General features: G+C 37.2%; 107 protein-coding genes, 2 tRNA genes, 2 pseudogenes and 3 other annotated features (1 of these 114 only partly in view). Of the genes and pseudogenes, 92 read left to right on the top strand and 19 right to left on the bottom strand.

Annotated elements, in window-relative coordinates:
• Positions 1-127: 127 nt before the first annotated feature.
• The 3 genes from LCF45_RS22290 to LCF45_RS22280 all read right to left on the bottom strand — a co-directional run bounded on the left by LCF45_RS22290 (position 128) and on the right by LCF45_RS22280 (position 3763).
• Positions 128-631 (bottom strand): DinB family protein, encoded by a 504-nt coding sequence (locus tag LCF45_RS22290; protein ID WP_002192435.1) that lies wholly within the window; start codon positions 629-631, stop codon positions 128-130.
• A gap of 113 nt (positions 632-744) precedes the next feature.
• The gene (gene fhuB, locus LCF45_RS22285; protein WP_002129312.1) at positions 745-2781 is read right to left on the bottom strand and encodes a Fe(3+)-hydroxamate ABC transporter permease FhuB; all 2037 of its coding nucleotides are present in this window, start codon (positions 2779-2781) and stop codon (positions 745-747) included.
• 7 nt (positions 2782-2788) lie between these two features.
• Positions 2789-3763, bottom strand: a complete 975-nt coding sequence (locus tag LCF45_RS22280) for an ABC transporter substrate-binding protein (protein WP_263894290.1) — start codon at positions 3761-3763, stop codon at positions 2789-2791.
• 406 nt (positions 3764-4169) lie between these two features.
• Between LCF45_RS22280 and LCF45_RS22275 the strand changes: the two genes are divergently transcribed.
• The 8 genes from LCF45_RS22275 to uvrC all read left to right on the top strand — a co-directional run bounded on the left by LCF45_RS22275 (position 4170) and on the right by uvrC (position 12938).
• Positions 4170-5252 carry a BclA C-terminal domain-containing protein gene (locus LCF45_RS22275; protein ID WP_263894289.1) on the top strand — a complete coding sequence of 361 codons (1083 nt, stop codon included), beginning with the start codon at positions 4170-4172 and terminating at the stop codon, positions 5250-5252.
• Between the two features lie 193 nt (positions 5253-5445).
• Positions 5446-7131 carry a long-chain-fatty-acid--CoA ligase gene (locus tag LCF45_RS22270; protein WP_002088870.1) on the top strand — a complete coding sequence of 562 codons (1686 nt, stop codon included), beginning with the start codon at positions 5446-5448 and terminating at the stop codon, positions 7129-7131.
• Between the two features lie 61 nt (positions 7132-7192).
• Complete coding sequence (locus LCF45_RS22265) at positions 7193-7825, top strand: fatty acid metabolism transcriptional regulator FadR (RefSeq protein WP_002015398.1); 633 nt, start codon at positions 7193-7195, stop codon at positions 7823-7825.
• Between the two features lie 11 nt (positions 7826-7836).
• Positions 7837-8613 carry an enoyl-CoA hydratase gene (locus tag LCF45_RS22260; protein ID WP_002088868.1) on the top strand — a complete coding sequence of 259 codons (777 nt, stop codon included), beginning with the start codon at positions 7837-7839 and terminating at the stop codon, positions 8611-8613.
• A gap of 78 nt (positions 8614-8691) precedes the next feature.
• Positions 8692-9465, top strand: coding sequence for an electron transfer flavoprotein subunit beta (gene etfB, locus LCF45_RS22255; protein ID WP_002088867.1), 774 nt, complete (start codon positions 8692-8694; stop codon positions 9463-9465).
• A 36-nt stretch (positions 9466-9501) separates the two neighbouring features.
• Positions 9502-10479, top strand: a complete 978-nt coding sequence (gene etfA, locus LCF45_RS22250; protein ID WP_002015402.1) for an electron transfer flavoprotein subunit alpha — start codon at positions 9502-9504, stop codon at positions 10477-10479.
• A 211-nt stretch (positions 10480-10690) separates the two neighbouring features.
• Entirely contained in the window at positions 10691-11005 is a 315-nt protein-coding gene (trxA, locus tag LCF45_RS22245) for a thioredoxin (RefSeq protein ID WP_000974757.1), read from the top strand.
• Between the two features lie 148 nt (positions 11006-11153).
• A complete protein-coding gene (gene uvrC / locus LCF45_RS22240) occupies positions 11154-12938 on the top strand; it encodes an excinuclease ABC subunit C (RefSeq protein WP_063219801.1) in 1785 nt (594 codons plus the stop codon).
• 115 nt (positions 12939-13053) lie between these two features.
• On the opposite strand, the gene LCF45_RS22235 is transcribed toward uvrC, so the two are convergent.
• Positions 13054-13503, bottom strand: a complete 450-nt coding sequence (locus tag LCF45_RS22235) for a YslB family protein (protein ID WP_002015405.1) — start codon at positions 13501-13503, stop codon at positions 13054-13056.
• Positions 13504-13812: 309 nt separating this feature from the next.
• On the opposite strand from LCF45_RS22235, the gene sdhC reads away from it, so the two are divergent.
• The 4 genes from sdhC (at position 13813) to LCF45_RS22215 (ending at position 17537) form a co-directional block, all read left to right on the top strand.
• Positions 13813-14439 (top strand): succinate dehydrogenase cytochrome B558, encoded by a 627-nt coding sequence (gene sdhC / locus LCF45_RS22230; protein ID WP_002015407.1) that lies wholly within the window; start codon positions 13813-13815, stop codon positions 14437-14439.
• A 13-nt stretch (positions 14440-14452) separates the two neighbouring features.
• Entirely contained in the window at positions 14453-16246 is a 1794-nt protein-coding gene (gene sdhA / locus LCF45_RS22225) for a succinate dehydrogenase flavoprotein subunit (RefSeq protein WP_002034228.1), read from the top strand.
• Positions 16239-17000 (top strand): succinate dehydrogenase iron-sulfur subunit, encoded by a 762-nt coding sequence (sdhB, locus tag LCF45_RS22220; protein ID WP_002088861.1) that lies wholly within the window; start codon positions 16239-16241, stop codon positions 16998-17000. Before sdhA ends, sdhB begins: the two co-directional genes overlap by 8 nt.
• A 93-nt stretch (positions 17001-17093) precedes the next feature.
• Entirely contained in the window at positions 17094-17537 is a 444-nt protein-coding gene (locus LCF45_RS22215; RefSeq protein WP_002088859.1) for an acyl-CoA thioesterase, read from the top strand.
• A 36-nt stretch (positions 17538-17573) separates the two neighbouring features.
• Here the strand turns inward: LCF45_RS22215 and LCF45_RS22210 are convergent, their stop codons facing one another.
• Entirely contained in the window at positions 17574-18353 is a 780-nt protein-coding gene (locus LCF45_RS22210; protein WP_002088858.1) for a M15 family metallopeptidase, read from the bottom strand.
• A gap of 264 nt (positions 18354-18617) precedes the next feature.
• On the opposite strand from LCF45_RS22210, the gene motA reads away from it, so the two are divergent.
• Positions 18618-19412, top strand: a complete 795-nt coding sequence (gene motA / locus LCF45_RS22205; RefSeq protein WP_002129301.1) for a flagellar motor stator protein MotA — start codon at positions 18618-18620, stop codon at positions 19410-19412.
• Positions 19402-20190 carry a flagellar motor protein MotB gene (gene motB, locus LCF45_RS22200; RefSeq protein ID WP_263894288.1) on the top strand — a complete coding sequence of 263 codons (789 nt, stop codon included), beginning with the start codon at positions 19402-19404 and terminating at the stop codon, positions 20188-20190. Before motA ends, motB begins: the two co-directional genes overlap by 11 nt.
• Before the next feature lie 28 nt (positions 20191-20218).
• On the opposite strand, the gene LCF45_RS22195 is transcribed toward motB, so the two are convergent.
• The gene (locus LCF45_RS22195; protein WP_002129299.1) at positions 20219-21046 is read right to left on the bottom strand and encodes a 5'-nucleotidase, lipoprotein e(P4) family; all 828 of its coding nucleotides are present in this window, start codon (positions 21044-21046) and stop codon (positions 20219-20221) included.
• A 343-nt stretch (positions 21047-21389) separates the two neighbouring features.
• On the opposite strand from LCF45_RS22195, the gene LCF45_RS22190 reads away from it, so the two are divergent.
• The 3 genes from LCF45_RS22190 to LCF45_RS22180 all read left to right on the top strand — a co-directional run bounded on the left by LCF45_RS22190 (position 21390) and on the right by LCF45_RS22180 (position 24053).
• Complete coding sequence (locus LCF45_RS22190) at positions 21390-22274, top strand: ABC transporter ATP-binding protein (protein WP_263894287.1); 885 nt, start codon at positions 21390-21392, stop codon at positions 22272-22274.
• Between the two features lie 2 nt (positions 22275-22276).
• A complete protein-coding gene (locus LCF45_RS22185) occupies positions 22277-23503 on the top strand; it encodes an ABC transporter permease (RefSeq protein WP_002167617.1) in 1227 nt (408 codons plus the stop codon).
• A 118-nt stretch (positions 23504-23621) separates the two neighbouring features.
• Positions 23622-24053, top strand: a complete 432-nt coding sequence (locus LCF45_RS22180; RefSeq protein WP_002088848.1) for an Rrf2 family transcriptional regulator — start codon at positions 23622-23624, stop codon at positions 24051-24053.
• Between the two features lie 60 nt (positions 24054-24113).
• Here the strand turns inward: LCF45_RS22180 and LCF45_RS22175 are convergent, their stop codons facing one another.
• Both LCF45_RS22175 and LCF45_RS22170 read right to left on the bottom strand, forming a co-directional pair.
• Entirely contained in the window at positions 24114-24779 is a 666-nt protein-coding gene (locus tag LCF45_RS22175; protein ID WP_002067333.1) for an aquaporin, read from the bottom strand.
• A gap of 142 nt (positions 24780-24921) precedes the next feature.
• Positions 24922-25887, bottom strand: coding sequence for a DMT family transporter (locus LCF45_RS22170; protein ID WP_002129291.1), 966 nt, complete (start codon positions 25885-25887; stop codon positions 24922-24924).
• Between the two features lie 101 nt (positions 25888-25988).
• On the opposite strand from LCF45_RS22170, the gene LCF45_RS22165 reads away from it, so the two are divergent.
• Positions 25989-26561: a helix-turn-helix domain-containing protein gene (locus tag LCF45_RS22165; protein WP_002034214.1), complete on the top strand. Its 573-nt coding sequence runs from the start codon at positions 25989-25991 to the stop codon at positions 26559-26561.
• A 70-nt stretch (positions 26562-26631) separates the two neighbouring features.
• On the opposite strand, the gene LCF45_RS22160 is transcribed toward LCF45_RS22165, so the two are convergent.
• Entirely contained in the window at positions 26632-26817 is a 186-nt protein-coding gene (locus tag LCF45_RS22160; protein ID WP_002129290.1) for a PspC domain-containing protein, read from the bottom strand.
• A gap of 213 nt (positions 26818-27030) precedes the next feature.
• On the opposite strand from LCF45_RS22160, the gene LCF45_RS22155 reads away from it, so the two are divergent.
• The 11 genes from LCF45_RS22155 to LCF45_RS22105 all read left to right on the top strand — a co-directional run bounded on the left by LCF45_RS22155 (position 27031) and on the right by LCF45_RS22105 (position 36539).
• Positions 27031-28272 carry an amidohydrolase family protein gene (locus LCF45_RS22155; protein ID WP_263894286.1) on the top strand — a complete coding sequence of 414 codons (1242 nt, stop codon included), beginning with the start codon at positions 27031-27033 and terminating at the stop codon, positions 28270-28272.
• A 112-nt stretch (positions 28273-28384) separates the two neighbouring features.
• Positions 28385-29680: a purine/pyrimidine permease gene (locus tag LCF45_RS22150; protein ID WP_002167618.1), complete on the top strand. Its 1296-nt coding sequence runs from the start codon at positions 28385-28387 to the stop codon at positions 29678-29680.
• 165 nt (positions 29681-29845) lie between these two features.
• On the top strand, positions 29846-30070 hold the full coding sequence (gerE, locus tag LCF45_RS22145) for a spore germination transcription factor GerE (protein ID WP_000659484.1): 225 nt from the start codon (positions 29846-29848) through the stop codon (positions 30068-30070).
• A gap of 107 nt (positions 30071-30177) precedes the next feature.
• Entirely contained in the window at positions 30178-31923 is a 1746-nt protein-coding gene (locus tag LCF45_RS22140) for an MFS transporter (RefSeq protein WP_263894285.1), read from the top strand.
• A 348-nt stretch (positions 31924-32271) separates the two neighbouring features.
• Positions 32272-33096 (top strand): glutamate racemase, encoded by an 825-nt coding sequence (gene racE / locus LCF45_RS22135; RefSeq protein WP_048517140.1) that lies wholly within the window; start codon positions 32272-32274, stop codon positions 33094-33096.
• A gap of 130 nt (positions 33097-33226) precedes the next feature.
• Positions 33227-34276 (top strand): GerMN domain-containing protein, encoded by a 1050-nt coding sequence (locus LCF45_RS22130; RefSeq protein WP_002129281.1) that lies wholly within the window; start codon positions 33227-33229, stop codon positions 34274-34276.
• Between the two features lie 131 nt (positions 34277-34407).
• Entirely contained in the window at positions 34408-35145 is a 738-nt protein-coding gene (gene rph / locus LCF45_RS22125; RefSeq protein WP_002015340.1) for a ribonuclease PH, read from the top strand.
• 11 nt (positions 35146-35156) lie between these two features.
• A complete protein-coding gene (locus LCF45_RS22120) occupies positions 35157-35765 on the top strand; it encodes an XTP/dITP diphosphatase (protein ID WP_002143277.1) in 609 nt (202 codons plus the stop codon).
• A 13-nt stretch (positions 35766-35778) separates the two neighbouring features.
• Positions 35779-36282 (top strand): metallophosphoesterase, encoded by a 504-nt coding sequence (locus tag LCF45_RS22115; protein WP_002129278.1) that lies wholly within the window; start codon positions 35779-35781, stop codon positions 36280-36282.
• 108 nt (positions 36283-36390) lie between these two features.
• Positions 36391-36464, top strand: a tRNA-Gly gene (locus LCF45_RS22110).
• Position 36465: 1 nt separating this feature from the next.
• Positions 36466-36539, top strand: a tRNA-Arg gene (locus LCF45_RS22105).
• Between the two features lie 51 nt (positions 36540-36590).
• Here the strand turns inward: LCF45_RS22105 and LCF45_RS22100 are convergent.
• Positions 36591-37205, bottom strand: a complete 615-nt coding sequence (locus LCF45_RS22100; RefSeq protein WP_000473869.1) for a PH domain-containing protein — start codon at positions 37203-37205, stop codon at positions 36591-36593.
• A gap of 315 nt (positions 37206-37520) precedes the next feature.
• On the opposite strand from LCF45_RS22100, the gene LCF45_RS22095 reads away from it, so the two are divergent.
• The 7 genes from LCF45_RS22095 (at position 37521) to yihA (ending at position 46964) form a co-directional block, all read left to right on the top strand.
• Complete coding sequence (locus tag LCF45_RS22095) at positions 37521-37769, top strand: hypothetical protein (RefSeq protein WP_001983650.1); 249 nt, start codon at positions 37521-37523, stop codon at positions 37767-37769.
• Positions 37770-37967: 198 nt separating this feature from the next.
• Positions 37968-38966: a hypothetical protein gene (locus LCF45_RS22090; protein ID WP_263894284.1), complete on the top strand. Its 999-nt coding sequence runs from the start codon at positions 37968-37970 to the stop codon at positions 38964-38966.
• Positions 38967-39276: 310 nt separating this feature from the next.
• Positions 39277-40554: a trigger factor gene (gene tig / locus LCF45_RS22085; protein ID WP_002015345.1), complete on the top strand. Its 1278-nt coding sequence runs from the start codon at positions 39277-39279 to the stop codon at positions 40552-40554.
• A gap of 264 nt (positions 40555-40818) precedes the next feature.
• Positions 40819-42078 (top strand): ATP-dependent protease ATP-binding subunit ClpX, encoded by a 1260-nt coding sequence (gene clpX, locus LCF45_RS22080; RefSeq protein WP_000472285.1) that lies wholly within the window; start codon positions 40819-40821, stop codon positions 42076-42078.
• 106 nt (positions 42079-42184) lie between these two features.
• The gene (gene lonB / locus LCF45_RS22075; protein WP_002034202.1) at positions 42185-43855 is read left to right on the top strand and encodes an ATP-dependent protease LonB; all 1671 of its coding nucleotides are present in this window, start codon (positions 42185-42187) and stop codon (positions 43853-43855) included.
• Positions 43856-44040: 185 nt separating this feature from the next.
• On the top strand, positions 44041-46371 hold the full coding sequence (gene lon / locus LCF45_RS22070) for an endopeptidase La (RefSeq protein ID WP_002034201.1): 2331 nt from the start codon (positions 44041-44043) through the stop codon (positions 46369-46371).
• A complete protein-coding gene (yihA, locus tag LCF45_RS22065; RefSeq protein ID WP_002088829.1) occupies positions 46368-46964 on the top strand; it encodes a ribosome biogenesis GTP-binding protein YihA/YsxC in 597 nt (198 codons plus the stop codon). Before lon ends, yihA begins: the two co-directional genes overlap by 4 nt.
• Before the next feature lie 35 nt (positions 46965-46999).
• Here yihA and LCF45_RS22060 read toward each other — a convergent pair whose 3' ends face one another.
• Both LCF45_RS22060 and LCF45_RS22055 read right to left on the bottom strand, forming a co-directional pair.
• A complete protein-coding gene (locus LCF45_RS22060) occupies positions 47000-47416 on the bottom strand; it encodes an organic hydroperoxide resistance protein (RefSeq protein WP_002015349.1) in 417 nt (138 codons plus the stop codon).
• A 2-nt stretch (positions 47417-47418) separates the two neighbouring features.
• On the bottom strand, positions 47419-47871 hold the full coding sequence (locus LCF45_RS22055) for a MarR family winged helix-turn-helix transcriptional regulator (RefSeq protein WP_002190790.1): 453 nt from the start codon (positions 47869-47871) through the stop codon (positions 47419-47421).
• A 417-nt stretch (positions 47872-48288) separates the two neighbouring features.
• Here LCF45_RS22055 and hemA point away from each other — a divergent pair, with 417 nt between their 5' ends.
• The 32 genes from hemA (at position 48289) to pheA (ending at position 81746) form a co-directional block, all read left to right on the top strand.
• Positions 48289-49620: a glutamyl-tRNA reductase gene (gene hemA / locus LCF45_RS22050; RefSeq protein WP_002129273.1), complete on the top strand. Its 1332-nt coding sequence runs from the start codon at positions 48289-48291 to the stop codon at positions 49618-49620.
• A 17-nt stretch (positions 49621-49637) separates the two neighbouring features.
• On the top strand, positions 49638-50471 hold the full coding sequence (locus tag LCF45_RS22045; RefSeq protein ID WP_002015354.1) for a cytochrome c biogenesis protein: 834 nt from the start codon (positions 49638-49640) through the stop codon (positions 50469-50471).
• Positions 50472-50486: 15 nt separating this feature from the next.
• A complete protein-coding gene (hemC, locus tag LCF45_RS22040; RefSeq protein ID WP_002034194.1) occupies positions 50487-51416 on the top strand; it encodes a hydroxymethylbilane synthase in 930 nt (309 codons plus the stop codon).
• A 2-nt stretch (positions 51417-51418) separates the two neighbouring features.
• Complete coding sequence (hemD, locus tag LCF45_RS22035) at positions 51419-52171, top strand: uroporphyrinogen-III synthase (RefSeq protein WP_002015357.1); 753 nt, start codon at positions 51419-51421, stop codon at positions 52169-52171.
• Positions 52172-52191: 20 nt separating this feature from the next.
• Entirely contained in the window at positions 52192-53181 is a 990-nt protein-coding gene (hemB, locus tag LCF45_RS22030) for a porphobilinogen synthase (protein ID WP_002015358.1), read from the top strand.
• Positions 53181-54470 (top strand): glutamate-1-semialdehyde 2,1-aminomutase, encoded by a 1290-nt coding sequence (gene hemL / locus LCF45_RS22025; RefSeq protein WP_002034163.1) that lies wholly within the window; start codon positions 53181-53183, stop codon positions 54468-54470. The genes hemB and hemL overlap by 1 nt, the downstream gene beginning before the upstream one ends.
• Before the next feature lie 79 nt (positions 54471-54549).
• Positions 54550-55557, top strand: coding sequence for a stage VI sporulation protein D (gene spoVID, locus LCF45_RS22020; protein ID WP_002015360.1), 1008 nt, complete (start codon positions 54550-54552; stop codon positions 55555-55557).
• A 72-nt stretch (positions 55558-55629) separates the two neighbouring features.
• Positions 55630-56655: a spore coat protein YsxE gene (gene ysxE / locus LCF45_RS22015; protein WP_002129265.1), complete on the top strand. Its 1026-nt coding sequence runs from the start codon at positions 55630-55632 to the stop codon at positions 56653-56655.
• A 134-nt stretch (positions 56656-56789) separates the two neighbouring features.
• Positions 56790-57021, top strand: a binding site (T-box leader).
• Positions 57022-57059: 38 nt separating this feature from the next.
• The gene (locus LCF45_RS22010; RefSeq protein WP_002129263.1) at positions 57060-59705 is read left to right on the top strand and encodes a valine--tRNA ligase; all 2646 of its coding nucleotides are present in this window, start codon (positions 57060-57062) and stop codon (positions 59703-59705) included.
• Positions 59706-59799: 94 nt separating this feature from the next.
• Positions 59800-61101: a bifunctional folylpolyglutamate synthase/dihydrofolate synthase gene (locus LCF45_RS22005; protein WP_002129261.1), complete on the top strand. Its 1302-nt coding sequence runs from the start codon at positions 59800-59802 to the stop codon at positions 61099-61101.
• 164 nt (positions 61102-61265) lie between these two features.
• Positions 61266-62228: a stage II sporulation protein B gene (locus LCF45_RS22000; RefSeq protein WP_263894283.1), complete on the top strand. Its 963-nt coding sequence runs from the start codon at positions 61266-61268 to the stop codon at positions 62226-62228.
• A 219-nt stretch (positions 62229-62447) separates the two neighbouring features.
• Entirely contained in the window at positions 62448-63023 is a 576-nt protein-coding gene (locus LCF45_RS21995) for a Maf family protein (RefSeq protein ID WP_002129258.1), read from the top strand.
• 51 nt (positions 63024-63074) lie between these two features.
• Entirely contained in the window at positions 63075-63752 is a 678-nt protein-coding gene (gene radC / locus LCF45_RS21990; protein WP_263894282.1) for a DNA repair protein RadC, read from the top strand.
• A gap of 158 nt (positions 63753-63910) precedes the next feature.
• Positions 63911-64930, top strand: a complete 1020-nt coding sequence (gene mreB, locus LCF45_RS21985; protein WP_002015369.1) for a cell shape-determining protein MreB — start codon at positions 63911-63913, stop codon at positions 64928-64930.
• 41 nt (positions 64931-64971) lie between these two features.
• Positions 64972-65823 (top strand): rod shape-determining protein MreC, encoded by an 852-nt coding sequence (gene mreC / locus LCF45_RS21980; protein ID WP_002129256.1) that lies wholly within the window; start codon positions 64972-64974, stop codon positions 65821-65823.
• A gap of 14 nt (positions 65824-65837) precedes the next feature.
• Positions 65838-66383 carry a rod shape-determining protein MreD gene (gene mreD, locus LCF45_RS21975; protein ID WP_002015371.1) on the top strand — a complete coding sequence of 182 codons (546 nt, stop codon included), beginning with the start codon at positions 65838-65840 and terminating at the stop codon, positions 66381-66383.
• A gap of 35 nt (positions 66384-66418) precedes the next feature.
• Positions 66419-67105: a septum site-determining protein MinC gene (gene minC / locus LCF45_RS21970; protein ID WP_263894281.1), complete on the top strand. Its 687-nt coding sequence runs from the start codon at positions 66419-66421 to the stop codon at positions 67103-67105.
• Positions 67106-67107: 2 nt separating this feature from the next.
• Positions 67108-67905, top strand: a complete 798-nt coding sequence (gene minD / locus LCF45_RS21965) for a septum site-determining protein MinD (protein ID WP_000503308.1) — start codon at positions 67108-67110, stop codon at positions 67903-67905.
• Between the two features lie 133 nt (positions 67906-68038).
• Positions 68039-68785 carry a M23 family metallopeptidase gene (locus LCF45_RS21960; RefSeq protein ID WP_002034147.1) on the top strand — a complete coding sequence of 249 codons (747 nt, stop codon included), beginning with the start codon at positions 68039-68041 and terminating at the stop codon, positions 68783-68785.
• Positions 68778-69638, top strand: a complete 861-nt coding sequence (locus LCF45_RS21955) for a M50 family metallopeptidase (RefSeq protein ID WP_002088816.1) — start codon at positions 68778-68780, stop codon at positions 69636-69638. Before LCF45_RS21960 ends, LCF45_RS21955 begins: the two co-directional genes overlap by 8 nt.
• Positions 69639-69680: 42 nt before the next feature.
• On the top strand, positions 69681-71090 hold the full coding sequence (locus LCF45_RS21950; protein WP_002015376.1) for an Rne/Rng family ribonuclease: 1410 nt from the start codon (positions 69681-69683) through the stop codon (positions 71088-71090).
• A 77-nt stretch (positions 71091-71167) separates the two neighbouring features.
• Positions 71168-71246, top strand: a sequence feature (ribosomal protein L21 leader region).
• Between the two features lie 14 nt (positions 71247-71260).
• The gene (rplU, locus tag LCF45_RS21945; RefSeq protein WP_000270907.1) at positions 71261-71569 is read left to right on the top strand and encodes a 50S ribosomal protein L21; all 309 of its coding nucleotides are present in this window, start codon (positions 71261-71263) and stop codon (positions 71567-71569) included.
• 11 nt (positions 71570-71580) lie between these two features.
• Positions 71581-71925 carry a ribosomal-processing cysteine protease Prp gene (locus LCF45_RS21940; protein WP_002138477.1) on the top strand — a complete coding sequence of 115 codons (345 nt, stop codon included), beginning with the start codon at positions 71581-71583 and terminating at the stop codon, positions 71923-71925.
• Between the two features lie 3 nt (positions 71926-71928).
• Positions 71929-72219: a 50S ribosomal protein L27 gene (gene rpmA, locus LCF45_RS21935; protein ID WP_000944957.1), complete on the top strand. Its 291-nt coding sequence runs from the start codon at positions 71929-71931 to the stop codon at positions 72217-72219.
• Positions 72220-72282: 63 nt separating this feature from the next.
• Positions 72283-72831: a sporulation initiation phosphotransferase B gene (locus LCF45_RS21930; RefSeq protein WP_002015377.1), complete on the top strand. Its 549-nt coding sequence runs from the start codon at positions 72283-72285 to the stop codon at positions 72829-72831.
• Entirely contained in the window at positions 72831-74114 is a 1284-nt protein-coding gene (gene obgE, locus LCF45_RS21925; RefSeq protein WP_002015378.1) for a GTPase ObgE, read from the top strand. Before LCF45_RS21930 ends, obgE begins: the two co-directional genes overlap by 1 nt.
• Before the next feature lie 173 nt (positions 74115-74287).
• Positions 74288-74995, top strand: a complete 708-nt coding sequence (locus LCF45_RS21920; protein ID WP_002034150.1) for a response regulator transcription factor — start codon at positions 74288-74290, stop codon at positions 74993-74995.
• A complete protein-coding gene (locus tag LCF45_RS21915; protein ID WP_078203631.1) occupies positions 74985-76067 on the top strand; it encodes a HAMP domain-containing histidine kinase in 1083 nt (360 codons plus the stop codon). The genes LCF45_RS21920 and LCF45_RS21915 overlap by 11 nt, the downstream gene beginning before the upstream one ends.
• A gap of 93 nt (positions 76068-76160) precedes the next feature.
• On the top strand, positions 76161-76937 hold the full coding sequence (locus LCF45_RS21910; protein ID WP_002015381.1) for an ABC transporter ATP-binding protein: 777 nt from the start codon (positions 76161-76163) through the stop codon (positions 76935-76937).
• A complete protein-coding gene (locus LCF45_RS21905) occupies positions 76912-78834 on the top strand; it encodes an ABC transporter permease (RefSeq protein ID WP_033734272.1) in 1923 nt (640 codons plus the stop codon). The genes LCF45_RS21910 and LCF45_RS21905 overlap by 26 nt, the downstream gene beginning before the upstream one ends.
• 49 nt (positions 78835-78883) lie before the next feature.
• Positions 78884-80797: an ABC transporter permease gene (locus LCF45_RS21900; protein ID WP_078203630.1), complete on the top strand. Its 1914-nt coding sequence runs from the start codon at positions 78884-78886 to the stop codon at positions 80795-80797.
• 97 nt (positions 80798-80894) lie between these two features.
• Entirely contained in the window at positions 80895-81746 is an 852-nt protein-coding gene (gene pheA, locus LCF45_RS21895; protein WP_002129247.1) for a prephenate dehydratase, read from the top strand.
• 102 nt (positions 81747-81848) lie between these two features.
• On the opposite strand, the gene LCF45_RS21890 is transcribed toward pheA, so the two are convergent.
• The 3 genes from LCF45_RS21890 to LCF45_RS21880 all read right to left on the bottom strand — a co-directional run bounded on the left by LCF45_RS21890 (position 81849) and on the right by LCF45_RS21880 (position 84267).
• Positions 81849-82496: an MOSC domain-containing protein gene (locus tag LCF45_RS21890; protein WP_002129246.1), complete on the bottom strand. Its 648-nt coding sequence runs from the start codon at positions 82494-82496 to the stop codon at positions 81849-81851.
• 86 nt (positions 82497-82582) lie between these two features.
• The gene (locus LCF45_RS21885) at positions 82583-83125 is read right to left on the bottom strand and encodes a transcription repressor NadR (RefSeq protein ID WP_002034157.1); all 543 of its coding nucleotides are present in this window, start codon (positions 83123-83125) and stop codon (positions 82583-82585) included.
• Positions 83125-84267, bottom strand: a complete 1143-nt coding sequence (locus tag LCF45_RS21880) for an IscS subfamily cysteine desulfurase (protein WP_002184917.1) — start codon at positions 84265-84267, stop codon at positions 83125-83127. The genes LCF45_RS21885 and LCF45_RS21880 overlap by 1 nt, the downstream gene beginning before the upstream one ends.
• A gap of 153 nt (positions 84268-84420) precedes the next feature.
• Here LCF45_RS21880 and nadB point away from each other — a divergent pair, with 153 nt between their 5' ends.
• From nadB to LCF45_RS21855, 5 genes and pseudogenes are all read left to right on the top strand, one after another.
• Positions 84421-85950, top strand: a complete 1530-nt coding sequence (gene nadB, locus LCF45_RS21875; RefSeq protein ID WP_002067402.1) for an L-aspartate oxidase — start codon at positions 84421-84423, stop codon at positions 85948-85950.
• 19 nt (positions 85951-85969) lie between these two features.
• Entirely contained in the window at positions 85970-86803 is an 834-nt protein-coding gene (gene nadC / locus LCF45_RS21870; RefSeq protein WP_002034160.1) for a carboxylating nicotinate-nucleotide diphosphorylase, read from the top strand.
• Positions 86804-86833: 30 nt separating this feature from the next.
• Positions 86834-87940, top strand: a complete 1107-nt coding sequence (gene nadA, locus LCF45_RS21865) for a quinolinate synthase NadA (protein WP_002034162.1) — start codon at positions 86834-86836, stop codon at positions 87938-87940.
• A gap of 224 nt (positions 87941-88164) precedes the next feature.
• A pseudogene (gene safA, locus LCF45_RS27180) lies at positions 88165-88321 on the top strand (SafA/ExsA family spore coat assembly protein); the annotation flags it as partial.
• 2006 nt (positions 88322-90327) lie between these two features.
• Positions 90328-90975 carry a YhcN/YlaJ family sporulation lipoprotein gene (locus LCF45_RS21855; RefSeq protein WP_002034140.1) on the top strand — a complete coding sequence of 216 codons (648 nt, stop codon included), beginning with the start codon at positions 90328-90330 and terminating at the stop codon, positions 90973-90975.
• 32 nt (positions 90976-91007) lie between these two features.
• Here the strand turns inward: LCF45_RS21855 and LCF45_RS21850 are convergent.
• Positions 91008-91443, bottom strand: a pseudogene (locus LCF45_RS21850) (branched-chain amino acid ABC transporter substrate-binding protein).
• A gap of 588 nt (positions 91444-92031) precedes the next feature.
• On the opposite strand from LCF45_RS21850, the gene LCF45_RS21845 reads away from it, so the two are divergent.
• Positions 92032-92547 carry a BofC C-terminal domain-containing protein gene (locus tag LCF45_RS21845; protein WP_002167631.1) on the top strand — a complete coding sequence of 172 codons (516 nt, stop codon included), beginning with the start codon at positions 92032-92034 and terminating at the stop codon, positions 92545-92547.
• Positions 92548-92557: 10 nt separating this feature from the next.
• Here LCF45_RS21845 and LCF45_RS21840 read toward each other — a convergent pair whose 3' ends face one another.
• Positions 92558-93502, bottom strand: a complete 945-nt coding sequence (locus LCF45_RS21840) for an iron-hydroxamate ABC transporter substrate-binding protein (protein ID WP_002167632.1) — start codon at positions 93500-93502, stop codon at positions 92558-92560.
• Between the two features lie 189 nt (positions 93503-93691).
• Between LCF45_RS21840 and ruvA the strand changes: the two genes are divergently transcribed.
• Genes ruvA through yajC form a run of 6 tightly spaced genes read left to right on the top strand, consistent with a single transcriptional unit; the run spans position 93692 to position 98025 of the window.
• A complete protein-coding gene (ruvA, locus tag LCF45_RS21835; protein WP_002088786.1) occupies positions 93692-94309 on the top strand; it encodes a Holliday junction DNA helicase RuvA in 618 nt (205 codons plus the stop codon).
• Positions 94310-94314: 5 nt separating this feature from the next.
• Entirely contained in the window at positions 94315-95316 is a 1002-nt protein-coding gene (ruvB, locus tag LCF45_RS21830) for a Holliday junction branch migration DNA helicase RuvB (RefSeq protein ID WP_000344470.1), read from the top strand.
• Positions 95313-95513, top strand: coding sequence for a DUF2905 domain-containing protein (locus LCF45_RS21825; RefSeq protein WP_000138161.1), 201 nt, complete (start codon positions 95313-95315; stop codon positions 95511-95513). The genes ruvB and LCF45_RS21825 overlap by 4 nt, the downstream gene beginning before the upstream one ends.
• A 19-nt stretch (positions 95514-95532) precedes the next feature.
• Positions 95533-96585, top strand: coding sequence for a tRNA preQ1(34) S-adenosylmethionine ribosyltransferase-isomerase QueA (queA, locus tag LCF45_RS21820; protein ID WP_002167633.1), 1053 nt, complete (start codon positions 95533-95535; stop codon positions 96583-96585).
• Positions 96586-96597: 12 nt separating this feature from the next.
• Positions 96598-97737 carry a tRNA guanosine(34) transglycosylase Tgt gene (tgt, locus tag LCF45_RS21815; protein WP_002015319.1) on the top strand — a complete coding sequence of 380 codons (1140 nt, stop codon included), beginning with the start codon at positions 96598-96600 and terminating at the stop codon, positions 97735-97737.
• A gap of 27 nt (positions 97738-97764) precedes the next feature.
• Positions 97765-98025 (top strand): preprotein translocase subunit YajC, encoded by a 261-nt coding sequence (gene yajC, locus LCF45_RS21810; RefSeq protein ID WP_002015317.1) that lies wholly within the window; start codon positions 97765-97767, stop codon positions 98023-98025.
• A gap of 37 nt (positions 98026-98062) precedes the next feature.
• Here yajC and LCF45_RS21805 read toward each other — a convergent pair whose 3' ends face one another.
• Positions 98063-98446, bottom strand: coding sequence for a TIGR04086 family membrane protein (locus LCF45_RS21805; RefSeq protein WP_002015315.1), 384 nt, complete (start codon positions 98444-98446; stop codon positions 98063-98065).
• 104 nt (positions 98447-98550) lie between these two features.
• Here LCF45_RS21805 and LCF45_RS21800 point away from each other — a divergent pair, with 104 nt between their 5' ends.
• Complete coding sequence (locus LCF45_RS21800) at positions 98551-99207, top strand: DUF421 domain-containing protein (protein ID WP_002143230.1); 657 nt, start codon at positions 98551-98553, stop codon at positions 99205-99207.
• A gap of 29 nt (positions 99208-99236) precedes the next feature.
• On the opposite strand, the gene spoVB is transcribed toward LCF45_RS21800, so the two are convergent.
• Positions 99237-100796, bottom strand: coding sequence for a stage V sporulation protein B (gene spoVB, locus LCF45_RS21795; RefSeq protein WP_002015313.1), 1560 nt, complete (start codon positions 100794-100796; stop codon positions 99237-99239).
• 186 nt (positions 100797-100982) lie between these two features.
• Here spoVB and LCF45_RS21790 point away from each other — a divergent pair, with 186 nt between their 5' ends.
• The 11 genes from LCF45_RS21790 to LCF45_RS21740 form a co-directional block, all read left to right on the top strand.
• Positions 100983-101267 (top strand): post-transcriptional regulator, encoded by a 285-nt coding sequence (locus tag LCF45_RS21790; RefSeq protein WP_002112000.1) that lies wholly within the window; start codon positions 100983-100985, stop codon positions 101265-101267.
• A 282-nt stretch (positions 101268-101549) separates the two neighbouring features.
• Complete coding sequence (gene secDF / locus LCF45_RS21785) at positions 101550-103814, top strand: protein translocase subunit SecDF (RefSeq protein WP_003191552.1); 2265 nt, start codon at positions 101550-101552, stop codon at positions 103812-103814.
• Positions 103815-104121: 307 nt separating this feature from the next.
• Entirely contained in the window at positions 104122-105015 is an 894-nt protein-coding gene (locus tag LCF45_RS21780; protein ID WP_078206294.1) for a cation diffusion facilitator family transporter, read from the top strand.
• A 101-nt stretch (positions 105016-105116) separates the two neighbouring features.
• On the top strand, positions 105117-107438 hold the full coding sequence (recJ, locus tag LCF45_RS21775; RefSeq protein WP_050000290.1) for a single-stranded-DNA-specific exonuclease RecJ: 2322 nt from the start codon (positions 105117-105119) through the stop codon (positions 107436-107438).
• Positions 107439-107503: 65 nt separating this feature from the next.
• Positions 107504-108016: an adenine phosphoribosyltransferase gene (locus LCF45_RS21770; protein ID WP_002015305.1), complete on the top strand. Its 513-nt coding sequence runs from the start codon at positions 107504-107506 to the stop codon at positions 108014-108016.
• A gap of 211 nt (positions 108017-108227) precedes the next feature.
• Positions 108228-110411 (top strand): GTP diphosphokinase, encoded by a 2184-nt coding sequence (relA, locus tag LCF45_RS21765; protein WP_002167636.1) that lies wholly within the window; start codon positions 108228-108230, stop codon positions 110409-110411.
• 17 nt (positions 110412-110428) lie between these two features.
• Positions 110429-110869, top strand: a complete 441-nt coding sequence (locus tag LCF45_RS21760; protein ID WP_002015302.1) for a D-tyrosyl-tRNA(Tyr) deacylase — start codon at positions 110429-110431, stop codon at positions 110867-110869.
• Between the two features lie 268 nt (positions 110870-111137).
• Complete coding sequence (locus tag LCF45_RS21755; RefSeq protein WP_001242605.1) at positions 111138-111314, top strand: hypothetical protein; 177 nt, start codon at positions 111138-111140, stop codon at positions 111312-111314.
• A 54-nt stretch (positions 111315-111368) separates the two neighbouring features.
• Positions 111369-111599: a binding site (T-box leader), on the top strand.
• 69 nt (positions 111600-111668) lie between these two features.
• Complete coding sequence (hisS, locus tag LCF45_RS21750) at positions 111669-112940, top strand: histidine--tRNA ligase (protein ID WP_033713424.1); 1272 nt, start codon at positions 111669-111671, stop codon at positions 112938-112940.
• A gap of 12 nt (positions 112941-112952) precedes the next feature.
• Positions 112953-114728: an aspartate--tRNA ligase gene (gene aspS / locus LCF45_RS21745; protein WP_002015297.1), complete on the top strand. Its 1776-nt coding sequence runs from the start codon at positions 112953-112955 to the stop codon at positions 114726-114728.
• A gap of 195 nt (positions 114729-114923) precedes the next feature.
• On the top strand, positions 114924-115343 hold the 5' portion of the coding sequence (locus tag LCF45_RS21740) for a tRNA threonylcarbamoyladenosine dehydratase (RefSeq protein WP_000903181.1). 348 nt of this gene lie beyond the right edge of the window; only the first 420 of its 768 coding nucleotides appear in the window; the start codon lies at positions 114924-114926; the stop codon falls past the right edge of the window.

Genomic DNA, 115343 nt, shown 5'->3' with positions numbered 1-115343 from the left:
CCCTCCAATTAATATGAATTTATCTTAACGTATTTTCTCATAAAATACCATTTGGTAGAAAATAGTTTCACATGAAACAAGTTACAGAAAAAGACAAGGTGCAAAAACACCTTGTCTTTTTCTGTCGTTACATTTGGGGAGCTTCCATTCCAGTAGCAGCCCATTCTTCTTTTGCAGGACCATAAACGCCAGGGACTGTTAAGCCAGCTTGACGCATTAAAACAGTCATCTGTCCGCGGTGGTGATTTTGATGATTGATGAGTGTCATTAAAAATATAGAATTCGGCATAGGACGACCAAAGAAGTTATTAATAGTAGCTAAGTCTTTATCAGTCCACTCACTTTGAAGTGCTTCAATAAAAGCCGTATTCACTTTGCGATACCCATCTGCAATTGTTTTTGCTGAAGTTGGTACAGGATAATCTTTCGTTTCTCCTTCAAACTGAAGTCCTGTTCCAGATAGCATAACAGGAATTGCAGTCACGATATGCCAAGCAACTCTGCCTAACGTCCAGTGCCCAGGTGCAATTTCTTGTGATAAAGATTCATCGGTTAATGCATCGAGCATCTTCTGAGTAGACTCAGCCTCGTATGTCCATGATTGTAGAAAACCTTCAATAGTTTGGTACATATTTATCCCTCCTAGTTATGTTCATAGGTTACATTCGTGAAAAAAAGATAGTTTCCTTTTAACCTATCAGAACGAATAAAAAAGAGGCTTCTCATATTAAGAAGCCTCTTTTTTTAACCAACCTTCTTCCCACTCTTCCTCATCAACCATAAGAAATAAGGTGCTCCAAGTACAGCAACGACAAGACCAGAGGGGATTTCTTTCGGATATGCAATCGTTCGTCCGAGTAAATCAGCAAGGGAAAGAAGGATTGCTCCAAACAGTGCTGAACAAACGAATAGTCTTTGATGATTCATACCAACGACGATTCGTGCTAAGTGAGGTGCAACAAGACCTAAAAAGGCAATTGTACCGACAGCAGCAATGTTAATTGATGCAAGTAGTGTCGCTAACACAATTAGAGCAAGACGCGTTTTATTTACAGGCTGCCCGAGTCCGGTTGCTAAATCATCTCCAAGTACAAGAACGTCAAGTTGTTTCATTAAGAAAAAGATAATTGGTATAAGAATAAGAGATGGATATAGAATGATATTTTCTAAGTGATTCCATCCTCTTGCATACGTACTGCCTGACAACCATGTTAAGGCCGCAGCAACATTCAAATTTGCTCTAACGATAAAGATTTGAATAATCGCTGAGCCGAGCGCGGAAATGCCAATTCCTATTAAAGCAAGAGCTGTTGGGCTAAATCCTGATTTCCATGAGAAGAACAGGACAATTCCAACTGCAAGTAGTCCACCAATAAATGCACCAATTGGTAGGAAGAAACCAGGAAGTGCGGGAAAGACATACATAATAGTTAAAGCACCAACACCAGCTCCCGATGAAATACCAATAATAGAAGGATCGGCAAGTGGGTTTCGTAATATTCCTTGGAAAACAAGCCCGCTTATTGCAAGGCATGCTCCGGCAATAGCAGCAACGAGCATTCTTGGTAAACGAAGGTTCATCATCATATTTTTATCAAATTGTGTTAATTGTCCTGTTATGGCATTTGTAATGCTTTCGATATAAGAATTGCTACCGATTGTAACACCAAGAGCAATCGTCACAATGCAAAGTGTGATAGAGATAATGATTACCTTTTTATAAGAGTAATAACGAGAACTAGCTCCAGCTGCATTTGCACCGTTATCATTCATATATTGTTTCGATTTCATCATGCGATACACTAAATAAATAAGCCAAGGTGATCCAATCATTGCTGTAACTGCCCCGACAGGTAATTCTGCACCAGTGGGATCTATTAATCTACCAACAACGTCTGCTCCTAGTAATAATATTGCTCCCCATAAGAAAGAGGAGAGAAGGAGGGTAAAGTGTTGTCGATAACCAATAAGGCGCATTAAGTGTGGTGCAACTAAGCCGACAAACCCGATCGGTCCAACAACAGTTACAATTACTGCTGTTAAAAAGATTGCGGCGATGAATGCAATAAACCGTGTTACTGCGGTTTTCTCTCCAAGTGAAACAGCTACATCATCGCCGAGTAAGAGGACATTAAGCTTACGTGACATGAATAGTAAAACTAGGAAAGAAATAATGATAAATGGAAAAGCGAATTGAACGCCATTCCAGTTATTTTGAATAAGAGATCCAGCTCCCCATAAAAATAAACCTGCTGTTTCATTTTCATAGAAAAGCTGCATCGTTCCGGTAAAGGCAGAAAGCATTAATGTAACGACCATACCAGCTAGTGCCATTCTAAGTGGGGTTCCCTTTTTTCCACCAGAAATACGGTATACAAATAAAGCAGTAATAGCACCGCCGATAAATGTGAAAAGAAGGGAGTTAACTTGCAGACCTTTCGGTAAGAAAATTGTAGCCGCTACTAGAAAGAAATATGCACCAGAATGAATACCCATTGTACTGGATTCAGCAAGTGGATTTTTCGTTAACGTTTGTAAAATGACCCCAGATGCAGCAAGAGCCCCTCCAGCTAAAATGGCGATTACAGCTCTAGGTAATCGAAGCATGATTAAAGTTTGATGCTCTAGCGATTGGTTCGGTGAGATAAGAGCATCGATAATCATACTATAGGAAATATTTGCTTGTCCTTGTCCAATATGAATAAAGAAAAGGAGGAGCAAGAGAGCTGCTCCTCCTCCGAATACAAGACTTGCTCGAAGTGTATGTTGTAAACTATTCATCGTGTAATCACTTCTTCGCTGTCATTACATCAGCTACTTGTGTTGCTAAAGATTTTGCAGACTCAGGACCACCGAAAATCCAAGTGTCGCCTTTTAATTTATACATTTTGTCTTCTTTTTTGAAATTTAACCCTTCCCAAGCAGGGTTACCTTTTAGTTGCGTGTCAAAAATGTTATCATCATCCGCTACAATGTAAATGAAGTTTGAATCTTGTACACTTTGTAAAGATTCTACAGTTGTTTGTTTGAAACCATCTGCCTCTGATTTCCCAGCTTCAAAAGTGTTTGTTAAACCTAATTTTTTTGTAACTTGTAAAGCTGTAGAATTGTCAGTCAATATACGGAATGTTGGTACGTTTTTAGCTGTAAATGCTTGTACCATTGCGATGTTTTTATCTTTTAAGTCTGCTTTTTCAATTTTTGCTTTTGCATCAGCGAATGCTTTATCCATATCAGCTAATACTTTTTTACCTTCTTCTTCTTTTCCAACTGCTTTTGCAATTTGTTTAAATGTTTCTGTCATTTCAGCAAAGTGATCGTTATTGCTTGTTGATGGATCAAACATAACTGTTGGTGCAATTTGCTCTAATTCATTTTTAATAGCTTTACTACGGAATGAAGCTGTGATAATTAAATCTGGTTTTAGACGGCTAATTTCTTCTAAGTTTGGTTGTTGACGTGTTCCTACATCGACAACATCTTTACCTGGTTTTGTTGCTGTATTTACCCATTTATTATAATTCTTAATGTCTGCCATCCCTACTGGCTGAACACCAAGCGCTAATAAGTCTTCTGAATATACCCACTCAAGTACAACAACTTTTTTCGCTGGTTTATCTAACTTTGTTTCCCCTTCAGCGTGTTTAATTGTTATAGCTTGATTTTTATTGTCCGCTTTTGTTTCTTTTTTCTCCTCTTTTTGCTGCCCGCATCCAACAGCGAATAGAAGAACTACTATGAAAATACTGAAAATTCTCTTCATCTTCTGCCCCCAAATAAAATGTTTTATTTTCAATATGTACGATATTGAAAATCGTTATCAATTATAACACCCAAATCATACTATGAGGGCGTTTTAAGTGTCAATATTTTTTTAAAATTTTGACTAAAAATAACGATTTATACGGATTTTAATATATCGTATTGAAATGCATACGTGTATCAAGGTTGAAGGAGCTGAAATTCCTTTAATGAGGAAGGCGAAAGTACAAGCGAAAGGAGAGCGTATTGCATGTAATATTTATTAGAATGTAAGGAAAAAAACTTTGTTTATAAAAGGTTTGTTCCAGAGCGGGTAGTTGATAAGGAAAATAAAAACTGATTTTTATTAGAAAAATATTTTTAATTAGTGGGCTTACTTAAAAGATCGAACACGAAGGAGGGTCAACATGTCTTTATGGAGTAATAATGCAAATGGATATTGTGGATGTAATAATCAAAATGGTTTACATGTTGATTCGTGCTGTTTTAGTTGCGATGGGACAGTTCCGAAGCTCGGTCCAACGGGTCCAACGGGAGCGACAGGTGATACAGGAGCAACAGGAGCGACAGGTTCAACGGGAGCAACGGGAGTAACGGGAGCAACGGGAGCAACAGGAGCAACAGGAGCGACAGGTTCAACGGGAGCAACGGGAGCAACGGGAGCAACGGGAGCAACAGGAGCAACAGGAGCAACAGGAGCAACAGGAGCAACAGGAGTAACAGGTGAAACGGGAGCAACGGGAGTAACGGGAGCAACAGGAGTAACGGGAGCAACGGGAGCAACGGGAGCAACGGGAGCAACAGGAGCAACAGGAGTAACAGGTCCAACAGGAGTAACAGGTCCAACAGGAGCAACAGGAGCAACAGGAGCAACAGGAGCAACAGGCCCAACAGGAGCGACAGGTCCAACAGGAGCAACAGGCCCAACAGGAGCGACAGGTCCAACAGGAGCAACAGGAGCAACGGGAGCGACAGGAGCAACAGGAGCAACAGGAGTAACAGGAGCAACAGGTCCAACAGGAGCGACAGGAGTAACAGGAGCAACAGGTGAAACAGGAGCGACGGGAGTAACAGGTACAAGTATCACGGCAACATATGCATTTGCAAATAATACTTCGGGTACAGCGATATCGGTACTGCTTGGTGGAACAAATGTCCCACTTCCAAATAATCAAAGTATCGGTCCGGGAATTACTGTGTCTGGGGGGAACACGGTATTTACGGCCGCAAATGCCGGGAATTATTATATTTCATATACAATTAATATAACGGCTTCATTATTAGTTAGTTCGCGAATTACAATTAATGGTGCACCGCTTGCTGGAACTATCAACTCTCCTGCATTAGCAACGACTTCATTTAGTGCAACAATTATTACGACTCTTGCAGCGGGGAGTGCAATTAGTTTGCAGTTGTTTGGATTGTTAGCTGTTGCCACGTTATCAACGACTACACCTGGTGCAGTTTTAACGATTATAAGATTAAGCTAAGTAACGTGAACTCTCTTATTCTTTTAAAATTAGGAGAGTTTCTACATATAATAAGAAGTTAAGGAAGTAAAGCATAGTTATAAAAAAGTCAGAATATTATGATTGTAACGATGTTACGACTATAATATAATGAAAACAACCATCATGAATGAACATTCATTTATTTTCACAAGTATTGGAAGGGGGAATGAGAGTGGAAAAACCTTGGTTGCAGAGTTATCCAGAGGAAATCCCAGGTACGATTTCATATGATATTCAGCCACTTCATGGATATTTAGAGAAAATGGCTGCTCGTTATCCAGAAAAGAAAGCGCTTCACTTTTTAGGTAAAGATGTTACATTTTCAGATTTCCATGACAAGGTAAAGAAATTTGCGAATTACCTTCAAAGGCTTGGTATTGAAAAAGGCGATAGAGTTGCGATTATGTTACCGAATTGTCCGCAATCTGTAATTGGTTATTATGGTACTTTGCTTGCGGGGGGGATTGTTGTACAAACGAATCCTCTTTATACAGAAAGAGAGCTTGAGTACCAACTTCATGACTCAGGGGCAAAAGTTATTCTTTGCCTGGATTTAGTGTTTCCGAGAGTTACTAATGTTCAAACGGCAACAAAGCTTGAGCATATTATCGTAACCCGTATTGCAGATTTTTTACCATTCCCTAAAAATTTACTTTATCCATTTGTACAAAAAAAGCAGGCAAATCTTGTTGTGAATGTGTCGGAAAGCGAAACGATTCATCTTTGGAAATCGGTAGAAAGAGAAAGTAATGCTGATGTTGAAGTTCCATGTGATCCTGAAAATGATCTAGCCCTTTTGCAGTATACAGGGGGAACGACAGGGTTTCCAAAAGGGGTTATGTTAACGCATAAAAACCTTGTTTCGAACACTTTAATGGGAGCGCATTGGTTATATAATTGTAAAGAAGGAGAAGAGGTAATTCTTGGTGTTCTTCCGTTTTTTCATGTGTACGGGATGACAGCTGTAATGAATTTAAGTATTATGCAAGGATATAAAATGGTGCTTATTCCGAAGTTTGATATGAAAATGGTTTTTGAAGCAATTAAGAAACATAAAGTTACACTATTTCCAGGAGCACCAACCATTTATATTGCTCTATTAAATAGTCCTCTTTTAAAAGAATATGATATTTCTTCAATTCAGGCTTGTATTAGTGGTTCTGCACCGCTTCCTGTAGAAGTGCAGGAGGAGTTTGAGAGAGTTACAGGTGGTAAATTAGTAGAAGGTTATGGATTAACGGAGTCATCACCAGTTACACATGGGAATTTTTTGTGGGAAAAGCGTGTGCCGGGAAGTATTGGGGTACCGTGGCCGGATACAGAGGCAATCATCATGTCACTTGAAACAGGAGAGTCATTACCTCCAGGTGAAATAGGTGAAATTGTTGTAAAGGGCCCACAAATTATGAAAGGGTATTGGAATAAGCCAGAAGAAACGGCAGCTGTACTGCAAGATGGCTGGCTCCATACAGGTGATGTAGGATACATGGATGAGGATGGCTTTTTCTATGTGAAAGATCGTAAGAAAGATATGATCGTTGCTAGTGGCTTTAACGTATATCCTCGTGAAGTAGAAGAAGTGTTATATGAACACGAAAAGGTGCAAGAAGTGGTAACAATCGGTGTTCCTGATCCATATCGAGGGGAAACTGTAAAAGCGTTTGTTGTTTTGAAAGAAGGCGCTGAGTGTTCTGAAGAAGAATTAGATCAGTTTGCACGTAAATATTTAGCAGCTTACAAAGTTCCGAAGGTATATGAGTTTAGAAGTGAGTTGCCGAAGACGACAGTCGGAAAAATTTTACGTCGTGTCCTAATAGATGAAGAGAAGAGAAAGAATGAGGATGAGCAAACGGGCTAAGGCCCTTTCTTTTTGAAAAAATAGGATTGACACTTTTCTAAATAGTCAGTATTATAAGAATATGAATGACTATTCATTCAGTCATCTTCTTGAAGGGGACAGTAAAGTGAAGAAAAATAGACCGAAATACAATCAGATTATTGATGCTGCAGTCATTGTGATTGCGGAGAATGGATACCATCAAGCGCAAGTTTCTAAAATTGCAAAGCAAGCTGGGGTAGCTGATGGCACGATTTATTTATATTTTAAAAATAAAGAAGATATATTAATATCCTTATTCCAAGAGAAGATGGGAGAATTTGTTGAAACAATTCGTCAAAAAATAGCAGGAATTGAAAGCGCTGTAGCGAAGTTATTCATGTTGGTAGAAACGCACTTCTTGCTGTTGTCACAAAATGATCCTCTTGCTATCGTTACGCAATTAGAGCTAAGGCAGTCCAATCAAGACTTGCGCCTTAAAATAAATGAAGTATTAAAAGGCTACTTACAAGTTATGGATGAGATTTTAGAGACAGGTATAAAGCAAGGTGAATTTCAAGCGGATTTAAACGTTCGCGTGGCAAGACAAATGATCTTTGGAACAGTAGATGAAGTTGTGACCAATTGGGTAATGAGCGATCATAAGTATGATCTGGTCGCACTTTCAAAAACGGTACATGGGCTACTTATTGCAGCTTGTGGTTATCGTCAATAATGGGAGGGATCATGTTGAAATTCCTATCTGTAAAAGTTGAAGATCATATCGCGGTGGCGACGTTAAATCATGCGCCAGCTAATGCGATGTCTTCACAAGTTATGCATGATGTTACTGAATTAATCGATCAAGTGGAAAAGGATGATAACATTCGTGTTGTTGTTTTACATGGTGAAGGACGCTTCTTCTCAGCAGGGGCAGATATTAAAGAATTTACATCTGTTACTGAAGCGAAGCAAGCAACAGAGTTAGCACAGCTTGGACAAGTTACGTTTGAGCGTGTTGAAAAATGCTCAAAACCAGTTATTGCGGCAATTCATGGAGCGGCACTTGGCGGCGGCCTTGAGTTTGCTATGTCTTGCCACATGCGCTTTGTAACTGAAAGTACAAAGCTTGGTTTACCTGAATTAACACTTGGATTAATTCCTGGTTTTGCAGGTACACAGCGCTTACCACGTTATGTTGGTAAAGCGAAAGCTTGTGAAATGATGTTAACAAGTACACCAATTACTGGTGCAGAAGCATTACAATGGGGACTTGTTAACGGAGTGTTTTCTGAAGAATCCATTTTAGAAGATACGCTTAAAATTGCAAAACAGATTGCTGGAAAAAGCCCAGCAACAACTCGTGCTGTGCTAGAGTTATTACAAACGACAAAATCGTCTCATTATTATGAAGGTGTACAGCGTGAATCACAGATTTTTGGTGAAGTATTTACGAGTGAAGATGGAAGAGAAGGCGTAGCAGCGTTTTTAGAAAAACGTAAGCCTTCATTTAGTGGTAGGTAGTCCAATTATTTTTTTAATAAAAATTAACAGAATTTTAAAATTGATAGAATCTTTCTGAAAAATAAGGGGGTAAATGGAATGAACATCTACGTACTCATGAAACGAACATTTGACACAGAAGAAAAAATCGTAATTAAAAACGGTGCAATTTACGATGGCGAAGCGGAATTCATCATCAACCCTTACGATGAATATGCGATTGAAGAAGCGATTCAAGTAAGAGATGCACAAGGTGGAGAAGTTACTGTTATAACAGTTGGTGGCGAGGATAGTGAAAAAGAACTTCGCACAGCATTAGCGATGGGCTGCGATAAAGCGGTACTAATTAACATTGAAGATGATGTTGAGAATGGTGACCAATTTACAACAGCAAAAGTGCTCGCTGAATATTTAAAAGATAAAGAAATCGATTTAATTTTAGGCGGGAACGTTGCGATTGACGGTGCATCTGGACAAGTTGGTCCACGAGTAGCTGAAGCGTTAAATATCCCATACGTAACGACGATTACGAAGCTTGAAATTGATGGTACAAATGTGAAGATTGAGCGTGATGTTGAAGGGGATACAGAAGTAATTGAATCATCATTACCTCTTCTAGTAACAGCGCAACAAGGTTTAAATGAACCGCGTTATCCATCACTTCCAGGTATTATGAAAGCGAAGAAGAAGCCACTAGAAGAAGTAGAATTAGATGATTTAGATTTAGAAGAAGATGATGTGGAAGCAAAAACAAAAACAATTGAAATCTATTTGCCTCCTAAGAAAGATGCAGGAAAAGTGTTACAAGGCGAGCTGCAAGATCAAGTAAAAGAACTTGTATCGTTGCTCCATACAGAAGCGAAAGTAATCTAATAAAATACGAAATTATATATGCAGGAGGGAAAATCTATGGCTCGTAAAGTATTAGTAATGGGTGAAGTTCGTGATGGATCGCTACGTAACGTTTCGTTTGAAGCGGTAGCAGCAGCAAAAACAATTGCAGAAGGCGGTGAAGTGGTAGGTCTTCTAGTTGGAGACAGCGTTGCCTCTTTTGCAAATGAATTGATTCATTACGGTGCAGATCGCGTTGTGACAGTTGAAAATGATAAATTAAAATCATATACATCTGATGGATATGCACAAGCGTTTTTAGCTGTATATGCTGAAGAAAAGCCAGAAGGCATTGTATTTGGACATACGGCACTTGGTAAAGATTTATCACCAAAATTAGCAGCGAAATTAGAAGCTGGTTTAATTTCTGACGTAACGGCTTTAGAAGTTGAAGGTGGAAATGTTATCTTCACTCGTCCGATTTACTCTGGTAAAGCATTTGAGAAGAAGATCGTAACAGATGGTATATTATTTGCGACAGTGCGTCCAAATAACATTGCAACTCTTGAAAAAGACGAGTCTCGCACAGCTGACGTGTCTTCTATTACAGTTGATGTGAAAGATTTACGTACAATCATTCAAGATGTTGTCCGTAAAACTGCAGAAGGTGTTGATCTTTCTGAAGCGAAAGTTATTATAGCTGGTGGACGTGGTGTGAAGAGTGAAGAAGGATTTAAACCGTTAAAAGAATTAGCTGACGTACTAGGCGGCGCTGTTGGAGCATCTCGTGGTGCTTGTGATGCTGAGTACTGTGATTATTCATTACAAATTGGTCAAACAGGTAAAGTTGTTACACCAGACCTATACATTGCATGCGGGATTTCTGGTGCGATTCAGCATTTAGCTGGTATGTCTAATTCAAAAATAATTGTTGCGATTAATAAAGATCCAGAAGCTAGTATCTTCAAAGTAGCTGACTATGGTATTGTCGGTGATCTGTTTGAAGTATTACCTCTTTTAACAGAAGAGTTTAAAAAGTTAAAAGTACATTCATGATTTGAGTACCCTTGAGTTCCAAGTGAAGTACCCCTATATATAGAAAAAGATGAGAGATCCCCTGTCTCTCATCTTTTTAGTATTTCATCCATATTTTTATATAGTATAAAGGAACATTTTTTTGTTACAATACATAACGATACATAATATTCGCCACGTATAAAAGTTAATGATATACTCTTGGTAGAATATACTTGAAGGAGGAAATAAAATGGCAATTATAAATGCAAATGACCAAAGCTTCGCAGCTGAAACTAGCGAAGGTGTTGTACTATTAGATTTCTGGGCGCCTTGGTGCGGACCTTGTAAAATGATCGCTCCTGTATTAGAGGAAATCGATTCAGAGTTAGGCGAGAAAGTAAAAGTAGTAAAAGTGGACGTTGATGAAAACCAAGAAACTGCTCGTCAATTCGAAGTAATGAGCATTCCAGCTCTTTTCGTATTAAAAGACGGTAAAGTGGTTGATCAAGCGTTAGGATATAAACCGAAAGAAGCGTTAGTAGAATTAGTTTCTAAACACTTCTAAAATAAAGAAGCTACCATTTGGTAGCTTTTTTTATTTTCTTTTTTACAACCTTTCCGTTACAATAAAAGAACGTATGTTGGGTGTTTTGGCATAGTATGTTTTTATGTGAAAATAAAAATGATAAGCATGTAGAAATGGAGGGAGACGAGTGCACGAGCATTTAAAAGAGAAGTTAGCAATTTTGCCCGATCAACCTGGTTGTTATTTAATGAAGGATAAGCAGGGAACGGTTATATATGTCGGAAAAGCAAAGGTACTCAAAAATCGTGTGCGCTCGTACTTTACTGGTTCGCATGATGGGAAAACACTTCGGCTTGTTGGAGAAATTGTTGATTTTGAATATATTGTGACTTCCTCAAATTTGGAGGCTCTTATTTTAGAGTTAAATTTAATAAAAAAATATGATCCAAAATATAATATTCAATTAAAAGATGATAAAACATATCCTTTCATTAAAATTACAGCTGAAAAACAGCCGCGCTTACTCATTACGCGAAATGTAAAAAAGGATAAAGGAAAGTACTTTGGGCCTTATCCAAATGCGCAATCGGCACATGAAACAAAGAAATTATTAGATCGTATGTATCCACTTCGTAAATGTTCAAATATGCCAGATAAAGTTTGCTTGTATTATCATATGGGTCAATGTTTAGCACCTTGTGTGAAAGAAGTAACGGATGAGCAAAACAAAGAAATTGTTGATGAAATTATTAAATTCTTAAACGGTGGGCATAAAGAAATTCGTTCAGAATTAGAAACGAAGATGTATGAGGCTTCAGAAAAGCTAGAATTTGAACGGGCGAAAGAGTTGCGAGATCAAATTGCTCATATTGATGCAATTATGGAAAAGCAAAAGATGATTATGAGTGATTTAGTGGATCGTGATGTGTTTGGATATGCAGTTGATAAAGGGTGGATGTGTGTTCAAGTTTTCTTCGTTCGAAAAGGAAAGCTAATTGAACGTGATGTTTCTATGTTTCCGATTTATGATGAACCAGAAGAGGGATTTTTAACTTTTATCGGTCAATTTTATGAAAACAGTAGTCATTTCAAGCCGAAGGAAATTGTTGTTCCAGGAAGTATAGATTCAGAATTAGTAGAGCGCTTTTTAGAAGTTGAAGCGACACAGCCGAAGCGTGGGAAGAAAAAAGATCTTGTGGAATTAGCAAATAAAAATGCGAAAATTGCACTAGAAGAGAAATTTCACTTAATTGAACGTGATGAAGAACGGACGATTAAAGCTGTTGATAATCTAGGGAAGCAACTAGGGATTGAAACACCATATCGTATTGAAGCGTTTGATAATTCAAATATTCAAGGAACAAATCCTGTTTCAGCAATGATTGCTTTTATCGATGGGAAACCAGCGAAGAAAGAATATCGGAAATATAAAATTAAAACGGTTCAAGGTCCTGATGATTACGAATCTATGAGGGAAGTTGTAAGACGCCGTTATACGAGGGCGCTTAAAGAGAATTTACCTTTACCAGATTTAATCATTATTGATGGTGGAAAAGGCCATCTGGCCGCTACAAGTGATGTTCTGGAGAATGAACTCGGATTATATATTCCGATGGCAGGGCTTGTAAAAGATGACAAACATAAAACATCACATTTAATTATTGGAGCTCCGCCTGAACCTGTGATGCTTGAGAGGAATAGCCAAGAATTTTATTTATTGCAACGCATTCAAGATGAAGTGCATAGATTTGCAATTACATTCCATCGCCAGTTGCACGGGAAATCGGTCATTCAATCAGCATTGGATGATATTCCAGGAATCGGCGATAAACGAAAAAAGGTATTGCTAAAACATTTTGGTTCATTAAAAAAGATGAAAGAAGCTTCCATATCGGAATTTGTCGAAGCAGGTATGCCGAAAAATGTTGCAGAGATGATTTATACTTATTTAACAGATAAGAAGACGTTGTAGTTTACAACGTCTTCTGTTTTTTGGTATAATTTCTGAAGATTTAAAATAAACACACCTAAATGAATATACAAAAAAGTCAACTAAACTTATATGTCTAGTTGACTGTAAGTAGATGCTACACTTCAATGAGATCTTTTATATCCCATTTAACAAGAAATGTAATAGAGTCTGAACGCTTTTTCTGTTCCTCATAGGACTCTGCAACGACGTTTCTTTGTCTTTGAATTTGCTCGGCGATAAATCCAGCTTCTAATTGATAAGATGAATGTCTTTTTTGTTTTTGACGCTCAGTAATAAGTGTACCTTTAAGTTGAAACTGCATTTCACGACGTTTATGTTCAATGATACTTAAAGTGCCCCAACCAGCTTTTTCAAAAAACTGAATGACTTCTTCAATTGTTTCTAGCGGATATTTTCTCGCAAGGTTTCTACCAGCCCAGTATAAAATACCATCTAAATCGTTACCAATTAAATCAGGTAGTAATTCTTCACGTAGCAATTCATAAGCGAAGGCGTTCAATGAAACATCTTCTAAAGATGTTATATCGATTGTATTTTTGCTCACAATATTCCCCTCTTTCTATAGGGATTATTATATAACATTTTTCATTTATAAAAATAGATTTTTCTTTGGGGAAATCTGAATATATAAGAAAAAAAAAGAATTGGCAAATTATATGCAAATTATGTGCAAATTATGTATACGTTTTCTTGACGCTTCGACAAAAATAGGGGTAAAATGAACTTGTTATCAAATTATGCTGAAATATTTCGAATAATTTTTTCGGTTTTTCTTATGCCAATAGTGAAAAAACATTATTGTTGTAAATTAATCTGAAAACAGCAGTCAAACATTCAAGGGGGTAATGGGGACATGAAAGGCCGCGAGTATACGTTTCGTAAGTGGCACTCATTAATGGGGGTCATTCCGGTTGGTGTCTTTTTGACGCAACATTTAATTGTAAACAACTTTGCAACAAGGGGAGCAGAGGCTTTTAACAAAGCTGCAGGCTTTATGGAGCTCCTTCCATTCCGGTATGCGCTAGAAATTTTCATCATCTTTTTACCTATACTGTACCATGCTATATATGGCTTATATATTGCATTTACAGCTAAGAACAATGCGGTATCTTACGGCTATTTCCGTAACTGGATGTTCGTCTTCCAACGAATTTCAGGTATCGTTACGCTGATCTTCATTTCTTGGCACGTCTGGGAAACTCGTATTCAAGCATTGTTAGGTAAAGAGGTAAACTATGATATGATGGCAGATATTTTAAACAACCCATTTATGTTTGGTTTCTATTTAGTTGGTGTTGTTTCAACAATTTTCCACTTTGCAAATGGACTATGGACATTCTGTATAAGCTGGGGAATTACAGTATCTCCACGTTCACAAAGAATCTCTACTTATGTAACATTAGCTATTTTCTTAGGTCTATCTTATGTAGGTGTGAGTGCATTATTAGCGTTCATCGATCCACAGCTAGCAAACCAGTAAGGAGTGGGAGAGCATGAAAGGGAAACTTATAGTAGTCGGCGGTGGCTTGGCCGGCTTAATGGCAACGATTAAAGCGGCAGAAGCAGGAGTAAATGTTGAACTATTTTCTTTAGTACCAGTAAAACGTTCACATTCTGTATGTGCCCAAGGTGGAATTAACGGTGCCGTAAATACAAAAGGTGAAGGGGATTCTCCATGGATCCACTTTGACGATACAATTTATGGTGGGGACTTCTTAGCGAACCAACCACCAGTTAAAGCGATGTGTGATGCAGCACCTGGTATTATTCATTTAATGGACCGCATGGGTGTTATGTTCAACCGTACGGAAGAAGGACTTCTGGATTTCCGTCGTTTCGGTGGAACACAACATCACCGTACAGCATTTGCTGGCGCAACAACTGGTCAACAATTACTATATGCATTAGATGAGCAAGTACGTCGTCATGAAGTAGCAGGACTTGTAACGAAATATGAAGGTTGGGATTTCTTACGAGCTGTTGTAGATGATGAAGGTGTGTGCCGAGGAATCGTCGCGCAAGACTTACAAACTATGGAGATAAAAAGTTTCCAAGCTGATGCCGTGATTATGGCAACAGGGGGCCCTGGTATCATCTTTGGAAAATCAACAAACTCTATTATTAATACAGGTACAGCAGCGTCTGCTGTATATCAACAAGGTGCATATTATGCGAACGGTGAGTTCATTCAAATTCATCCAACGGCAATTCCTGGAGACGATAAGTTACGTCTTATGAGTGAATCTGCACGTGGTGAAGGTGGACGTGTTTGGACGTATAAAGATGGTAAGCCATGGTACTTCTTAGAAGAAAAATATCCAGCTTACGGAAACCTTGTACCTCGTGATATTGCAACGCGTGAAATCTTTGATGTTTGCGTAGAGCAAAAACTAGGTATTAACGGTGAAAACATGGTGTACTTAGATCTTTCTCATAAAGATCCGAAAGAACTAGATATTAAACTTGGTGGAATTATTGAAATCTATGAGAAATTTACAGGTGATGATCCTCGTAAACTACCAATGAAAATCTTCCCAGCAGTTCACTATTCAATGGGCGGATTATGGGTTGATTATAAGCAAATGACAAGTATTCCAGGTTTATTTGCAGCAGGTGAGTGTGATTATTCTATGCACGGTGGTAACCGCCTTGGTGCGAACTCATTATTATCAGCAATTTACGGTGGTATGGTAGCAGGACCGAACGCAATTGAGTATATGAAAGGTCTTTCTAAATCATCTGATGCTGTTTCATCTACTGTATATGAGCAAAATGAATTAATTGAAACAGAGAAATTTAACAATATTTTAATGCTTGATGGTAACGAAAATGCATATGTTCTTCATAAAGAGCTTGGAGAATGGATGACAGATAACGTTACAGTAGTTCGTGAAAATAAAAAGTTACTAGAAACTGATGCGAAAATTGAAGAGTTAATGGCGCGTTACAAACGCATTAACATTAACGATACAGCAAGATGGAGTAACCAGGGTGCTTCATTTACACGCCAACTTGCAAATATGTTCGAGTTAGCACGTGTTATTACAATTGGCGCATATAACCGTAATGAAAGCCGCGGAGCGCATTACAAACCAGAATTCCCAAATCGTGATGATGCAAACTTCTTAAAAACTACGATGGCGAAATTTGAGGGAGAAGGAAAGGCACCAGCATTCCATTACGAAGAAGTGGATGTTTCATTAATTAAACCACGTAAACGTGACTATTCCTCAAAACATGATGTAGCTGCTAAGGGTGAAGAGAAGGGGGATAAACAACATGTCTGAGAAAACAATCCGCCTCATCATTACGAGACAAGATGGCCCAGATGCACAAGAGTTTGACCAAGAGTTTGAAATTCCATATCGTCCTAATATGAATATTATTTCGGCGCTTATGGAAATTCGCCGTAATCCTGTCGACTCAAAAGGGAACCAAACAACTCCGATTGCATGGGATATGAACTGCTTAGAGGAAGTATGTGGAGCATGTTCGATGGTGATTAACGGAAAACCACGTCAATCATGTACAGCCCTTATTGACCAGTTAGAGCAACCAATTCGCTTAAAGCCGATGAAGACATTCCCGATTGTACGTGATTTACAAGTTGACCGTAGCCGTATGTTTAACGCGTTAAAACGTGTTAAAGCTTGGATTCCAATCGACGGTACGTACGACCTAGGACCAGGTCCAAGAATGCCAGAGAAAAAGCGTCAATGGGCATATGAACTTTCGAAATGTATGACATGTGGTGTTTGCTTAGAGTCATGTCCGAACGTAAACAGTAAGTCTGACTTTATTGGTCCAGCACCGCTTTCACAAGCACGTTTATTTAACTCGCATCCAACTGGTGAAATGCATAAAGCAGATCGCTTACGTGCAATTATGGGTGATGGAGGACTTGCAAACTGTGGTAACTCTCAAAACTGTGTGCAATCATGTCCGAAAGGTATTCCATTAACAACTTCAATTGCAGCATTAAACCGTGATACAACAATTCAATCGTTCAAAGATTTCTTTGGTAGCGACAATAACTATTAATAAATATTGCCTCTTCATGTTGAAGAGGCAATATTTATAACTTTATATTTCTGTTTATTCAGTTTATTTTAAGGGCGAAAAGGAGAGGGAACGATGAAGAGAATTTCTTATATTGAAGACTTTGAGCAATGGGAAAGTGGTTTTTCATTTTATAATCCTGTCAAAGTTCGTTTTGGTGAAGTAGATATGTTTGGACATGTAAATAATGTCGTTGCTTTTACATATTTTGAAGAAGCGCGTATCGCATTGTTTAAAGAACTCGGATTTATGCAAGAATGGACACATGAATCATCAGAAACGATGATAGTCGTCGCAGATCTACAATGCAATTTTATTAAACAAATTTATTTTGATGAGCAGTTGAAAGTATATGTAAAGGCGGGAGCGGTTGGGAATTCCTCTTTAGATTTACACTATATGGTCAAAAATGCAGAAGGAGAAGTTTGTTTAGTTGGACGCGGTATGATGGTCCAAGCATCGAAAAAAACTGGAAGAGGCGAACCGTGGCCTGAGGAATGGAAGGAATTGCTATTATAATAGAATAAAAGAAAAATAAGAGAGCGAATCGCTCTCTTATTTTTTGTCCTCCATCGCCTCTTCTAATGTTAGGTGGTGCTTATATATGTATGTGGCGTATGGATTACCGACGTAGCGTAAGTGCCACGGTTCATATGCATACTCTGTTGTTTTTGTTTTATCCTCTAAATAACGAATGACAAATCCGAACTCATGGGCATGTTCTGCAACCCATTTTCCTTCTGCTGTCTCTCCGAAGATTGGTTCTAATTGGAATTTAGCAGATTTTGAGCTAATATCCATTGCTAGACCGGTTTGATGCTCACTTGTTCCAGGAATTGCACTTACCGAATCAGCCTCAGCTTTTCCTTGGCGTTTAATATATGTATTATGTAATGACTGTTGGCGTTTGTAAGAACGGTAACCTGAAACTGCTGTAAGTTCTAAACCTTCTTCTTTCGCTGCTTGGAACATTTTTTCAAGAGCGTCTGCAGCATCTTTGCGAAGTAATGTTTTCTCTTTATCTTTTGGACTAGTAAATGGTACGTTCGGTTTCGTCAAATCTTCTGGAATGTACCCATCTGGTAATTTACGATGTTTATTGACTAATACAAGAGCAGAATCTGGATTTGTTACAACGGAAAAATTATCATCTAGTTTCTTTGCATTATGATCAGCTTTTTGAAAAGCAGGAATCTCTTCTTTTTGGTGGTTATTATGTTTTTGATTTTCGACAGCTTTCGCTTCGTTTTGTAGTGGTGATTTAGAACCAAAGTAAACGAAAGATGTGATACCGATTACAATAGTAGCGGCAGAAATAATTATTATTTTTTTCATGATGCCCTGTAATCACAGTCCTTTCTTAATAAAATATGTATCGTTTTTATTATAAGTCTAGTTTGTTGAAAAAGAAATATAAGAGTCGTAACGTAATAGAAATGCAAAGAAAATGTCAGAAAATGTGTAAAAATGTAGTATTTTTTCATATAATTCATTTCTTATCTTTCATGAAGTTCATTTTTTATGTAATATATGTATATAAGAAGATGTAGCGATTATTGAGAATAAAAGACCTCTGGTATAGACTAGGAGTGGATGGGAATGGATTTTGCAACAATTATTGGAATCATTTTAGGAGTATTAGCGGTAGTCGTAGGGATGGTCGTCAAGGGCGCTGACATAACAGCCTTACTAAATCCTGCCGCAGCACTAATTATTTTCGTCGGTACATTTGCTGCAGTGTGTATTGCATTTCCGATGAATCAACTAAAAAGAGTTCCAAAATTATTTAAAGTTCTTTTTGGTTCAAATAAAAAAGATTTAAGTTATGAACAATTGCTAGAATTATTTGTTCATTGGACATCTGAGAGTAGAAAATACGGTATTTTGTCTTTAGAGCAACAATTAGATGAAATTGAAGATGAATTTCTTTTGCGTGGTATGAAATTTGTTATTGATGGTGTATCTGCAGAGGATTTAGAACAAATTTTAGAAGCCGAATTAGAAGCGATTGAAGAGAGACATGCAAAAGGGGCTGCTATTTTCTCGCAAGCTGGTACATATGCACCTACACTAGGGGTTTTAGGTGCTGTTATTGGTCTTGTAGCTGCACTTGGAAATTTAACTGATATTGAAAAGCTAGGGCATGCTATTTCAGGTGCGTTTATTGCAACGATTTTCGGTATTTTTTCAGGTTACGTATTATGGCATCCGTTTGCAAATAAATTAAAGCAAAAGTCTGCTGCTGAATTAGAGAAGAAACGTTTAATTATTGATTGTTTATTAATGTTACAAGAAGGTACATATCCGTTTATTATGAAGAACCGCATTTTAGGTGCACTTTCTGCAACTGAGCGTAAAAAGCTAGAAAAAGGAGCAGAAAAAAATGCGGAGTAAGAAAAATAGAAGAGGTAAAAAGAAAAAACATGATGAGCATATTGATGAAACTTGGTTAATTCCGTATTCTGATATGCTAACTTTGTTGTTTGCACTGTTTATTGTTTTATTTGCAATGAGTAGTATAGATGCTGCGAAATTTAAACAGATGGCAGTTGCTTTTCGAAGTGAGTTAGCCGGTGGAACAGGAAATAAAGAATTTTTAAGTGATCAAAAACCAAATGAGGAAAAAGAATTATCAGCAAGTAGCCTTGAGGCAGAACAAGCAAAAAAACAAGCGGAAGATAGAGCTAAAGAAAAAAAAGAAATGGATGAGTTGAAAGCATTACAAAAAAAGATTGATCAATATATTAATGAGAAACAACTATCCTCTTCTTTTCAAACTAAGTTAACTGAAAAAGGATTAATGTTAACGATATTAGAAAATGTACTATTTGATTCAGGAAAAGCAGATGTGAAGTTGGAATCGTTAGGGATTGCAAAAGAGATGTCTAACCTACTTGTTTCAGCATCACCTCGTGAAATTACAGTGTCGGGTCATACAGATACGGTTCCTATCGCAAATGCTCAGTTTGCATCAAACTGGGAGTTAAGTACACAGCGTGCAGTTAATTTTATGCAGGTGTTACTCCAAAATAAAGAATTGCAACCAGAAAAATTTAGTGCAGTTGGTTATGGAGAATACCGTTCAATTGCACCAAATGATACGCCAGAAGGAAAAGCGAAAAATAGACGTGTAGAAGTATTTATTTTACCTTTAACAAGAAATATGCAATAAAAGAGGATGGCGAAGGCCATCCTCTTTGTTATTTTGCATCAAATGATTTTAAATTGTCACGACGGATTTTGTCTTTTTCTGCATCTGATTTTTTGAAATTATAGTCATATAGAGCACCTTCCCAATCACCGTACATTGGATTAGGGAAAATGATGAATTTCTCACCAAATTGTGCTTTTGATTCTGCTACTGTTTCATTGCGATCTTTCACAGATTTTCCATCAAAACCAGTGAAATCAGATAAGTTGTCACCGAAGAATAGGACGATGTCATGTGTTTGAGAAACAAGTTCACGACGCTTTTCTTTCCCTTTTTCTTTCGGGTCCTGTAGTAATATATGTTCTTTCGTCGCTTGAGGAGCACCTACGCGCTCAAGGTTTTTAATTGTTGCATCTAGTTGATTTGTTTTACGATTTGAGATGTAGTAAATATCTACACCTTTAGACTCTGTATATTTTAAGAAATCAATAGCGCCTGGAAGAGCTTCAGCTTCAGCCTTATTAATCCAATCGTCCCATTTATAAGGATAGCCTTTTCCTGTTTTTACGCTCATTGCTTGATGGGGACTGTTATCTAAAACAGTTTCATCTAGATCAAGTACGATAGCAGGTTTTTTTTCTGTCCCTTTTGCAAGAGCTGCATCAAGCTTTAATTGACCAATATTGTAGCCTTGGTAGTAAAGTGCTTTCGTTTCGCCAGCTGTTTGATACCATAAATCGGCCATCAATTGCTGGTCTGTTAATTGTACTTTCTCTTCTTTTGCCACTGTTTTCTCAGCTGTTCCTGAACATGCTACAAGCGATGTGGAAAGAACGGCTATAGATAATAAACTGGTAATACCCCTCTTCATCTTCATATGTATCCTCCTCGATGTTAGAAAATCATCTTATATTATATATTAAAATATAAAAATTTTTTTATGAACATTTGCATATTGTCTTTTGTATATATAGTAGTATGTCCTATATTAGAAAGATGGGAAAAATAACAAAAAGTGATTTGACATGTTTTATTGTCGAAATGACAATTATAATTGACAAATATATCTTTGTTATTTACAATTTTAACTAAATAAAACAAATGGTGGATGGGGGATCATGATACGTATAAAAGATTGAAATATAGTACTATATTTTATTTCGAACAATCATAGTCTTTAATAGAGAGTACGAATGATACTAAAGGGGAGGCTTTATACATTGAGTTTACAAATTCAAAACTTAACAAAAATATTAGGAGAATCTAAAGCGGTTAATGGTTTGCAAATCTCGTTACCGAAAGGTGAAGTGTTAGGGTTACTTGGCCGAAATGGTGCAGGGAAAACAACGACAATTAAAATGTTACTAGGTTTATTAACGCCAAATGAAGGTTCTATTACGTGGGATGGAAAATCATTTGGTGATAGCGGGGTAACAATTGGATATTTACCAGAAGAAAGAGGCTTATATACAAAAAGTAGAGTAATAGACCAGTTGCGATATTTTGGTAGATTAGAAGGAATGACGAAAAAAGAAGTGGATCTTGCAATTGATTACTGGTTAGAGCGCTTAGCAATCCCAGAATATAAATTCAAAACAGCAGGAGAACTTTCGAAAGGGAACCAGCAAAAAATTCAATTGATTGCTGCTCTTCTTCATGATCCAGAACTTCTTATTTTGGATGAACCATTTAGCGGACTTGATCCAGTTAATGCTGGAATGTTGGCTAGTATTATTGGAGAACAAGTACAGAGCGGAAAGACAATTATTTTATCTAGTCACCGTATGGAGCAAGTAGAGGCTTTTTGCCAACATGTATGTATTTTGAAAAAAGGTGAAGCGGTCGTAGAAGGACAATTAAGTGATATTAAGAAAGAATACGGTTTTCGTAATTTAACAATCGAAGATACAAAAGAGAATGAAAAAGGATTAGAAGCTATACATGTTTCATATGAAAAACAACAAGGCCTTCTTTATGTGAAAGTACAAGATGATGCAGAAGCTCTAAAGATTTTGCAACAATTGCAAGAACAAGGTGTTGGTTTACGACAATTTAAAATGTTAGAGCCGACGTTAAACGAAATCTTTGTAGAGAGGGCGAAATAAAGATGCGTAAATTTTCTCATGTATTTTCATTTTATTTTAAAGAAGCATTTTTATCTAAAAAATCATTAATTACGAGTGCGATTTTATTTTTGGTTGTGTTTGGGATTTTTGCATTTAATCATTTTACTTCAGGCGATGATAAAAATAAGGATAAAGATAAAATTGCAGTTGTAGTAGAGAGTTCCACATACAAAGTACAAAAAGAAGAGCTAAATAAGCTATTGCCATCAGCAAAAATAACGGTCGGTTCAAAAGATGATTTTGATAAACTACATAAGCAAGTAGAAGAGGGAGATTTAGATGGTCTATTCCATGTGACGGAAAAGGATGGGACTCCAGCAGTTACATATATGTATAATGGATTTCCAAGCCAAGCGACTTCTGCGATTATGGCGGGTTATTTAAAACAACAATATACGAAGGTGACGATTGCAAAAAATAATGTTTCACCAGAAATTGCGCAGCAATTACAAGCAGAAATTCAAGTGAAGCAAGAAGCGATAAAAGATCGTACATCTTCTTTCGGAATTGCATATTTCTTTACATTTGCTTTGTATATGTTTATTGTAGCTTTCGGAAATACAATCGCAATGAATATTGCATCTGAAAAGGCGTCACGTGTAATGGAAGTAATGCTTCCGAAAGTAAAGCCTCTTACGATGATGTATGCGAAAATTTTGGCGGTTGTTTCAACGGCGTTATTACAACTTGTAATATTGGCGTGTGGTTATCTTATTCCTTATTTGTTAGGTTGGGTCGATTTAGAAAGTGCTTCATTACTTGGCGTTCCAATTGACTTTACAAAATTAGATGCAAAGGTTATAAGTATGTTTCTTGTTTATTTCATTACGGGGTATTTACTTTATGCGATGATGTACGCTGCGGCTGGAGCTGTTGTGTCTAAGACAGAGGATTTACAAGCTGTATCTTTCCCGATAATGATTTTGATCATGGCTGCATTCTTCATTAGTATTAAATCATTAAGTGATCCAAATAGTACTATTGTTGTTGTAAGTTCGTATGTTCCGTTTTTCACACCGATGGTCACCTTCTCGCGGATTGTAGCCGGTGAAGCAGGTATGCTAGAGATTACGATAACATTAGTAGTTTTATTGGCGACAATTGGTATATTAAATGCTGTTACAAGCCGTATCTATGTAAACGGTGTAATGAATTACTCTGATAAAGTGAAGTTTAAAGATTTGGCGAAATTTATAAAGCGTCAATAATAGAGGGAAAGCATGATTTTCTAATGGAATCATGCTTTTTCTTTATGTATAAATTAAAAATAGTATATAATAATAAGAGTTGTCTTTTAATAGAATGAATAAAAAGGAGGGTGTGCAGATGGGAATTAGTAGTCGTTTTACAGTAGGTGTTCATATGTTAACGTTACTTGCAATAGATCGAAACTCTCGCTGTACCTCTGAATGGATTGCTGGTAGTGTGAATACAAATCCAGTTGTGATTCGTCGCATTACAGGAATGTTGAAGAGAGCAGGACTTGTTGATGTACAAGCTGGTAAAGGTGGTACGACACTTGCTCGTGATTTAGATGAAATTACATTACTTGATGTATATAAAGCTGTGGAAGTTGTAGAAGAAGGACATCTATTTTCTTTCCATGAAAATCCCAACATTGAATGTCCAGTAGGAGCTAATATTCAATCGGTATTAGAGATTATTTTAATACAATCGCAAGAAGCGATGGAAAACGTACTTGCAAATGTAACGGTGCAGCAATTAGTTACAAATTTAAAGTCGAAAATTAAAGAATAAAAAAAAGCGAGCTTCCTCATGATGAGGGCTCGCTTTTTTTATTCGGAAATATTGAAAGTTCTATTTTTCCGTATTTAAAATAAACTTTCCTACAACAGCTGCTACGATACCGCCAAAAATTGGGGCAACGATGAACACCCATAGTTGAGAAATTGCTTCTCCGCCAGCGAATAGAGCTGGTGCGATACTACGAGCTGGGTTAACAGATGTTCCAGTTAACGGAATACCTAATAAGTGAATTAATACTAATGTGAAACCAATTACTAGTCCAGCTAAAGAAGAACTTCCCTTTTTACCTGTTACAGCAACGATAACTAAAACAAATACGAAAGTTAAAATGAATTCAACTAAAAATGCTCCAGATAAACCAAGAGTTCCAAAACTATTTTGTCCTAAATTATCTAAAGGTAATTTAGCAGATCGTAAAATTGTTACTAACGTTGCAGTTCCTAATAAACCACCTAAAATTTGAGCTAATAAATAATAGCTAAGTTCCATAGCGTTCATTCTTTTGTTGATGAACATAGCGATTGATACTGCTGGGTTAATATGACATCCAGAAATTGTTCCAATGCTATATGCCATAGCCACGATAGATAATCCGAAAGCCATAGCGATACCTAATGTTCCAATTCCTTCAATTCCGCCACCAATGACAGCTACTCCAGTTCCGAATAATACAAGTACAAATGTACCAATAAATTCAGCAATTGCTTTTTTTAACATAATTTACCTCCTATTAATGCACATGAAAGGTATTATAACATAGATTTTAGTATAAACAGCTAATGAAATACTATTCTGATAAGGCGAAATAGGGAGATAATAAAAATAGATATGGTTCTATGAAGAAGAACCATATCTATTTTTATGCTGATTTTTTTTGTTTAATGACTGGAACAGAACGGTTTAAAACACTATTTACGATCATTCCTAGCATGATAATAATCATCCCAATCAGTGACAGCCCGCTAGGGAATGAACCATTTAAGAAAATAATCTCACCAAGCACAGTGAAGACCATCGTTCCAGCTTGTGTTGCTTCAACAGCTCCAAGTAAAGCAAGATTGTCTTTTGCTAAGTCAGTAGCAAAGAAAAATGTCATCGTTGCAATAACTCCGGAACATAATGCTAACAAAAATCCTTGCATCATTTGACTTGATGATGGAATACCGGTAGTGGAAAATCCGTATATACCAAGTAGGATTGTAATAGGGAGACTTCCGATTGCCATTCCTAATACACGTTGGAATGTATCAAGACGCCCGCCAACAAGTTCCATCATTTTTCGGTTACCGAACGGATATAAGAAAGCCGCTAATACGACAGGTAAAAATCCCGAGATGAACTGAGTCATTGTAATATGACCCGCTGCAGTCGCTTGCATACAAATTACACCAAGTAAAATAAATAATGCTACATATAAACTGCGAAGTGGAATTTTTCCACGTACAAGTTTTGTACCTGATTTCGTTTCTATTTTAACGAAAAATAATGGTGATAGTAGTAAACCTGCTAATATCGTAACTTGCCAAGTTCCAGCAACGAGCCAAGCTGGAGAAAAAACAGCTGCGAAACTTAATAAAGAATAGAAGCCGATGCCAGCGACCGAGCCCCACCCGATCCATACAAATGGATGTTTTTTTAATTCTGCCCATAAAGCTCCTAAGTTTTTGCGAAATAAAACGATAAGGAATAAAATAGGGAGAGCAAATAGAAAACGGAAGGAAGCAGTCCAAGCCCAGCTTGTTCCAGATACATTCATTGCTCTGTTAATAATAAAGGTTGCAGAAAAAAAGGCCGATGATAAAAGACCTAGTAATATTGCGCGCATGAAGTATGGCACTCCTTTCGGAATTGAGTATTTATGTATAGTATAATATACTTAAAGTTAATAAAAGTAAACTATTTTATATTTTAAGGTGGTTTTTATATATGAAAGAAAATGAAGATATGCAAACGAAAGAAGTAATTCAGCAAGTAGGTCAGCTATTAAGACAAATTCGAAATGAACAAAAATTAAGTTTAGAAGAATTAGCCCAAAAAACAGGGGTTAGTAAATTAACATTAGGGAAAATTGAGAGAGGCGAAACGAATCCAACGTTAGCTGTTATTTGGAAAATAACGAAAGGGTTATCGATTCCTTTATCGAGATTAATGGTTGTTGGAGAACCTGTAGCTGTTGCGCGCTGCGGAGAAGGATTTGCAGTAGATGTAGGACAAGCATGGCATTTAGAAACGATGTTCCGTTACACGAAAGAAACAGGGATGGAAATGCACCGTGCTTGTTTAAGAGCGAATAGTATATATGAACCGGAAGCTCATCATGAAGGAGCAATTGAGCTTGTAACAGTAATGAAAGGGAAAGTTTCTATTCAAGTTGAGAATGACGTATATGTGCTAAATGAGTTTGACTCCATTCAGTTTGAAGCTAATAAGAAACATAGTTATAAAAATGAAGAGGATGAAGTAGCGGTATTACATTTAACGATGAAATATTCTTCATGAAAAAATCCCCTATAGAAAAATCTATAGGGGATTTTTTATACGCTATGCTCAAATATATGAAAGAATGTTATTAGTAAGAGCGTGGCATAAGTAATAAACAAATAAAATAAACTAAAAACCCCGTCCCAAAACATAAAATAGCAATGACCCAAAGTATGCGAATGAGAGTAGAGCTAATATCAAAATATTCTCCTAAACCACCGCATATACCAAATAACATTTTATCAGTTTCGGATTTATATAACCTCTTCGACATATTATGATCCTCTCCTTTTTATATCACCGCTGTTATGTATGAGTGATACAGTGTACTTTTATTCTATATGGAAATTTATGAGAAGACCATTAGGTTATATTACATTTTTTTGTGAAAGGACAATACAGTGGATTAATTGTCTTAATTTTCAGTTGGTATTAAAATGAAAATGAGGGTGTGACGTATTTTCTAATATAAGGTGGGGAAATGGTAATGACATTATATTGGTTGACTAATGTAAAGCTTGAAACAGGTTATACATATGAAGAAGCGAAAATTTCACAAACGGAAACTGAGATATGCAGTCTTCTTATTGAAGATGGGCGAATTAAAAGAATTATAGCGGGAATCGCCCAAGAGGAAGGAACGTTAACTTTTGATGCTAATCGTTTATTAGTTTTACCAGCTTTTGAAGAGATGCATATTCATATTGATAAAACATATTATAGTGGGCCTTGGAAAGCTTGTATGCCAGCAGAAAATATTTTTACACGTTTTAATGAAGAAAAAACGATTTTACCAAAGCAATTAGCAACTGCTCAAGACAGGGCGGAAAATATGCTAGAGTTATTGCTTCGAAATGGCGCAACAAATATTAGAACGCATTGTAATGTGGATCCGGTTATTGGACTTCGTAATTTAGAGGCAACGTTAGCGGCTTTAGGAACATATAAAGATCGGTTGTCTGGTAGAATAGTTGCATTTCCGCAACATGGATTATTGCGAAGTAATTCTATGCAACTTGTGAAAGATGCGATGCGTATGGGCGCACAATTAGTTGGCGGAGTGGACCCAGCTACAGTAGATAATGATATTGAAAAATCATTATCTACGATTATGGACATTGCGGTAGAATTTAATGCGGATGTTGATATTCATTTGCACGATGCGAATAATCTTGGAACGTTTACAATGAAGAGATTAGCAAGTCTAACGGAAGAAGCAGGATGGCAAGGTCGTGTAACAATTAGTCATGCGCTTGGACTTGGTGGTGTTACTGATAAAGAAGCTGAAGAAGTGGCAGAAAGACTAGCAGCATTAAAGATTGATATCACTTCAACCGTTCCAATCGGTAAACAAGTAATCCCAATTCCATTATTAGATCGAAAAGGAGTTAAAGTTTCATTAGGAAATGATAGTATTACAGATCATTGGTCTCCGTTCGGCACAGGTGATATGCTTCAAAAGGCAAATCGATTGGCAGAACGATTTGGTTGGAGTGATGAAAGGTCTTTAGGGAAAGCTCTTCGTTTTATTACTGGAGGGAAAGAAACGTTAAATAATGAAGGAAAACGAGTGTGGCCGAATGTAGGGGATGAGGCAAGTTTTGTTTTAACGAATGCAACATGCGCCGCGGAAGCAGTGGCTCGTCAAACAGAGAAGCGTGTAGTTATGTATAAAGGGAATGTTGTTATAGGGGATTTAGATCAAGTGAAATCTGATAATCTTGTATAGAGGAATCGTTTAGATGTTTTTAGAAGGGTTCTAATTGTGAAAATAGAACCCTTCTTTTTTATTTAGTAGAAACAGGGAAGTACTATACTTCCTTATAAGGAAGCAAGAAGGGATGAAAAGTTTGGACAATCAACATAATCAAAATCATATTATGGGAACTTTGCAATGGTTTATTTTTTTATTAGCAAACTCAATCGCGCTACCAATTGTCGTTGGCGGATTATTTCATCTTACGACGGAAGAAGTATTTTATTTAATGCAGCGTACGTTTTTCGTAGTTGGTATATCTTCTTTTTTACAAGGATGGCTTGGACATAAGCTTCCGATTGCGGATGGACCAGCTGGATCTTGGGTTGGTGTATTTACCGTGCTTGCTTATGCAACTGTAGGGCAGGATCAATTACATAGTACATTGCAAATTTTAGAATTAGGAATGATGGTTGCGGGAGTTGTTTTAATAGGGCTAGGAGTAACGGGAGTTATCGGGCGTATTTTATTTTTATTTACGCCGCTCGTGACAGGGACGTTCTTACTTTTATTATGTTTACAATTAAGTGGTGTATTTTTAAAAGGAATGCTAGGAATTACAGCTACTGTTTCTCAAATTGATGGATTTACAGCATTAATTGCTTTTGGCATATTTTTATTCGTAGTCATACTCTCCAACTTCGGAAAAGGGTTTGTTAAAAGTTATGCGGTTTTAATAGGGTTAATTAGTGGCTGGATTATTTTTCTCATTGCAGGAAAAGTGACGATCCCATCTCAAGTAACTCATTTTGTGCAACTTCCACATATATTCGCGTGGGGAATTCCAAAATGGAATACAGGTATGGCTGTATCAAGTTTCGTTATGGTATGTATTTTAGTTTCAAATACAGTGGCAGCTATTATAGCAATTAATCAAGCTACCATTCATAAAGCGACTATTGAACAAAAACAGTTGAAGGATGGAACGTGGGTTGGAGGGATTTCACATATCATTTCCTCTGTATTTTCAACTGTAGGTGTCGTTCCGTTACCAGCAACGGCAGGGTTTATACGCTTAACAAAACAAAAATATATACGATCGTTCTTAATGGCATGTGCGTTACTAGTCGTAATGTCTCTTTTTCCAAGTATCATTCGTTACTTAGCGTCTTTACCATCCGCTGTCGCATCAGCCGTTTTAATGGCTTCGTTCGTACAGTTAATTGGAATTGGATTTAATAATATAAAACAAGTGCCAATCAGCGAAAGGAATGTAACGATTTTAGGAGTTGCTATATTATTTGGAAGTGGTGTTATGTTTTTACCGTCTGGAGCACTCCAATCCTTGCCGTCTGTGATGCAATATATATTCGGAAATGGTTTGTTCGTAGGTACAGTTGTCAGTATATTACTAGAACAAATATGGCGTACTGAAAAGTAAGTGGATAAAAAGAGTGTACGCACTGTATAAAAGTCTAAAATAACATAAGAAATAAAGCCCATTTTCATTCACCACCTGCACATTTCGTTCATACAATATCTTGACTAAATAAACACCCAACTTACACATATACAGCTCTGGCTTAAGCAAGGAGGGTTATACCAGTTGAAGGAAAAAGCGTATCAATCTAAACCGTTACTCACAAAGAGAGAAAGAGAAGTATTTGAATTACTGGTTCAAGATAAAACGACGAAGGAAATTGCAGGTGAACTGTTTATAAGTGAAAAAACAGTACGTAATCACATCTCAAACGCAATGCAAAAGCTAGGGGTTAAAGGACGTTCACAAGCAGTTGTTGAGCTTCTTCGTATGGGAGAGCTCGAACTATAAGAAAGCAGCCGACTTTTATACAAAAGGTCGGCTATTTTTCTGTTTGTTTCATGCTCCATATGAATGATAAGAATGTTTCATACATAAATAGGTAGTAAGGAGGGGATATGTTGAAAAGGGTATTATTAGTTTCAACAAGCGCTCATGATTTGAATGGACACCCGACTGGTTTGTGGCTGGAAGAGCTCGCAGCTCCTTATCATTTATTTAAAAAAGCTAAGTTCGATGTTGATATTGTGTCGATAAAAGGCGGGAGAGTACCAATTGATAGAGTGTCTATTCCGAATGGCATACCTCGTGAATTTAAGCATGTCGCTTCTTTATTGCAAAATACGAGGGCGATTTCAACTGTTCACTCTTCAGAGTATGATGCGGTATTATTTTGTGGTGGGCACGGGGCGATTGTAGATTTTCCAGGTAATCCATATGTAGCAAATTTAATTGAGAATATGTACAATAATAACCGGATCGTAGCGGCTGTTTGTCACGGGGTAAGTTCTTTAGTTGGTGTGAAAAATAAAGATGGCTCGTTTTTTGTTGCCGGTAAGCGTATAACAGGTTATACAAACGATGAAGAAAAAGCTGTACATTTAGAAAATCGAGTTCCGTTTTTGCTAGAAAGTAAGTTGAAAGAAGAAGGGGCTTTATTTTATGTAGCACCTAATTTCACGCCGCATGTTGTAGTAGGTTATTCCTTAGTTGTCGGTATTGGTTCGATGATATATGGGAAGTTGGCTGATCGTTATAGCGTAAAAAAACTATTGATTATTTCAATTATCATATTTGTAGCGGGTTCTATTATTGGATTTATGAATCAATCTTATGCGATTACCATTCTTGCAAGATTAGTGCAGGCGAGTGGGGGCGAGGCGTTTATTGCGCTTAGTATGATTGCAGTGGCAAAATTAGTTGCTCCTGCTAAGAAGCCTGGTGCATTAGCGATGATTAGTTCTTCTATTGCATTAGCAATAGGCATTGGTCCTTTAGTTGGCGGGGCTATTACAAATACATTAGGGTGGCCATATTTATTTTTATTTATGGCTATTTCAGTAGTTGGGATTTTCTTGCTTATAAAATTTATGCCAGAAGAAGCGCAGCATACGGATGAAGCGTTTCATTTTGATTACATTGGAGCGGCGTTATTATTTGCATTCATTACGACTGTTTTATTAGGTGTCAATATTAATAGTTGGCTATTTGTGTTATCGGTAGCTTTCTTATTTTTATTCACGGTTCGTATGAAGAACGCGGAGCATCCATTTATTGATATTGAGTTATTTTCGAACAAACCATTTCTTCGTTTAATAGCGGTCGGGTTTATAATTAATGTGGCGTTATGTGCTAGTCTATTATTATTGCCATCACTGTTAGGAAGAGTGCACGGATTGTCGCCATTCGTTATCGGAATTGCATTGTTTGTTGCATCACTCTTTGGTATTGTATCTAGTTTTATTACGGGGAAGATTGTCCCTTCGTTTGGAAATGTGAATATGATTTATGTAGCGTCTGTCATTATGATCGTTGGCTTTTTAATTTTAGGGCTTATTCCGAACGGGAACTTAATCATTATTTTAGTGGCGGTTATTTTAACATTTATGAGTTATTCAGCTATTCAAGTATCATTAAACACATTTATACCGAAAACATTACATCCAGCTAAAGTTGGAGTCGGTCTTGGTTTATATAATTTAATTAACTTTTTCGGTATGGCATTTGGACCAGCTGTAGCGAGCAAAGTTATGGAAGCTACAAATAGTTATCGTTTGAATTTTATTTTAATCATCATTTTAATTTCTGCTCATTTCTTCTTATTAATAGGAATGTCTTCTTTCCAAAAAAAGATGGAGCAATAAAGTGAAACTTTAATTAGTGGGGGGCATCCCCCACTAATTATTAGCCTACACCAATCGGACTTTTACGGGCAGCCCGATCCCCCATATAACTTCTTTGCTTTCGCTGAATTTTGAGGTGGGGGTCTTACTGCCTGGCAAATAGCGGGGTAAATACGCAATTTATATAGAAGAAACCGACTTTCATATAGAAGGTCGGTTATTTTTCTGTCTTGCAAATTATGAAAAAAAGGAGCAAAATAAAAAAGGTCCTGATCTATATAGGTACAAATGAAAATTTTTATACAGGGGCACTTTAAGTTAGCGAACTTAAAGTGTGTAAAATATACTGATAAACATAAAAGATGATGAATGAGAAAACGGGTGATTAAGTTGAATAGAGCGATCGGTGTTATTGATTCAGGAGTGGGCGGTTTAACAGTAGCGAAGGAATTAATTCGTCAGTTGCCGAAAGAGCGTATTATATATTTAGGGGATACAGCACGTTGCCCTTATGGTCCGCGTTCTCGTGAAGAAGTGCGTCAATTTACGTGGGAAATGACGGAGCATTTATTAGATTTAAATATCAAAATGTTAGTTATTGCGTGTAATACAGCAACTGCGGTTGTATTAGAAGAAATGCAGAAACAATTACCAATTCCAGTAGTTGGAGTTATTCATCCAGGATCACGTACAGCTTTAAAAGTGACAAATACGTATCATGTTGGGATTATTGGAACGATTGGAACAGTAAAAAGTGGCGCCTATGAAGAGGCGCTAAAGTCTATTAATAACCGTGTTATGGTAGAAAGTTTAGCGTGCCCACCTTTCGTTGAGCTTGTAGAGAGTGGGAATTTCGAAAGTGAAATGGCGTATGAAGTTGTAAGAGAAACATTGCAACCGTTGAAAAGTACTGACATTGATACGCTTATTCTAGGATGTACACATTATCCGATTTTAGGTCCTGTTATTAAAAAGGTAATGGGGGATCAAGTACAATTAATTAGTTCGGGTGATGAAACAGCGCGTGAGGTAAGCACGATTTTATACCATAGTAAGATGCTAAATGAGGGAGAAGAACAAAGTGATCATCTCTTCTTAACGACTGGTAAAATAGGCCTGTTTAAAGAAATTGCATCAAAGTGGTTCGGTCAGCCGATTGAAAATGTGAAGCATATCAATTTAGAAATAGAATAATAGTAGATTCATATAAGAGAACTCCTGAGAAATCAGGGGTTTTTTCTGTATAAGTAGCCATAGCTTGTTCTAAAACATGAAACAGCTCGTATACATAATAGTACAAACTTAGATTTTAGGGGGGAATGGCATGCCTAAATCCACTTTTAAATGGGTTGTTGGTGCTACTGTGAGTGCGATTTTATTATCAGGGTGTGGCTTGTTAAATCAAGAGAAAGCGACAGAACAAATTGATCCGCCAAAAAAAGTTACGTATACAGAAGGTGAAAAGAAAGAAACTGCTAAAAAAGATAAACAAGGGCAAACAGTAAATAGAGAGTTATACCTCGTTGATAAAAATGGATATGTCGTACCGCAAACTATTGCAATGCCTACTCCGAAAGCGAATGAAGTTGTACAGCAAACGTTAGAGTATCTTGTGAAAGATGGACCAGTTACAAATTTATTGCCAAATGGATTTCGAGCAGTCCTTCCAGCGAATACGACGATGACCTTGAATTTGAAAAAAGGCGGGACAGCAGTAATTGATTTCTCTAAAGAAATGAAAAATTATTCAAAAGAAGAAGAACGTCAAATTGTTGAATCAGTAGCGTGGACTTTGACTCAATTTACAGAAATAAAACAAGTGCAGTTCCAAATAAATGGTGAAAAGTTAGTGAAGATGCCTGTTGCGGGTACACCGCTTGGTGAAGGTGTAAGTCGTGCGAATGGAATTAACTTTGATGATGAACAAGTAGCAGATGTGACGCATACAAAACCGGTTACACTTTACTTTATGGCGCAAAATAATAATAAGCAGCAATATTACGTACCGGTAACAAGGCGCGTTGCAGAAGGAAAAGAAAATGATTACTCGGCAATTGTGGATGAGCTTGTAAAAGGTCCGATTCAAGGGTCGCTACTAAATGATTTTAATCCAGGAGCTAAGCTTATTACGAATCCAAAAGTGGAGAACGGAAATATTACATTAAACTTTAATGAAAATATATTTGTGAACCCAGACAAAAACATGATTTCAAATTATGTGTTGAAATCGTTAGTCTTATCTTTAACGGAAAAACAAGGTGTGAAAAATGTTTCTATTGAAGTGAATGGGAAAGCAAATCTTATGGATGAGAAAGGTGAAAAGTTAATAAAACCTGTTGATCGTCCACAAAACGTGAATACAGGTAGTTTTTAATCGCGAATAATTTGATATACTTATGTAAGAAAGGGGAATTGCTTTTTGAGTTCCCCTTCTTTTATTGTTATACATATCGTACATTTAAATTTGGCTATACTAATGAGAGTATTTATGAGGGGGTTATTTTTATGCGAGTAGATGGTAGAGGAAAAGCAGAGCTACGCCATATACATATTCATACAAATTATTTAAAACATCCAGAGGGATCGGTACTAATTGAAGTTGGGGATACAAAGGTAATTTGTTCAGCGACAATTGAAGAGCGTGTACCGCCGTTTATGCGCGGAGAAGGAAAAGGCTGGGTAACAGCAGAATACTCAATGATTCCACGTGCGACAGAGCAACGTACAATCAGGGAGTCAAGTAAAGGGAAAGTAACAGGGCGTACAATGGAAATCCAGCGTTTAATTGGACGAGCATTACGTGCGGTTGTTGATTTAGAAGCGCTTGGCGAAAGAACGGTTTGGATTGACTGTGATGTAATTCAAGCGGATGGCGGAACGAGAACAGCTTCTATTACAGGTGCTTATGTAGCGATGGTATTAGCTTTTGAAAAATTATTGCAAGCAGAAAAAGTATCTAAAATTCCGGTGAAAGATTATTTAGCGGCAACGTCAGTAGGTGTTGTTGAAGAACAAGGTGTTGTTTTAGATTTAAATTATGCTGAAGATTCTAAAGCAGACGTTGATATGAACGTTATTATGACTGGAAAAGGTCAGTTTGTTGAAGTGCAAGGAACTGGAGAAGAAGCGACGTTTAGCAGAGCTGAATTAAATGAATTACTTGATGCTGCTGAACAAGGGATTTTCCAACTTGTTGAAAAGCAAAAAGAAGCGTTAGGTGACATCGTATCTCATATAGAGTAGAGGTGGAAAATATGAAGCAAGTTGTTGTAGCGACGAAAAATCTTGGGAAAGTACGTGAGTTTGCTGAGTTATTTGAGAGATTTGACTTAGAAGTGAAATCTTTACACGATTTTCCTCATATTGAAGAAGTCGAAGAAACTGGTGAAACATTTGAAGAAAACGCAATTTTGAAAGCGGACAGTCTTAGTAGACAGTTGAATTCCATCGTAATTGCGGATGACTCAGGTCTTATTGTAGATGCCTTAAACGGGAAACCAGGTGTATATTCAGCTCGTTTTGCTGGAGAGCCGAAAGATGACCAAGCGAATATCGATAAAGTGTTGCAAGAGTTAACTGACATCGATTTAGAAAAACGTACAGCTCGTTTTTACTGTGCACTAGCGGTTGCTTTCCCTGAGGCAGATAAAGAGCCGGTTATTGTAAACGGAACGTGTGAAGGGAAAATCTTAGAACAGCGTCGCGGGGAAAATGGTTTTGGATACGATCCGATTTTTTATGTAGAAGAATATAAAAAGGCAATGGCGGAACTAAGCTCAGATGAGAAAAATGCCATTAGCCACCGCGGACGCGCTCTTCGTAAATTAGAAGAGAAAATCCCGGAATGGTTTTTAGAAGAATAAGGGAGAGAGATTGATGAAAGCTTTAATCGTAAGCGATAGTCATAGCTCTGTGAAGGAATTACAGCAGTTAAAAGAGAAATATGAAGGGAAAGTAGATGTCATGATTCATTGTGGTGATTCAGAGCTAACGCCTGCTCACGAAGAGCTACAAGGTTTCCAAGTTGTAAAAGGGAATTGTGATTATGCTAACTTTCAAGATGAAATTGTAACTGATGTAGATGGAATTCGTTTCTTAGTTGTACACGGTCATCGTCATGATGTGAAAATGACGTTACAAACGTTAGCGTATCATGCAGAAGAAGTAGGAGCACAAGTAGCGTGCTTTGGACATTCTCATGTATTAGGGGCAGAATTACTTGATGGGATTTTATTTATTAATCCAGGAAGTATTTTGCTCCCGCGCTCTCGTGTGGAAAAGACATTCGCTTTATTAGAAATGGATGAAAATCATATAGAAGTTCGTTTTGAAACATTAGATGGACAGCTGGTGGAACAAGCAATTTTTAAAAGAGGATAAGAAAAATTATCCTCTTTTAAAAAAGTGTTGACTTTATAAGTAGTTATGAATATAATAAATATTGTCGATAGGGCAACGGCGCTAACGAAGAAAAATAAAATAACATATGCGGGTGTAGTTTAGTGGTAAAACAAGAGCCTTCCAAGCTCTGGTCGAGAGTTCGATTCTCTTCACCCGCTCCATGTCCCAGTAGCTCAGCCGGATAGAGCATACGCCTTCTAAGCGTACGGTCGGGAGTTCGAATCTCTCCTGGGACGCTAAAAAAACCTTGTTATCTTTTGATAACAAGGTTTTTTGTTTGTTTTAAATTAGTTATTAATAAATTTTTCAAAGACAAAACCGTAATCTTTCACGTTATATTGCTTTTTCGTATCAACGAGCCAGTTAAAGGCGATCTCGTTCATCTCTTTAAACTGTTCTGCTAAATTTACTTGTGCATTTGAAATACGGCTGAAAGCGTTAGATGCCATATCTAAACTTTTATGTGCATACTGCAATGTAATGTCGTTGTCGTATGAAATTTCTTCGATTTTAAGAAGAGCCTTATATAAATCTTTTAATTCTTCAATATGTTTTTTATGAACATCAATTGAGTAATGCTCATCTCCCATTTGAAATTTAATTTCTACATCTAAATCAATCGTTCCTGCAGTTTCAAGTGCTACGTTTTTAATTTGATATTTACTATAGCTAAAGCGGCGTAATGTACGTTTTTTGCTTGTGGCACTTGTACCATCTAAGTGAATTAATCCTTTGTTTGTAAAGCAATATTCATCCGATTTTGATTTAATAAGAAAGTAAATTTTCTCCCCATCTTCATGCATTACGTAATCATCAGCATCGACCTTATCGTAATCTTTTGGTGTGATAACGGAACCTACATCGCTTAATCCTAAAACGTCAGCTGCCATTTTTTTGAACATATATAATCCCCCTTGTAAATTAAATTCTTAATTGTACAAAAATACATTAACATGATTTTAAACTTATTTTTGAAATCTTACAACTCTGTAAGGTAAGTGTAAGGAAGTTCGATGGTAACAAATTACTAATCTTATATAATGAAGATAACAACGATAAATGAGGAGGAAGAGATGATGAAAGGATTAATCGTAACGGGTTTAACAGTAGCTTTTGGGTTTGTGGCGTATGAAAAGTTAACATATGTAATTGATGTTGTAAAACATTTAGTAGCGTAGAAAAAACTGCCATGAGAGGGAAAGGGAATGAGTGAATGAATGGAATGGTTATTTGGAATTATAGGTACTTGTAGTGTAGTTTTATTGTTCTTTGTCCCGAGTGGTATACTTAGTTCGACAACGAGTTTGTTCTTTTTAAGTTTGTTTGCTTGTACGATGCTTATTATTATGTTTTTAATGAAGCGAAGTAAACCAATCTTCTATTTTAGCATGATTGTTATGGCAATTATTGTTCTCCAAATTATTACCCTTGTTATATACCCCACAATTATAAAAGCTTTCCATTAATGATGAACCCTCTGCCGTCTGTTGCTGAGGGTTTTTGTTTGTGAAAAATGAATTTCATTTAGAAGTTTGTTGCTTTTTTGTTATGAAAATAGAATATTCATATATTTCAAATAAATAATTTTGGAATGTTGTGTTCTCATTACGCATTTGATATATTTACTTTGAAGATCATTAAAATCTAGAAAAAGAGGCGGACGTATGGATAAAAAAGAAAATACGGTCGTATTGTTTCCGCAACTATCAGAACGCTATATTGATAAAGGTTTTTTAGCGTTGAAAGAGCGGGAATTCGAAGATGCATTGCGCTGCTTTGAAATATTACGTCAGTATAATGCAGAAACGGAACAAACAGAATTAGCTTCCGTTATTTGTTTGCTAGAATTAAAACGTATGGAAGAAGCGAAAGAAAAATGTGAGCAGTTGCTTGAAACAGGAGCTGTATTATTTGGTGATATTCTTGAAACGTATGTAACTATTTTAGTTCAAACAAATGATTATGAAGGTGTCATTGAAACTGTTGAGGAAGTTTTGCAAACGAAAGATATAATTCCTGAGCAAAAGGAAAAATTGGCGCAGCTTGCTTTGTTTGCACAAGGGATGCTGAATGCAGAAGATACACCGCTAGTGGATTCGAATTTTGAATTAGAAGAATTTACCGATGGGCTTTTTGGAGAAAACTTTGGTCCAAAGCTAAGAGTGATCCAGAAACTTTCGTTAAAAGACCTGGATCTCGCACTTCCTACTTTAAAGAAATTTTTAATAGACGAAGATCAGCACCCTTATTTAAAAACTTCTATTTTGTATAAAATGGTAGAAAATCAAATAGAAGAAGAGATAGAAGTAGAGAAGTTTGGAAATACGATAAAGGTGATTCCAGCATTTACAGGTCGTAATGAGGAGCAATCCGATAAAATTATACATAAATTCTCAAACCGATTAGAGCAAAATTATCCAGATATATTTAGTACGATGGTTACATACTGGAAAGAATTACAAATTAGCATTTTTCCGTTCCCTCTATTAATGGATAAAGTAGAAATTTGGGCTGCTGTCTTAGAGAGAATTGGAAGAAAGCGTTTCGGATTGGCTATTGATGAAGAAGAACTTATGACAGCGTACAATATTGAGTTTGAGGAATTTCATATTGCCTATCAATGGTTACTGCGCATTGAAAGAGAAGGGTATTTGCCCGTATAATTATGAAAAAGAATCGTTCAGTTATTGAAACGAGCACATTCTATGTTATAATGTAAGGGTTGCAAAAGGCAGAAATCTGCCTGTTTGTAAGAGAAGAGGAGTATAATTCTCTTACTTAATATGTTTCATATTAGTCTCGAACAAAATATACCGTAGTTGTCTTTTAGACAATTAGTAGATTGGAACATTGTATCTGAAAGCTTTTTGCTAGAGGGTTATTTGTACATTTGTTATTTCAAGAAAGAGATAATAAAAATTTTGATCTATAGAGGTATGTGCATACATTATTATAGTTGGAGGGAAAGAATAAATGTCTACAAAATGGGAAAAATTAGAAGGTAACGTTGGCGTTTTAACAATCGAAGTTGATGCTAAAGAAGTAAATAACTCTATCGACGCTGCATTCAAAAAAGTAGTGAAAACAATTAATGTACCAGGTTTCCGTAAAGGGAAAATGCCTCGTCCATTATTCGAACAACGCTTTGGTATTGAATCTTTATACCAAGATGCTTTAGATATCATTTTACCAAAAGCATACGGTGAAGCAATCGATGAAGCTGGTATCTTCCCAGTTGCTCATCCTGAGATTGACATCGAGAAATTCGAAAAAGGCCAAAACTTAATTTTCACTGCAAAAGTTACTGTAAAACCTGAAGTTAAATTAGGTGATTACAAAGGTTTAGCAGTAGAAAAAGTTGAAACAACTGTAACTGACGAGGATGTAGAGAACGAAGTAAAAGCTTTACAAGAGCGTCAAGCTGAACTAGTTGTTAAAGAAGACGGAACTGCTGCAGATGGTGATACAGCTGTAATCGACTTCGAAGGTTTCGTTGATGGCGAAGCATTTGAAGGCGGAAAAGGCGAAAACTATTCTCTTGCAATCGGTTCTGGTACTTTCATCCCAGGTTTCGAAGAGCAAGTAATTGGTCTTAAATCTGGTGATTCTAAAGAAGTTGAAGTATCATTCCCAGAAGAGTACCATGCTGCTGAATTAGCTGGTAAACCAGCAACATTCAAAGTAACAATTCACGAAATCAAAACAAAAGAACTTCCTGAGTTAAACGACGAGTTCGCTAAAGATGCTGACGAAGAAGTTGCAACTCTTGATGAATTAAAAACAAAACTTCGTACAAACTTAGAAGAAGGCAAAAAGCACGAAGCTGAGCACAAAGTACGTGACGAAGTAGTAGAATTAGCTGCTGCTAACGCTGAAATCGACATTCCAGAAGCTATGATCGACACTGAGTTAGATCGTATGGTTCGTGAATTCGAGCAACGTTTAAGCCAACAAGGTATGAACCTTGAGCTTTACTACCAATTCACAGGTACTGACGCTGACAAATTAAAAGAGCAAATGAAAGAGGATGCACAAAAACGTGTAAGAATCAATCTTGTTCTTGAAGCTATCATTGAAGCTGAAAACATCGAAGTTACTGAAGAAGAAGTAACTGCAGAAGTTGAAAAAATGGCTGAAATGTACGGTATGCCAGTAGACGCTATCAAGCAAGCTCTTGGAAGCGTAGACGCTTTATCTGAAGATCTTAAAGTGCGTAAAGCTGTAGACTTCTTAGTAGACAACGCTGCATAATAAAATAACAAGGCGCGATTTTAATCGTGCCTTGTTTTATAAATATAGAAATATATTTATAAAACTTTTCGATGAAGAAGGAAAAGTGCCTTTGTAAGTCGAATATACATATTTCAAAAGTTTTAAAATTTTTTTATTTGTACATAACTAGTCATATTATTTGTATTTCTCGCTACGTAGTGACATAATATGTATTTACATACGATACATTTATCGTGTACATACGAAGGCAAGAGGTTAGCACTTTGTAAGGGGTGTGAAAATATGTTTAAATTTAATGATGAAAAAGGTCAATTAAAATGTTCTTTCTGTGGTAAAACACAAACGCAAGTTCGAAAGTTAGTTGCAGGTCCAGGTGTTTACATTTGTGACGAGTGTATCGAGCTTTGTACTGAAATTGTACAAGAGGAGCTTGCGAAGGACGAAGAAGTAGAATTCAAAGATGTACCGAAACCGGTAGAAATTCGTGAAATCTTAGATGAGTATGTCATCGGACAAGATAACGCGAAAAAAGCACTAGCGGTAGCGGTATATAACCATTACAAACGCATTAATTCTAACAGCAAAATTGATGATGTAGAATTAGCGAAGAGTAATATTTCACTTATTGGGCCAACTGGTAGTGGTAAAACATTATTGGCACAAACATTAGCGCGTATTTTAAATGTTCCATTTGCAATCGCGGACGCAACATCTTTAACAGAAGCTGGATACGTTGGGGAAGATGTAGAAAACATCTTACTAAAACTAATTCAAGCGGCTGATTACGATGTAGAAAAAGCGGAAAAAGGAATTATTTATATTGATGAGATTGATAAAGTGGCACGTAAGTCCGAAAATCCATCAATTACACGTGATGTATCTGGTGAAGGTGTACAGCAGGCACTTCTGAAAATTTTAGAAGGTACTGTAGCGAGCGTTCCACCTCAAGGTGGTCGTAAGCACCCGCATCAAGAGTTTATTCAAATTGATACAACGAACATCCTATTCATTTGTGGTGGAGCGTTTGATGGCATCGAGCCTATTATTAAACGTCGCCTTGGTGAGAAAGTAATTGGATTTGGTGCTGAGAAGAAAAATGCTGATGTAAATGAGAAGCATGTTTTATCTCACGTTTTACCAGAGGATCTTTTAAGATTCGGTTTAATTCCGGAGTTTATCGGTCGTCTTCCAGTTATTGCGAACCTAGAGCCGCTTGATGAAGATGCTCTTGTAGATATTTTAACTAAACCGAAAAATGCACTTGTTAAGCAATTCCAAAAATTATTGGAGCTTGACGATGTTGAGTTAGAGTTTGAAGAAGGTGCACTAGTTGAGATTGCGAAAAAAGCAATTGAACGTAAAACAGGTGCTCGTGGACTTCGTTCTATTATTGAAGGCTTGATGCTTGATGTAATGTTCGAACTTCCATCTCGCAAAGATATCGAGAAGTGTATTCTTACGAAAGAAACAGTAGCTGATAATGAACCGCCGAAATTGGTGTTACAAGACGGTACTGTACTTGATACAAAAACATCTGCATAATGCGAAGAAGAAACAGCAATTTTTATAATTGCTGTTTTTCTTTATGTTTAGCACTATTCCTCCCAGGAAATACTAAAAGGTAAAACATAGCGGGAGGAAATGAATTATGAGCTGGACAAATATATTTTTACTTGTTCAACTTGTTTTTGGCGTAATTGTCGGATTGTATTTTTGGCATTTACTTCGAAATCAGCGAACACAAAAAGTTTCAATTGATCGAGAATCGAAAAAAGAATTAGAGCAGCTTCGTAAAATGCGTGAGGTTTCTTTAACAGAGCCGCTTGCGGAAAAGGTACGTCCTACATCCTTTATAGACATTGTAGGGCAAGAAGACGGGATTAAGTCGTTAAAAGCGGCTCTTTGTGGTCCTAATCCGCAACATGTGATCATATACGGTCCGCCAGGTGTCGGAAAGACAGCGGCAGCACGCCTTGTATTAGAAGAAGCGAAACGAAATCCGAAATCTCCATTTCGTACAAATGCAACATTTATCGAACTTGATGCGACGACAGCTAGGTTTGATGAGCGTGGTATTGCGGATCCATTAATTGGTTCAGTGCATGATCCTATTTATCAAGGAGCAGGTGCAATGGGACAAGCGGGTATCCCGCAACCGAAAAAAGGGGCTGTAACAGATGCGCATGGTGGTATTTTGTTCATTGATGAGATTGGTGAATTACATCCAATTCAAATGAATAAAATGCTAAAAGTGTTAGAAGATCGGAAAGTGTTTTTGGAAAGTGCGTATTATAGTGAAGAAAATTCGATGATTCCAACGTATATACATGATATTTTTCAAAAAGGTTTACCTGCAGATTTTCGCTTAGTTGGTGCAACGACACGTTCACCAGAGGAAATTCCTCCTGCAATTAGGTCGCGTTGTTTAGAAGTGTTCTTCCGTGAGTTAGATACAGAAGAAATTCAAAAAGTAGCGAAAAATGCAGCTGACAAAGTGGAGATGCAAGTAGGTGAGAACGGTATCGAAATGATTGGAATGTATGCAAGAAATGGGCGAGAAGCAATTAATCTCGTGCAAATTTCTGCTGGTATGGCGATAAATGAAGAACGACCTTTCATTAAAGATGAAGATATTGAATGGGTTGTTCATTCTAGTCAGCTTACACCAAAGTACGAAAAACGTATTTATCCAATTCCGAGAATCGGTCTTGTGAACGGGCTTGCTGTATATGGGCCGAATACAGGTGCGTTATTAGAAATTGAGGTAACAGCTATTCCTGCGAAAGATAAAGGATCAGTAAATGTCACTGGAATTGTAGAAGAGGAAAGTATTGGAAATCAAACGAAATCAATCCGCCGTAAAAGTATGGCGAAAGGTTCTGTTGATAATGTGTTAACAGTACTTCGTTCTCTAGATGTGTTGCCAGAAGGGTATGATATACATATTAATTTTCCTGGTGGTATCCCGATTGATGGTCCTTCAGCAGGTATTGCTATGGCAACAGGTGTCTATTCAGCAGTGCATCGTACGTATGTGAATAATGAAGTAGCGATGACAGGTGAGATAAGTATCCACGGAGAAGTGAAGCCTATTGGTGGTGTGTACGCAAAAATAAAAGCTGCGAAAAAAGCGGGAGCTAAGAAAGTCATCATTCCGGCTGAAAACATGCAACCATTTTTGTATACAATAAAGGGAATTGAGATCATTCCTGTTCGCAAATTAAAAGAAGTATTTGAATTAACATTTATGCAGGAAAATATGCATCGTGAGCTTGATGCACATAATGATTTGGACGAAACAGATGCACAATCAATGTGAGAATATACAATAATAAAAATTTGCCAGACTTCGTTTAAGTTTGTATGCTTAAGCGGAGTCTTTTTTCTTTTCGTGAGGCACAAAAAAACAGGGGATTAACAATTGCGAAGAATCTCTGCAATTGCATCTAGATGTATTGTAATATAAAATAGTTGAACAGGAGTTTAATTTATTATGGAGGTGCTATGTCTAGTATGAATACGAATGAAAGAATTGTGCCCCTCCTACCATTAAGAGGCATTCTCGTATATCCAACGATGGTTCTGCATCTTGATGTAGGACGTGATAAATCGATACAAGCACTAGAGCAGGCGGCAATGGATGAAAATATCATCTTTTTAGCAATGCAAAAAGAAATGAATATCGACGATCCGAAAGAAGATGACATATATAGTGTAGGTACAGTGGCGAAAGTGAAGCAAATGTTAAAATTGCCGAACGGTACGCTTCGTGTCCTTGTAGAAGGTTTACATAGAGCAGAAGTAGTAGAGTTTATCGAAGAAGAAAATATAGTGCAAGTTTCTATTAAAACGGTAACGGAAGAAGTAGAAGATGATTTAGAAGAGAAGGCTCTTATGCGTACGTTACTGGAGCATTTCGAACAATATATTAAAGTTTCGAAAAAAGTTTCAAATGAAACATTTGCAACGGTAGCTGATGTAGAAGAACCGGGAAGACTAGCTGATTTAATTGCTTCTCACTTACCGATTAAAACGAAGCAGAAACAAGAGATTTTAGAGATTGTATCTGTGAAAGAACGACTACATACACTTATTTCAATTATTCAAGATGAACAAGAGTTACTTAGCCTAGAAAAGAAAATTGGACAAAAAGTGAAACGTTCAATGGAGCGCACGCAAAAAGAATATTTCTTACGTGAGCAAATGAAGGCAATTCAAACTGAACTTGGTGATAAAGAAGGCAAGGGCGGGGAAGTTGAAGAACTTCGTGAGAAAATTGAACAGTCGGGAATGCCTGAAGAAACAATGAAGGCTGCACTGAAAGAATTAGATCGTTATGAAAAATTACCTGTAAGTTCTGCTGAGAGTGGTGTCATTCATAATTATATTGATTGGTTATTAGCTCTCCCATGGACAACAGCAACAGAGGATATGATTGACCTCACTCATTCGGAAGAAATTTTAAATAAAGATCATTACGGTCTTGAAAAAGTGAAAGAGCGAGTACTTGAATATTTAGCTGTACAGAAGTTAACGAATTCATTAAAAGGGCCAATTCTTTGTCTAGTAGGACCTCCTGGGGTTGGGAAAACTTCGTTAGCTCGTTCTATCGCAACATCGTTAAACCGTAATTTTGTACGTGTTTCTCTTGGTGGTGTGCGTGATGAATCTGAAATTCGTGGTCACCGTCGTACATATGTAGGAGCGATGCCAGGACGTATTATTCAAGGTATGAAGAAGGCGAAAACAGTTAATCCAGTCTTCTTATTAGATGAGATTGATAAAATGTCTAACGATTTCAGGGGAGACCCATCAGCGGCGTTACTTGAAGTGTTAGATCCAGAACAAAACCATAACTTCAGTGATCATTACATTGAAGAGCCATATGATTTATCGAAAGTTATGTTCGTTGCAACTGCTAATACACTTGCAAGTGTTCCGGGCCCATTGCTTGACCGTATGGAAATCATTTCAATTGCTGGTTATACAGAACTTGAAAAGGTGCACATTGCTCGTGAGCATTTATTGCCGAAACAATTAAAAGAGCACGGTTTGCGAAAAGGTAATTTGCAAGTACGTGATGAAGCGCTTCTTGAAATTATTCGTTATTATACACGCGAGGCTGGTGTTCGTACGTTAGAGCGTCAAATTGCAAAAGTTTGCCGTAAAGCAGCAAAAATTATCGTTACAGCAGAACGCAAGCGCATTGTTGTAACAGAGAAAAATATTGTTGATTTACTTGGTAAGCATATATTCCGTTATGGTCAAGCTGAAAAAACAGACCAAGTTGGTATGGCAACAGGTTTAGCTTACACAGCAGCGGGCGGCGATACACTTGCAATTGAAGTGTCTGTAGCGCCAGGAAAAGGGAAATTAATTTTAACAGGGAAACTTGGGGATGTTATGAAAGAATCCGCACAAGCCGCGTTTAGCTATATTCGTTCTCGTGCAGAAGAACTTCATATTGATCCGGATTTCCATGAGAAAAACGATATTCATATTCATGTTCCAGAAGGAGCAGTTCCAAAAGATGGACCATCAGCAGGTATTACGATGGCAACGGCACTTATTTCTGCACTAACAGGTATTCCTGTAAGTAAAGAAGTTGGTATGACAGGTGAAATTACACTTCGTGGTCGTGTATTACCGATTGGTGGTTTGAAAGAAAAAACATTAAGTGCTCACCGCGCGGGATTAACAAAAATTATTTTACCGGCGGAAAATGAGAAAGATTTAGATGATATTCCAGAGAGCGTAAAAGAAAACCTTACGTTTGTGCTTGCATCTCATTTAGACGAAGTATTGGAGCACGCATTAGTAGGAGTGAAACAATGAAAGTAACAAAAGCAGATATTGTAATTAGTGCCGTTAAACCGGAACAATATCCAGACAGTGATTTACCAGAAATTGCCTTAGCAGGTCGTTCTAATGTCGGGAAGTCTTCCTTTATTAATAAAATTTTAAATCGTAAAAAGTTAGTACGTATTTCTTCTAAACCAGGAAAAACGCAAACGCTGAACTTTTTCTTAATCAATGAAATGATGCATTTTGTTGACGTTCCAGGTTATGGATATGCGAAAGTATCTAAAACAGAGCGCGCGGCATGGGGCAGAATGATTGAAACTTACTTTACAACACGTACGCAATTAGACGCAGCTGTATTAGTAGTTGATTTACGTCACCAACCAACAAAAGATGACATTATGATGTATGATTTCTTAAAGCATTATGAAATCCCAACAATTATTATTGCAACGAAAGCCGATAAAATTCCGAAAGGGAAATGGCAAAAGCATTTAAAAGTTGTAAAAGAAACGCTTGCTGTTGAAATTGGCGATGAAATCGTTCTATTCTCTTCTGAAACAGGACTTGGAAAAGAAGAAGCATGGAAAGCAATTCATAAAATGACAAAAACAAAAAACGCGTGACGAATGTCGCGCGTTTTTTTTTATTTACTAAACTTTTAGCGTACGTTTAATGTAACTTCAATATTTCCTCTTGTTGCTTTAGAGTAAGGACATACACCGTGAGCGGCTTCTACAAGTTCTTGTGCTTCGGCATGAGAAACACCAGCAACATGTACGTCAAGTACAGCAGATAGTCCGAAACCACCATCTGTATCTTTACCGATAGAAACGTGTGCAGTCACTTCTGTACTTTCCACCTTCATACGTTTTGTACGAATTACAAGTTGTAATGCACTATCAAAGCAAGCTGCATAACCAGCTGCAAATAATTGTTCTGGATTTGTTGCTTCTCCGCCTGCGCCACCTAGTGCTTTTGGCATTTTTACATCAAGATTTAATATGCCATCATCTGAAACTACCTTACCGTTTCTTCCACCTGTTGCTGTTACTGAAGCAGTATATAATTTATCCATGTTTATTCCCCTTTTCTGTCATTAATTTTTTTCATTGTTTCAATTAATGTGTTTAATTGGATTAATAAAGAATGATATTCTTGCTCTGTAATGCCTAAATTTGTAGCCATCGTTGTTGGTAATGAACAAGCTATTCCTTTTAAATCTTTACCTTGTTTTGTTAATTCAATACAAACTTTTCGCTCGTCTTCTTTTGAACGAACACGTTGTACAAGTTTTAATGATTCCATACGTTTTAACATAGGTGTTAAAGTACCAGAATCTAAAAATAGACGTTCTCCAATTTCTTTTACTGTTAGTCCGTCTTGTTCCCAGAGTACGAGTAAAGTAATGTACTGGGGATACGTAATGCCCATTTCTTCTAAATAGGGGCGGTAAAAACGGGTAACCTCTCTAGAACAAGCGTAAATAGAAAAACAAAGTTGGTTATCTAGATGCAAAGGATTTTCTTTCATAGGCAACTCCTTGTATTTTTAAATTGTGCACAATTTAATTTTGTAAAACCAATATAACGAAAAAGAAATACAATGTCAAATGCATTGCATCGAGAAAGTGAGTACTATATTTTGGAACAATCATACATATTTTCCTTCATGATGAAAGAAGATAGAAAAGATGATGTTATAATTAATATGGAATAGTTTCCATCACTTGATTATGAGGACTTTTTTTGGTAACGTACAAATAGAGTTGTTATTTTATAATTATTATAAAGTAGAAAGTTCTTTATTAATCTTACTGAAGCTCCTTTATTACATATGGAGAATAAATAAAAAATAATCAGTTGTTCACACGATTGTCAGATTCATAAGAGGAAAGTTGTATTATGATAGTAGATAAAGTGATAAAACGGGTGAAGGGGGACATGCTGCGTGCATATTCTTGTTGTTAGTGTAAATTATCGAACAGCCCCTGTAGAATTTCGTGAGAAACTCACATTTCAGGCAGCAGAGCTAGAGCAAGCAATGACTACATTACAAAACCAAAAGAGCGTGCTAGAAAATGTCATTGTATCAACTTGTAATCGCACTGAGATTTACGCTGTTGTCGATCAATTACACACGGGACGGTATTACATTAAGAAGTTTTTAGCTGATTGGTTTCAGCTTGAAATAGAAGAAATCGCACCATACTTGTCTATTTTTGAACAAGATGGCGCAATAGATCATTTATTCCGCGTAACGTGCGGTTTGGATTCTATGGTTGTTGGAGAGACGCAAATTTTAGGTCAAATAAAAGATAGCTTTTTAGAAGCACAACAAGTAAAAGCGACAGGTACAATTTTTAATGAGTTGTTTAAGCAAGTGGTTACGTTAGCAAAACGTGCGCACTCAGAAACAACGATTGGTGAAAGTGCGATGTCTGTTAGTTATGCTGCTGTTGAGCTCGGAAAGAAAATATTTGGCGATTTAACAGATTGTCATGTACTTATTCTTGGTGCGGGTAAGATGGGTGAACTTGCACTGCAAAACTTATACGGAAGTGGAGCTCGTAAAGTAACGGTTATGAATAGGACGCTTACGAAAGCGGAAGTGATGGCTGAGAAATATATGGGACATGCAAAGCCTTTAAGTGAATTGCAATGTGCATTATTAGAAGCGGATATTTTAATTAGTTCAACGGGTGCATCAGAATATGTCATTACGAAAGAAATGATGACAAAAGTAGAGAGAATGCGCTCTGGTCGTCCGTTATTTATGGTTGATATTGCAGTACCACGTGATATTGATCCGGCGATTGATGAATTAGAAGGCTCTTTCTTATATGATATCGACGATCTGCAAGGTGTAGTTGAAGCAAACCGTGCTGAACGTTTAAAAGAAGCAGAGAAAATTCAATTTATGATTGAAGAAGAAATGGTTTTATTTAAAACGTGGTTAAGTACGCTAGGTGTTGTACCGTTAATATCAGCTCTTCGTGATAAAGCGCTAGCAATTCAAAGTGATACGATGGAAAGTCTTGAGCGAAAAATACCAAACCTTAGTGATCGTGAGAAAAAAGTAATTAGTAAACATACGAAAAGTATTATTAACCAATTGTTAAAAGACCCAATTTTAGTAGCTAAAGAATTAGCTGTTGAAGAGGGAGCTGGCGAAAAATTAGCTTTATTTGCGAAGATTTTTGATTTAGAAGTGGAAGAAGCGGGAAATACGGAAGAAGTAGAACATAAAAGAGCGTGGACACCATCCGTTCCATCTTTATAACTTGGAAGGATGATCGGATGAGTTTTTTAAATAACAGTATTATTTATCATATTGCAATTATTTTATATGCTTGTAGCATTAGTTTATATTTTATAGATTATTTCCAAAGTAACCGAAAGGCGAACCGCTTTGCTTTTTGGTTACTTTCGATTGTATGGGTTCTGCAGTCTATCTTTATGTTGCTTAGGGCTACAGATTCAGAAACGAATCCTATTTTAACTTTATTATCAGGGATTTATTTTTATGTTTGGTTATTGATTACGATGTCATTAGTCATTAATCGATTTATGCGTATTGACTTTTTAGTCTTTTTTACAAATGTTGTAGCATTTGGCGTAAGCGCTTTTTCTATTTTTACACCGCTCGGGAAGATGTCGCCAGTACTTGCAGAGCAATTAGTTTCAGAACTTGTATACGTGCATGTCGGTATGGCGATTATTTCTTATGCAACGTTTACTGTATCGTTTATTTTTTCTATTATGTATTTATTGCAATACCGACTATTAAAAAAGAAAAAGTGGAATGCGAGATTAAGAAGATTAGGAAATTTGCCGAAGCTTGAATCTATGTCTTACGGATTAAATTTATTTTCTGTTCCGTTTTTCTTATTAGCAATTATATTAGGATGCATATGGGGATATACAAAATTGGATAATTTCCATTGGTATGATACGAAAGTAATTGGGTCCTTTGTCGTTCTATTTGTATATTGCGTGGGCTTATATTTACGAGCAGCAGATGTGTTGCAAGGTAAGAAAATTGTGCAGTGGAATATCGGGGCATTTCTCGTAATGCTAGTTAACATTTTTCTATTAAGCAGTTTATCTAATTTCCACTTTTGGTATTTATAATGAGGAGAGAGAATTATGCGCAAAATTATTGTAGGTTCACGAAAGAGTAAACTAGCATTAACACAAACTAATTGGTTTATTGATCAATTAAAAGCGCTTGGTTTACCATATGAATTTGAAGTGAAAGAAATCGTCACAAAAGGTGATGTTATTTTAGATGTTACTCTTTCAAAAGTAGGCGGAAAAGGTTTATTTGTAAAGGAAATTGAACATGCGTTACTTACGAAAGAAATTGATATGGCTGTACATAGTATGAAAGATATGCCAGCTGTACTTCCAGATGGATTAACGATTGGTTGTACGCCAAAGCGCGTTGACCCTCGTGATGCTTTTATTTCTAAAAACGGAGAATCGTTTAAAGACTTAGCAGAAGGCGCGATCTTAGGAACGAGTAGTTTGAGACGTAGTGCACAACTACTAGCTGCGAGACCAGATTTACAAGTGAAATGGATTCGCGGGAATATCGATACACGCTTACGTAAGTTAAAAGATGAAGATTACGATGCAATTATTTTAGCGACAGCTGGATTACAGAGAATGGGCTGGGACGGAGAAGTTATTACAGAACATTTAGATGAAACGTTATGTGTACCAGCCGTAGGACAAGGTGCATTAGCGATTGAATGTCGTGAGGATGATACGGATTTACTTCAGTTGTTAGCGCATATTAATGATGCAGTAACAGAAAGAACAGTGGCTGCTGAACGAGTATTTCTTCATAAACTTGAAGGTGGATGCCAAGTTCCAATCGCTGGATATGCAACTCTTAAAGAAAATGATGCAATCGAATTAACAGCGCTTGTCGGTTCTATGGACGGTTCTGTTTTATTGAAAGAGATAGTAGTAGGTAATGATCCGAAGCAAGTTGGATTAGAGGCTGCGGACCGTTTAATTAAACAAGGAGCAAAAGAGCTCATCCTTGCTGCAAATAAGGAGCAACAATAAATATGAACGCTCTCGCTGGCAAAACAGTATTGATTACACGTGCCCAGCACCAAGCGAAACAAATGAGTGTAGCAGTGAAAGAAAGGAGCGGAATTCCATTGGAAATTCCGCTTTTGCGTATGGAAGGTACGTCTCATAGGCAAATTCAACATATAGCAGGGCAGCTACATTCGTATGACTGGGTTATTTTCACGAGTAAAAATGGTGTAGCTTTTTTTCTAGATAGTTTGAGAAAGAAGCTCCCCGGACCGATTAAAATTGCTGCAGTAGGCGTGAAAACAAAGTTAGAGTTAGAAAAGCGAGGCTATCAAGTAGAGTTTGTTCCCACTGCATTTGTTGCAGAAACATTTGCCGAAGAGTTTCTAAAAGAATTAAGTGGAAACGAGCGTATTTTATTTCCGAAAGGGAATTTAGCAAGAGATGTAATCCCGGTTAAACTTAGGGAGTTTGGTGTTTTTCTAGATGAGTTAATTGTATATGGTACGAAGGTGAATGTAGAGAAAAAACAAGAACTTATAACAGCATTGAAATTAGGGGAAGTAAATATTATTACATTTACGAGCCCTTCAACTGTTGATAGTTTTGTTCGTTTACTTGAGGGTACAAACTGGAGAGAATGGACGAAAAAATGTACAATTGCTTGTATAGGGCCTATTACGGAAAAAGAGGCGAACCTCTATTTTCCACATGTTATTGTGCCAAAAGAGTACACTGTAGAAGCATTACTGCAATGCATTTGTGAATCTATAAAATAAAAGAATGGGGATAGAAATCTATGAATTCTTTACAATTTAATCGTCATCGTCGTTTAAGACAAAGCGGGGGCATGCGTGCGCTTGTACGTGAAACATTTTTACATACAGAAGATTTTATTTACCCTATTTTTGTATTAGAAGGAGAAAATACTCGTAATGAAGTTCCTTCTATGCCAGGCGTATATCAAATGTCTTTAGATTTATTGCAAGCTGAAATGCAAGAGGTCGTTGATTTAGGTATTCGTTCTGTTATTGTATTTGGTTTACCTGCTGAAAAGGACGAAGTTGGATCATCGGCATATTGTGAGCATGGAATTGTACAGCGTGCAATTAAGCAAATTAAAGATGAGTTCCCAGAGCTAGTAGTAGTTGCAGATACATGTTTATGTCAATTTACAAGCCATGGTCATTGCGGTGTTATTGAAGATGGCGTTATTTTAAATGATGAGTCTCTTGCAGCTCTTGCAAAAACAGCTGTAAGTCAAGCGAAAGCAGGGGCAGACATTATTGCACCATCTAACATGATGGACGGATTCGTAACAGCAATTCGCCATGCATTAGATGAAAATGGTTTCGCGCACGTACCAGTTATGTCGTACGCTGTGAAATATTCATCAGCATTTTACGGACCGTTCCGTGATGCAGCACATGGTGCACCGCAGTTTGGTGACCGTAAAACATATCAAATGGACCCAGCGAACCGTATGGAAGCATTCCGTGAAGCAGAATCAGATGTAATGGAAGGGGCCGACTTCTTAATTGTAAAGCCAGCTCTTTCTTATCTAGATATCGTTCGTGATGTGAAAAATAACTTTAACTTACCAGTCGTTGCTTATAACGTAAGTGGTGAATATTCGATGATTAAAGCAGCAGCACAAAATGGTTGGATTAATGAAAAAGAAGTTGTACTTGAGAAATTAATTAGCATGAAACGCGCAGGAGCAGACTTAATTATTACGTATCATGCAAAAGATGCAGCAAGATGGTTACAAGAAGGAGGCGCTAAATAATGAAAAAATTTGATAAATCGATTGCGGCGTTTGAAGAGGCTCAAAATTTAATGCCTGGAGGCGTAAACAGCCCTGTCCGTGCTTTTAAGTCTGTTGGTATGAATCCGCTGTTTATGGAGCGCGGAAAAGGCTCTAAAGTATATGATATCGATGGGAATGAATACATCGATTACGTATTATCGTGGGGACCTTTAATTCATGGTCATGCGAATGATCGTGTTGTTGAGGCTTTAAAAGCTGTTGCTGAAAAAGGAACAAGCTTTGGTGCACCAACAGAAATTGAAAATAAATTAGCGCAGCTTGTTATCGAGCGTGTACCATCAATTGAGATTGTGCGTATGGTTAACTCTGGAACAGAGGCGACAATGAGCGCGCTACGTTTAGCTCGTGGTTACACTGGACGTAACAAAATTTTGAAATTCATTGGTTGTTATCACGGTCATGGTGATTCTTTATTGATTAAAGCAGGTTCGGGTGTAGCAACGCTAGGTTTACCAGATAGCCCTGGTGTACCAGAAGGTGTAGCGAAAAATACGATTACAGTAGCGTATAACGATTTAGAAAGTGTAAAATATGCTTTCGAACAATTCGGTGATGACATCGCTTGTATAATTGTAGAACCAGTGGCAGGGAATATGGGTGTTGTTCCCCCTCAACCAGGGTTTTTAGAAGGACTTCGTGAAGTGACAGAGCAAAACGGTGCACTACTTATTTTTGATGAAGTAATGACAGGATTCCGTGTTGCTTATAATTGTGGACAAGGTTACTACGGTGTAACTCCTGACTTAACTTGTTTAGGTAAAGTAATCGGTGGTGGCTTGCCGGTAGGAGCATACGGTGGGAAGGCAGAGATTATGCGTCAAGTTGCACCAAGCGGACCGATTTACCAAGCTGGAACATTATCGGGTAATCCACTTGCAATGACAGCAGGTTATGAAACGTTAGTGCAGTTAACGCCAGAATCATATGTGGAATTTGAGCGTAAAGCAGAAATGTTAGAGGCTGGACTACGTAAGGCAGCTGAAAAGCATAATATCCCGCATCACATTAATCGTGCAGGTTCTATGATTGGTATTTTCTTTACAGATGAGCAAGTTATTAATTATGATGCAGCAAAATCTTCAAACTTAGAATTCTTTGCAGCTTACTATCGTGAAATGGTAGAACAAGGTGTATTTTTACCACCTTCTCAATTTGAAGGTTTATTCTTATCGACAGCACATAGTGATGCAGATATTGAGGCGACAATTGCGGCGGCCGAAATTGCAATGTCAAAATTAAAAGCATAATTTCTTAGAGAAAATCGCTTTCCATTAGGGGAGCGATTTTTTTTATTCATAAAGTAGCCTTAGGGAACATAAATCTGTAATGACATATAGTTTGGGAGGGGGAAAAGAAGTGGCAACAGATCATTCATTACGATTTTCATTAAAAGAATCTGTTTGGTTCCAGAAGGGACAGGAAGTCGAAGAACTTTTGTCAATTTCGTTAGATCCAGACGTTGAGATAGAGGAGCTCGATCATGAAGTTATCGTGAGGGGGCAATTAGATTTAACGGGAGAGTATGTTGCAAGGCAAGATGATTCAGCTTATTCATTAAGAGAGCTATCACCAGCAAAGGCAATTGATTATGTAGAAACAAGGGCAGACGGGGTTAATGAGCTTGTCCATTCCTTTCCGCTCGAAATATCAATTCCAAGAAATCGAGTGAAAGTAATTGAAGAATTATATGTATCAATCGAGGAATTTGATTATGAATTAAAGGAAAATGGTTGCTTACAACTATTAGCGGATATATCTATTACAGGTTTATGTGACGAAGAAAGAACCGAGGATGAAGAGGAAGAGACTGTGTATGCCGAGTTGGAAGCTGATTCAGCTGAAGAAGATGAAAGTAGACCTGCGCCGCACGAAGAGGTACCAGCCTATAAAGAATCAGATGGATGGGAAGATTATGCATTTGAGCCGTTTCAGTTAGAAGAAAGAAAAGAGCAAGAAATAGAAGAAGAGGAATTAGAAGAACATGAACTTGTGGAGCGTGAAGAGGAGCAAGAAAAGACGCCACAATTTGAATTGTTCGGGCGGAAAAATTTCAAGAAAGAAAAAGCGAAAAAGCAGGAAGAGCCAGAGGAAGAAGCATATTCACAGCGAGATGAAAATGCACTTTATTTAACGAAATTATTTACGAAAGAACCAGAAGAAGAATTTACGAAGTTAAGAATGTACTTCGTACAAGAAGGAGATACAATTGAATCGGTTGCAGAACGTTATGAAACGACTGTACAAAGCTTATATCGTGTAAATCAATCAGAAGATATATATTTAACTACAGGGCAAATTATATATATTCCTGTTTCAAAAGCAACAGTGAAATAAGTGAGTGAGTTTTTTCACTCACCTCTTTTCTTTTCCTAGAAGCTATGTTTTGAATAAGAAAGGGTTATTCGTATGGATATTGAATTACGAAATCGCTATGAACCCATTGTGAGGCAATATAGATTGGACACTCAGCATATGGAAGAGCACGGAAGTGTAATGAAAATTTATACGAATCAAGGTCCGTATGCGTTAAAGAAAATACAAGATAGAAAATTAGAGCGGAATAATTTTTTACACCATATTCAATATTTGAAGGAGAAAGGTTTTTCGAATTATGTACCTATCTATCACACGACGGACGGGAATTATGTTTTAAGTGATGGGGCGTATAGCTATTATTTAATGCCTTGGTTAGAACGTGCGGAAGGAAATGGCGAAGATAATGATCAATACCATAAGATGTTTCAAACGCTCGGGACGTTGCATCAAAAAACGGTGAAAGAGGAGACTTATACAGAAGAAGATTTAGAAAAACATTATACAAATATATCCGACCGTTGGGAAAATGATGGTGAGATATTAGAAGAGTTTCTTGTAGAATCAGAAGCGAAGTGGTATATGTCTCCATTTGAATTACAATATTGTACGTATTATCACCACGCTATGAGAGCACGTGAGTTCGCAACGAAACAATTAAGTGAATGGCATGATGCAATGAAAGAAAAGGAAAAAACACGTACTACTTTCGTTCATGGAAATGTATCGCTTAATCACTTTTTATTTGATTATGAACGAAACGGTTATTTTATTAGTTTAGAAAAGTCTCAGTTTGCTACACCGGTACAGGATATCGTCAGCTTTTATTCAAGGTCTTTGAACACATATCCAATTGCGCGGAGCGACCGCTTTGAATGGTATCAAATGTATCAAAAAAATTTTCCATTTACGAAAGAGGAGCAGCTTCTTATGTTTGCGTATATGACGTACCCGTCGCATTTTATTCGGCAAATTCAGTCGTATACGAAAAGAAGAAAGAGTCGTAATGAAGAAAATGAGCTTCGGGGGGTAAAAATTCTGCAGCAATCGCATTGGCTCATTAGTAATACAGAATATTTCCTTTCGCAATTACAAGCTGCCCAGCAAGGGAACGGATAAAGAAGATAAGTAGGGAGAACCCTGCTTATCTTTTTTTATTAGTTCCATAAAGAGATAAAAGCCGTAGTTTCAAATTTATCTTGACGAATAAGGTTTCGTTTTTTACACTATTGTATATAATAATTAACAATCACATAAATGCATTGAAGGGGAAGAGTATAACATGAAACGTCTTCAGAGAGGGGAACCATTGGCTGGGAGGTTCTCTAGATAGTTATGTTAGAAGGTAGCCCTGGAGCATCTTTTCTGAACGGAATGATTCTTATTAGGAAAAGACGGATTTGTCCGTTATCAAATTAAGAGTATAAGCAAATTCTGAATTTGTTTGTAAATAAAGGTGGTACCGCGATGTCCCTCGTCCTTTTTTGGATGAGGGGCATTTTTTATTTTAAGGAGGGAAAATAATGTCAAACACGGAAAATAATTTACCAACTAAATATGATCATATGTCCGTTGAAGAAGGCCTTTACAAGTGGTGGCTTGAAGGCAAATATTTCGAAGCAACAGGAGATGAGAAGAAACAACCATATACAATTGTAATTCCACCTCCGAACGTAACTGGTAAGTTACACTTAGGTCACGCTTGGGATACGACGCTTCAAGATATTTTAACTCGTACAAAGCGTATGCAAGGTTACGATGTATTATGGCTTCCAGGAATGGACCATGCTGGTATCGCAACGCAAGCGAAGGTAGAAGGAAAACTTCGTGAAGAAGGTATTTCACGTTACGATCTTGGTCGTGAGAAATTCCTTGAAAAAGCTTGGGAATGGAAAGAAGAATACGCTTCTCACATTCGTCAACAATGGGGAAAAGTTGGTTTAGGACTAGACTATTCTCGTGAACGCTTCACATTAGACGAAGGTTTATCTAACGCTGTTAATAAAGTATTCGTTCAATTATATGAAAAAGACTTAATTTATCGCGGTGAGTATATCATCAACTGGGATCCAGCAACACGCACAGCTCTTTCTGATATTGAAGTAATTCATAAAGAAGTTCAAGGTGCATTCTACCATATGAACTATCCGTTAACAGACGGTTCTGGTCACATTCGCCTTGCAACTACTCGTCCAGAAACAATGCTTGGTGATACAGCGGTAGCAGTTCATCCAGAAGATGATCGCTACAAACATTTAATCGGAAAAACAGTTACACTTCCAATCGTAGGCCGAGAGATTCCGATTATTGCTGATGAATACGTAGAAAAAGACTTCGGAACAGGCGTTGTGAAAATTACACCAGCTCATGACCCGAATGACTTTGAAGTAGGTAACCGTCATGACTTACCACGTATTTTAGTAATGAACGAAGATGGAACGATGAACGAAAAAGCTGGTAAGTATAACGGTATGGATCGTTTCGAATGCCGTAAAGAGTTAGTGAAAGACTTACAAGAAGCTGGCGTATTAGTAGAAATCGAGCCTCATATGCACTCAGTAGGTCATAGTGAGCGTAGCGGTGCAGTTGTTGAGCCTTATTTATCAACACAATGGTTCGTAAAAATGGCTCCACTTGCAGAAAAAGCGGTAGAACTTCAACAAAAAGAAGAAGAAAAAGTAACGTTCGTACCAGAGCGTTTTGAAAACACATACTTACGCTGGATGGAAAACATTCATGACTGGTGTATTTCTCGTCAATTATGGTGGGGACACCGCATTCCAGCTTGGTATCATAAAGAAACTGGTGAAGTATACGTAGGTACAGAAGCGCCAGCAGATCTTGAAAACTGGAATCAAGATAATGACGTGCTTGATACATGGTTCAGTTCAGCATTATGGCCATTCTCAACACTTGGCTGGCCGAATGAAGATGCAGCAGACTTTAAAAAGTTCTATTCAACAGATGCTTTAGTAACTGGTTATGATATCATCTTCTTCTGGGTATCTCGTATGATTTTCCAAGGTTTAGAGTTTACAGGAGAGCGTCCATTTAAAGATGTATTAATTCACGGTTTAGTTCGTGATGAGCAAGGACGTAAAATGAGTAAATCTCTTGGTAACGGTATTGATCCGATGGATGTTATCGAGAAGTACGGTGCAGATGCGATGCGTTACTTCTTATCAACAGGAAGTGCACCAGGTCAAGATTTACGTTTCAGCATGGAAAAAGTAGAATCTACTTGGAACTTCATTAATAAAATTTGGAACGCATCACGTTTCGTATTAATGAACATGGATGACATGAAGTATGAAGAAATCGATTTAACTGGTGAAAAATCAGTTGCAGATAAGTGGATTTTAACTCGCTTAAACGAAACAATCGAAAGTGTAACACGTAACATGGATAAATATGAGTTCGGTGAAGCTGGTCGTTCATTATACAACTTCATTTGGGATGATTTCTGTGACTGGTACATTGAGATGGCGAAACTTCCACTATACGGTGAAGATGAAGCAGCTAAGAAAACAACTCGTTCGATTTTAGCTTACGTATTAGACCAAACAATGCGTCTATTACATCCATTCATGCCATTTGTAACAGAGAAAATTTGGCAGCATTTACCGCATGAAGGCGAGTCTATTACAGTAGCAGCATGGCCAACAGTTCGCGAAGATTTACAAGATAAAGAAGCGGCAGCAGAAATGCACCTTCTAGTTGATATCATTCGCTCTGTTCGTAACATCCGTGCGGAAGTAAATACACCAATGAGCAAAAAAGTTCAAATGCAAATTAAAGCAAAAGACGAGGTAGTACTAGCTCAGCTTACGAAAAACAGTTCTTACATTGAGCGTTTCTGTAACCCAAGTGAACTAACAATTAAGATTGATTTACAAGCGCCAGAAAAAGCGATGACTGCAATCGTATCAGGTGCAGAGTTATTCTTACCGTTAGCTGATCTTATCAATCTTGATGAAGAGAAAGCGCGTCTTGAAAAAGAACTTGAGAAGTTCGATAAAGAAGTAGAACGTGTACAGAAGAAACTTTCAAACCAAGGATTCGTAGCGAAAGCTCCTGCAGAAGTTATTGACGGAGAGCGTGCGAAAGAGCAAGATTACCTAGAAAAACGCGAAGCGGTTCGTCAACGTCTAGCGGATCTTGAGAAATAAAAATGTTTTTCAGAGACTCACTATATTGGTGAGTCTCTTTTCTTTGCGTATAATAGAATTAAGAAGTTTGTCTTTTGAAAGGGGAATAGCAAACGTGATACATACATACGAAGAAGCGATAAACTGGATTCATAGCCGATTGAAATTTGGGATAAAACCAGGGCTAGAAAGAATGCAATGGATGTTAGAAGAACTCGGAAATCCAGAGCGTCATATAAAATGTGTTCATCTTGCCGGCACAAATGGAAAAGGTTCAACTTTAACATATATGCGCTACATGTTAGAAGGCGCGAAATATAAAGTAGGAACGTTTACATCGCCTTACATAGAAACATTCAATGAACGTATTAGTGTAAACGGAATACCGATTGCAGATGAAGAGATTGCGGAACTTGTAAATATGGTAAAGCCAGTCGTTGAAAAATTAGATGAGACGGACTTAGGAGAAGCGACTGAGTTTGAAATCATTACAGTAATGGCAATTTATTATTTCGGTAAAGTTAATTTCTGTGATGTTGTTTTATTTGAAACGGGGCTTGGGGGAAGATTTGATTCTACAAATGTTATTCATCCGGTTCTCACGATTATTACGAATATCGGCCACGATCATATGCATATTTTAGGCAATACACTAGGAGAAATTGCATATGAAAAGGCAGGGATTATTAAGTCTGGTGTTCCAGTTATTACTGGTGTGAAAAATGAAGAAGCATTGCAAGTAATTCAAAAGGTTGCTAAGGAAAATCATGCAAGCTTATATGAACTTGGAAAACAGTTTACAACACTACATAAACATTCTAATAAAGATGGGGAACACTTTGATTTTGATTGTCCATTTGCCTCGTTTGAAAATGTTCGGATTTCAATGAAAGGCATTCACCAAGTAGGCAATGCAGCACTAGCGCTTATGGCAGTAATGTATTTAAAAACATATTTATCATTTTTAATTAATGAAGAGGAGATGAAAGTTGGCTTACAAGAAGCATACTGGATTGGTCGATTTGAAAAGTTACAAAGTAATCCAGATATTATAATAGATGGTGCTCATAATCCAGAAGGTATTGAAAGTCTTGTAAAAACAGTAGAGGCACATTATAAAAAGAAGAATGTAATAGTTTTATTTACTGCTCTTGGTGACAAACAGTTACATAACATGGTAGGGCAATTAGAAAAAGTTGCTGATGAAATAATATTTACGACGTTTGCCTTTGATCGTGCCATTTCTGCTGACAAGCTTGCATCGTATTCACAACAAGAGTCAAAATTAGTTTTTGAAGATTGGAAAGAGGCAATTGATACAAAGGTTGACAGGATAGGAGAACATGATGTTTTTATCATAACAGGTTCTTTGTATTTCATTTCCGAAGTTAGAAAATATATTCGCGAGAAAAACTAGATAGTCTTTGCTATCTAGTTTTTTGTTCTACAAATGAAGTCAAATGCATACATATAAGATAATAATATAGGGTTATTTGACGAATTCCTCTGACAAATATCTCGTTTTTTTGTGGAATGAATATGATATGATGCGGACAATGACAAGAGGTGAGGTGTGAGTGTATGGACAAGCAATCACGAACGATCTCGGTGAAAGTAAATGGAACAGAAGCGAAGTATGAGGAAAAAAAGAAGGATGAGTTTGACTGGATGATAGCAGAAAGTGAGAGACCGAAAAATGTAGTTCCGTTTCAAAAATCGAAATCAGTATCTATGGAAAAATATCGAAAGAAGTGGAGCAATACAATAATCGCAATCGTTGCAACTGCAATAATTATCGGTACTGCATTTGGGATGGGTATGATTCATTTATTAACTGGACAAGGGACGACAGGAGAAGGTAAGGTAACGGCTTCGAAGCAGACAGGTAATGAGGAACAAAAGGTGGGTGGAACGGCAGAACAAACACCAACACCGAAAGAGGAAAAACCAAAGGCACAGGTAGGAACGTCATTAGAACCAATGAAACTATTTTTCGTTCAAGGAGGGCTTTATTCCTCTGAAGAAAAAGGACAGGCTGCTATTGAAGAGTGGAAAAGTAATGGGGGCGTGGCTACTTTGAAACCGAGTGGTGATAAGTATGCGTTAGTTGTTGCTATTACGAGCGATGAACAGGCTGTTAATCAATTAATAGATCAGTATAAGCAAGATGGTGTTTCAGTTTTGAAAAAAAATTGGGATATTACAGATAAAGCATTGCTCAAAAATGATAAAGAAGTAGGAATGTTTTTAGCGAAAGTGCAGCCATTATATACTCATTTAGCAAAATATGTGTCCAGCGTACAAACTAGTGGAAAAAGTAATCCAAAAGATATAGAAGCGATTCAAAAAGAGTGGAAAGCTATGGAAAAGGAAGGGAAGAGTATGAAGCGTGAAGATGCAAAGAAGCTTTATACGTATACGTCAATAGCGGTGCAAACGATTAAGGAAGGGAAGAGCGATAAGGAATCTGTTGCTAAATTAAATCAAGTTATTATTGATGGTATACTTTCGTATGAAAAAATGGTTTCACAAAAAGTGAAATAATAGGATAATGAAATGACGAAGAAAGAAGTACATATACTTCTTTCTTTTCTTTTGAATTTAGAACAAAGTGCTTTCTGTATGGGCAGCATATAATCGTATTTAAAAAGAACTATTATTTTGTTTAGAGAAAATGATATTTCTAGAATTTGTGGGGAAACTATTCCTTTGATACGATTGATTTGAATTATTCTGCTTCATGTGAGAAGGGAAGGAGAAAATATGAGGAAAATTATTTTAGCTTCAGGGTCACCTAGGAGGAAGGAACTGCTTGAATTAGCAGATGTGCCATTTGAAATCGTTGTTAGTGAAGTAGAAGAGACGATTGGTGCATATTCATCACCTTCTGATATTGTTATGTCGCTTGCTTTGCAAAAAGCATCTGCTGTGGCAGAAAACCATAGTAATCACGTTGTACTAGGTGCAGATACAATTGTTACATATGATTCGCGTATTCTTGGAAAGCCGTCTAATGAGGCTGAGGCGAAAGAAATGTTACGATTATTATCGGGGAAAACACACGAAGTATACACAGGTGTTGCAATTATATCGAAAGAAAAAACGGTAACTTTTTATGAACGTACAGAAGTAACATTTTGGGGATTAACAGAAGAGGAAATAGACGTATACGTTGCATCGAAGGAACCACTTGATAAAGCAGGGAGCTATGGAATTCAAGGTAAAGGGTCTATTTTTGTTCAACATATTCAAGGGGACTACTACAGTGTAGTTGGCTTGCCAATTGCGCGTCTTGTCCGTGAATTAAAACAGTTTGATAGCGATGTAACCCATGCGTAAAATTGCATGGGGTTTTCTTTAGGAGAAATCGTAAAAAAAAGGGGTGGAGAGATGAACGGTATTCGTGATGTTGTGAGAGAAGAACAGCCACGGGAGCGTTTATTGTTAGAAGGAGCAGGAAGTTTATCGAATCGAGAACTTCTTGCAGTTTTACTCAGAACGGGTTCTAAAGAAGAAACGGTGTTAACGTTATCAGATAATATTCTCCATCATTTTGACGGCTTACGAATGTTAAAGGATGCAACGTTAGAAGAGATGATGAGCATTCATGGTGTTGGGATTGCAAAGGCGTCGCAGCTTATGGCTGCTTTTGAATTAGGTAGAAGAATGGTACGTTTAGAATATCAAAATAGATATAGTATTCGAAGTCCAGAAGATTGTGCGAGTTATATGATGGAAGAGATGCGTTTTTTGCAACAGGAGCATTTTGTTTGTTTATATTTGAATACGAAAAATCAAGTTATACATAGGCAAACTATTTTTATTGGAAGTTTAAATAAGTCGATTGTGCACCCAAGGGAAGTTTTTAAAGAAGCGTTCCGTCGGGCAGCAGCCTCTATTATATGTCTTCATAACCATCCCTCAGGAGATCCGGCGCCGAGCCGTGAAGATATTGAAGTTACAAAACGATTAGTAGAATGTGGTCGAATTATCGGAATTGAAGTACTTGATCATATCATAATAGGTGACCATAAATTCGTGAGTTTAAAGGAAAAAGGTCATATTTAAGACTATTCTTTTTACTTATTTTGTTTTATAATGTGATTTATGAGTTTTTTGTAGAAAATTATCTACAAAAAGGATGCAGATATAAAAAAACGTACTGTTTTTATAAATATAAAGTAAGAAAAATGAGTCCGTGAAAATAAGAAGGGAAGATAAATGATATGTTTGGATTTGGTGGATTTACTCGCGATCTTGGAATAGACTTAGGAACAGCGAATACGCTTGTATATGTGAAAGGGAAAGGTGTAGTTTTACGTGAACCTTCAGTAGTAGCATTACAAACTGATACGAAACAAATCGTTGCGGTAGGTAGCGATGCAAAACAAATGATTGGTCGTACACCAGGAAACGTAGTGGCACTTCGCCCTATGAAAGATGGTGTAATTGCTGATTACGAAACAACAGCAATAATGATGAAATACTACATTCAACAAGCTCAAAAATCAAATGGATTCTTCTCACGTAAACCATACGTAATGGTATGTGTACCATCTGGTATTACAGCTGTAGAAAGACGTGCAGTAATCGATGCGACTCGTCAAGCTGGTGCTCGTGATGCTTATCCAATCGAAGAGCCATTTGCAGCAGCAATTGGTGCAAACTTACCTGTTTGGGAGCCGACTGGTAGTATGGTTGTTGATATCGGTGGTGGTACAACAGAAGTTGCAATTATTTCTTTAGGTGGTATTGTAACAAGTCAATCAGTTCGTGTTGCTGGTGATGATATGGACGATTCAATCATTCAGTACATTAAGAAAAGCTACAACTTAATGATTGGTGAAAGAACAGCAGAAGCACTAAAATTAGAAATCGGTTCTGCAGGCGAGCCAGAAGGTATTGAGCCTATGGAAATTCGCGGTCGTGATTTAGTAAGTGGTTTACCGAAAACAGTACTAATTCAACCAGAAGAAATTGCAGATGCATTAAAAGATACAGTAGATGCAATTGTAGAATCAGTTAAAAATACGTTAGAAAAAACTCCACCTGAATTAGCAGCGGATATTATGGACCGCGGTATCGTATTAACGGGTGGCGGGGCATTACTACGTAACTTAGATAAAGTTATTAGTGAAGAAACAAATATGCCAGTTCTTGTTGCAGAGGATCCATTAGATTGCGTAGCAATTGGAACGGGTAAAGCATTAGACAATATCGACCTTTTCAAAACTGCTGCTCGATAATATTGCAAAATAAAAATCAATGAAATTAAGAGGGTGTGAACGTGCCACAGTTTTTCTTAAACAAAAGATTAATTGTTTTGTTAGTTAGTATTATTCTTCTCGTGGCATTGATTGGAATCTCATTGAAAGAACGGAACAGTTTATCATGGCCAGAGCAGTTTATAAAAGATACTGTCGGTGTTGTAGAACGTGTATTCCAAAAGCCAGCGAATTATGTTGCCGGATTCTTCGAGAATGTAGAAGATGTAAAGCGCACGTATGAAGAGAATAAAAAGCTGAAAGCAAAATTAGATTCTACCGCAGATTTATCTGCCGTAGTGAAAAATTTAGACGATGAGAATAAAAAACTACGAGAATTAACTGGTAAAGAAAAGTCCCGTGGTGATTATACGGAAGTACAAGCTAGTGTGGTTTCTCGTAATCCCGATAAATGGTACGATTTAGTTGGAATTGATAAAGGAGCACAGCAAGGGATCAAAAAAGATATGGCTGTTGTAACTCCGAAAGGTTTAGTTGGACGCGTAAAAAGTGTATCTCAGTTTACATCGTCAGTAGAGTTGTTAAGTTCGATGAGCCGAACAAACCGTGTTTCTGCTATTGTACAAGGACAAGAAAATATCTTTGGATTAATTGAAGGTTACGATAAAGAAAAACAACTACTTCTTTTCACAAAGATTAGCTCTGATGCAGAGGTACAAAAAGATCAACTAGTTGTAACATCTGGACTTGGTGATATCTTCCCTAAAGGTCTTGCGATTGGGAAAATTGTTGATGTTCAGCCAGATCCATACGGTTTAACAAAAACGGCTTATGTAAAACCATCCGCTGATTTGAATGATGTAGAGCATATTATAGTTGCAAAACGTGATATGCCTACAGCGCCGTTAGAATAGGAGGGAGAGAAGAGATGATGACGATTTTAAAAAGAGCAGCTCTTCCTCTTTTGCTCCTTTTTGTTTTTTTATTTGAAAATATGTTCTCTACTGTTGTTCCAACAGACGTCTTTTGGAAAGGCAGTATAGCAGCACCGCATTTCTTTATAATTGTGTTATGTTTTATTACAGTGTACTATAGTCCGGTTCAAGGGATTTACTACGGACTATTATTTGGTTTCTTATTTGATACCGTATACACGGAACTTGTCGGTATATATATATTTGCTTATCCGATTTTAGCTTATTTAGTTTATAGTGTGATGAAAGTATTACAATTGAATTTATTTATTGTCGCTTCTATCGTACTGGCTGGCATTGCAGCATTAGAGTATTATGTGTATGGGTTTTTAACTTTGTTAGGACGTACTCACATGTCAGCATCTGTCTTTTTCACAGATCGTCTCCTTGCTACTTTATTGCTAAATGGAATTTTCTTATTAATAGTTTGTTTCCCACTGAGACGATATTTAGTGCGTCTTTCAAAAGCGATAGAAGAAAAAGAAAAAAGGATTTTCTAATTTTATGTCGAATTGAATCGGTGGGGTGAACTTTAGTGGAAGAAAAAAAGCAACAAAATGTAACGATAAAAGGGACAAAAGATGGAATAACACTTCATTTAGATGATTGCTGTTCATTCTCTGAGCTACTAAAAGAATTGGATGAAAAGCTTTCTACACATTACTATGAGAGTGACGGACGTTCTTTAATTGAAGTGCGTGTTAAAGTAGGAAATCGCTATTTAACAGAAGTACACCAAGAAGAGATTCGTACGTTAATTCGCAATAAGAAGAACCTTGTTGTAGAATCAATCGAAAGTGATGTTATAACAAAAGCAGAAGCAATAGCTTGGAAAGAAGAAACAGAAATTGTCCCTATTTCCAAAATTGTTCGCTCTGGACAAGTGTTACATGTAAAAGGCAATTTATTATTAATTGGAGATGTTAATCCAGGCGGAACGGTTATCGCTGGGGGGAATATTTTTGTCTTGGGATCATTAAGAGGAATTGCACATGCGGGGTATGATGGAGATTCAGAAGCTGTTATTGCTGCATCTATTATGAACCCTATGCAACTCCGAATTAGTGATGTGACAATGCGGGCTCCGGAAGAGAAAGAAGACGGAGCAGAGGCGGCAGAATGTGCGTACATTAATGAGAATAATCACATTGTTGTCGATCGCCTGCAACTTCTCACTCATCTTAGACCTAATTTAACAAAGTTAGAAAGGGGAATTGTATAGCTGTGGGAGAGGCAATAGTAATTACATCTGGAAAAGGCGGAGTAGGTAAAACTACAACGTCTGCGAACATTGGTACAGCCCTTGCGTTATCTGGAAAAAAAGTGTGTTTAATTGATACAGATATCGGTTTACGCAATTTAGACGTAGTAATGGGGCTAGAAAATCGTATTGTATTTGATCTTGTTGATGTCGTTGAAGGGCGTTGTCGTTTACCTCAGGCTCTTATTAAAGATAAGCGTTTTGATGATCTTTATTTATTACCTGCAGCACAAACGAGCGATAAATCGGCGGTAACACCTGAACAAATGGATGAATTAATACAAGTATTACGTCAAGATTATGATTACATATTAATTGATTGTCCTGCGGGGATTGAGCAGGGGTTTAAAAATGCAGTAGCAGGTGCGGATAAAGCAATCGTTGTAACAACACCAGAAGTATCCTCAATGCGTGATGCGGATCGTATTATCGGGCTTTTAGAGAAAGAGGATATTGAACCACCGAAACTTGTAATTAACCGTGTGCGTAGTCATATGCTTCATGAACAGGATATGTTAGACGTTGATGAAATTGTACGTACACTGTCAATCGAGCTTCTTGGAGTTGTCGAGGATGATGATGAAGTTATTCGTGCTACGAATACAGGTGAACCTGTAGCGCTGCAACCTAGCGGGAAAGCAGCAATAGCTTATCGTAATATTGCAAGACGCTTGTTAGGTGAGAATGTACCATTACAAGCATTTGAACAAGAAAAAGTATCGGTATTTACAAAGATGAAAAATTTCTTTGGAATCCGTTAAAAGCACTTCGCATAAATGCGGAGTGCTTTCTTTTTTCTTCGCATGAATATCTTCCTTCTATAACTCATACATATGTACAAACTGTATATAACTGTTTCTATTTGAATAAGGCTAACGAAAGAAAGGAGACAGTATGAAGAATAGACGTGTGGAAGAAATTAAAAAGCGGATTGCGAAAAGGAAAGCAGAGCAAGAATTGCTAGAAGAAGAGCAGTATTTTGCGGGAGGAGATTTTGATAGCGAAACGGTCTTTATTGAAGAGGGGGAGAAGGAAATTCATCCTCTATTTCGAAAAGAAGTTTTTCTCTTCAAAGTTTTGCTATCAGCAATATTAGTTCTTTCGGTTGCTATTTTATTTAAGAACGCACCTTCTTCTTTTGATGGTACTAGAGCTGTTACAGAAAAAGTTATGCAAGAAGAATTTCAATTTGCTACTATATCGAAATGGTATGAAAATCAGTTTGGAAAACCTCTCGTGTTCTTTTCTCCAAATGAGAAAAAAGAAGAGGCTATTCAGCAAAAGGATTATGCGATTCCTGCCTCTGGAAAGGTGATGCAAGGATTTCAAAAAAACGGCCAGGGTGTATTTGTTCAAACGGCTACAAATGCAACGGTGGAGTCAGTAAATGAAGGTATAGTTGTTTTTGCGGGCAAGAAAGAGGAACTTGGAAATACAGTTCAAATTCAGCACGCTGATGGTACGGAGTCATGGTATGCAAATTTAAATGATATGTCAGTAAAATTATATGATTACGTTTCAAAGAAACAAAAAATTGGAATAGTGAGTAATGATGAAAATAATAAAAATGGCAAATTTTATTTTGCAATAAAAAAGAATGAAAAATTTATTGATCCAATTCAGGTGATTTCATTTGATTAAATATAGGGATGTTTTCACGAAAATTTCTGTGCATCCGTTGTTTTGGGTTATTATTGTCATTGGTATTTTTACAGCACGTTTTAAAGAGTTACTATTACTATTTTGTATCGTTTTAGTTCATGAACTTGGGCATGCTTTTGCCGCAGCGTATTATAATTGGCGTATTAAACAAATTCAGCTTTTGCCGTTTGGTGGCGTAGTTGAGATGGAAGAACATGGGAATAAATCTTTAAAAGAAGAATTAATTGTCGTTATGGCGGGGCCAATTCAGCATATATGGATGATTGCGGTCGCTTACATTTTGTATAAAGCGGGCTGGGTAACTGACGATTTGTACCATTTCTTTGTATGGAATAATGTCATTATTTTAGGGTTTAATTTATTGCCTATTTGGCCACTTGATGGTGGAAAAGTATTATTTAATGTATTATCATATCGTTTTCCCTATTTACAAGCACATGAAAAGATGATGAAATTGTCATGTGTTTTTTTTAGTGTAATATTAGGATGGCAGTTACTTTGGAATAGTAATAACATTATGATGTGGGTATTACTCGTTTTTCTAGCGATTTCTTTATATCAAGAATGGAAACAAAGACGGTACGCATTTATGCGTTTTTTATTAGAGCGTTATTATGGGAATAAAAGAGATATTGAAAAAATAGCACCTATTGAGGTGAAAACGGAAGATCATTTATATACGATTTTCACAAAATTTCGCAGAGGATATAAACACTCTATTATCGTCCATGGAAAATATAAAGAGCATTACACATTGGACGAAAATGAATTGTTGTATGCGTATTTTGCTGAAAAACGAACAACCTCATCTGTTGAAGAATTAATTGGTTAGTGTTGACGACGACACTAACCTTTTATATTGTAAGGAAAAGAAATGAAAAGTGAGGAAAGAATTTTGAAGACGTTATATATTAACTACACTGGTTCGGAAAAGCGTGTTGCGATAGAAGAGAAACAAAAAATTGTAGAGCTTTTATGGAAACGGAATGAAGAGCAGGAGATTGTCGGACATATTTATGTTGGGCGTATCGTAAGAACAATTGCTGGAATGAACGCAGCCTTTGTAAATATCGGATTAGAAAAACATGCATATCTTTCATTTGATGATGTACCATCTTCATATCGCATACATGAAGGACAGGCGATACTTGTACAAGTTGTGAAAGAGGCAATTGATACGAAGGGGCCAAAATTAACGGCGAAGATAGAAGTTACCGGAAAATATGTCGTTTACATGCCCTATGATGACATGCGCGCTGTTTCTCGGAAAATAAAAAATAATAAAAGAAGACAACAGTTACTGGGAATTGAAGTAGAAGGAACAGGTGGATACATTTTCCGTTCTGCTTCTGAAAAAGGAACGATCGATGAAATACAAGCTGAAATGCAAGGGTTGCAGCAGTTATATGAAGAGTTAAAAAGAAAAGAAGATCAAGGGAAGGCGCCCTTACTACTTCATCAACCAGCGACGTTTTTAGATCGTGTATTTCAGGAGAACCCAATTGAAACAATTGAAAAAATAGTTGTAGATACGAGAAGTATAGTAAAAGAATTAGAAGAAAAAGTAGGGAAAGAAAGAGTATCCTTTTATAATGAAAAATCTTCGATGTTTAACCACTTTGGAATAGATCGTGAAATCGAGAAAGCACTTCAAAAAATTGTGTGGCTACCAAATGGTGCCTATCTAATTGTAGAACAAATGGAGACGATGACTGTAATTGATGTGAATACAGGTAAATTTACTGGAAAACAAAATTTACAAGATACCGTATTTCGCACAAATGAAATGGCTGCTGAAGAGATTGCTCGTCAATTAAGACTTCGTGATATTGGCGGGATGATATTAATTGATTTTATTAATATGAAAAGACGGGAAGATAAAGAGAAGGTAAGAGAGCGTTTAATGATAGCTTTACAAGATGATCGCACATATACAAGAGTGCTTGGGTTTACAGAGTTAGGTATTTTAGAGATGACGCGTAAGCGCAAGAAACATTCGTTACGTGACGTATTATTAGAAGAGTGTGCGCCTTGTAAAGCGACAGGTTACGTTATATCTAATGAAACAATTGCGTATGAGCTAGAGAGAGAGCTTATTACTTATGGTAATATAGAGGATGAAGCTGTATTGATTGGTGCTTCAAAAAAAGTACAAAAACATTTTTCACAAAAAGAATTACAAAAAAATATTCCATTTGAAATTTATTTCAAAGATGATATTATCGAAAAGTACGCTATTATCCGTTTTGGAAGTAAGAAAGAAATTGTAGAACGGAAAAAATAGTTAGCAGAACATTCATTGACAATAGTCAATGAGTCATGGTAATATTTTTATGTTATAGTTTATAGCACCTAAACTGCTATATGCTACAACCGCACAAGACAGGTTCCCTAAAGACATTTTATGTCTACCTCGTTTTTGGCGAGTCTTAGTAATTAAGAGGAGGTGCAAGTATGTACGCAATTATCGAAACAGGTGGAAAACAAATTAAAGTTGAAGCTGGTCAAGCAATCTACATTGAAAAATTAGATGTTGAAGCTGGTGAAACTGTTACTTTTGACAAAGTTCTTTTCGTTGGTGGCGAAAACGTGAAAGTTGGTAGCCCAGTTGTAGAGGGTGCAACAGTTACTGCGAAAGTTGAAAAACAAGGTCGCGCTAAGAAAATCATCGTTTTCAAATACAAAGCGAAAAAGAACAATCGTAAGAAACAAGGTCATCGTCAACCTTACACTAAGCTAGTAGTTGAAGCTATCAACGCTTAATTCTGGTTAAGATGATTAAGATTACGATAAGTCGCACGAAACTAGGAAGTATCCGATCATTTAAAATGACTGGACATGCCAATTATGCGCCACATGGACAAGATCTTGTCTGTGCTGGAACTACAGCGGTTGTGTTTGGTTCTATAAATGCAGTGGAAGAACTTTGTAATGTGCAGGCAACTATTGAACTCGGAAGTGATGGCGGATTCTTGACGTATGAATTGCCTAATGATTTAGACGTTCATACAGCAGAAAAAGCACAAATACTTTTAGAAGGATTGGTTGTTTCACTTAAGACGATTGAACTTGATTACGGAAAGTATATCCGTTTAATAGAAAAAGTGCAGGAGGTGTAACGTATGTTAAGATTAGATCTTCAGTTTTTCGCATCTAAGAAAGGTGTAGGTAGTACAAAGAACGGTCGTGACTCTCAGTCAAAACGTCTTGGTGCTAAACGCGCAGATGGTCAAACGGTTTCAGGTGGTTCAATTCTTTACCGTCAACGCGGTACAAAAATTTATCCAGGTGTTAACGTTGGTCGTGGTGGCGATGACACTTTATACGCGAAAGTTGACGGCGTAGTACGCTTTGAGCGTCTTGGTCGTGACCGCAAACAAGTGAGCGTATATCCTGTTGCTCAAGAAGCATAAGAACTCACGGAAAACTCTAACCTGAGTGCAGGTTAGAGTTTTTCTATATTAAGGGGTATCTAAATGAATGAAAAATGGACAATTATAGATGCGTTGAGCCACTCGAGACATGATTGGCTCAATCGTTTGCAGATGGTTAAAGGAAATCTTTCCCTTGGAAAAGTGGAAGAGATTCATAGGCTCATCGATCGTTTTGTCCAAGAAGCGAGACAAGAATCCAATCTGATGGGGCTATCAATGCCTTTATTTTCAGAGTGGATTTTAACATATAATTGGAAACAGCAACCGTGCTTATTGGAGTACGAAGTATTAGGGAAATTACATAACTTATCTCATCTAGATGAGACTGTATGTACATGGACGAATCAGTTTTTCTTAATGCTTCAGCATAGTTTAGACGTATATGTTGAAAATTATGTTTGTATCACAATTGAAAGTGACGCGGAGAATGCTCGTTTCTTTTTTGATTTTCGTGGAAAGCTAACGAATGTAGAAGAACTACAAACGTGGCTTGCGAACGAAAACAATAAATGGTATTCCATTTCTTATACAGTACGAGACGAAGAAGTCTCAGTTATATTACAACTAATCGAAAAAAGTGTGGTGAAATAATGTTTGTAGATCAGGTCAAGATATATGTAAAAGGCGGCGACGGTGGTAACGGAATGGTTGCGTATCGTCGTGAGAAGTATGTACCTAAAGGTGGCCCAGCAGGTGGCGACGGTGGTAAAGGTGCAGATGTTGTTTTTGTTGTTGAGGAAGGCTTACGTACATTAATGGACTTCCGCTACCAACGTCATTTCAAAGCTGATCGCGGTCAGCACGGAATGAGTAAAGGTCAGCACGGTCGTAAATCTGAAGATTTAATCGTAAAGGTTCCACCAGGAACAATAGTGAAAGATGAAAAAACAGGTGAAATTCTTGCCGATTTAGTAACGCATGAACAAACAGCTGTAATCGCAAGAGGTGGCCGTGGTGGCCGTGGTAATTCACGTTTCGCAACAGCGACGAACCCAGCGCCAGAAATCGCTGAGAACGGGGAACCAGGTCAAGAACGTGATGTCACGTTAGAACTTAAAGTGCTAGCAGATGTTGGACTTGTTGGATTCCCAAGTGTAGGTAAATCTACATTATTATCTGTTGTATCATCAGCACGTCCGAAAATTGCAGAATATCACTTTACAACAATCGTTCCGAATCTTGGTGTTGTTGAAACTGGTGATAACCGCAGCTTCGTTATGGCTGACCTTCCTGGACTAATTGAAGGCGCACACTCCGGCGTTGGACTTGGACACCAATTCTTACGTCATATCGAACGTACACGTGTAATTGTACACGTTATCGATATGTCTGGTTTAGAAGGACGTGAGCCATATGAAGATTATGTCACAATCAATAATGAACTAAAAGAATACAATATGCGTTTAACTGAGCGTCCACAAGTTGTTGTTGCAAACAAAATGGATATGCCAGATGCAGAAGAAAACTTACAAGCATTTAAAGAGAAATTGGGAGACGAAGTGAAAATTTTCCCAATCTCAGCTGTAACGAAACAAGGTGTTCGTGACTTACTATTTGAAGTAGCGAACTTATTAGAAACAACACCAGAATTCCCAATGTACGATGATGTAGAAGAATCTGAAGCAAGTGTAATGTACAAATTTGAATCTGAATCTAATTTTGAAATTACACGCGAAAGTGATGGCACATTTGTTATTTCTGGTTATGACATTGAGAAAACATTCAAGATGACAGACTTCTCACGTGATGAATCTGTACGCCGATTTGCTCGTCAAATGCGTGGAATGGGTATTGATGAAGCCCTTCGTGCACGTGGTGCAACAGACGGAGATATTGTGAAAATTCTTGAATATCAATTTGAATTTATCGATTAAGACTGCCGAAATATGGCGGTCTTTTTTTTTTCGTTATTTGAGTCCAGTAAAAACCCAATTCATATAGGTGAACCATAAGTCGATATAGGAAAAAATCCCCATTGATTAAAGTTTCAATTTATAATAGAAAAAGGAGTGATTTTAGAAGAATATTTTATGGGGAGAAAAGGAATATGTATAAAATATTAATTGTAGAAGATGATGAAAAAATTGCAGAGATATTAGAGGAGCATTTAGAAAGGTATGGATATCAATCTTTCAGAGTGAGCGATTTACGGCATATAAAAGATGAGTTTGTAAAAGTAAGTCCTCATCTTGTGTTACTTGATATTAATTTACCATACTTTGATGGCTTCTACTGGTGCCGCCAAATCCGCACTGTATCGAATGCGCCGATTATTTTTGTTTCTGCAAGAACAGGGGAAATGGATCAAGTAATGGCGATTGAAAATGGCGGAGATGATTACATTACAAAGCCATTCCATTTAGATATCGTAATGGCAAAGGTGAAAAGTGCACTCCGCCGCGGGTATGGTGAGTATGCTTTGGCCGCGGAAAGTGACTGCTTAGGTGTTAATGGATTGTTATTATTCCCATCACAGCACACAGTAGAGTGGAAAGGTCAACAAACGGAACTTACAAAAAATGAGTTTTATTTATTAGAATGTTTAATGAAACAAGCAAATCAATACGTGACACGTGAAGAGCTGTTAGAGGCTTTATGGGATGAAGTAGCTTTTGTTGATGATAATACATTAACCGTGAATGTAAAGCGTGTAAGGAAGAAACTTGAGGAGTTAGGCATTAAAAATGCAATTGTCACAAAGCGTGGGTACGGTTATGCTCTTCTTACTGAGTGGGGCGAAGGGCATGAAGGTTAAAAATTACCTCATAGAACGTTGTTCCTTAATCCTTTCTTACATTATAAGCCTTTGTTTATTTGGACTCGTATTGCAGTTGCAAAGCCTTTTAGAAAAGCGTGCGCTGGACTGGAGTACATGGTTATACGGACTTTTATTAGGGACAGTTGTGTTTAGTGTATACCTTATTTACGATTACCGAAAACGAAGTGTGTTTTTAAAGAGGATAGAACAGTATATTGCCGGTGGACATACATTACATGACTCTTTACTTATCGATACTTCTTATACGTCAGAGCAAGAAATGGTTGTTGAAGCGTTTACGCTATTAAGGCAGCAATATATGAATGAAGTTCATAAGCAGCATGCAAAAGAGCAACAGCAAATGATTTTTATGAACCAGTGGATCCATCAAATGAAAACACCAGTATCCGTTATTGAATTATTGTTACAGAAATATGGTAAGGAGCACCGTGAAGCAAGGGGAACGATTGAAAGTATTCGTGAAGAAAATAACCGTATTTTAAATGGGTTAGATTTAGCGTTACATATGGCAAGGTTAGATCAATTTTCGAAAGACTATAAAGTAGAAGTAGTAAATGTTATAGAGGTCATTCGAGATATTATTAATGAAAATCGGAAGTCGTTCATTCAATCTTCTGTATTTCCGAAAATGATGTTTGAAGAAGAGACTTGTATGATTGCGTCTGATAGAAAGTGGCTTAGTATCGCGATGAGCCAAATTGTTGTGAATGCAATTAAGTATACAAAAATTTCAGAAGCAGAGAAAAAAGAAATTCAATTTCAAATTGAAGAGAAAGATCAAAAGGTGTTATTACATATTAAGGACAATGGAATTGGTATTCCTGAGCAAGATGTAAAGCGTATATTTGATCCGTTCTTTACGGGAATAAACGGCCGTAAAACAAGGGAAGCGACAGGTATGGGTTTATATATTACGAAGGAAATCTGCGGTAATTTACATCATGGAGTGTATGTACAATCAACTGAAGGGGAAGGAACAACAGTTACGTTCCAATTTGCAAAAGATGAAGAATATCATACATTAATGAGAAAAATGACAAAACTGTAAGATAACAAAACGTTTTGTAAGGGAAATCACTCGTTTCTTTTTCTTATTTTTCTTATAGTAAATGTAAGAAGAAAACACGTAGGGGGATTAGAAATGAGTGTTCTTGAAGTAAAAGGATTAACAAAGGTGTACCAATCAAAAGGTTCAGTAGCGACGACTGCTTTAAATGATATAAATTTTAAAATTGAAGAAGGCGAGTTTGTAGGGATTATGGGGCCTTCAGGAAGCGGAAAAACAACGCTTTTAAATTTATTAGCAACAATTGATAAGCAAACTTCAGGTCATGTGCTTGTAAATGGTGAAGAAATTAATCAAATGCGTGCTGCAAAATTGGCGGAATTTCGCCGTACACATCTAGGATTCATTTTCCAAGATTTCAACTTACTTGATACATTATCGATTAAAGAAAATATTATTTTGCCGCTTGTAATGGCGAAGAAATCTGTAAAAGAAATTGATGCGAAAGTACTTGAAATTGCGAGGTTTTTAAACATTGAAGAAATTTTAAATAAAAAAGTATACGAAGTATCAGGTGGACAACAACAACGTGCAGCAGCTGCAAGGGCGATTATTCATGAACCAACATTAATTTTAGCGGATGAGCCAACAGGAAACCTAGATTCTAAGTCAGCGAAATCATTAATGGGAGCACTTCAAGATTTGCATGAGCAAAAGAAAGTAACGATTGCAATGGTAACACATGATCCAGTAGCCGCTAGTTATTGCGAACGTATCCTTTTCATACGTGATGGAGAGATTTTTTCAGAAATACATAAAGGAAGAACGAAGCAAGCCTTTTTCCAAGAAATTTTAGACGTACTTGCGATGCTAGGAGGAGAATATCATGAACTTTCGCCAGCTCGCGCTTAATAACGTAAAAGGAAATTGGCGTAATTATAAAGCGTTTCTTATTAGTAGTTGTTTATCGATTGTCGTATTTTTCATGTATGCTTCCTTCATTTATCATCCAGATGTCGTAAGCGGTAATATTAGTATGAAGACGATGATTACAAAAGGGTTAGAATCGATGAATTATATTGTAGTCATCTTCTCAGCACTCTTTATTTTATATGCGAATTCAACGTTTTTACGAGCAAGAAAAAAAGAATTTGGCTTATTAACGTTAATAGGTGGAACAAAGTCTCAGCTCGGCCGAATGATTATATTAGAGCAACTGATGTTAGGGAGTATTGCCATTGTAGTAGGTATTGGGATTGGAATGCTTTGTTCAAAACTTTTCTTCCAAGCACTCAGTGTCTTACTAAAAATTGATAAAACACTGCCGCTTGTGTGGAATGGAAAAGCAGTTCTTATTACAGTTGGCATATACTTTGTCCTCTTTTTAATACTATCATTGTTTAGTGTTTGGACAGTAGGCCGCTTGCAAATTATTGATTTATTAAGAGAGGCAAGAAAACAAAAAGTAGAACCTTTTGCATTTACATGGTTAGGGGTAGTTGGTATAGGCTGTATTATTGCTGCGTATATACTTTGTTTCCAAGTAACAATTATGAATTTCATTATGTATTTCTTACCAATTGTCGGACTGACGATTGGCGGAACGTATTTACTATTTACGCAAGGAAGTACAGTCGTATTAAAGGCATTGCAAAAACGAAAACAATCTTTTTATACGTATCCCAATATGTTTGTACTTAGCAATCTTATTTATAAAATGAAAGATAATGCTCGTTTTCTATTTGTTATTTCTATTATTACGGCGGTTGTTTCTTCAGCGGTTGGTACGCTTTATGTATATTTTGAAAATATGAGTGCAAAAACGATAGAGCTTACACCGCATGCTATTTCATATGAGGAAAAGGGACTAAATACGCATAGCCTGATTAATGAAGAAAAAGAACAAGAGATTGTAAAAAAACATGGGTTTGAAGATGCACGAAAAGTAATTTACGTAAAACTACCTGCAACACAGAAAATAATGTTGTTTAACAGTGAACGTGAAGTACCAATGACGATTATTTCAGAAAAAGAATATAACGCGGAAGTACGTGAACAAAAGAAAGAGCAAATTACAGAGGTTCATAATGCACCAGGTAGTGCGACGATGGTTATGGTTGATGCAGCAAATGAACTTATGAAGATAGATCGTACGAAACCGTATGAATTTACAATCAACGGACAAAAGCAGTCTGCTCAATTAAATGAGCCAACGTCATATTCTGTTTTTAATGATAGCGAATATCTCATTGTGAATGATCAAGATTTTGAGAAATACGAAAAGCTCGTACCAGATGAAGAAAAGACGAAATATTATGGTTATTATATTGAAGACTGGAAAAGTACGGAAGACCTTGTGCTAGATTTGAAAAAGGAAATTGCACCAGAAAAGCAAGGGGAATTGAGAAACGCAGTGTTCGCTTATAAAGATATAAGAGAAGGTGGAGCAATTACAATGTTCATCGGCTTCTTCGTAGCAGTACTGTTCTTCTTCTTTGCTTGTAGCATGACATACTTTAAATGGTTTAATGATAAAGAACAAGATCGTATTCAATTTAAGTCATTAAAAAGAATTGGTATGACAGATAAAGAAATTCGTAAAATTGCAATTCGTCAGATGGGTGTTATCTTCTTTATCCCAATTTTAATCGGTACAATTCATAGTGGATTTGCTCTTCATACGTTAGGAAAAATGCTTTATATTGATTTGTGGAAATCAGGTGCGATAGTAATTGGAGCATATATTTTAGCTTCTACAATTTACTTTATGATTGCGCAAAGAGGATATTTAAAACACGTAAAAAGCTAGGGGAACCTCTAGCTTTTTACGTGTGTAGTAAGTTACAGGAGGACGATAGATGAACATTCGGCAACTAGCGCTGCAAAATATAAAGGGAAATTGGCGTAATTATAAAGTGTTTTTCTTAAGTAGTTGTTTTGCCATATTAGCTTCTTATGCATACATGTCTGTCATTGTACATCCGTATATGCAAGAGACGATGTGGTATCAAAATGTACGCTGGGGGCTTATCATATGTAACGTTATAATTATTTCTTTTTTCGTCATATTTATTTTGTATTCTACTTCTATTTTCATAGAAGCACGTAAGAAAGAATTAGGGTTATATATGTTAATGGGAGCAACGAAATCTAACGTAATAGGAGTGATTATGACCGAGCAAATATTGATCGGAATTTTCGCTAATATTTTCGGTATTGGGCTTGGCATGATTTCTTTAAAACTCTTTTTTATGGTATTTAGTATGTTACTTCATCTTCCGAAAGAACTCCCTGTCATATTTGACATGAGAGCGATTGGTGTAACGTTTGTTACATATATGCTTGTCTTTGTTCTGTTATCTTTTATAAGTGCTTTACGTATATGGAATATAAAAATCATACGGTTATTAAAAGAATTTCGAACAGATAAACGAGAGAGGAAAACATCAAAGTGGCTTTGTTTATTCGGTTTTGCTTGTTTAGGGACGGGATATGCGTTAGCGCTACAAGTGACGATGACAACGATAGCATTATACTTTTTTCCGGTTGTTATACTCATTTCTTTTGGGACGTATTTTTCATTTACACATGGCGCTACACAAATATTAGAAGTGATAAAAAGAAATAAAAGGATTATGTATACATATCCGTATTTATTTATAGTGAATCAATTGTCACATCGAATGAAGGAAAATAGTCGCTTTTTCTTTCTGTTGTCTATGGCAACAACGTTTGTCGTTACGGCGACAGGTACGGTGTTCTTATATTTTTCTAGCATGCAAGATATGTGGCGTGGCGGAGGAGTACACTCATTTTCATATATAGAAAAAGGTACTTCTGCTCATGAAGTTTTCGAGAAAGACAAGGTTGAAAACTTATTACATCAATATGGATATGATGATTTTCAATATATGAGTTTTGTTGGAGTGTATGCATCTTTTCAGTCCAATAAGGGAGAAACAGAGGTAGCGCCGCTTATAAAGGAAAGTGAATACAATCAAGAGGCGAGAAAACAAAAACAGAAAACGTATCATCCTAAAAAAGGAACAGTTACACTTGTTTATTATAATAAACGCAATCATCCGAATGTATATAATCAAAAAGAGATTCAATTACAAGTAATAAATCAAACATATCAATTTGCATTTAACGGTCAGAAAGAAGGGGTACAATTTAACTATCACCCTTCGCACATTAATGGTCTGTTTTTCGTCATGAATGATGAAGATTTTGAGATTATATCAAATACAATTACGGATTCTGAAAAAATGATATATAGAGGTTACACATTACCAAATATCGAAAATACGAAAGATTTGAATGCAGATTTACGGAAACATATGAAACAAGATAATAATGATGCATTTCGAAGTAATATGGAGTTATATGTGAATATGAAAGAGTTCGGTAATATTACTCTATTTGTAGGCTCATTCATTAGTATATTATTCTTCCTTACTTCATGCAGTATCGTATATTTTAAATGGTTTCATAATATTGCATCGGATCGTAAACAGTATGGTGCACTCTCTAAACTTGGGATGACAAAGGAAGAGGTGTGGAAGATTTCTCGTTGGCAATTATGTATGCTATTTTTTGCGCCTATTATAGTAGGGAGTATGCATAGTGCAGTTGCGTTATATACGTTTCATAATACGATCTTTATGGACGGTTCATTAAGAAAAGTAGGCTTGTTTATTTTATTTTACATTGCTGCATGCATTATGTATTTCTTCTTCGCTCAAAGAGAATATAGGAAACATTTAGACTAGCGAATGCTAGTCTTTTTTAAATATTCAAAATTTACATAGAAGAATATTTAAAATTGTGGTATAACAGTAAGAAAACGAAAAAGAGAGGGAAAAGACGATGATTCGAGTAGGATATTTAGGACCAGAGGCAACATTTACAAATATGGCGGTGAGTCGTTTTTTTCCGGAAGCAGAGCATGTACCGTATCGAACGATTCCAGATTGTATTGATGCAGCTGCAAATGAAAATGTAGATTATGCGGTCGTACCGTTAGAGAACGCCATAGAAGGTTCAGTTAATATAACGGTTGATTATCTCGTACATGAGCAGCCACTTTCCATTGTAGGAGAAATTACAGTGCCAATTCAGCAACATTTACTCGTACACCCGCAGTACGAAGGAGTGTGGAAAGAAGTATACGCTGTACATTCTCATCCGCATGCCATTGCACAGTGCCATAAATTTTTAAATGAGGAATTAAAAGGGGTAACCGTTCGCGATATGACATCAACAAGCGCTGCTGCACAATATGTGAAAGAACATCCTGAAAAAAAAATTGCAGCTATTGCAAATGAAGCAGCGGCAGAAAAATACGGATTAACAATTGTAAGGCGTGATATTCATACGCATAAAAACAATCATACACGTTTCCTTGTTCTCCATAAGAAAAAGAAAGCAGTACTCCCAAATAACGGAGAAAACCGAGGAGAGAAAACGACGCTTATGATAACGTTACCTGCTGATTACGCAGGGGCACTATATCAAGTGTTATCAGCTTTCGCATGGAGAAAATTAAACTTATCCAAAATTGAATCGCGCCCGATGAAAACAGGCCTTGGAAATTACTTTTTCTTAATCGACGTCGACAAAGCATACGATGATGTATTATTGCCAGGCGTAACAATGGAACTTGAAGCACTCGGGTTTTCTGTTACTGTGCTGGGGAGTTATTCTTCTTATTGGTTGTAAGGGGAGTGTTTGTCGTATTTTGTAGTTAAGTCGATATAATTTCGGTCGCTAGTATACCGTATGATAGATAAATAGAGTCCCACCTATAAAAGGTGGGATTTATTATTTTAACTTCGAAAGACGATCCTCTAACTGACCACGCCAAATCTCGGCTAGTTCTTGTACAGCAAGAACCTTCTCAATGCCATCTTTATCTTTCCTATTATGAAAATAAATTTCGTTAGAGAACAAAACAGATACATTGTTTGATGGACGCTCTAGTAATGTAATTTTAGAATCTTTACGCACAGTACCTTCTTGAAGAACGCGGCATAAGTAGCCAGTATATCCAGTTGCTACAATGCGTGGTAAAATGCCAGGAATACCGACACGTTTTGAAATTGTGCTACAAGGTACGCGAGCTTGTGTTACTTGAATGATTGCTTCGCCTAGTTGATATGTATCTCCGATGCAAACATCACGCTCTAACATATTTGTTACGGTAATGTTTTCGCCAAATGTGGAAGCTGGAAGTGTAGTTTGAAATTCCTCTTCCCATAGTGCGTAATGCTCGTGTGGGTACACACAAACTGCGCGATCAGGTCCCCCGTGGTGTTTTAAATCCGCTACATCATCACCACGGAATCCGTCTTTTGAGAGGAAGGCCTCTTCTGTAGGATCTTTACATATACCTGTTATCATTTCTTTATCTTCGCCATATTTCATTTGTTTCGGTTTACCGGTGCTAAAGTGAACGAGTTCAATTCCCATATTTGACCTCCTTTACAATTGATTACAATATTATATCATTTACAAAATAAAAGCACAGAGAATGATAAAAAACTCTGTGCTTTACATTAATAAACGAGAAATCCAGCGCGGTCTAGTGCCTCACAGGCAGCATCTAATTTCTCTTTAGAATCTGCTTCGATTGTATGTAAGTGAATACCATCTGTCAGTTGCGAAAGATAGGAAGCGTTTGTGTTTTCGATTTTTTGTAAATATTGCTCTACATCGAAGCGATTACTTACCATAATCGATGCTGTTAAGTCGCCGTATACAGGATGCTCAACTTTTACGTCTTTAATTGTAACGCCGTGGTCAACTAACATAGTAAGTTCTTGACGTACTTCTGCCGGTTTATGTTGGCATACGATTACGCGTTCAAAAGCTTGTTGTCTTGTTTGTGGCTTTAAATATAAATACCCTTGTGCAGTCGCAATAATTGGTTCATTTCGTGCTTTTAGTAAGGAAATGTCTTGAACGATAACTTGCCTACTTACGTTTGTCTTTTTAGATAGTTCATTCCCTGATAACGGTTCATTTGCAGCAAGAAGCCACTCAAGGATGAGTTGTCGTCTTTCTTCGCCTAAAATCTTTTTTTGATCATTTTGTTTCATTATGATTTAACACCTCTATAAAATTGATTTCCAATTGTGTGTAGTGCATGAATAGTTGTATCAATTTGTTCTTTCGTTGTGTGATGTCCGAAAGAAAAGCGGACATATTGTTTTGCCTCTTCATACGTTTTTCCAATTGCAAGCATTGTTTTTGAAGGGTCTTGTTTACCTACTTGGCAAGCACTTCCAGTTGAAATGGCTATACCATGACGGTTACATTCTAACATTGTATACTGACCTTCTATTCCTTTTATTGTAACCCCAATAATATGTGGTAAACAAGAAGTAGAATGTCCTTTCACTTCAATTTCTAGAGGAAGTGTTTGTAATTGCTCTAAAAAATAAAATCGTAATTGTTTAAAACGAAAGCTCTCTTCCTTTTGATTCTTTAATATATGCTCTGCGGCTGTTAAAAAAGCAGCGATTCCAGGAACGTTCACTGTACCAGGGCGAAAGCCTTTTTCATGAGAAGTTCCCGGAAATACTTGTTCCCAGCGAACTTGCGGATTTATATAGCAAGCTCCAACTCCTTTTGGTCCGTATATTTTATGGGCTGAAACAGAAAGACTATCAATCTCCATCGCTTTAACGTCTATTGGAAGTTTACCAAACGTTTGAACACAATCCGAATGAAATAAAACATTATATTTTTTTAAAAGTGCTCCGATCTCTGCAATGTTTTGAACGGTCCCGATTTCAGAGTTTCCGTGCTGTATACTTGCTAGAGCAGTATCTTCTGTAATAGCTGCTTCTAAATCTACTAAATGAATTATCCCACTTTTATCAACAGGAATCTCAGTAATAGTATAACCTTGCGATTGTAAGGATTGAAAATAACTTCGAATCGATGCGTGTTCCATAGGTGTCGTAATAATGTGCTTTCCATTTCTAGCATTTAGAAGGGATTGAATCGCAAGGTAGTTAGATTCTGAACCGCCGCTTGTAAAGAATACACCTTGTTCCTTACCCCCAATCATTTCTGCAAATGTTTCTCTACAAACTTGTAATAAAGATGATGCACTTCCGCCGATATCGTGTAAACTTTGTTCATTTCCGAAATATGTTTTTGCCGCTGCTATATATGTTTCTAAAGCTTCTTCGCTCATAGGTGTTGTCGCTGCATAATCTAGATATATCATCATGTAATTTCCTCTCTTCAGTAAGAGTGACATTTGTTTTCGTTTTTAGAATGGTAGTGAAAATAAGAATTGTAAAAAAACTCTTGTCATTATTTTAAAACTATGTAAATATAGGTGTCAAGACAGTTGGAAAGTGTAAAGTGGGAGGCAACAATTATGCCAAGTGCAGATGTCTTGATTATTGGAAGTGGCGTTGCGGCGCTTCGTGTTGCGAAAGAGCTTTGTCACGAAAAGAATGTGATAATTATCACAAAAAAAACAGGACGTAATAATAATACACATTTAGCTCAAGGAGGAATTGCAGCAGCTGTTGCTACATATGACGATCCGAGTGGGCATTTTGAAGATACATTAGTGGCAGGTTGCCATTATAACAACGAAGAAGCAGTTCGTTATTTAGTTGAAGAGGGACCGAAAGAAATAAGTAAGCTTATTACGAATGGAATGAAATTTGATGGGGATGAAAAAGGGATCCACCTTGGTAAAGAAGGGGCGCATCGAAAACGGCGCATTTTACATGCCGGAGGAGATGCAACTGGTAAAAATCTATTAGAGCATTTAATACAAGAAGTAGTTCCGAACGTTACTGTCGTTGAGCATGAAATGGTGCTCGATTTCATTATAGAAAATAATAAATGCATAGGAGCTTTAACGCGAAATAGTGAAGGGAAGCTGAAGCGTTACTATGCTGATAATACGGTGTTAGCATCAGGAGGGATAGGTGGTTTGTACGCCTTTACATCGAATGATGAGACAATTACAGGCGATGGACTTGCGATGATATATCGAGCTGGGGGGGAACTTGTTGATTTAGAATTTGTACAATTTCATCCGACGATGTTATACGTGGACGGGCGATGTTGTGGTCTCGTTTCTGAAGCAGTCCGTGGTGAAGGAGCTGTCCTTATAAATGGAAAAGGACAGCGTTTTATGATGGATATACATCCCGGGAAAGATCTCGCACCGCGTGATGTAGTGGCAAGGGCTATTCATGAACAACTTCTTGCAGGTGAAAAAGTGTACTTAAACATCGAAACCATTCAAAACTTTGAACAACGTTTTCCGACCGTCTCATCATTATGTAAAAAGAATGGTATTGATTTAAAAGAAAATTCTATTCCGGTCGTACCGGGCGCTCATTTTCATATGGGCGGCGTGAAGACGAATTGTGACGGAGAGACGTCCATTTCAAACTTATATGCGGTCGGTGAAGTGGCTTGTAATGGAGTTCATGGTGCGAATAGATTGGCGAGTAATTCATTATTAGAAGGTCTTGTGTTTGGAAGACGAATAGGAAAACACATTTTAGCTAAGCCAGCAGAGGAAAGAAAAAATGTGCCGGAAGAGAGAGGGAAAAGTTTTATAGCTCTTAATGATTTACCGTTGAAAGAAGAAATACAAGAATGCATGATGAAATATGTTGGGATTGTGCGAACTGAGAAAAATTTATCATATGCTCAGAGATGGTTTAGTAGGTACGGTGTGCGAAATATGATCTTACAATATGATGCACTTACAAATGAAGAGATAACGCTTATTAATATGTTAACAGTTTGTGAGCTTATAACAGTATCAGCTTTGCAAAGAGAAGACAGTATTGGTGGTCATTATCGCATTGATTATCCAGAAAGAAATAGCGTGAAAAAAGAGATTATCCGAGTGAGAAGAAAACTACAACTTGTTTAATAAGGGGAAGAGGGGTTTTATGAATACGTTAAAAGTTAAGGAAGCATTAAATCGATTTTTTCTAGAAGATATAGGAGAAAGAGATGTAACATCTCAGCTTATCTTTCCCGATAATGCACTTGCGAAAGGAACGTTTCTTGTAAAGGATACAGGGGTATTTGCAGGGTGCTTAGTAATTGAAGAAGGATTTAAATTAATTGATCAGAGAATTGGAGTTGAACTTCATAAAAAAGATGGGGATCTTGTAGAAAAAGGAGAAATAATTGCAACCGTGCAAGGCCCAATCGCATCATTATTAACGGCAGAGCGCGTTATATTAAACGTTATTCAGCGTATGAGCGGGATAGCGACGATGACACGTAAGGCGGTTTTTGCTTTAGATAGCAGTCATACACGCATTTGTGATACGAGAAAAACGATGCCAGGACTACGTATGTTTGATAAATATGCTGTAGTATGCGGGGGCGGATTTAACCACAGATTCGGTTTATATGATGGTGTCATGATTAAAGACAATCATATTGCTTTTGCTGGCTCGATTACAAAAGCTGTTACATCGGTGAAAGAAAGATTGGGACATATGGTGAAAGTAGAAGTCGAAACAGAGACAGAGGCGCAAGTAAGAGAAGCAGTAGAGGCCGGCGCAGATGTTATTATGTTCGATAATCGTACGCCAGAAGAGATTCGTGAGTTTTCAAAAATTGTACCAAGTGCCATCGTCACGGAGGCTTCAGGTGGTATTACAATTGAAGATTTATCAAAATACGGAAAAACAGGGGTAGATTATATTTCACTTGGAGCGTTAACACATTCAGTGAAAGCACTTGATATTAGTTTTAATATTGAGGCCTAATGAGAGTGGTTTAGAGGGGGAGAATCATAAATGGGTATTTTAGAGAAAGTTCAGCCAATCGAAGTAATGTTACCAGAGCGTTATCAAACGATGTCTATATTAGAGATGGAAGAGCGTGTCCGTGAAATTAAAGAAAAAATGGGGGCATTACTATTTATTCCAGGACATCATTATCAAAAAGATGAAGTGGTGCAATTTTCAGATGCAGCAGGGGACTCACTTCAACTCGCGCAAGTTGCAGCGAATAATAAAGAGGCAAAATATATTGTGTTTTGTGGTGTGCACTTTATGGCAGAAACGGCAGATATGTTAACGACAGATGATCAAATTGTCATCTTACCAGATATGCGTGCCGGCTGTTCTATGGCAGATATGGCAGATATTGAACAAACAGAAAGAGCGTGGAAAGAGCTCGCGAAATTATTTGGGGATACGATGATTCCATTAACGTATGTAAATTCAACAGCTGCGATCAAAGCGTTTTGTGGTCGTAATGGAGGGGCAACAGTAACCTCTTCTAATGCAAAACAAATGGTGTCTTGGGCGTTTACACAAAAAGAGCGTCTCGTCTTTTTACCAGACCAACATTTAGGAAGAAATACAGCGTATGATTTAGGTATTCCGTTAGAAAAAATGGCAGTGTGGAACCCGCATACAGATTCATTAGAGTACGATGGAGATATAGAAGAAATTCAAGTGATTTTATGGAAAGGCCATTGTTCTGTTCATCAAAACTTCACTGTGAAAAATATTGAAAATGTGCGAAAAAATCATCCGGATATGAATATTATTGTTCACCCTGAATGTTGTTATGAAGTGGTTGCTGCTTCTGATTATGCAGGATCAACGAAATATATTATTGATATGATTGAAGCAGCTCCGGCGGGAAGTAAGTGGGCGATTGGTACAGAGATGAATTTAGTGAACCGAATTATTCAGCAACATCCAGATAAAGAAATTATTTCGCTAAATCCGTTTATGTGTCCTTGCTTAACGATGAACCGAATTGACTTACCTCACCTGTTATGGGTACTTGAGAACATAGAAAGAGGAGAACAAATTAACGTTATTCGTGTAGAGAAACAAGTAACAGAAGAGGCAGTTCTTGCATTAAATCGTATGTTAGAGCGCGTTTAAAGCAGCGGGATTTCCGTTGCTTTTTTTCGTACATATAATCATAACAAGGATGAAATAGGCATACATTGTGTTGAGGAAATCATTGCGGTTTTTCTATGCTTATTCCACTTCGAATCATATTGAAAATAGAAGAAGTGATAAAAGTAAAAGAAGTTAATGTTGTTTAGAAAGTGTTACTTCAAAGTGTTTTTACTTATAGATAAGTTATACAGGAGGGGGAAAATTTGAAAATTCATATCGTGCAAAAAGGGGAGACCCTTTGGAAAATTGCAAAAAAGTACGGAGTGGATTTTGAAACGCTAAAAAAAACAAATACACAGCTTAGCAATCCAGACCTAATTATGCCAGGGATGAAAATTAAAGTGCCATCGCATAGCGTTCATGTGAAACAACAAACTGGATCGGGTTCAGCGCCCCCGAAACAATATGTAAAAGAGGTGCAGCAAAAAGAGTTTGCATCAACACCAACGCCACTTGCAATAGAAGATGAAGATGAGATCACGTATCAATCAACACCTATTACACAACAACCAGCTATGCAACAAACGCAAAAAGAAATGCAGATAAAACCGCAAAAAGAAATACAGGTGAAGCCGCAAAAGGAAGTGCAAGTGAAGCCACAAAAAGAAGTGCAAAAAGAAATTCCGATTCAAAAAGAGAAGCCAGTTGAAAAGCCGCCTGTCATTCAAAAACCACCTGTTGTAGAGAAAGTAGAAAAACTAAAACCTACTACAAAAGAAAACACTAAATTTTCTATCAATGTGTTACCACAGCCACCGCAACCACCAATTAAAGCGAAAAAAGAATATAAAATTTCAGACGTAATAAAAAAGGGAAGCGAGTTAATTGCTCCTCAAATTAATAAAATGAAACCTAACAATGTCATTTCTCCGCAAACGAAAAAAGACAATATAGGAAACATAGTGTCACCGCAAGTGAAAAAAGACAATATAGGGAATATAGTGTCGCCGCAAGTGAAGAAAGAGAATGTAGGGAATATAGTGTCGCCGCAAGTGAAGAAAGAGAATGTAGGGAATATAGTGTCGCCGCAAGTGAAGAAAGAGAATGTAGGGAATATAGTGTCGCCGCAAGTGAAGAAAGAGAATGTAGGGAATATAGTGTCGCCGCAAGTGAAGAAAGAAAATGTAGGGAATATAGTGTCGCCGCAAGTGAAGAAAGAGAATGTAGGGAATATAGTGTCGCCGCAAGTGAAAAAAGAAAATGTAGGAAGCATAGTCTCACCAAACGTATCAAAAGAAAGTGTTATTATCCCGCAAGTAATACCGCCTAATATTCAAGTGCCGAATATAATGCCAATAATGGATAACAATCAACCACCAAATATAATGCCAATAATGGATAACAATCAACCACCAAATATAATGCCAATAATGGATAACAATCAACCACCAAATATGATGCCGATAATGGATAACAACCAAATGCCAAATATGATGCCGATAATGGATAACAACCAAATGCCAAATATGATGCCGATAATGGATAACAACCAAATGCCAAATATGATGCCGATAATGGATAACAACCAAATGCCAAATATGATGCCGATAATGGATAACAACCAAATGCCAAACATGATGCCGATAATGGATAACAACCAAATGCCAAACATGATGCCGATAATGGATAACAACCAAATGCCAAACATGATGCCAATAATGGATAACAATCAAATGCCGAACATGATGCCAATAATGGATAACAATCAAATGCCAAACATGATGCCGATAATGGATAACAATCAAATGCCGAACATGATGCCAATAATGGATAACAATCAAATGCCAAACATGATGCCGATAATGGATAACAATCAAATGCCGAACATGATGCCATATCAACAGCCAATGATGCCGCCATATCCGCAGTATCAGCAACAAAATCCATACAATCAAATGCCGTATCAACAAATGGCACCGCAATATACTTCTATGCCAAATCCAAATATGATGCCAATGGATAATAATATGCCGCCACTCGTGCAAGGGGAAGAAGATTGTGGATGCGGAGGAGAGAGTAGGTTATATAGTCCGCAACCGGGTGGACCACAATACGCCAATCCTTTATATTATCAACCAACTCAGCCAGCATATGCACCACAGCCAGGAACGATGTATTATCAGCCGGACCCACCAAACGTATTTGGAGAACCAGTTTCAGAAGAAGAGGACGAAGAGGAAGTTTAAAAAAAGGTGGGGTTATTCCCACCTTTTTTGTATTCGTGATAGTCAGGAATATGGTGAATTTACATTAAGTGCTAGAAAATTCCTAGTGAAATATTAACAGTGTAAAAACCCTCTCTGTTACTCATCATAAGGGGGAGCTTTTCGAAAGAGAAGTTCATTCTAACAGAGGGGGTTTTTGTATTGAATACGAAAGTAAAAGTTATTGCTGCTTCTTTGTTAGTTACCAGTGCATTAGCTGCATGTGGTACACCAAAAGATAATAATGCGATGGATGGACGTAACTACAATTACGAGCGTACATCTTATAATGATACACACCAGTATCGTGATAATGTAGCGCGTAACGATCGTTCTACAGATTATGTAACATATAGAAACGGTCGTAACGATACAGGATATAATAATTATTACCGTGATGTAAATTACAATGGGCAAATTGCTAATCCACATCCAACTCGTAATATTACAATGAACAATTCATACATTAACAATGATGGTAAAACTGCGGAGAAAATTACGAATCGTGTGAAACGTATGAATAACGTAGACCGAGTTTCTACAGTTGTATATGGAAACGATGTAGCGATTGCGGTAAAACCACGTAATACAGCGACGAATGAAACAGCGATGGCGAACGAAATTCGTCAAGCTGTTGTGAATGAAGTTGGAAATAGAAACGTATATGTTTCTGTAAGAAATGACATGTTTACTCGTGTCGATGCAATGAGTACGCGTTTACGTAACGGCACAGCTACAAACGATTTTAATCGTGACATAACAAATATGTTCCGAGACATTCGTTACGGTCTGACTGGTACTATGCGATAACAAATCAAAGAGGAAGGGATAGCCCTTCCTCTTTATTCATCGTCGTCTTGTAAACGTCGTTTTTTTATAAAATAACTAACGGAGTAAGACGCTAAAAAGCATATGAAGAGAATACCACCTGTTAAAATAGCTTCAAATAGAGGTCTTTCTGGACTGAAAATGATATAAATAATAGCCATGATAATTCCTACAATAAGAGAGCGTAAAATAATTTTGTAATAAGGAGTTAACTTTATTTCATTTTCGCTTTCTTCTACATCGATAGAAACGCTTAACTGTAAATAACTAAGTACAATAACTTGTAAGAATAAATAATAACCACAATGGAGATTTCGTAATTTGATCCATTCCTTCTGTGAATCCGATATAGCCTAAAATTCCGATTATACCAATTGATTGAAAAAGAAAGGCAATACGTATGTTTTTTAACATTTGAAGTATGAGGCGTTCATCTTTAATTTTTTTCAAGGCATTCATCCCCTGTTTATATTTATAGTATTAATTGTAACGTATATATTACATTAATCAATTTATAATTTACATAAATTTCAATTGGTTGAAAGAGGAAGAAAAATATATTTAGAAATATATTGCGCTTCTACCTTGTTAATGTTATATTAGCAAAGCGATGAGCTAATTTACGTAAGTCGAGAGATATGCTTAAGTGCTAAACACGCGAATGTGGTCGCCTGGTCTTTCGCCGTAAACGCATCAGACGCCTGCTTTGCAGGCGTCTTTCATTTTATATAAAAGTAAATGATACATGCAGATGAGGATTAACCCTTATCTGCATTTTTTGTCCCGCTATTTGTGGGCAGTAAGACTCCCACCTCAAAATTCGGCGAATGCGAGGGAGTTAGGTGGGAGATCAACTGCCCGTAAAAGCCCGATTGGTTCAACTAATAATCAGTGGGGGGATAAACAAAACCCCCCACTGATTAAAGTTTCACTTTATTTTCCTTAGAAATTTAATGCTATTGTTTATATGGATAAAACCCCCATTTCCGGAAAAGCTACAAATGAAAGTATGATTTTGCCTAGAAGAGGTGAACGGAAATGAAATGGATGCTAATTGCAGTGCAAGCTTTCGTTGTGATGTTTTGCTTAGCTTATGGATCCGATGTGAGGGCAGAAATAACAGAAAAAGTACCTGAAGTTACAATTTTATTAGAGCGTATGTATGTTGATGGAGAAGTAAGCGAGGAAATACTGACAGAAAAAGTAGCGGATTTAGAAAAGTTTTTGCAGCAATATAAAGAATGGCAACTTGTTGATCGTGATGATGTGCAAATCGTATTACAAAGGAAAGTTGATGATATTTCTCCTTTACTGAAAACGAGCGGTTATTTTGGTGTTTCAGAGGAAGGGATATTGCAAATTTTTAAAGGGGTACCGAAAAGTGATAACGCGATCCATTCCTTCTTTCAAATTGATATGAAAAAGCTTGAGAGTTATGAGCGAGCAAAACTAAAGCGTGGTATTCGTATTAAGTCAAAAGAAGGATTCGTGAAGACAATCGAAAAAATGAAGCAATACGCAGTGCAAAATAATAAAAAAAGCAGCTCAGGGTGAGCTGCTTTTTTTATTTATTCTTAGCTAAAATCTCTTTTGCGATTTCATCAATTAGCATATCTTTTCCGATTGGATTGAATGCTTTCGTATTGAAGGCTTCATTCGATACTTCATATACGTGATTGTTTTTTACTGCTTTATTATCTTTCCAAACCGCACTGTTTTTATAGTCTTCGTACACTTTATCAGCTTCTCCGCCGAAGTTTACAATAAACATTTGATCAGGCTGGAATGCAACAAGACCTTCTAGTGATACTTGTGCCATCGTTTGTTTTAAATCTGTACCTTTTGTTGCTGGAAGCTTTAAGTCGTTAAAGATGATGTCACCGTATCCGAAGCTACCGTATACACGGAAGTTTTGTGGTGTAACTGCAACGAACATAAAGTTCTCATCTTTTGTTTTCTCTTTAATTTTTTTAGATAAAGAGTCTGCTTTTTTATCGTAATCTGCAATCCATTTGTCTGCTTTCTTTTCTTCGTCAAATAGTTTACCTACTTCTTTAAACTTACCGCGCCAGTCTTCTAGATTTGTTTCCAGAACAACTGTCGGTGCCACTTTTTCTAGTTGATCATAAATTTTCAATTGACGATTGTTTAAAATAATTAAGTCTGGTTTTAAAGCAGTAACAGCCTCTAAATCAACTTTAGGTGCCCAATACCAGCCAACTGCTTTTACTCCGTCTAACTTTTCAGTTAAATGATTTTGGATTTTATCTTTATATGTGTTTGCTGTGCCAACAGGTTTATGTCCAAGGATTAATAATTCCTCTGTTGATCCAGATAAATCAACAATTCTCTTTGGATTAGCTGGAATTGTTGCTTCCCCTTTAGCATGTTTTACAACTTTTGTTTTCGGTTGTTCTTTTGTTTTTTCTTCTTCTTTTTGAGAAGAACAGCCAACGATAGAAAGAACAACTAGCATGATAGTAAATAAAATAAATAGCTTTTGTTTCATCCTGATGTAACCCCTTTAATTAATATTGATAATCATTATTGACTCCTGTATAGTAATGTTCTTTTTGTATTTATGTCAATAGAAAAAAACGGAAATTGTAAACGGGGAACATTTGTTGGGGCAGTCTCGCTTTTCTATTGTTAAATATGTTAAAATGGAATACATGATTTGAGAGGGAGAGATCGTATTTTGTTTGAATATGTTACAGGTTACGTGGAGTATGTAGGACCGGAATATGTCGTAATTGACCATAATGGAATTGGTTATCAAATTTTCACACCAAATCCGTATGTATTTCAAAGAAGTAAGCAAGAAATCCGTGTCTATACATATCATTATGTGAGAGAAGATATTATGGCACTTTACGGTTTTAAAACACGTGAAGAGCGTTTATTATTTACAAAATTGTTAGGTGTATCGGGGATTGGACCAAAAGGTGCTCTTGCAATTTTAGCTTCTGGTCAAACCGGACAGGTCGTTCAAGCGATTGAACATGAAGATGAGAAGTTCTTAGTGAAGTTCCCAGGCGTCGGAAAGAAAACAGCGCGCCAAATGATTTTAGATTTAAAAGGAAAACTAGCAGATGTTGTACCAGATGCGTTTGTTGATTTGTTCTCAGATACTGAAAGTTTTGATACGAAGAAAGGTTCATCAGTTGAACTTGATGAAGCACTGGAAGCACTGCGTGCACTTGGCTATGCAGAACGAGAAGTCTCTCGCGTTGTACCAGAGTTATTAAAAGAATCACTAACGACGGATCAATATATTAAAAAGGCACTTAGTCTTTTACTAAATGGTAAGAGGTGAGTATAATGGACGAACGTCTCCTTTCAGGGGAATCTGGATACGAAGATGCGGATTTAGAGTATTCATTACGGCCACAGACGCTCCGTCAGTACATTGGCCAAGATAAAGCGAAACATAATTTAGAAGTGTTTATTGAAGCGGCGAAAATGCGTGAAGAAACGTTAGATCACGTACTTTTATATGGCCCACCTGGACTTGGTAAAACGACGCTTGCGAATATTATTGCCAATGAAATGGGTGTTAACATTCGAACGACGTCAGGTCCCGCAATTGAAAGACCAGGAGATTTAGCAGCTGTATTAACAGCGCTTCAGCCAGGAGATGTATTATTTATTGATGAAATTCATCGTTTGCATAGATCTATTGAAGAAGTGCTATACCCAGCGATGGAAGACTTTTGCCTTGATATCGTTATTGGGAAAGGACCATCAGCTCGCTCTGTACGCCTAGATTTACCTCCATTTACGCTAGTTGGGGCAACGACGCGTGCAGGTGCATTATCAGCACCACTTCGTGACCGTTTCGGTGTACTTTCACGATTAGAGTACTATACAGTAGATCAGCTTTCTGCGATTGTAGAACGCACAGCAGAAGTGTTTGAAGTTGAAATAGATTCGTTAGCTGCATTAGAAATTGCAAGACGTGCCCGTGGTACACCTCGTATTGCGAATCGTTTATTACGACGTGTACGTGACTTCGCACAAGTTCGCAGTGACGGAACGATTGCGATGGAAATTACACAAATGGCGTTAGAACTATTACAAGTAGATAAATTAGGACTTGATCATATCGACCATAAATTACTGCTTGGTATTATTGAAAAGTTCCGCGGTGGTCCAGTTGGATTAGAAACTGTTTCAGCAACGATTGGGGAAGAATCTCATACGATTGAAGATGTGTATGAGCCGTATTTATTACAAATTGGCTTTTTACAAAGAACGCCAAGAGGCCGGATCGTAACACCGCTCGCATATGAGCATTTCGGAATGGAGATGCCCAAAGTATGACGGAGATGCCAAAGCTGCTTATTACAGCTGGTATTTTGCTCATTGTTGTTGGATTAGCTTGGAAGTTCATAGGAAGGCTTCCAGGCGATATTTTTGTGAAAAAAGGTAACGTTACCTTTTATTTTCCTATCATTACATGTATTGTGTTAAGTATTGCATTATCTTTCATTATGTATATAATAAATCGATTCAAATAAGAAATAGGTGGATACAGTTATGGATATTAATCTGTTTGATTTTCATTTACCAGAAGAACTCATTGCACAAATTCCGCTTGAAGAGCGTGAAACATCAAGATTGATGGTGTTAGACCGTGAAACAGGAGATATTGAGCATAAACATTTTACAGACATTCTTTCTTACTTACAAGAGGGGGATTGCTTAGTTTTAAATGAAACGAAAGTGATGCCAGCTCGCTTGCACGGTGTGAAAGAAGATACAGGTGCACACATTGAAGTGCTTCTTTTGAAACAAGAGGAAGGCGATAAGTGGGAAACGCTTATAAAGCCAGCGAAGCGTGTAAAAGAAGGAACTGTCATCTCTTTTGGTGAAGGAAAGTTAAAAGCAACTTGCATTGGAACAGCAGATCAAGGTGGGCGTCAACTTGAGTTTTCATATGACGGCATCTTTTATGAAATTTTAGACGAGCTTGGAGAAATGCCACTTCCTCCATATATTAAAGAGACGCTAGAAGATCGCGATCGTTATCAAACGGTATATGCGAAGGAAATCGGTTCAGCAGCAGCACCGACGGCTGGCCTTCACTTTACAGAAGAGTTACTTGAGAAATTGAAGCAAAAAGGCGTCGGGTTAGCATTCATTACACTCCATGTAGGACTTGGAACTTTTAGACCAGTTTCTGCAGATACTATTGAAGAGCATCATATGCACGCAGAGTATTACCATATGTCTGAAGAGACTGCGGCGTTATTAAACCGCGTGAAAGAGAATGGCGGCCGTATTATTACTGTAGGTACGACATCAACTCGTACGTTAGAAACGATTGCGACAGATAATAGTGGTAAGCTTTGCGCAGCTTCTGGCTGGACAGATATTTTTATGTACCCAGGATATGAATTTAAAGCAATTGATGGTTTAATTACAAACTTCCATTTGCCGAAATCAACATTAATTATGCTTGTAAGTGCATTTTCAAATAGAGATAATGTACTTCATGCTTATAATGAAGCAGTAAAAGAAAAATATCGTTTCTTTAGTTTCGGTGATGCGATGTTCGTTGCATCTCACGCTAAAATGAGAAACAAATAAAAGGAGTAAATTATGACAGCAATTCGTTATGAATTTATTAAAACTTGTAAACAAACGGGTGCGCGTTTAGGTCGAGTGCACACGCCACACGGCTCATTTGATACACCGACATTTATGCCAGTTGGTACACTTGCAACAGTTAAAACAATGTCACCAGAAGAATTAAAAGCAATGGATTCTGGCATTATTTTAAGCAATACGTATCATTTATGGCTACGTCCAGGCCACGAAATTATTCGTGAAGCAGGTGGCTTGCATAAGTTTATGAACTGGGATCGTGCAATCTTAACGGATTCAGGTGGATTCCAAGTATTTAGCTTAAGTGATTTCCGACGTATTGAAGAGGAAGGTGTTCATTTCCGCAATCACTTAAATGGCGATAAATTATTCTTATCTCCAGAAAAAGCGATGGAAATCCAAAATGCATTAGGTTCAGATATCATGATGGCATTTGATGAGTGTCCACCGTTCCCAGCTACTTTTGAATACATGAAAAAGTCGGTAGAGCGTACAAGCCGCTGGGCAGAGCGTTGCCTAAAGGCGCATGAACGTCCACAAGATCAAGGTTTATTCGGTATTGTACAGGGCGGGGAGTTTGAAGAACTTCGTCGTCAAAGTGCGAAAGATCTTGTTTCAATGGACTTCCCTGGCTATGCTATCGGCGGTCTATCTGTTGGTGAACCGAAGGATATTATGAATCGTGTTCTTGAGTTTACAACACCACTTCTTCCTGATGATAAACCACGTTACTTAATGGGTGTAGGTTCTCCTGACTCGTTAATTGATGGTGCGATTCGCGGTGTTGATATGTTTGACTGTGTACTTCCAACTCGTATCGCTCGAAATGGTACATGTATGACAAGTGAAGGCCGCTTAGTTGTGAAAAATGCGAAATTCGCTAGAGACTTCGGGCCGCTTGATCCGAACTGTGATTGCTACACATGTAAAAACTATTCTCGTGCGTACATTCGTCACTTAATGAAATGTGATGAAACGTTCGGAATTCGTTTAACGTCTTATCACAACCTTCATTTTCTGTTAAACTTAATGGAGCAGGTGAGACAAGCTATTCGTGAAGACCGTCTTGGCGATTTCCGCGAAGAGTTCTTTGAACAGTATGGCTTTAATAAACCGAATGCTAAAAACTTCTAATACATAATTTAAAAGGAGGAACACAAGATGAATGCAGGTATGATGAATATCGTTATGATTGTTGCGATGTTTGCGATTTTCTATTTCTTATTAATTCGCCCGCAACAAAAGCGTCAAAAAGCAGTTGCACAAATGCAAAATGAAATCAAAAAAGGTGATGCTATCGTAACAATCGGTGGTTTACACGCTACAATCGAATCAGTGGATGAAACAAAAATTGTTGTTAAATCTGGTGGTGCACACTTAACTTTCGATCGCAATGCGATTCGTGAAGTTGTGAAAAACTAATGATGAAGGCCCTGCATGAAATGTGCAGGGCCTTTTTTTAACTATTTTGTTTTGACATATTTACACCGAAAATACCTCCGAGTGTACTCGCACCCATCAATGCTAATTGGTAGAGTAACTGTGAGTTCGATAAAGTTTGAGAGAAGCCTAAATAGTTAACGAGAAAGACGAGAATAGCGAATGTAAGGCCTGTTGTGAAACCTACTAGCCATCCTTTTCCTTGTGCCTTTTTACCAGCAATAAATCCGGACATAAGCATAGATAGAAGGGCTATTATAAAAATAATAATTACTAATGTCCCTTCATTAATATTCGTAAATTTTAATAAAAGAGCCATGATCATACTTGTAATAGATGCGAGGATTAATAGGGTAATAATACCGAAGCCGATTGCGCTCGATAATTTTTTCGTTCCATCCATTATGCATTCCCCCTTTTTAATACAAGCATATTTTCATTTTGTTTAAGTTAGACTAGTTTCTTTTTTTGTAGGGGAGCCTATAAGTAAAAAAAGGGGATGTAGAAATGGAATGGGTATCAATAATCGGGCGAACAATGCTTTTGTATATAATCATTTTAATTATTTTTCGTCTTATGGGTAAACGTGAAATTGGAGAATTAAGTGTATTAGATTTAGTTGTATTCATTATGCTCGGTGAAATGGCTGTAGTGGCAATCGAAAATACAGATAAATCACTTTGGCATCAATTAGTTCCAATGACTTTTCTTATGTGTATACAAATCATTTTGTCGGTCATTTCTTTAAAGTTTCAGCGTTTTCGGCATTTAATAGAAGGGGAGCCTGCGATTCTTGTGAATGCAGGTAAAATTGATGAAAAAAAGATGCGGAAACAGCGATATAACATAGATGATTTATTGATGCAACTACGTGAGCAAGGAATCGGAGATGTGCGTGATGTAGAATACGCTATTTTAGAACCATCTGGAAAGTTATCTGTCTTTCAAAAACAAAAAAGTAAAAAGAGCAAAAATGATACACCAATTTTTACACTCCCACTAATTATTGATGGAGAAATTCAATACAATCATTTGCAAATGATCGAACATACAGATGGGTGGCTCGTTGAGAAACTGAATAACTTAGGTTATAAAGATGTGAAACGGATTTTATATTGTAGTTTTCAAAATGGACAGTTTTTCGTTGATTTGAAAGAAAATTAGAGGCTTACCATTTTGAATGGCAAGCCTGCTTACTTCAAAAATGAAAGTTTCCGAATGATAGGGAGACGACTTAATTCTTCTTTTCGAATGAGTTTGAAAACGAAGAGGAGAACGATATAAACGATTGTTGTTAAAGTGATTTCCCATAATGTTTGTATGCCAAGTGAATGAGAAAAAACGATATACTTATGAAGATAAAAACCGAAGGTACCAGCAATCCCGATAGCAATTCCGCCGAAAATATAGTCTTTTGCATAAATGGTAAATGCAATTTTCTTTAAAACAGTGGCGTAGTGAAGGAATGTTACGGTTACTATATTTGCTGCGATGGCGAGGGCAACCCCCATCATTTGGAACTCTGGGCGTGAAGCGAGTACAAAGATAACGATTAATTTTACGATAGCGCCAATAAATGTGTTCATCATAGCAGCGCGTGCTAAGTTTAAAGCTTGCAACACAGATGTAAGGGGGCTTTGAAAATAATGAAATAAAAAGCAAGGTGCAAGAAGCTGGATGAAAGCGGCCGCGTTGTCTGATCCGTACATGAGAGTTAAAACTGGAGAAGCAAATACATATAATATAACGACTGACCATCCGCCGGTTATTAAGGAAATTCGAAGTGCTTGTTGTAATCGGTGTTCTACTAATTTGTGTTGTCTCTTTGCCATTGCCTCGCTAATTGATGGGACGAGTGCTGTAGAAAGAGCATATGTAATAAAGGCTGGCAGTGATAGAAGTGGGAACGCATATCCGTTTAATATACCGTATTGCTGAGTTGCGACAGAAGCAGCAACGCCGGCGATCGCTAAGCTTTGCATAACGACGATAGGTTCAAAGAAATAAGAAACGGAACCAATTAAACGGCTTCCTGTAGTTGGTAAAGCAATGTCCATAAGAGAATAAAATGTATTTTTGCTCTCCTTTACAGTAGTGAAAAATCCAGAGCGTATAGATAAATGTTTTTCGCGTTGGAATAAAGTAAGTAAAAATAATAAAGATGCAACTTCACCTAGAACAGCTGATAGCATGGCACCGGCTGCAGCATATTCTACGCCGTAAGGTAAAAATAACCGAATGCATACAGCGATAATTGTAATGCGGACAACTTGTTCTATGACTTGAGCGTAAGCGCTCGGCTTCATGTTTTGTTTCCCTTGGAAATAACCACGTAAAACGGAAGAAACTGCAATAACGGGGACGACAGGTAAAATAGCCATTAATGGATAGTAAGTTCTTTCATCTGTTAATAATGTTTTTGCTAAAATAGGTGTGAGTAGCATAATCCCAATTGTTAAAATGATACTAATAATGGATGTAACGGCTAGTGAGACAGTTAATATTTTTTTAACTCTTTGCTTATCGTTCACTGCTTCTGCTTCTGCTACAAATTTTGCGATTGCAACAGGAAGGCCAATTTGTGTTAATGTAATTGCTAAAATGAAGGTGGGGACAGCCATCATATAAAGGCCGACGCCTTCTTCGCCTAAAATACGTGCCATTACAATGCGGTTAATAAATCCAAGGATTTTTGTAATAAAACCGGCTATCATTAAAATAAATGCGCCTTTTAAAAAGCTTTGTCTCGTCATACTCTTCTCCTACCTTCTCAAAATCAATGGAATGATTTACAATAATTTATATGCACGTATGAGACAAGAATGACAAGCATTTAAGAGAGTGAAGTATGAATGGTACTCTTGAAAGAAGTTATTACTGTCCATTAGAGCGGGATTAAAAGCGACTTTTCGTGCTGAAATAAGAAGGAGATGTTATATATGTTGGATAAAGAGGCTTTGGTAGAATCATACCGCGGACAGTTACAAGTCGTTTTAGAAAGTAAAGTAGAAGAGTTTCAAATGTTCGGTTACGACCGAGTGACAGATAATGATATTTGGAAGTTTCTCAAGGCGAAAAAGTGGAAAAAGATAGATAGTGATGTTAGGTTATATGAATTAGTAAATGATGTATTAAGAGTAAGTACTAATGAATATATGAATTATTTAACTGTTGAAGCATATCAAGCACCACTTTGGTCGTTTGATGAATATGAAAATAAATAACCGACTGTAATTGGTTTGTTCTTCCTTTTGCAGTATAATGATAGGTATTGATAAAGAGGAATTAATTATGTCTAAGATTATATATAAAGGAGGTAGTGAAGAGGAAAAATAAATAATGAATAGTGTAGGTATTGTGAAAAGCTTACCGACACAGCTAGTGATGAACTAGCGGAAATACATGTATTTTATAGAAAGTAAGTCTACTAACTAGGCGTATGCACACGTGCGAAAATGAATCGTAAGAGATTTATTGAAAGTGTTAGTAGCAGAAAGAGGGTACATATGGCAAAGCGTGGTACAAGAATTGCCGCCTTTTTCCTCATCGTTTTATTAATTGGTGGAGTAATTGGTGCGGCAGGAAAAGACATAGCAAAAGGAATTAGTCTAGGACTAGACCTTCGCGGTGGTTTTGAAATTCTGTATGAAGTAAAACCAGCCAAAAAAGGTGATAAAATCGATCGTGATGCACTTGTAAGTACAGTAGGTGCTCTTGAAAATCGTGTCAATGTTCTTGGTGTAAGTGAGCCGAACATTCAAATCGAAGGGGAAGATCGAATTCGTGTACAGCTTGCTGGTGTACAAGATCAGCAAAAAGCACGTGAAATGTTATCAACACAAGCGAAACTAACATTCCGTGATGTGGATGATAACCTTCTTATGGACGGAACGGATTTAAAAGGCGGCGGAGCGAAGCAAACATTTGATGAGCAAGGCCGTGCGAGCGTAGGTCTTACACTAAAAAGCGCTGAAAAATTCCGTGAAGTAACTGAAAAGATTTCAAAAATGCCACCACCAACGAATTTAATGGTAATTTGGCTTGATTTTGAAGAAGGAAAAGATTCATATAAAGCAGAATCTGCAAAACCGAATCCGAAGTTTTTATCAGCAGCAACAGTAAGCCAAGTATTTAACCAAGCTGAAGTATCTATCGTAGGTGGAAACTTTACAGTTGAAAGTGCGAAAGAACTTTCATCTTTATTAAATGCAGGTGCACTTCCTGTTGATTTAAAAGAAATGTATTCAACATCTGTTGGAGCGAAATTTGGTCAACAAGCATTAGAGCAAACGATTTTCGCTAGTGCGATCGGTATTGCTATTATCTTCTTATTCATGCTTGTATTCTACCGTTTACCAGGACTTGTAGCGGTTATTATGTTAGGTTTATACATTTTCGTTACATTACTTGTCTTTAACTGGATGCATGCAGTTCTTACGTTACCGGGTATTGCGGCATTAGTGCTCGGGGTTGGTATCGCAGTTGATGCGAATATCATTACGTACGAGAGATTGAAGGAAGAGCTTAAAATTGGTAAGTCGATGATGTCAGCATTCCGTGCTGGTAACCATCGTTCATTAGCGACAATTTTAGATGCGAACATTACAACAATTGCAGCAGCTGGTGTATTATTCGCTTACGGTAATAGCTCTGTAAAAGGATTCGCAACAAGTTTAATCGTAAGTATTTTAGTTGGTTTCATTACGAACGTATTCGGTACTCGTTTCTTACTAGGTTTACTTGTAAAGAGCCGTTACTTTGATAAGAAACTATCTTACTTTGGTGTTAAGGAAAAGGATATTATTCCATTAACAAAAGGTGTAGTCCATCCACCGACGAGATTTGATCGTATTAACTTCGTAAATATCGGTCATAAATTTTTCTTATTCTCAATTGTAGTTGTAATTGCTGGGGCAATTATATTACCGATTTTCAAAATGAATCTTGGTATTGACTTTGCAAGTGGTACACGTATCGACTTGCAATCAAAACAAGCAACTACTGTTTCTAATGTTCATAAAGATTTGAAAGAATTGAACATCGATGTGAAGGAAGAAGATATTGTACCGACCGGAGATGACAATAAAGGTTTCGCAGTTCGTACAGTAGGTGTTCTATCGAAAGATGAAATTGCGAAAACAAAAACATTCTTCCACGATAAATACGGTACAGATCCGAATGTAAGTACAGTTTCGCCGACAATCGGTAAAGAGATTGCACGAAATGCATTTATCGCAGTACTAATTGCTTCTGCAGTAATCGTTTTATACGTAAGTATTCGTTTCCGTCTTACGTACGCAGTATCTGCAGTAATCGCATTATTACATGATGCATTCGTTATGATTGTTGTATTTAGTCTTTTCCAGATAGAGGTAGACTTAACGTTTATCGCTGCGGTATTAACGATTATTGGTTACTCTATCAATGACTCGATTGTTACGTTTGATAGAAACCGTGAGTTATACAAACAGAAAAAACGAGTTCGCGACATAAAAGATTTAGAAGAAATCGTAAACTCAAGTATTCGTCAAACAATTGGTCGTTCAATTAATACAGTGTTAACAGTGTTATTCCCAGTAATCACACTACTTATTTTCGGTAGTGAATCACTGCGTAACTTCTCACTTGCATTATTAATTGGATTAGTTGTAGGTACGTACTCTTCTATTTTCGTTGCTTCTCAAATTTGGTTAATGCTTGAAAACCGTCGTTTGAAAAAGGGCAAAAACAAGAAGAAGGTTGAGAAAGAAGAACCTGAACCGCAAGTATAAAAAAGATGATGTCTCATTATGAGGCATCTCTTTTTTCGTTTGTGGATACAATAAGATAGCAACTTTTGAAAGAATGAAATGGAATAAAGTGGTGATGTTATCGCTGATTTTGTTAAAATAAAGTGAAACTTTAATAAGTGGGGGTTTTGTTCATCCCCACTTATTATTAGCCCTCACCAATCGGGCTTTTACGGGCAGTTGATCTCCCACCTAACTTCCTTGTATTTGCCGGATTTTGAGGTGGGGGGCTTACTGCCCGCAAATAGCGGGATAAAAAGATAGGTTAAGAAAAGAAGGGATTTCAATTATGGAAAAAGATGAACGTTTTAAACAGGCCGAGTTTGGTGCTATTGTCGGAATCGTTGGTAATATTATATTAGCGATTGTAAAAGCGGTAATTGGTTATATTGGAAACAGTAAGGCACTTTTAGCGGATGCAGTGCATTCTGGATCAGATGTAATTGGCTCGTTAGCTGTACTTTTTGGATTACGAGCGGCAAAGCAACCGCCTGATGAAGATCATCCGTATGGTCATGGTAAAGCGGAATCGATTTCAGCGATTATTGTTGCGGTATTATTATTTATTGTTGGAATAGAGATAGCGATTTCGTCTATAAAAGCTTTTTCACAAGATTTGGAACCACCAAAAGGAATTACGATTTTTGCAGTTATTCTTTCGATTGTAGTGAAAGAAGGGATGTTTCAGTATAAATATCGATTAGGGAAGAGGATAAATAGTGCTGCAATTATTGCAAATGCATATGAACATCGTTCGGATGTGTTTTCTTCAATTGCAGCTTTAATCGGCATTTGTGCAGCTATTATCGGCAGTAAGTTAGGTATAGATTGGCTTGTATATGCCGATCCAATTGCGGGATTGTTTGTTTCAATTCTCGTTGCTAAGATGGCATGGAGTATTGGAGCAGAAGCTATTCATGCAACGCTCGATCATGTTCTGCATGAAGAAGATGTTGTTCCGCTTAGGGAGGCAGTTTTTCAAGTGGAAGGTGTGAAAAAAATCGGCTCTTTATATGCAAGAGAACATGGCCACTATGTTATTGTCGATATTAAAGTATCTGTAGATCCATATATCACTGTAGAAGAAGGTCACCGCATCGGAAAACATGTAAAAGAAAAACTTATGAAACAAGATAACGTACAAAACGTTTTTGTACATATTAATCCGTATTCTCCACATTAAACATAACAGATATTTAATTATATAGATATCGAATCGTAGTTTGCATTATATTGTCACCCCTTAATCTGTCTTGTATAATGGATAGGTTAAGGGGTGATTTCGTGTTACAACCGAAGACGCGTTGGAAAGAAAAAGAATATAATGAGGAACTAGTGAGTGAATTAGCAAATAAATTGCAACTATCACCTCTTGTGACTTCATTATTTCTTGGCAGAGGCTTAAATACAGAAGATAAGATTGTAGACTTTTTAAATACAGCAGATCAAGAATTTCATGATCCATTTTTACTTGAAGGAATGGATCGGACTGTAGAACGTGTGAAAAAAGCTATTGAAAATGGAGAACAAATATTAATATTTGGCGATTACGATGCGGACGGAGTAAGTAGTACGACTGTGTTATATCTTGCTCTCAAAGAATTAGGTGCAGAAGTAGAGTTTTATATTCCAAATCGTTTTACTGAAGGCTATGGGCCAAATGAAGAAGCGTTTCGTTGGGCGCACAGTGCAGGGTTCTCACTAATTATTACTGTCGATACTGGTATCGCAGCGGTACATGAAGCGAAGGTAGCGAAGGAACTTGGAATAGATCTTATTATTACAGATCATCATGAGCCACCACCAGAATTACCAGAGGCACTTGCGATTATTCACCCGAAATTAGAAGGCGGTGTTTATCCGTTTCATTATTTAGCGGGTGTTGGTGTTGCATTTAAAGTTGCACATGCACTTTTGGGCCGTGTGCCAGAGCATTTGTTGGAAATTGCAGTAATCGGTACGGTAGCCGATTTAGTATCGCTTCATGGTGAAAATAGATTGTTAGTACAGCGTGGACTGAAGCATATGCGAATGACTCGGAATATCGGTTTAAAGGCGTTATTTAAAGTTGCTAACGTTTCGCAAAGCGAAATTACAGAAGAAAGCATCGGGTTCGCACTCGCACCTCGTATTAATGCAGTTGGTCGTTTGGAAGATGCAACACCTGCTGTACACCTTTTATTATCAGAAGATCCAGAGGAAGCGAAAGAGCTAGCTGAAGAAATTGATGAGCTGAACAAACTTCGAAAAGATATTGTAAAGCAAATTACTGAAGAAGCTATCGCTGAAGTCGAAAATAATTTCCCGCCAGAAGAAAATAAAGTATTAGTCCTTGCAAAAGAAGGTTGGAATCCAGGGGTAATTGGAATTGTCGCTTCTAAGTTAGTTGAACGTTTTTATCGTCCAACGATTGTATTAAGCATTGATCCTCATAAAGAAACAGCAAAGGGATCGGCTCGTAGTATTGCAGGATTTGATTTGTTTGCAAACCTTTCAGATTGCCGTGAATTGTTACCGCATTTCGGAGGTCATCCGATGGCAGCGGGAATGACGCTTAATATGAATGATGTGGATGAATTAAGACGCAGGTTAAATGAGCAAGCAGATGTAATTTTAACAGCAGAAGATTTTATTCCGATTACAGCAGTGGATGCATTTTGTAAAGTAGAGGATGTAACGCTTGCCGCGATTGAGGATATGCAAAAGTTAGCGCCATTTGGCGTAGGAAATCCGAAACCGCGTATTGCGGTGAAAGATGCCGAATTAGAAAGTATCCGTGCAATTGGATCTGATGGTTCGCATTTAAAAATGGCTCTTCGTGATGGACAAGCAACACTGGACACGATTGGATTTGGATTTGGTACTTATGCGAAAGAAATCTCTCCAGTTGCGAAGGTTTCTGTAGTAGGAGAAGTGTCCATTAATGAATGGAATAACTTTAAAAAGCCGCAATTAATGGTGCAAGATATTGCTGTAGAGGCATGGCAATTATTTGACTGGCGTAGTATGCGTAATGTAGAAGCAAATTTAGCAGAACTTCCGAAAGAAAAAATAACATTGGTGTATTTTTCTGAAGAGGTATTGAATAAATTTTCTTTAGAAGGCTATAAAGAACAGCTCGTGCATGCATCAGAGGTAGCTCATTTTGATGATCAATACATTGTGCTACTTGATTTGCCGAAAGGAACAGATGAATTAGGTGATGTATTTAAGGCTGGATTCCCAGCTCGAATTTACACGCTATTTTATCAAGAGAATAATCATTTATTTAGTACGGTCCCAACGAGGGAACATTTTAAATGGTACTATTCTTTCTTAAGCCAAAAAACACCATTTTCTTTAAGGCAATATGGGGAACAACTGTGTCGTCATAAAGGTTGGTCAAAAGATACAGTAAATTTCATGACACAGGTGTTTTTTGAGTTAGAATTTGTTACAATAAAAGACGGTGTCATTTTTATGGCAGACAAAAAACAAAAGCGTGATTTAATTGAATCGAACACATATCGTGAGAAAATGAACCACTTACAATTAGAGAAAGAATTGGTTTATAGCACATATCAGCAACTATATACATGGTTTGAAACGATTCGTGATCATAAATAAATAGAACAGTTAGGGTAAAGGATTTGTATTTACAAACCTTTTATATCTGAGGAGGATTCAGAAATATGGATTTCAAGCAACATATCGCAATTGTACCAGATTATCCGAAAGAAGGTATTGTGTTTAAAGACATTACACCTTTAATGAACGACGGAAAAGCATATAAAGCAGCAACAGATGCAATCGTTGAGTATGCAAATAAAAGAGACATTGATGTTGTAGTAGGACCAGAAGCGCGTGGTTTTATTATTGGTTGCCCAGTTTCTTATGCATTAGAAGTAGGTTTCGCACCAGTTCGTAAATTAGGAAAATTACCACGTGAAGTAATTACAGTTGACTACGGTAAAGAATATGGAACGGATGTTTTAACAATCCATAAAGATGCAATTAAGCCCGGCCAACGTGTATTAATTACAGATGACTTATTAGCTACAGGTGGAACAATCGAAGCGACAATTAAACTAGTTGAAGAACTTGGTGGAGTTGTAGCAGGAATTGCATTTTTAGTAGAGCTTACTTACTTAGATGGTCGTAAAATGTTAGATGGTTACGATGTATTAGTATTAGAAAAATACTAATCATTATATAGGTGAAACTACGGTGATAAAAAAGTACCCGTGAATCTCTTGGAGAGGAGCGGGTACTTTTGTATAATTGCACAAAAAAACATGGTGAAATGTCAGTAAAATCTTTTCCTTTTCACAATTCACAATCATTGGGTTATAATGATAGAATATAATTTATTCTATTCAATAAAGATAAAGTCAATTTTCAATAAAAGGTGATTCGATGGCAAATGAGCAAGTACTAACAGCTGAACAGGTACTCGAGAAAGCAAGTCAATATTTAGCGGATGAAGATATTGAGCTAGTGGCACGTGCCTATGAATATGCGCGTGATGCACATAGCGAACAATATAGAAAATCGGGTGAACCATATATTATTCACCCAATTCAAGTTGCAGGTATTTTAGTTGATTTACACATGGATCCGGCTACAGTATCGGCAGGTTTCTTACATGATGTAGTGGAAGATACAGAAATTACATTAGAAGACATTGAACGGGAATTTAATAAAGAAATCGCTATGCTTGTCGATGGTGTTACAAAGCTTGGAAAGATTAAATACAAATCCCATGAGCAGCAACAAGCAGAAAACCATCGCAAAATGTTTATTGCAATGGCTCAAGATATTCGAGTTATTTTAATTAAACTAGCTGATCGTCTTCATAACATGCGTACATTGAAACATTTGCCTCAAGAGAAGCAGCGTCGCATTGCAAATGAAACGTTAGAAATCTTTGCACCTTTAGCACATAGACTCGGAATTAGTACTATTAAATGGGAGTTAGAGGATACGTCACTTCGCTATTTAAACCCGCAGCAATATTATCGTATTGTGAATTTAATGAAGCGTAAACGTGCAGAGCGTGAAGAATATTTAGATGAAGTAATGACTGGCATTCGCGAGAAATTAAAAGAGGTTTCAATTCAACCTGAGATTTCTGGAAGACCAAAACATATTTACAGTATTTATCGTAAAATGGCATTGCAAAATAAACAATTCAATGAAATTTACGATTTACTAGCTGTACGTGTCGTTGTGAATAGTATTAAAGATTGCTATGCGGTGCTTGGAATTATTCATACGTGCTGGAAACCAATGCCAGGTCGTTTTAAAGATTATATTGCAATGCCGAAAGCAAATTTATATCAATCTCTTCATACGACTGTAATTGGACCAAAAGGTGATCCGCTAGAAGTGCAAATTCGTACGAAAGAAATGCATGAGATTGCAGAATTCGGAATCGCGGCACATTGGGCGTATAAAGAAGGTAAAGCAGCAGAAACAACGGGTACATTAGAGAAGAAACTAACTTGGTTCCGTCAAATATTAGAATGGCAAAATGAAGCTTCTAATGCAGAAGAATTTATGGAGTCATTAAAAATTGATTTATTCTCTGACATGGTATTCGTCTTTACACCAAAAGGCGATGTAATGGAATTACCACTTGGCTCTGTTCCAATTGATTTTTCGTATCGTGTCCATTCGGAAATTGGAAACAAGACAATTGGTGCAAAAGTAAATGGGAAAATGGTGACGCTTGATTATAAGTTGAAAACTGGTGACATCATTGAAATTTTAACATCGAAACATTCGTATGGTCCAAGTCAAGATTGGGTAAAGCTTGCTCAAACATCTCATGCGAAAAATAAAATACGTCAATTCTTTAAGAAACAACGTAGAGATGAAAATATTGAAAAAGGCCGTGAACTTGTTGAAAAAGAAGTGCGTGGCTTAGAGTATGAGATGAAAGAAGTATTAGCGCTTGATAATTTAAAACGTGTCGCTGAGAAGTTTAACTTTGCAAATGAAGAAGATATGTTTGCAGCAGTTGGATATAACGGAATTACAGCAGCGCAAATTGTTACGCGACTAACGGACAAGTTCCGTAAACAACGTGAAGAAGAAGACATCGTTGAAGTTAAAGAAGTTCGTAAACCGATGAAAATTCGAAAATGGGATTCTGGTGTAAAGGTAAGTGGTGCAGATAATTTGTTAATTCGTTTATCAAAATGCTGTAACCCAGTTCCAGGCGATGATATCGTTGGGTATATTACGAAAGGTCGAGGCGTATCAATTCACCGTTGCGATTGCGTCAATGTGCATACAGAAGAAGCGGTGGAGCGTTTATTAGAAGTAGATTGGGAAGGTAGTCCTGAAAAAGAAATTGAGTACAATGTTGATATTGAAATTTCAGGCTATGATCGTCGTGGTTTATTGAATGAAGTATTACAAGCTGTTACAGAAACGAAGACGTATATCTCAGCTGTTTCTGGTAGAAGTGATCGTAATAAGATGGCAACGATTAACATGTCGATTTCTATTCGAAACTTACAACACTTGAAAAAAGTAGTAGAGCGCATTAAACGCGTTCCAGAAATTTATGCCGTACGACGCATGATGCATTAATAGGGAGTGTAGAAAAGATGAGAGTTGTTTTACAACGATCAAAGGAAGCGTCTGTCACAGTAGATGGCGAGATTGTAGGACAAATTCCATTCGGTTTAACATTACTAGTTGGCATTACGCATGAAGATACAGAAAAAGATGCAACTTATATCGCAGAAAAAATTGCAAACCTACGTATTTTTGAAGATGAGAGCGGAAAGATGAACCACTCTGTACTTGATATGAAGGGACAAGTTCTATCTATTTCGCAATTTACATTATACGGAGATTGCCGTAAAGGAAGACGTCCAAACTTTATGGATGCTGCGAAACCTGATTATGCAGAACATTTATATGATTTCTTTAATGAAGAAGTTCGTAAACAAGGACTGCATGTGGAGACAGGACAGTTCGGAGCAATGATGGACGTTTCTTTAATCAATGATGGTCCGGTGACCTTAATTGTAGAAAGTAAATAGTGTTGCCGGGGAAGAGAGGATTATAGGTCCTCTCTTTTTTCATACATTGTTGTATGTTTTGTTCATTTATCCCGCTATTTGTGGGAGATCCACTGCTCGTAAAAGCCTGATTAGTGAGGGCTAATAATGAGTGGCGATGGACAAAACCCCTATTCATTAAAGTTTCACTTTATTTGGAATCAATAGCTGTTTCGGTTATGTATAACTCTTTCATCAATATGGAACAATAAAAAGTAAAACATCTATATTGAATGTGAGGGATATACGTATGCGTATGAATGAAAAAGGGCATTCTGTTACAAATGGTGCAAATCAACTGTTTAACGTAAATTTTCATGATTTTATTTCAAAAGAGCAAAACAATACTTCAATGGAGCTCGCTTCTGAGTTTGGGATTTCTCTTCAAGATGTAAAGCGTCTAAAGAAGCAGATTGAGCGCTCTTAGAGTACTTGACAATCCTACTCAACAAACGTATAGTAATTTTATATTTACATATGAATATAACCGTTGATAGAGAAGAGTAAATGAGACACACATGGAAAGAGAAGAAATGTCTTAGGCTGAAAACATTTCTGCATGATGACTGATTGAATGACACTCTAGAGGTTTCAACTTGAACGGCATATATGCTTAGTAGAGATGAACGCAAATTTAAGCGTTATTAAAAAAGTGGAAGCATACGTGCTTCAATTAGGGTGGCACCACGGGTATAATACTCTCGTCCCTACTGTTCAAACAGTAGAGGCGGGAGTTTTTTTATTTTTATTAAGATTAAAACAATTTGAGGAGGAACTGAATATGTCTATTCAAATCCCACGCGGAACGCAAGATATTCTTCCAGGTAGCGTTGAGTTATGGCAGTATATCGAAGGGCAAGCACGCGAAATTTGCCGTCGTTACAATTATAAAGAAATTCGTACACCAATTTTTGAACACACTGAGCTATTTTTACGTGGTGTTGGTGATACGACAGATATCGTACAAAAAGAAATGTACTCATTCCAAGATCGTGGAGAGCGTAGTTTAACATTACGTCCAGAAGGTACTGCACCTGTTGTACGTTCTTACGTTGAAAACAAAATGTTCGGTGATGCAACACAACCAACGAAATTATACTATATTGGTCAAATGTTCCGTTACGAAAGACCACAAGCAGGTCGCTATCGTCAATTCGTACAATTCGGTATTGAAGCAATCGGTAGTAACGATCCTGCGATTGATGCAGAAGTAATTGCACTTGCTGTAGAGTTTTACCGCGGCATGGGCTTAAAAAATATTAAAGTTGTATTAAACAGCTTAGGTGATGCAGCGAGTCGTCAAGCGCACCGTGATGCGTTAATCGCACACTTCGAGCCACGTATCGGTGAGTTCTGTTCTGACTGCCAATCTCGTTTAGAAAAGAACCCTCTTCGTATTTTAGATTGTAAGAAGGACCGTAACCATGAATTAATGAGCACAGCACCATCTATTACAGAATACTTAAACGAAGATTCAGCAGTATACTACGACAAAGTACAAGAACTACTAACGATGATGGATGTTCCATTTGAGAAAGATCCGAATTTAGTACGTGGTTTAGACTACTACCAACACACTGTTTTTGAAATTATGAGTGAGGCAGAAGGTTTCGGTGCTATCACAACATTAAGTGGCGGTGGCCGTTATAACGGACTTGTACAAGAAATCGGTGGACCGGAAATGCCAGGTATCGGTTTTGCGATGAGTATTGAGCGTTTAATTATGGCGCTGAAGGCTGAAAATATTGAGTTACCAATTGAACATAGTATTGATTGTTACGTTGTAGCACTTGGTGAAAAAGCGAAAGACCGTGCTGCAAAAGTTGCGTTCGATCTTCGTAAAGCTGGATTATCAGTTGAAAAAGATTATTTAGATCGCAAAATGAAAGCACAATTTAAATCTGCAGATCGTTTAAATGCGAAATACGTAGCTGTATTAGGGGAAGATGAGCTAGATAAAGGCATCATTAACTTAAAAGATATGGCAACAGGCGGACAAGAAGAAGTAGCGTTAGATGTATTTGCTTCATATGTAGCAGAGAAATTAATATAGGGGGAACTTAAAGTGGCTGAAAGAACACATGCATGCGGAAAAGTAACAGTAGAAGCGGTTGGACAAACAGTTCAATTAAAAGGTTGGGTACAAAAACGCCGTGATTTAGGTGGATTAATCTTTATCGACTTACGTGACCGTACAGGTATCGTACAAGTTGTATTTAATCCAGAAACATCAAAAGAAGCGTTAGAAGTAGCAGAAACGATTCGTAGCGAATACGTATTGCACGTAGAAGGTACAGTTGTTGAACGTGGTGAAGGCGCAATTAATGATAATATGGCAACTGGTCGTATTGAAGTACAAGCATCGAAAGTAAATGTATTAAACGCAGCGAAAACAACGCCAATCATTATTGCTGATGATACAGATGCATCAGAAGATGTGCGTTTAAAATATCGTTACTTAGACTTACGTCGTCCTGCAATGTTCAACACATTCAAAATGCGTCATGACGTAACGAAAACAATTCGTAACTTCTTAGATACAGAAGAGTTCTTAGAAGTTGAAACACCAATTTTAACGAAGAGCACGCCAGAAGGAGCTCGCGACTATTTAGTACCAAGCCGTGTGCATGATGGTGAATTTTATGCATTACCTCAATCTCCGCAGCTATTTAAACAGCTTCTTATGGTCGGTGGATTTGAGCGTTACTATCAAGTAGCACGTTGTTTCCGTGACGAAGATTTACGTGCGGACCGTCAACCGGAATTCACGCAAATTGATATCGAGGCATCATTCTTAACACAAGATGAAATTTTAGAAATGATGGAGCGTATGATGACGAAAGTCATGAAGGATGCAAAAGGTGTAGAAGTTAGTGCACCATTCCCTCGTATGAAATATGCTGATGCAATGGCTCGCTTTGGTTCTGATAAGCCGGATACACGCTTTGAAATGGAACTAAAAGACCTATCTGAATTTGCAGTAGGTTGTGGATTTAAAGTGTTTACAAGTGCTGTAGAAAACGGCGGACAAGTAAAAGCGATTAACGCAAAAGGTGCAGCGAGCAAATACTCTCGTAAAGACATCGATGCATTAACTGAATTCGCCAAAGTATACGGTGCAAAAGGTCTAGCTTGGCTTAAAGTTGAAGAAGACGGCTTAAAAGGACCGATTGCGAAATTCTTCGGTGAAGAAGAGGCAAACGTGTTAATGAGTACATTAGAAGCGGATGCTGGTGACTTATTACTATTCGTAGCGGATAAGAAAAGTGTTGTTGCAGATAGCTTAGGTGCACTTCGTTTACGTCTAGGTAAAGAACTTGAGTTAATTGACGAAAGTAAATTTAACTTCCTATGGGTAACTGATTGGCCACTTCTTGAGTACGATGAAGATGCAGATCGTTACTTCGCAGCTCACCACCCATTCACAATGCCATTCCGTGAAGACGTTGAGTTATTAGAAACAGCACCAGAAAAAGCACGTGCACAAGCATATGACCTTGTATTAAACGGTTATGAGCTTGGTGGTGGATCACTTCGTATTTACGAGCGTGACGTACAAGAAAAAATGTTCAAAGCACTTGGATTCTCACAAGAAGAAGCACAAGAACAATTCGGATTCTTATTAGAAGCATTCGAATACGGTACACCACCACACGGCGGAATCGCATTAGGTTTAGACCGTCTTGTTATGTTACTTGCAGGTCGTACGAACCTTCGTGATACAATTGCATTCCCGAAAACAGCAAGCGCAAGCTGCTTATTAACAGAAGCGCCAAGCCCAGTTGCAGAAGCTCAGCTTGAAGAGCTAAGCTTAAAATTGAGCTTGAAAGAAGAGAAGTAAGAATAGAGTCTAGATGGTTATACTAACCCCATCTAGGCTTTTTTTATAGAGGTTGTTTAAAAAGTCCGGTTTACATTATGTTTTCCTTGTTTGAAATATGTATTTTTAGGAATTCTATAACTTTTTCTATACAAATAGTCGGAAAAAGGCTAGAATACATGGTAGACCATTTTTGTAATAGGAGTGTAGAGCTGAATGTTACATCAATTTTCACGTAATGAATTAGCCTTTGGAAAAGAAGGCCTTGAAATATTAAAAAATAGTACAGTCGGTATTTTAGGTATTGGCGGCGTAGGATCATTTTCGGCAGAAGCGTTAGCACGTTCTGGCGTAGGACGTCTTGTATTAGTTGACAAAGATGTTGTAGATATTACAAACGTAAACCGTCAAATTCACGCGTTAGTATCTACTGTAGGACGTTCAAAAGTAGAATTAATGAAAGAGCGTATTGCAGATATTAATCCAGAGTGTGAAGTAATTGGACTAGAGATGTTTTATACAGATGAAACATATGAAGAGTTCTTTAAACACGGTTTAGATTTCGTAGTAGATGCATCTGATACGATTACGTTCAAAATTCATTTAATTAAACAATGTTTACGTCGTAAAATCAAA

Origin of the sequence: Bacillus sp. 41-22, from assembly GCF_025809295.1 — a bacterium.
Classification (GTDB): Bacteria; Bacillota; Bacilli; order Bacillales; family Bacillaceae_G; genus Bacillus_A; species Bacillus_A mycoides.
The sequence above is the reverse complement of the archived record's forward strand: the minus strand, read 5'-3'. Positions and strand labels throughout refer to the sequence as shown.

Coding starts and splice junctions, on each gene's coding strand:
- LCF45_RS22290 (WP_002192435.1), bottom strand. CDS start 631: ATGTACCAAACTATTGAAGGTTTTCTACAATCATGGACATACGAGGCT.
- fhuB (WP_002129312.1), bottom strand. CDS start 2,781: ATGAATAGTTTACAACATACACTTCGAGCAAGTCTTGTATTCGGAGGA.
- LCF45_RS22280 (WP_263894290.1), bottom strand. CDS start 3,763: ATGAAGAGAATTTTCAGTATTTTCATAGTAGTTCTTCTATTCGCTGTT.
- LCF45_RS22275 (WP_263894289.1), top strand. CDS start 4,170: ATGTCTTTATGGAGTAATAATGCAAATGGATATTGTGGATGTAATAAT.
- LCF45_RS22265 (WP_002015398.1), top strand. CDS start 7,193: ATGAATGACTATTCATTCAGTCATCTTCTTGAAGGGGACAGTAAAGTG.
- LCF45_RS22260 (WP_002088868.1), top strand. CDS start 7,837: ATGTTGAAATTCCTATCTGTAAAAGTTGAAGATCATATCGCGGTGGCG.
- etfB (WP_002088867.1), top strand. CDS start 8,692: ATGAACATCTACGTACTCATGAAACGAACATTTGACACAGAAGAAAAA.
- etfA (WP_002015402.1), top strand. CDS start 9,502: ATGGCTCGTAAAGTATTAGTAATGGGTGAAGTTCGTGATGGATCGCTA.
- trxA (WP_000974757.1), top strand. CDS start 10,691: ATGGCAATTATAAATGCAAATGACCAAAGCTTCGCAGCTGAAACTAGC.
- sdhC (WP_002015407.1), top strand. CDS start 13,813: ATGAAAGGCCGCGAGTATACGTTTCGTAAGTGGCACTCATTAATGGGG.
- sdhA (WP_002034228.1), top strand. CDS start 14,453: ATGAAAGGGAAACTTATAGTAGTCGGCGGTGGCTTGGCCGGCTTAATG.
- sdhB (WP_002088861.1), top strand. CDS start 16,239: ATGTCTGAGAAAACAATCCGCCTCATCATTACGAGACAAGATGGCCCA.
- LCF45_RS22215 (WP_002088859.1), top strand. CDS start 17,094: ATGAAGAGAATTTCTTATATTGAAGACTTTGAGCAATGGGAAAGTGGT.
- LCF45_RS22210 (WP_002088858.1), bottom strand. CDS start 18,353: ATGAAAAAAATAATAATTATTTCTGCCGCTACTATTGTAATCGGTATC.
- motA (WP_002129301.1), top strand. CDS start 18,618: ATGGATTTTGCAACAATTATTGGAATCATTTTAGGAGTATTAGCGGTA.
- motB (WP_263894288.1), top strand. CDS start 19,402: ATGCGGAGTAAGAAAAATAGAAGAGGTAAAAAGAAAAAACATGATGAG.
- LCF45_RS22195 (WP_002129299.1), bottom strand. CDS start 21,046: ATGAAGATGAAGAGGGGTATTACCAGTTTATTATCTATAGCCGTTCTT.
- LCF45_RS22185 (WP_002167617.1), top strand. CDS start 22,277: ATGCGTAAATTTTCTCATGTATTTTCATTTTATTTTAAAGAAGCATTT.
- LCF45_RS22180 (WP_002088848.1), top strand. CDS start 23,622: ATGGGAATTAGTAGTCGTTTTACAGTAGGTGTTCATATGTTAACGTTA.
- LCF45_RS22175 (WP_002067333.1), bottom strand. CDS start 24,779: ATGTTAAAAAAAGCAATTGCTGAATTTATTGGTACATTTGTACTTGTA.
- LCF45_RS22170 (WP_002129291.1), bottom strand. CDS start 25,887: ATGCGCGCAATATTACTAGGTCTTTTATCATCGGCCTTTTTTTCTGCA.
- LCF45_RS22165 (WP_002034214.1), top strand. CDS start 25,989: ATGAAAGAAAATGAAGATATGCAAACGAAAGAAGTAATTCAGCAAGTA.
- LCF45_RS22160 (WP_002129290.1), bottom strand. CDS start 26,817: ATGTCGAAGAGGTTATATAAATCCGAAACTGATAAAATGTTATTTGGT.
- LCF45_RS22155 (WP_263894286.1), top strand. CDS start 27,031: ATGACATTATATTGGTTGACTAATGTAAAGCTTGAAACAGGTTATACA.
- LCF45_RS22150 (WP_002167618.1), top strand. CDS start 28,385: ATGAAAAGTTTGGACAATCAACATAATCAAAATCATATTATGGGAACT.
- LCF45_RS22140 (WP_263894285.1), top strand. CDS start 30,178: ATGTTGAAAAGGGTATTATTAGTTTCAACAAGCGCTCATGATTTGAAT.
- racE (WP_048517140.1), top strand. CDS start 32,272: ATGAGAAAACGGGTGATTAAGTTGAATAGAGCGATCGGTGTTATTGAT.
- LCF45_RS22130 (WP_002129281.1), top strand. CDS start 33,227: ATGCCTAAATCCACTTTTAAATGGGTTGTTGGTGCTACTGTGAGTGCG.
- rph (WP_002015340.1), top strand. CDS start 34,408: ATGCGAGTAGATGGTAGAGGAAAAGCAGAGCTACGCCATATACATATT.
- LCF45_RS22120 (WP_002143277.1), top strand. CDS start 35,157: ATGAAGCAAGTTGTTGTAGCGACGAAAAATCTTGGGAAAGTACGTGAG.
- LCF45_RS22115 (WP_002129278.1), top strand. CDS start 35,779: ATGAAAGCTTTAATCGTAAGCGATAGTCATAGCTCTGTGAAGGAATTA.
- LCF45_RS22100 (WP_000473869.1), bottom strand. CDS start 37,205: ATGTTCAAAAAAATGGCAGCTGACGTTTTAGGATTAAGCGATGTAGGT.
- LCF45_RS22095 (WP_001983650.1), top strand. CDS start 37,521: ATGGAATGGTTATTTGGAATTATAGGTACTTGTAGTGTAGTTTTATTG.
- LCF45_RS22090 (WP_263894284.1), top strand. CDS start 37,968: ATGGATAAAAAAGAAAATACGGTCGTATTGTTTCCGCAACTATCAGAA.
- tig (WP_002015345.1), top strand. CDS start 39,277: ATGTCTACAAAATGGGAAAAATTAGAAGGTAACGTTGGCGTTTTAACA.
- clpX (WP_000472285.1), top strand. CDS start 40,819: ATGTTTAAATTTAATGATGAAAAAGGTCAATTAAAATGTTCTTTCTGT.
- lonB (WP_002034202.1), top strand. CDS start 42,185: ATGAGCTGGACAAATATATTTTTACTTGTTCAACTTGTTTTTGGCGTA.
- lon (WP_002034201.1), top strand. CDS start 44,041: ATGTCTAGTATGAATACGAATGAAAGAATTGTGCCCCTCCTACCATTA.
- yihA (WP_002088829.1), top strand. CDS start 46,368: ATGAAAGTAACAAAAGCAGATATTGTAATTAGTGCCGTTAAACCGGAA.
- LCF45_RS22060 (WP_002015349.1), bottom strand. CDS start 47,416: ATGGATAAATTATATACTGCTTCAGTAACAGCAACAGGTGGAAGAAAC.
- LCF45_RS22055 (WP_002190790.1), bottom strand. CDS start 47,871: ATGAAAGAAAATCCTTTGCATCTAGATAACCAACTTTGTTTTTCTATT.
- LCF45_RS22045 (WP_002015354.1), top strand. CDS start 49,638: ATGAGTTTTTTAAATAACAGTATTATTTATCATATTGCAATTATTTTA.
- hemC (WP_002034194.1), top strand. CDS start 50,487: ATGCGCAAAATTATTGTAGGTTCACGAAAGAGTAAACTAGCATTAACA.
- hemD (WP_002015357.1), top strand. CDS start 51,419: ATGAACGCTCTCGCTGGCAAAACAGTATTGATTACACGTGCCCAGCAC.
- hemB (WP_002015358.1), top strand. CDS start 52,192: ATGAATTCTTTACAATTTAATCGTCATCGTCGTTTAAGACAAAGCGGG.
- hemL (WP_002034163.1), top strand. CDS start 53,181: ATGAAAAAATTTGATAAATCGATTGCGGCGTTTGAAGAGGCTCAAAAT.
- spoVID (WP_002015360.1), top strand. CDS start 54,550: ATGACATATAGTTTGGGAGGGGGAAAAGAAGTGGCAACAGATCATTCA.
- ysxE (WP_002129265.1), top strand. CDS start 55,630: ATGGATATTGAATTACGAAATCGCTATGAACCCATTGTGAGGCAATAT.
- LCF45_RS22010 (WP_002129263.1), top strand. CDS start 57,060: ATGTCAAACACGGAAAATAATTTACCAACTAAATATGATCATATGTCC.
- LCF45_RS22000 (WP_263894283.1), top strand. CDS start 61,266: ATGGACAAGCAATCACGAACGATCTCGGTGAAAGTAAATGGAACAGAA.
- LCF45_RS21995 (WP_002129258.1), top strand. CDS start 62,448: ATGAGGAAAATTATTTTAGCTTCAGGGTCACCTAGGAGGAAGGAACTG.
- radC (WP_263894282.1), top strand. CDS start 63,075: ATGAACGGTATTCGTGATGTTGTGAGAGAAGAACAGCCACGGGAGCGT.
- mreB (WP_002015369.1), top strand. CDS start 63,911: ATGTTTGGATTTGGTGGATTTACTCGCGATCTTGGAATAGACTTAGGA.
- mreD (WP_002015371.1), top strand. CDS start 65,838: ATGATGACGATTTTAAAAAGAGCAGCTCTTCCTCTTTTGCTCCTTTTT.
- LCF45_RS21960 (WP_002034147.1), top strand. CDS start 68,039: ATGAAGAATAGACGTGTGGAAGAAATTAAAAAGCGGATTGCGAAAAGG.
- LCF45_RS21950 (WP_002015376.1), top strand. CDS start 69,681: ATGAAAAGTGAGGAAAGAATTTTGAAGACGTTATATATTAACTACACT.
- rplU (WP_000270907.1), top strand. CDS start 71,261: ATGTACGCAATTATCGAAACAGGTGGAAAACAAATTAAAGTTGAAGCT.
- LCF45_RS21940 (WP_002138477.1), top strand. CDS start 71,581: ATGATTAAGATTACGATAAGTCGCACGAAACTAGGAAGTATCCGATCA.
- rpmA (WP_000944957.1), top strand. CDS start 71,929: ATGTTAAGATTAGATCTTCAGTTTTTCGCATCTAAGAAAGGTGTAGGT.
- LCF45_RS21930 (WP_002015377.1), top strand. CDS start 72,283: ATGAATGAAAAATGGACAATTATAGATGCGTTGAGCCACTCGAGACAT.
- obgE (WP_002015378.1), top strand. CDS start 72,831: ATGTTTGTAGATCAGGTCAAGATATATGTAAAAGGCGGCGACGGTGGT.
- LCF45_RS21920 (WP_002034150.1), top strand. CDS start 74,288: ATGTATAAAATATTAATTGTAGAAGATGATGAAAAAATTGCAGAGATA.
- LCF45_RS21915 (WP_078203631.1), top strand. CDS start 74,985: ATGAAGGTTAAAAATTACCTCATAGAACGTTGTTCCTTAATCCTTTCT.
- LCF45_RS21910 (WP_002015381.1), top strand. CDS start 76,161: ATGAGTGTTCTTGAAGTAAAAGGATTAACAAAGGTGTACCAATCAAAA.
- LCF45_RS21905 (WP_033734272.1), top strand. CDS start 76,912: ATGAACTTTCGCCAGCTCGCGCTTAATAACGTAAAAGGAAATTGGCGT.
- LCF45_RS21900 (WP_078203630.1), top strand. CDS start 78,884: ATGAACATTCGGCAACTAGCGCTGCAAAATATAAAGGGAAATTGGCGT.
- pheA (WP_002129247.1), top strand. CDS start 80,895: ATGATTCGAGTAGGATATTTAGGACCAGAGGCAACATTTACAAATATG.
- LCF45_RS21890 (WP_002129246.1), bottom strand. CDS start 82,496: ATGGGAATTGAACTCGTTCACTTTAGCACCGGTAAACCGAAACAAATG.
- LCF45_RS21885 (WP_002034157.1), bottom strand. CDS start 83,125: ATGAAACAAAATGATCAAAAAAAGATTTTAGGCGAAGAAAGACGACAA.
- LCF45_RS21880 (WP_002184917.1), bottom strand. CDS start 84,267: ATGATGATATATCTAGATTATGCAGCGACAACACCTATGAGCGAAGAA.
- nadB (WP_002067402.1), top strand. CDS start 84,421: ATGCCAAGTGCAGATGTCTTGATTATTGGAAGTGGCGTTGCGGCGCTT.
- nadC (WP_002034160.1), top strand. CDS start 85,970: ATGAATACGTTAAAAGTTAAGGAAGCATTAAATCGATTTTTTCTAGAA.
- nadA (WP_002034162.1), top strand. CDS start 86,834: ATGGGTATTTTAGAGAAAGTTCAGCCAATCGAAGTAATGTTACCAGAG.
- LCF45_RS21845 (WP_002167631.1), top strand. CDS start 92,032: ATGAAATGGATGCTAATTGCAGTGCAAGCTTTCGTTGTGATGTTTTGC.
- LCF45_RS21840 (WP_002167632.1), bottom strand. CDS start 93,502: ATGAAACAAAAGCTATTTATTTTATTTACTATCATGCTAGTTGTTCTT.
- ruvB (WP_000344470.1), top strand. CDS start 94,315: ATGGACGAACGTCTCCTTTCAGGGGAATCTGGATACGAAGATGCGGAT.
- LCF45_RS21825 (WP_000138161.1), top strand. CDS start 95,313: ATGACGGAGATGCCAAAGCTGCTTATTACAGCTGGTATTTTGCTCATT.
- queA (WP_002167633.1), top strand. CDS start 95,533: ATGGATATTAATCTGTTTGATTTTCATTTACCAGAAGAACTCATTGCA.
- tgt (WP_002015319.1), top strand. CDS start 96,598: ATGACAGCAATTCGTTATGAATTTATTAAAACTTGTAAACAAACGGGT.
- yajC (WP_002015317.1), top strand. CDS start 97,765: ATGAATGCAGGTATGATGAATATCGTTATGATTGTTGCGATGTTTGCG.
- LCF45_RS21805 (WP_002015315.1), bottom strand. CDS start 98,446: ATGGATGGAACGAAAAAATTATCGAGCGCAATCGGCTTCGGTATTATT.
- LCF45_RS21800 (WP_002143230.1), top strand. CDS start 98,551: ATGGAATGGGTATCAATAATCGGGCGAACAATGCTTTTGTATATAATC.
- spoVB (WP_002015313.1), bottom strand. CDS start 100,796: ATGACGAGACAAAGCTTTTTAAAAGGCGCATTTATTTTAATGATAGCC.
- LCF45_RS21790 (WP_002112000.1), top strand. CDS start 100,983: ATGTTGGATAAAGAGGCTTTGGTAGAATCATACCGCGGACAGTTACAA.
- secDF (WP_003191552.1), top strand. CDS start 101,550: ATGGCAAAGCGTGGTACAAGAATTGCCGCCTTTTTCCTCATCGTTTTA.
- LCF45_RS21780 (WP_078206294.1), top strand. CDS start 104,122: ATGGAAAAAGATGAACGTTTTAAACAGGCCGAGTTTGGTGCTATTGTC.
- LCF45_RS21770 (WP_002015305.1), top strand. CDS start 107,504: ATGGATTTCAAGCAACATATCGCAATTGTACCAGATTATCCGAAAGAA.
- relA (WP_002167636.1), top strand. CDS start 108,228: ATGGCAAATGAGCAAGTACTAACAGCTGAACAGGTACTCGAGAAAGCA.
- LCF45_RS21760 (WP_002015302.1), top strand. CDS start 110,429: ATGAGAGTTGTTTTACAACGATCAAAGGAAGCGTCTGTCACAGTAGAT.
- LCF45_RS21755 (WP_001242605.1), top strand. CDS start 111,138: ATGCGTATGAATGAAAAAGGGCATTCTGTTACAAATGGTGCAAATCAA.
- hisS (WP_033713424.1), top strand. CDS start 111,669: ATGTCTATTCAAATCCCACGCGGAACGCAAGATATTCTTCCAGGTAGC.